The sequence below is a fragment of the Paenibacillus sp. NMA1017 genome (assembly GCF_058895805.1).
On sequence record NZ_JBZXYR010000001.1, the window covers coordinates 173014 to 288356 of the forward strand.

Annotated in this window: 108 protein-coding genes and 1 other annotated feature (2 of these 109 only partly in view); of the genes, 10 read left to right on the plus strand and 98 right to left on the minus strand. The window is 46.0% G+C overall.

Annotated features, from left to right (window positions below; all coding sequences use genetic code 11):
* The 6 genes from AC5ELV_RS00785 to AC5ELV_RS00810 form a co-directional block, all read right to left on the minus strand.
* Positions 1-534: the 5' portion of a nitroreductase family protein gene (locus tag AC5ELV_RS00785; RefSeq protein ID WP_025722870.1), read on the minus strand. Its footprint begins 69 nt before the window's first position; 534 of the gene's 603 nt are visible here — the first part of the coding sequence; the start codon lies at positions 532-534; its stop codon lies beyond the left edge, outside the window.
* A 106-nt stretch (positions 535-640) separates the two neighbouring features.
* Positions 641-919, minus strand: coding sequence for a YczO family protein (locus AC5ELV_RS00790; protein WP_493428786.1), 279 nt, complete (start codon positions 917-919; stop codon positions 641-643).
* Between the two features lie 130 nt (positions 920-1049).
* A complete protein-coding gene (locus AC5ELV_RS00795; RefSeq protein ID WP_493428787.1) occupies positions 1050-1376 on the minus strand; it encodes a (2Fe-2S) ferredoxin domain-containing protein in 327 nt (108 codons plus the stop codon).
* Positions 1377-1411: 35 nt separating this feature from the next.
* Positions 1412-1912, minus strand: a complete 501-nt coding sequence (locus AC5ELV_RS00800) for a metallophosphoesterase family protein (RefSeq protein WP_493428788.1) — start codon at positions 1910-1912, stop codon at positions 1412-1414.
* Between the two features lie 24 nt (positions 1913-1936).
* A complete protein-coding gene (locus AC5ELV_RS00805; protein WP_013310015.1) occupies positions 1937-2371 on the minus strand; it encodes an Rrf2 family transcriptional regulator in 435 nt (144 codons plus the stop codon).
* 97 nt (positions 2372-2468) lie between these two features.
* On the minus strand, positions 2469-2846 hold the full coding sequence (locus AC5ELV_RS00810; RefSeq protein WP_023988297.1) for a DivIVA domain-containing protein: 378 nt from the start codon (positions 2844-2846) through the stop codon (positions 2469-2471).
* A 144-nt stretch (positions 2847-2990) separates the two neighbouring features.
* Here AC5ELV_RS00810 and AC5ELV_RS00815 point away from each other — a divergent pair, with 144 nt between their 5' ends.
* Positions 2991-3560, plus strand: a complete 570-nt coding sequence (locus AC5ELV_RS00815; protein WP_493428789.1) for a TraR/DksA C4-type zinc finger protein — start codon at positions 2991-2993, stop codon at positions 3558-3560.
* 93 nt (positions 3561-3653) lie between these two features.
* Here AC5ELV_RS00815 and AC5ELV_RS00820 read toward each other — a convergent pair whose 3' ends face one another.
* From AC5ELV_RS00820 to hrpB, 6 genes are all read right to left on the minus strand, one after another.
* Positions 3654-4658, minus strand: coding sequence for a Gfo/Idh/MocA family protein (locus AC5ELV_RS00820; RefSeq protein WP_061830313.1), 1005 nt, complete (start codon positions 4656-4658; stop codon positions 3654-3656).
* A gap of 18 nt (positions 4659-4676) precedes the next feature.
* Positions 4677-5039 carry a replication termination protein gene (locus AC5ELV_RS00825; RefSeq protein ID WP_013310011.1) on the minus strand — a complete coding sequence of 121 codons (363 nt, stop codon included), beginning with the start codon at positions 5037-5039 and terminating at the stop codon, positions 4677-4679.
* Between the two features lie 260 nt (positions 5040-5299).
* Positions 5300-5935: a CatB-related O-acetyltransferase gene (locus AC5ELV_RS00830; RefSeq protein WP_493428790.1), complete on the minus strand. Its 636-nt coding sequence runs from the start codon at positions 5933-5935 to the stop codon at positions 5300-5302.
* 161 nt (positions 5936-6096) lie between these two features.
* The gene (locus AC5ELV_RS00835; protein WP_493428791.1) at positions 6097-7269 is read right to left on the minus strand and encodes an acyltransferase; all 1173 of its coding nucleotides are present in this window, start codon (positions 7267-7269) and stop codon (positions 6097-6099) included.
* Between the two features lie 243 nt (positions 7270-7512).
* The gene (locus AC5ELV_RS00840; RefSeq protein ID WP_493428792.1) at positions 7513-8097 is read right to left on the minus strand and encodes a general stress protein; all 585 of its coding nucleotides are present in this window, start codon (positions 8095-8097) and stop codon (positions 7513-7515) included.
* A 340-nt stretch (positions 8098-8437) separates the two neighbouring features.
* A complete protein-coding gene (hrpB, locus tag AC5ELV_RS00845) occupies positions 8438-10966 on the minus strand; it encodes an ATP-dependent helicase HrpB (protein WP_493428793.1) in 2529 nt (842 codons plus the stop codon).
* A 323-nt stretch (positions 10967-11289) separates the two neighbouring features.
* Between hrpB and gluQRS the strand changes: the two genes are divergently transcribed.
* Positions 11290-12285 (plus strand): tRNA glutamyl-Q(34) synthetase GluQRS, encoded by a 996-nt coding sequence (gene gluQRS / locus AC5ELV_RS00850; RefSeq protein ID WP_493428794.1) that lies wholly within the window; start codon positions 11290-11292, stop codon positions 12283-12285.
* A gap of 63 nt (positions 12286-12348) precedes the next feature.
* On the opposite strand, the gene AC5ELV_RS00855 is transcribed toward gluQRS, so the two are convergent.
* From AC5ELV_RS00855 to AC5ELV_RS00930, 16 genes are all read right to left on the minus strand, one after another.
* Positions 12349-12723 (minus strand): DnaJ family domain-containing protein, encoded by a 375-nt coding sequence (locus AC5ELV_RS00855; protein ID WP_053325287.1) that lies wholly within the window; start codon positions 12721-12723, stop codon positions 12349-12351.
* 123 nt (positions 12724-12846) lie between these two features.
* Entirely contained in the window at positions 12847-13041 is a 195-nt protein-coding gene (locus AC5ELV_RS00860; RefSeq protein ID WP_493428795.1) for an XRE family transcriptional regulator, read from the minus strand.
* Positions 13042-13171: 130 nt separating this feature from the next.
* Positions 13172-13339, minus strand: coding sequence for an aspartyl-phosphate phosphatase Spo0E family protein (locus tag AC5ELV_RS00865; RefSeq protein WP_071558834.1), 168 nt, complete (start codon positions 13337-13339; stop codon positions 13172-13174).
* A gap of 294 nt (positions 13340-13633) precedes the next feature.
* Positions 13634-15046 carry a helix-turn-helix domain-containing protein gene (locus AC5ELV_RS00870; RefSeq protein WP_493428796.1) on the minus strand — a complete coding sequence of 471 codons (1413 nt, stop codon included), beginning with the start codon at positions 15044-15046 and terminating at the stop codon, positions 13634-13636.
* 1519 nt (positions 15047-16565) lie between these two features.
* Positions 16566-17750, minus strand: coding sequence for an aminotransferase class I/II-fold pyridoxal phosphate-dependent enzyme (locus AC5ELV_RS00875; protein WP_493428797.1), 1185 nt, complete (start codon positions 17748-17750; stop codon positions 16566-16568).
* A 1-nt stretch (position 17751) separates the two neighbouring features.
* A complete protein-coding gene (locus AC5ELV_RS00880; protein ID WP_493429333.1) occupies positions 17752-18681 on the minus strand; it encodes a D-alanine--D-alanine ligase in 930 nt (309 codons plus the stop codon).
* Between the two features lie 107 nt (positions 18682-18788).
* The gene (locus AC5ELV_RS00885) at positions 18789-20273 is read right to left on the minus strand and encodes an aminotransferase-like domain-containing protein (RefSeq protein WP_493428798.1); all 1485 of its coding nucleotides are present in this window, start codon (positions 20271-20273) and stop codon (positions 18789-18791) included.
* Positions 20274-20915: 642 nt separating this feature from the next.
* Complete coding sequence (locus tag AC5ELV_RS00890; protein ID WP_493428799.1) at positions 20916-21725, minus strand: SDR family oxidoreductase; 810 nt, start codon at positions 21723-21725, stop codon at positions 20916-20918.
* A 265-nt stretch (positions 21726-21990) separates the two neighbouring features.
* A complete protein-coding gene (locus AC5ELV_RS00895; RefSeq protein WP_493428800.1) occupies positions 21991-22827 on the minus strand; it encodes a hypothetical protein in 837 nt (278 codons plus the stop codon).
* Between the two features lie 12 nt (positions 22828-22839).
* Positions 22840-23592: a vWA domain-containing protein gene (locus AC5ELV_RS00900; protein WP_013309992.1), complete on the minus strand. Its 753-nt coding sequence runs from the start codon at positions 23590-23592 to the stop codon at positions 22840-22842.
* A gap of 84 nt (positions 23593-23676) precedes the next feature.
* Positions 23677-25722, minus strand: coding sequence for a serine/threonine-protein kinase (locus AC5ELV_RS00905; protein WP_493428801.1), 2046 nt, complete (start codon positions 25720-25722; stop codon positions 23677-23679).
* A gap of 201 nt (positions 25723-25923) precedes the next feature.
* A complete protein-coding gene (locus AC5ELV_RS00910; protein WP_013309990.1) occupies positions 25924-26199 on the minus strand; it encodes a WXG100 family type VII secretion target in 276 nt (91 codons plus the stop codon).
* Between the two features lie 249 nt (positions 26200-26448).
* Complete coding sequence (locus AC5ELV_RS00915) at positions 26449-26985, minus strand: WXG100 family type VII secretion target (protein WP_493428802.1); 537 nt, start codon at positions 26983-26985, stop codon at positions 26449-26451.
* Between the two features lie 5 nt (positions 26986-26990).
* Entirely contained in the window at positions 26991-27833 is an 843-nt protein-coding gene (locus tag AC5ELV_RS00920) for a hypothetical protein (RefSeq protein WP_493428803.1), read from the minus strand.
* 16 nt (positions 27834-27849) lie between these two features.
* Complete coding sequence (gene essC / locus AC5ELV_RS00925) at positions 27850-31845, minus strand: type VII secretion protein EssC (protein ID WP_493428804.1); 3996 nt, start codon at positions 31843-31845, stop codon at positions 27850-27852.
* Positions 31846-31912: 67 nt separating this feature from the next.
* Complete coding sequence (locus AC5ELV_RS00930; protein WP_029517061.1) at positions 31913-32233, minus strand: hypothetical protein; 321 nt, start codon at positions 32231-32233, stop codon at positions 31913-31915.
* A 389-nt stretch (positions 32234-32622) separates the two neighbouring features.
* On the opposite strand from AC5ELV_RS00930, the gene AC5ELV_RS00935 reads away from it, so the two are divergent.
* Positions 32623-32862, plus strand: a complete 240-nt coding sequence (locus AC5ELV_RS00935; protein WP_013370782.1) for a hypothetical protein — start codon at positions 32623-32625, stop codon at positions 32860-32862.
* Between the two features lie 128 nt (positions 32863-32990).
* On the opposite strand, the gene AC5ELV_RS00940 is transcribed toward AC5ELV_RS00935, so the two are convergent.
* Positions 32991-33140, minus strand: a complete 150-nt coding sequence (locus tag AC5ELV_RS00940; RefSeq protein ID WP_023988262.1) for a hypothetical protein — start codon at positions 33138-33140, stop codon at positions 32991-32993.
* A 205-nt stretch (positions 33141-33345) separates the two neighbouring features.
* On the opposite strand from AC5ELV_RS00940, the gene AC5ELV_RS00945 reads away from it, so the two are divergent.
* A complete protein-coding gene (locus tag AC5ELV_RS00945) occupies positions 33346-34365 on the plus strand; it encodes a flagellar motor protein MotB (protein ID WP_493428805.1) in 1020 nt (339 codons plus the stop codon).
* Positions 34366-34485: 120 nt separating this feature from the next.
* Here AC5ELV_RS00945 and AC5ELV_RS00950 read toward each other — a convergent pair whose 3' ends face one another.
* From AC5ELV_RS00950 to AC5ELV_RS00960, 3 genes are all read right to left on the minus strand, one after another.
* Positions 34486-34824 carry a L,D-transpeptidase gene (locus tag AC5ELV_RS00950; RefSeq protein ID WP_023988260.1) on the minus strand — a complete coding sequence of 113 codons (339 nt, stop codon included), beginning with the start codon at positions 34822-34824 and terminating at the stop codon, positions 34486-34488.
* Positions 34825-34907: 83 nt separating this feature from the next.
* A complete protein-coding gene (gene rsgA / locus AC5ELV_RS00955) occupies positions 34908-36005 on the minus strand; it encodes a ribosome small subunit-dependent GTPase A (RefSeq protein WP_307349955.1) in 1098 nt (365 codons plus the stop codon).
* Positions 36006-36486: 481 nt separating this feature from the next.
* A complete protein-coding gene (locus tag AC5ELV_RS00960; protein ID WP_493428806.1) occupies positions 36487-37083 on the minus strand; it encodes a DUF2087 domain-containing protein in 597 nt (198 codons plus the stop codon).
* A gap of 295 nt (positions 37084-37378) precedes the next feature.
* Here AC5ELV_RS00960 and AC5ELV_RS00965 point away from each other — a divergent pair, with 295 nt between their 5' ends.
* The 3 genes from AC5ELV_RS00965 to AC5ELV_RS00975 all read left to right on the plus strand — a co-directional run bounded on the left by AC5ELV_RS00965 (position 37379) and on the right by AC5ELV_RS00975 (position 39444).
* Positions 37379-38350: a YpdA family putative bacillithiol disulfide reductase gene (locus AC5ELV_RS00965; protein ID WP_493428807.1), complete on the plus strand. Its 972-nt coding sequence runs from the start codon at positions 37379-37381 to the stop codon at positions 38348-38350.
* Between the two features lie 22 nt (positions 38351-38372).
* Positions 38373-38816, plus strand: coding sequence for a DUF441 domain-containing protein (locus tag AC5ELV_RS00970; RefSeq protein ID WP_493428808.1), 444 nt, complete (start codon positions 38373-38375; stop codon positions 38814-38816).
* Positions 38817-38931: 115 nt separating this feature from the next.
* On the plus strand, positions 38932-39444 hold the full coding sequence (locus AC5ELV_RS00975) for a hypothetical protein (protein WP_023988256.1): 513 nt from the start codon (positions 38932-38934) through the stop codon (positions 39442-39444).
* A gap of 133 nt (positions 39445-39577) precedes the next feature.
* On the opposite strand, the gene AC5ELV_RS00980 is transcribed toward AC5ELV_RS00975, so the two are convergent.
* Positions 39578-39880: a HesB/YadR/YfhF family protein gene (locus AC5ELV_RS00980; RefSeq protein ID WP_493428809.1), complete on the minus strand. Its 303-nt coding sequence runs from the start codon at positions 39878-39880 to the stop codon at positions 39578-39580.
* Positions 39881-40463: 583 nt separating this feature from the next.
* On the opposite strand from AC5ELV_RS00980, the gene AC5ELV_RS00985 reads away from it, so the two are divergent.
* The gene (locus AC5ELV_RS00985; protein ID WP_493428810.1) at positions 40464-42221 is read left to right on the plus strand and encodes an ABC transporter ATP-binding protein; all 1758 of its coding nucleotides are present in this window, start codon (positions 40464-40466) and stop codon (positions 42219-42221) included.
* Positions 42221-44305 carry an ABC transporter ATP-binding protein gene (locus AC5ELV_RS00990; RefSeq protein ID WP_493428811.1) on the plus strand — a complete coding sequence of 695 codons (2085 nt, stop codon included), beginning with the start codon at positions 42221-42223 and terminating at the stop codon, positions 44303-44305. The genes AC5ELV_RS00985 and AC5ELV_RS00990 overlap by 1 nt, the downstream gene beginning before the upstream one ends.
* Before the next feature lie 125 nt (positions 44306-44430).
* Here the strand turns inward: AC5ELV_RS00990 and AC5ELV_RS00995 are convergent, their stop codons facing one another.
* From AC5ELV_RS00995 to AC5ELV_RS01005, 3 genes are all read right to left on the minus strand, one after another.
* The gene (locus AC5ELV_RS00995) at positions 44431-45399 is read right to left on the minus strand and encodes an S-layer homology domain-containing protein (protein WP_493428812.1); all 969 of its coding nucleotides are present in this window, start codon (positions 45397-45399) and stop codon (positions 44431-44433) included.
* Positions 45400-45662: 263 nt separating this feature from the next.
* Entirely contained in the window at positions 45663-47393 is a 1731-nt protein-coding gene (gene argS, locus AC5ELV_RS01000; RefSeq protein ID WP_493428813.1) for an arginine--tRNA ligase, read from the minus strand.
* A 59-nt stretch (positions 47394-47452) separates the two neighbouring features.
* Positions 47453-47711, minus strand: a binding site (T-box leader).
* Positions 47712-47788: 77 nt separating this feature from the next.
* Entirely contained in the window at positions 47789-48118 is a 330-nt protein-coding gene (locus AC5ELV_RS01005; protein ID WP_023988251.1) for a four-helix bundle copper-binding protein, read from the minus strand.
* Between the two features lie 262 nt (positions 48119-48380).
* Here AC5ELV_RS01005 and AC5ELV_RS01010 point away from each other — a divergent pair, with 262 nt between their 5' ends.
* Complete coding sequence (locus AC5ELV_RS01010) at positions 48381-48896, plus strand: MogA/MoaB family molybdenum cofactor biosynthesis protein (protein WP_493428814.1); 516 nt, start codon at positions 48381-48383, stop codon at positions 48894-48896.
* Positions 48897-48962: 66 nt separating this feature from the next.
* On the opposite strand, the gene AC5ELV_RS01015 is transcribed toward AC5ELV_RS01010, so the two are convergent.
* The 62 genes from AC5ELV_RS01015 to AC5ELV_RS01320 all read right to left on the minus strand — a co-directional run.
* Positions 48963-50426, minus strand: a complete 1464-nt coding sequence (locus AC5ELV_RS01015; RefSeq protein ID WP_023988249.1) for a nicotinate phosphoribosyltransferase — start codon at positions 50424-50426, stop codon at positions 48963-48965.
* Between the two features lie 118 nt (positions 50427-50544).
* On the minus strand, positions 50545-51111 hold the full coding sequence (locus AC5ELV_RS01020; RefSeq protein ID WP_103047837.1) for a cysteine hydrolase family protein: 567 nt from the start codon (positions 51109-51111) through the stop codon (positions 50545-50547).
* 67 nt (positions 51112-51178) lie between these two features.
* Complete coding sequence (locus AC5ELV_RS01025) at positions 51179-51967, minus strand: NUDIX domain-containing protein (protein WP_023988247.1); 789 nt, start codon at positions 51965-51967, stop codon at positions 51179-51181.
* 65 nt (positions 51968-52032) lie between these two features.
* Complete coding sequence (locus tag AC5ELV_RS01030; protein ID WP_493428815.1) at positions 52033-52455, minus strand: PaaI family thioesterase; 423 nt, start codon at positions 52453-52455, stop codon at positions 52033-52035.
* A 123-nt stretch (positions 52456-52578) separates the two neighbouring features.
* A complete protein-coding gene (locus tag AC5ELV_RS01035) occupies positions 52579-53031 on the minus strand; it encodes a YlbF/YmcA family competence regulator (RefSeq protein ID WP_493428816.1) in 453 nt (150 codons plus the stop codon).
* An 82-nt stretch (positions 53032-53113) separates the two neighbouring features.
* Positions 53114-54667: a tRNA (N6-isopentenyl adenosine(37)-C2)-methylthiotransferase MiaB gene (miaB, locus tag AC5ELV_RS01040; RefSeq protein ID WP_493428817.1), complete on the minus strand. Its 1554-nt coding sequence runs from the start codon at positions 54665-54667 to the stop codon at positions 53114-53116.
* Between the two features lie 299 nt (positions 54668-54966).
* Positions 54967-55539: a phosphate propanoyltransferase gene (gene pduL, locus AC5ELV_RS01045; protein ID WP_023988243.1), complete on the minus strand. Its 573-nt coding sequence runs from the start codon at positions 55537-55539 to the stop codon at positions 54967-54969.
* Positions 55540-55681: 142 nt separating this feature from the next.
* Positions 55682-56770, minus strand: a complete 1089-nt coding sequence (locus AC5ELV_RS01050; protein ID WP_493428818.1) for a low temperature requirement protein A — start codon at positions 56768-56770, stop codon at positions 55682-55684.
* A gap of 184 nt (positions 56771-56954) precedes the next feature.
* The gene (locus AC5ELV_RS01055) at positions 56955-58022 is read right to left on the minus strand and encodes a dipeptidase (RefSeq protein WP_493428819.1); all 1068 of its coding nucleotides are present in this window, start codon (positions 58020-58022) and stop codon (positions 56955-56957) included.
* 121 nt (positions 58023-58143) lie between these two features.
* Positions 58144-58404: a stage V sporulation protein S gene (locus AC5ELV_RS01060; RefSeq protein ID WP_007430104.1), complete on the minus strand. Its 261-nt coding sequence runs from the start codon at positions 58402-58404 to the stop codon at positions 58144-58146.
* A 129-nt stretch (positions 58405-58533) separates the two neighbouring features.
* Complete coding sequence (locus AC5ELV_RS01065) at positions 58534-59328, minus strand: TIGR00282 family metallophosphoesterase (protein WP_165176691.1); 795 nt, start codon at positions 59326-59328, stop codon at positions 58534-58536.
* Positions 59329-59405: 77 nt separating this feature from the next.
* Positions 59406-60950: a ribonuclease Y gene (rny, locus tag AC5ELV_RS01070; protein WP_013309958.1), complete on the minus strand. Its 1545-nt coding sequence runs from the start codon at positions 60948-60950 to the stop codon at positions 59406-59408.
* A gap of 373 nt (positions 60951-61323) precedes the next feature.
* A complete protein-coding gene (locus AC5ELV_RS01075) occupies positions 61324-62073 on the minus strand; it encodes a regulatory protein RecX (protein ID WP_493429334.1) in 750 nt (249 codons plus the stop codon).
* A 197-nt stretch (positions 62074-62270) separates the two neighbouring features.
* Entirely contained in the window at positions 62271-63332 is a 1062-nt protein-coding gene (gene recA, locus AC5ELV_RS01080; protein WP_023988239.1) for a recombinase RecA, read from the minus strand.
* A gap of 242 nt (positions 63333-63574) precedes the next feature.
* Positions 63575-64843: a competence/damage-inducible protein A gene (locus tag AC5ELV_RS01085; protein WP_028542703.1), complete on the minus strand. Its 1269-nt coding sequence runs from the start codon at positions 64841-64843 to the stop codon at positions 63575-63577.
* Between the two features lie 94 nt (positions 64844-64937).
* Positions 64938-65525 (minus strand): CDP-diacylglycerol--glycerol-3-phosphate 3-phosphatidyltransferase, encoded by a 588-nt coding sequence (pgsA, locus tag AC5ELV_RS01090; protein WP_013309954.1) that lies wholly within the window; start codon positions 65523-65525, stop codon positions 64938-64940.
* 210 nt (positions 65526-65735) lie between these two features.
* Complete coding sequence (locus tag AC5ELV_RS01095; RefSeq protein WP_013309953.1) at positions 65736-66227, minus strand: YajQ family cyclic di-GMP-binding protein; 492 nt, start codon at positions 66225-66227, stop codon at positions 65736-65738.
* A 144-nt stretch (positions 66228-66371) separates the two neighbouring features.
* Entirely contained in the window at positions 66372-66536 is a 165-nt protein-coding gene (locus AC5ELV_RS01100) for a hypothetical protein (RefSeq protein WP_023988236.1), read from the minus strand.
* A gap of 84 nt (positions 66537-66620) precedes the next feature.
* Positions 66621-67709, minus strand: coding sequence for a RodZ domain-containing protein (locus tag AC5ELV_RS01105; RefSeq protein ID WP_493428820.1), 1089 nt, complete (start codon positions 67707-67709; stop codon positions 66621-66623).
* A 30-nt stretch (positions 67710-67739) separates the two neighbouring features.
* Complete coding sequence (locus tag AC5ELV_RS01110) at positions 67740-68513, minus strand: DUF3388 domain-containing protein (RefSeq protein WP_013370747.1); 774 nt, start codon at positions 68511-68513, stop codon at positions 67740-67742.
* Positions 68514-68740: 227 nt separating this feature from the next.
* Positions 68741-68995: a DUF3243 domain-containing protein gene (locus AC5ELV_RS01115; protein WP_013309950.1), complete on the minus strand. Its 255-nt coding sequence runs from the start codon at positions 68993-68995 to the stop codon at positions 68741-68743.
* Positions 68996-69097: 102 nt separating this feature from the next.
* Positions 69098-69865 carry an elongation factor P 5-aminopentanone reductase gene (ymfI, locus tag AC5ELV_RS01120; RefSeq protein ID WP_493428821.1) on the minus strand — a complete coding sequence of 256 codons (768 nt, stop codon included), beginning with the start codon at positions 69863-69865 and terminating at the stop codon, positions 69098-69100.
* A 20-nt stretch (positions 69866-69885) separates the two neighbouring features.
* Positions 69886-71166, minus strand: a complete 1281-nt coding sequence (yfmH, locus tag AC5ELV_RS01125) for an EF-P 5-aminopentanol modification-associated protein YfmH (protein ID WP_493428822.1) — start codon at positions 71164-71166, stop codon at positions 69886-69888.
* Between the two features lie 2 nt (positions 71167-71168).
* Positions 71169-72449: an EF-P 5-aminopentanol modification-associated protein YfmF gene (gene yfmF, locus AC5ELV_RS01130; RefSeq protein WP_493428823.1), complete on the minus strand. Its 1281-nt coding sequence runs from the start codon at positions 72447-72449 to the stop codon at positions 71169-71171.
* Positions 72450-72609: 160 nt separating this feature from the next.
* Entirely contained in the window at positions 72610-73461 is an 852-nt protein-coding gene (gene sleB, locus AC5ELV_RS01135; protein ID WP_493428824.1) for a spore cortex-lytic enzyme, read from the minus strand.
* 227 nt (positions 73462-73688) lie between these two features.
* Positions 73689-76355 carry an FtsK/SpoIIIE family DNA translocase gene (locus AC5ELV_RS01140; protein WP_493428825.1) on the minus strand — a complete coding sequence of 889 codons (2667 nt, stop codon included), beginning with the start codon at positions 76353-76355 and terminating at the stop codon, positions 73689-73691.
* Between the two features lie 103 nt (positions 76356-76458).
* A complete protein-coding gene (locus tag AC5ELV_RS01145) occupies positions 76459-76671 on the minus strand; it encodes a YlzJ-like family protein (protein WP_493428826.1) in 213 nt (70 codons plus the stop codon).
* Positions 76668-77516, minus strand: coding sequence for a ClpP family protease (locus AC5ELV_RS01150; RefSeq protein ID WP_493428827.1), 849 nt, complete (start codon positions 77514-77516; stop codon positions 76668-76670). The genes AC5ELV_RS01145 and AC5ELV_RS01150 overlap by 4 nt, the downstream gene beginning before the upstream one ends.
* A 229-nt stretch (positions 77517-77745) precedes the next feature.
* The gene (locus AC5ELV_RS01155) at positions 77746-79425 is read right to left on the minus strand and encodes a ribonuclease J (protein WP_013309942.1); all 1680 of its coding nucleotides are present in this window, start codon (positions 79423-79425) and stop codon (positions 77746-77748) included.
* 339 nt (positions 79426-79764) lie between these two features.
* The gene (dapA, locus tag AC5ELV_RS01160) at positions 79765-80655 is read right to left on the minus strand and encodes a 4-hydroxy-tetrahydrodipicolinate synthase (RefSeq protein WP_493428828.1); all 891 of its coding nucleotides are present in this window, start codon (positions 80653-80655) and stop codon (positions 79765-79767) included.
* Positions 80656-80693: 38 nt separating this feature from the next.
* Positions 80694-81911, minus strand: a complete 1218-nt coding sequence (gene dapG, locus AC5ELV_RS01165) for an aspartate kinase (RefSeq protein WP_493428829.1) — start codon at positions 81909-81911, stop codon at positions 80694-80696.
* A gap of 23 nt (positions 81912-81934) precedes the next feature.
* Entirely contained in the window at positions 81935-82972 is a 1038-nt protein-coding gene (locus AC5ELV_RS01170; protein WP_493428830.1) for an aspartate-semialdehyde dehydrogenase, read from the minus strand.
* 134 nt (positions 82973-83106) lie between these two features.
* On the minus strand, positions 83107-83700 hold the full coding sequence (locus tag AC5ELV_RS01175) for a dipicolinate synthase subunit B (RefSeq protein WP_493428831.1): 594 nt from the start codon (positions 83698-83700) through the stop codon (positions 83107-83109).
* Positions 83697-84596 (minus strand): dipicolinate synthase subunit DpsA, encoded by a 900-nt coding sequence (gene dpsA / locus AC5ELV_RS01180; RefSeq protein ID WP_493428832.1) that lies wholly within the window; start codon positions 84594-84596, stop codon positions 83697-83699. Before dpsA ends, AC5ELV_RS01175 begins: the two co-directional genes overlap by 4 nt.
* 185 nt (positions 84597-84781) lie before the next feature.
* Entirely contained in the window at positions 84782-85228 is a 447-nt protein-coding gene (gene dut / locus AC5ELV_RS01185) for a dUTP diphosphatase (protein ID WP_013309936.1), read from the minus strand.
* Positions 85206-86471 (minus strand): M16 family metallopeptidase, encoded by a 1266-nt coding sequence (locus AC5ELV_RS01190; RefSeq protein ID WP_493428833.1) that lies wholly within the window; start codon positions 86469-86471, stop codon positions 85206-85208. The genes dut and AC5ELV_RS01190 overlap by 23 nt, the downstream gene beginning before the upstream one ends.
* 66 nt (positions 86472-86537) lie before the next feature.
* The gene (locus AC5ELV_RS01195; RefSeq protein WP_493428834.1) at positions 86538-87542 is read right to left on the minus strand and encodes a polysaccharide deacetylase family protein; all 1005 of its coding nucleotides are present in this window, start codon (positions 87540-87542) and stop codon (positions 86538-86540) included.
* Between the two features lie 231 nt (positions 87543-87773).
* Positions 87774-89876 (minus strand): polyribonucleotide nucleotidyltransferase, encoded by a 2103-nt coding sequence (pnp, locus tag AC5ELV_RS01200; protein ID WP_493428835.1) that lies wholly within the window; start codon positions 89874-89876, stop codon positions 87774-87776.
* 214 nt (positions 89877-90090) lie between these two features.
* Complete coding sequence (gene rpsO, locus AC5ELV_RS01205) at positions 90091-90360, minus strand: 30S ribosomal protein S15 (protein WP_007430074.1); 270 nt, start codon at positions 90358-90360, stop codon at positions 90091-90093.
* 132 nt (positions 90361-90492) lie between these two features.
* Positions 90493-91431, minus strand: a complete 939-nt coding sequence (locus AC5ELV_RS01210; protein WP_493428836.1) for a bifunctional riboflavin kinase/FAD synthetase — start codon at positions 91429-91431, stop codon at positions 90493-90495.
* A gap of 173 nt (positions 91432-91604) precedes the next feature.
* On the minus strand, positions 91605-92540 hold the full coding sequence (gene truB / locus AC5ELV_RS01215) for a tRNA pseudouridine(55) synthase TruB (RefSeq protein WP_493428837.1): 936 nt from the start codon (positions 92538-92540) through the stop codon (positions 91605-91607).
* Complete coding sequence (locus tag AC5ELV_RS01220) at positions 92537-93514, minus strand: DHH family phosphoesterase (protein WP_493428838.1); 978 nt, start codon at positions 93512-93514, stop codon at positions 92537-92539. Before AC5ELV_RS01220 ends, truB begins: the two co-directional genes overlap by 4 nt.
* A 49-nt stretch (positions 93515-93563) precedes the next feature.
* On the minus strand, positions 93564-93914 hold the full coding sequence (rbfA, locus tag AC5ELV_RS01225; protein WP_010346342.1) for a 30S ribosome-binding factor RbfA: 351 nt from the start codon (positions 93912-93914) through the stop codon (positions 93564-93566).
* A gap of 20 nt (positions 93915-93934) precedes the next feature.
* A complete protein-coding gene (gene infB / locus AC5ELV_RS01230) occupies positions 93935-96490 on the minus strand; it encodes a translation initiation factor IF-2 (RefSeq protein WP_493428839.1) in 2556 nt (851 codons plus the stop codon).
* The gene (locus tag AC5ELV_RS01235) at positions 96483-96806 is read right to left on the minus strand and encodes a L7Ae/L30e/S12e/Gadd45 family ribosomal protein (RefSeq protein ID WP_013309928.1); all 324 of its coding nucleotides are present in this window, start codon (positions 96804-96806) and stop codon (positions 96483-96485) included. The genes infB and AC5ELV_RS01235 overlap by 8 nt, the downstream gene beginning before the upstream one ends.
* Positions 96799-97107, minus strand: a complete 309-nt coding sequence (gene rnpM, locus AC5ELV_RS01240) for an RNase P modulator RnpM (protein WP_071640527.1) — start codon at positions 97105-97107, stop codon at positions 96799-96801. Before rnpM ends, AC5ELV_RS01235 begins: the two co-directional genes overlap by 8 nt.
* A gap of 23 nt (positions 97108-97130) precedes the next feature.
* Positions 97131-98228, minus strand: coding sequence for a transcription termination factor NusA (gene nusA, locus AC5ELV_RS01245; RefSeq protein ID WP_013309927.1), 1098 nt, complete (start codon positions 98226-98228; stop codon positions 97131-97133).
* Positions 98229-98328: 100 nt separating this feature from the next.
* Positions 98329-98790 carry a ribosome maturation factor RimP gene (gene rimP / locus AC5ELV_RS01250; protein WP_014281118.1) on the minus strand — a complete coding sequence of 154 codons (462 nt, stop codon included), beginning with the start codon at positions 98788-98790 and terminating at the stop codon, positions 98329-98331.
* Between the two features lie 311 nt (positions 98791-99101).
* Positions 99102-103418, minus strand: a complete 4317-nt coding sequence (locus AC5ELV_RS01255) for a PolC-type DNA polymerase III (protein WP_493428840.1) — start codon at positions 103416-103418, stop codon at positions 99102-99104.
* Positions 103419-103618: 200 nt separating this feature from the next.
* Positions 103619-105067 (minus strand): proline--tRNA ligase, encoded by a 1449-nt coding sequence (gene proS / locus AC5ELV_RS01260; RefSeq protein WP_493428841.1) that lies wholly within the window; start codon positions 105065-105067, stop codon positions 103619-103621.
* A 52-nt stretch (positions 105068-105119) separates the two neighbouring features.
* Positions 105120-106391 (minus strand): RIP metalloprotease RseP, encoded by a 1272-nt coding sequence (rseP, locus tag AC5ELV_RS01265; protein ID WP_322156800.1) that lies wholly within the window; start codon positions 106389-106391, stop codon positions 105120-105122.
* A gap of 106 nt (positions 106392-106497) precedes the next feature.
* Positions 106498-107637 (minus strand): 1-deoxy-D-xylulose-5-phosphate reductoisomerase, encoded by a 1140-nt coding sequence (locus tag AC5ELV_RS01270; protein WP_493428842.1) that lies wholly within the window; start codon positions 107635-107637, stop codon positions 106498-106500.
* A 144-nt stretch (positions 107638-107781) separates the two neighbouring features.
* Positions 107782-108573, minus strand: coding sequence for a phosphatidate cytidylyltransferase (locus AC5ELV_RS01275; RefSeq protein WP_493428843.1), 792 nt, complete (start codon positions 108571-108573; stop codon positions 107782-107784).
* 17 nt (positions 108574-108590) lie between these two features.
* Positions 108591-109358, minus strand: coding sequence for an undecaprenyl pyrophosphate synthase (gene uppS / locus AC5ELV_RS01280; RefSeq protein ID WP_493428844.1), 768 nt, complete (start codon positions 109356-109358; stop codon positions 108591-108593).
* An 84-nt stretch (positions 109359-109442) separates the two neighbouring features.
* Positions 109443-109997, minus strand: coding sequence for a ribosome recycling factor (frr, locus tag AC5ELV_RS01285; protein WP_493428845.1), 555 nt, complete (start codon positions 109995-109997; stop codon positions 109443-109445).
* Positions 109997-110725: a UMP kinase gene (pyrH, locus tag AC5ELV_RS01290; protein ID WP_013309918.1), complete on the minus strand. Its 729-nt coding sequence runs from the start codon at positions 110723-110725 to the stop codon at positions 109997-109999. The genes frr and pyrH overlap by 1 nt, the downstream gene beginning before the upstream one ends.
* 121 nt (positions 110726-110846) lie before the next feature.
* Positions 110847-111497, minus strand: coding sequence for a translation elongation factor Ts (gene tsf / locus AC5ELV_RS01295; RefSeq protein ID WP_013309917.1), 651 nt, complete (start codon positions 111495-111497; stop codon positions 110847-110849).
* 131 nt (positions 111498-111628) lie between these two features.
* The gene (gene rpsB, locus AC5ELV_RS01300) at positions 111629-112327 is read right to left on the minus strand and encodes a 30S ribosomal protein S2 (protein ID WP_013309916.1); all 699 of its coding nucleotides are present in this window, start codon (positions 112325-112327) and stop codon (positions 111629-111631) included.
* 253 nt (positions 112328-112580) lie between these two features.
* Positions 112581-113228, minus strand: coding sequence for an endolytic transglycosylase MltG (locus tag AC5ELV_RS01305; protein ID WP_493428846.1), 648 nt, complete (start codon positions 113226-113228; stop codon positions 112581-112583).
* Positions 113225-113857 carry a hypothetical protein gene (locus tag AC5ELV_RS01310; RefSeq protein WP_493428847.1) on the minus strand — a complete coding sequence of 211 codons (633 nt, stop codon included), beginning with the start codon at positions 113855-113857 and terminating at the stop codon, positions 113225-113227. The genes AC5ELV_RS01305 and AC5ELV_RS01310 overlap by 4 nt, the downstream gene beginning before the upstream one ends.
* A gap of 41 nt (positions 113858-113898) precedes the next feature.
* Positions 113899-114219 (minus strand): hypothetical protein, encoded by a 321-nt coding sequence (locus tag AC5ELV_RS01315; RefSeq protein WP_023988206.1) that lies wholly within the window; start codon positions 114217-114219, stop codon positions 113899-113901.
* An 82-nt stretch (positions 114220-114301) separates the two neighbouring features.
* A protein-coding gene (locus AC5ELV_RS01320) for a flagellar assembly protein A (protein WP_023988205.1) crosses the window boundary here: on the minus strand, positions 114302-115343 show its 3' portion. The gene runs 368 nt beyond the window's last position; the window shows 1042 of its 1410 coding nt (coding positions 369-1410); its start codon lies beyond the right edge, outside the window — the gene reads right to left on this strand; its stop codon occupies positions 114302-114304.

Below are 115343 nucleotides of genomic sequence, written 5' to 3' on the forward strand. Positions count from 1 at the left end.
ACCAAATGGCATTTCAGCAATCAGTTTCCAATGCTCAGGAATGTTCCATTCGTTTTTCACTTTTTCATCAATCAATGGGTTGTAATGCTGAAGGGATGCTCCCAATCCTTCTTGCTCCAGAGCCGTCCATACTACCAATTGCAGCATACCATTAGATTGGTTGGACCAGATTGGAAAATTGTCTGCATAGGCTTCAAATTGTTGTTGCAGACCAGCCACCACGTTATTGTCTTCAAAGAACAAGACTGTTCCGTATCCGCTGCGGAAACCGTTCATTTTCTCGGCAGTAGACTTGAATTGCTCCTCATTGCCTACAACCTCACGCAAAATATCTTCTGTAATATTCCACAGTTTATCATGATGCTCTCCGAGCAACACTACAGCACGTGAAGTTTGGGAGTTGAAAGAGGTAGGTGTGTACTTAACAGCTTCCTCTACAATCTCTTGAATCCGTTGGTCAGAAATGACCTGTTCTTTGCTAATACCATAATAGGAGCGTCTGTCTTTCAGAGCTGTGAAGAAATCTTTAGCCATTTTGTTACCTCCTGAGAAAAATTAATTACTTTTCGTAACTTAATATACATTACATATATCTTAAAGTCAAGAGATTTCTTTTTAAATATTACCAGTTAGTCGAAAATTATACGCCGCCATTATATTTTTTCTCACTGGAAGAGGTATGCTTGGTTGTATCCTTGTCTCTCTCCTCTTGTCTTTCCATCTTCAAATCCTCTACGGGAATGGCGTCTACCGTCTGCTCAATTTCAAAACGGTCGAACAAGCTTTCTTGCTCTGTCGGATACTGCTCTGCATGATCTCGATTGAGCGAGTGTTCCTGATGTTTAGACTCCGTTGTTCCTTTCCCCGTCTGTCCTTTCTGCTCATTCTGATCGTGCAGGTTATCTTCAAATGAGGCCATTTTACTTCCCTCCCTATCGGATTGGTGTCCACAGTATACTTTTACCTTTCACATCGGGGATTAAACGCAAAAAAGAGAAAATCTCCGAAAAGATTTTCTCTACTCATGTACTTATAGAGGGTTGATTGGATTATTTCGAGCTGGATGGACCTGTACACTCATGAAAAAGATGAGGTTCCAGCTTCTCACCCGTTACGAGCTTCTGCACCAGTTGAGTCCCCGAGTCGGGGGTCATTTGACCATACCAGTCCCCTTGAGGATATACGATCACAACCGCAGCATCATGACAACGACCATTACAGCGAGTTCTGGTCGTATGAATATATGCTTCTGCATTTTGTTTACGAATTTCATCCCGAATTGCCTGTGTAACTTCTTCGCCCTCATGTCGCATACATGTGCCTCCATTGCAGATCAACACATGATGCTTCATCGGTTCTAATTCAAAAATAGCCATAGCTTCCCCTTTAATCAACAGTTGTTAGTTTTAAATCAATGTTTATCTGGATAAAGAACAAGCTGTGCTTCCATCTGATCAGCTTCAATCGTCAGCACGATAAATGAATATTCGTCTTCGCCGCGTTTGTCCGTCGGAGACCCCGGATTAAGGACAAGCTGACCGTCAATCGTTTTGACCACCGGAATATGCGAATGTCCATAAATCAGGCAATCCAGCGTTTCTCCCTTAAACGTATTCAATGCGATATTTTCTGTCGAACCTAGCCAGCCGTGACCGTGAACCATGCCGATCCGCTTGCCTTGGGCTTCAACAATTCGCTGATAGCCTAGACGCTCCACGATGTCCATTCCATCATTGTTTCCGGCAATGCCTTGCACAGGCGCAAATTCAGCTAGACGTTCATATACGAACCAATCCGTCCAGTCTCCGGCATGGAGAATGAGGTCACTGCCTTTTAACTCCTGTACAAGCCGACTAGGCAACGTTTTGCTTCTATGCGGCATATGAGTGTCTGAAAGTACGATGATTTTCATATCAATTTCTCCTTACCAGCGTCTTTACACAGATGAACTTTGTTGCCCCACGCGCTGCTGAAGTGCCTGCTCCAGATCTCGCAGCGTAACGGTCTCGAAAAACGCCTGTATTTTCTGCTCTGCCACGGTATATAAACCATCCAACAATGCGTCTATGTTCCTGCCTACCTCACAATTATGATTGCTATCGGTATGGATGGCGAACAACGGACCTTCATCCTTGGTCGCCTCATAGATCATTTTCAGATTGATGTTTGAACTAGACATGCTTAGACGAAAGCCACGTGCTCCAGGCGATGAATCAACCAAACCCGCTTGCTTGAGTCGGCTCATAATCCTTCTCACAACTACCGGGTTTGTATTGATGCTGGAAGCAATAAGTGACGATGTCATTCGCTCCGGTGCCCCTTCAGCCAGAAGAAGCAGACAATGGATACTAACGGAAAAATGGGTACTCATGTTAACCACCTTTATGTGTGTGCCTCATTAAATGTTTGGTAAAATGCTTGTTTCCATCATACCACAATAGAGGCACCAACACAGTGCTTACTGCACCTTACTCCGGAAAATAGTCATTTTCAGGACGTACTCGCACTTTTAATTGGCGTACACTATATTCCAACTGCTTAACGATATCCTCCAGTTGACGACGGTCCAGTCCATTAAGGTCAGCCGCAGGCTTGGGTGCATTTTTCAAATCACGTATGGTTGCCTGCTGCTCCTGCCACTTGTCCATCAGGTCGGCTATATTCGCATAAAAGCGTTCATAATCCTTGATCACTTCATCCAGAAAGGCATCCACCTCGTCTGGATCATAGCCGCGCATTTTATTCTTAAACTGTTTCTCATGAATGGAGAGCGCGTCCAGCTGAATGCCCAGTTGTTTAAACAACTGCTTTTGCTTATCCAGACGACGCTTCATATGTTCATCCATCGGTTATTCCCTCCTTAACACACTATTCTTTTTATATCACATTCTAGGCTGGGAATAAAAGTCTCTGCTGATTGCCTGGCCCTATGAACGGGTATAAAAGAGCATACGTGTCACTTATCCAGACCACGAAGGGGAGAGATGATCATGAACCACTTGAACGATTCGCAGCTTGCAGAGCTGAAACATATGTTATTGGAGCAGAAAAAGGATTTAGAAAAGCATTTTGAACAAAACGGTCAGGAAAACGCTACATTGGGAGAAACACTGACAGATTCTACAGGTGAGCTCTCATCCTATGACAACCACCCCGCTGATATAGGGACAGAAACCTTTGAACGGTCCCGTGATCTGGCGATTAATGATTCGCTACAAAACGAGCTGGAGCAGATCAATGCAGCCCTTCAACGGATGAAGGATGGGACGTACGGAATATGTGTGGAGAGCGGGAAAGAAATCCCTTTTGAACGGTTGCAAGCCATTCCATATACAGCCTATACCGTCGAGCACACTCCAAATCGAAAATTATCGAATGACCGCCCGGTAGAGGAACAGGTCATGACTCCGCCACCCAAGGGTGTAGGTGAGGTTCGCCAACGGAATGCAGGACAATTTGACGATGCGGGCGCATGGGACGCCGTAGAAAAATACGGTACATCGAACTCGCCTGCAACTGCCGCCAAGCGTGATATCACAGATTATGATAAAAATATGTAGTACTACATGCTTATGTATTCGTTCATCATAAAAAGCAGCTTGTCCAAAGGACAGGCTGCTTTTTATGTCTTTACGGGAATACGGTGATCCCGTTTATCCAATTTCTATCCGTTTCCGACTGCGAGCTGACTCAATACAAGCGTCGATCACCTTCATATTGCTCACCGCATCTTCTGGCTCATACGGCAACGGGACACCGTCAAGCACTGCTTTTGCAAAAGCATCCGCTTGCAGTTCAAAGGAATTAAAACCTTTCAGACGTTCCTCACGCGTGACCGAACCGACGTGGACGAAAATTTGTGGTACAACAGACGTTCTTTCCCAACCGAACATTTTGGGCATCGCAATCGTACCCTTGCTACCGAGAATTTCCATATTGGAACGGTTGGCTGCCCACATGCCACAATCGAAAGTAAGGTTGACTCCACCCGGAAATTCCAGCAAGCCGGAAGCCATCATATCGACATTGTCATGCTCTGGGGAAAATAAGGCATGTACCGTCACTGCCTCCGGCTCCCGATCCAAATACATACGAGCGGCTGATATCGGATAGACGCCCACATCATATAGCGAGCCACCGCCCATGTTTTTATTAAAGCGCACATTATCTGCCTGATCGGTATTGTTAAACGTAAACGTGCAATGAATGCCGCGAATGTCACCAATTTCCCCACTATTGATAATTTCCTTAATTCTTCGATGTTTGGGATGATAGCGATACATAAAAGCCTCTGCAAAGATCACTCCTGCACGTTGACATGCTTCAATCATGCGGCTTGTCCCGGCCGAGCTAAGAGAAGATGGTTTTTCACACAAAACGTGCTTCCCAGCCTCCGCCGCCCGAATGGTCCACTCTTCATGCAGATGGTTCGGCAACGGAATGTACACCGCTCCGATTTCGGGATCAGCCAACAGTTCATCATAGCTTCCATAACTTTTCGGAATATCGAACTCCCGGGCGGCCTCAGCGGCTTTATCCGCATTACGACTAGCAATCCCAAGCACTTCTCCGCGTTCGGATTGCTGAATCGCAGGAATTACAGCGATTTGAGCGATCTCCGCAGTGCCTAAAATTCCCCATTTCAGCTTTCTACCCATCATTCTCATCCTTTCGTGTTAGGAATAGTTGTCTTGTTCCGCTTTATGCAGCATACCTAAGCAACGGTCCAAATCGGCTTTGACCTGCTTCTTGTACAGTCGGGCTTTCTCCTCCCCATCATCTGTAAAGTGATAGAGTACAATCTCCTGAAAATCCACGCGCGGGTCTGTTCCTTTCAATCGCTTGGTACGGTAAAAAACACCTTCCTGTACCAGCTCATGCAACGCCCGGTATACCTCGCTCTGAGGTGGAACATATCCAAAGCCACTAAACTCATCCTTCATCGATTCGAGCATCTGATATCCATAACCGCGATGCCTCTCCACCATTGTGATCAGATAAATTTTGATAAAAGCCCGCTGGGATATCATAAACGCCATTTCACAGCCTCCTCCACACCTTATTCGTGCACCTTATCTTCCATTATAAACCACTCTGCGTCCATACACTATTTCCTTTGATGAGATAAGAGTTTATGAGAACTCTCCATCCCTTGTGACCTGTTTTAAGATGGCGAGAGGTATAGAATGAGGCGATATAGAGTAGTGTGCGAAGCGCTAAAAATGATTTTATGGTTTGCTATTATGAATTTTTCATATGTTGAAAGAATGTAACTAATACTAAAAAATAGAGTTATAGATTACGAAGACTGGATTAATTGTTTTAAGGCCTCTGTATCGTTACTTGTCAAAACAGGAATATATTCTGTTATTTTTTGGATGTCCCAGTCCCACCATTTCAGGGTTTGGAGCATAGCTATAGTTTCCTTATCAAACCGATAACGAATTAACTTCGCGGGATTTCCTCCTACAATGGAATATGGCAGAACATCTTTAGTCACCACGGCATTGGACGCAATGATCGCGCCATCACCAATTTGAACTCCAGGCATAACGGTAGCATTGTAGCCAATCCAGACATCATTTCCAACCACAGTGTCCCCTTTGTAGCCCCCACTTAAATTGGGTAAACCAACTTCCCAATCTCCGCCAAACGCTCCAAAAGGAAAAGTGGTAAATGCATTGGTATTATGATTAGCGCCATTCATAATAAATTTGGCTTTGGCTGCAATCGCGCAAAACTTACCAATCTTTAATTTGTCTCCTATAAAATCAAAATGATAAAGGACATTTTTCTCAAAATCCAAAGGGTTATCATCGTCATAATAGGTATAATCCCCGATTTCGATATATGGATTAACCACTATATTGTTCAAAAAACACAGACTTCTAATATTTTTCATCGGAAAAACGCTTCTTGTATCTGGACCACTCATTTTGCGACCCTCCCATATGGATGTTCTTCACCTTACTGGTAAAGGAACATCCAGTCTATCAGTATGTATACTATTAAACAAATGTAGATAGAAAAGTATCCCTTGGCCTTATCTCTTGGCTTTGGGATACTCTTGTGAACATATATGATCGGATTATCAAATCAAGCTTGCTTTTGTACGGCTGGCGGACTTCCAGTCGGGCGAGGACGAACCCGGAGCCCCACGATCCATTTGCCTAGAGGCAAACGTGCCAGCAGCCATGTTCCGGCAACGGAAAAGATCATACAGAGAACGAATGAAGCCAGCGTACGAAGAACGTGGCTCCAGTCTGCAAACAACGTCTCGTCAAAATAATAGGTCACACGCAGCATAAAGGCATGCATGAGATACGCTCCATAGGACAACGTTCCGATGGCGGTCAGCATACTCGCCGCACGTCCCCCCTTATGAGCAATCCACGTCGCTACCCGATAAGCTACAAAAATAGACGCGACGCAATATACAGCCATGACCGGACGCAGCAGAGACAAATAGTTAAAGGAAAGAACTGTACCTCGTGGCGTCTGGAACTGACCGATCATCTCATACAGTAAGTAGCCTGTAATCAGGATAAACAACGGCCAGTATATCATCTGTGCTTTGGTTACCCAAGCATTCCAACGCTTGACGTTCATCCCGGCTGCCGCTCCCAGCACAAAATAAAAGAAAAAGTAGATCACGTTCCGGTCAGCGTACAGGGTAAACCAAGAGGTAATGACCGGAAGCTGGAGCTTATCCATCACTTGGTATACGGGTCCAACGGCGAACATGAGCAAAATATATAGTACGCCGAATCCAGCCAATGCAGCGGGTCGCCATTTTGACGGCAGTAACGCAGACAAATGACGGACCGCATAACGAAACACGGGAAATAACACATAACATTGGATAATCATTACGATGTACCATAAATGATAGCTGCTTTTCCCATTCAACAGCTTCTGGAAAAAATCCAGCGGGTGAATATATCCACCACTTTGGGTAAGCTGATTTCCCAATTCGTATAAAAGAGACCATATGATATAAGGAACGATGATGTCCATGAATCTTTTACGTAAAAACGTTCCGTACTTTAAGGCTCCATCATAATTGTAAAATAGCACCATTCCTGTAATAAAAACAAATACAGGCACTGCAAATTTGGAACACAGCAGTAAAAGTGTCATCAAAACCCCGTCCTGGATGCGCGCCCCCTGCGCAACCGCATAATGTGCGACGGAATGCTGAAGAACGACGGCTGCAAAAGCCAATCCTCTCAGCAAAGCAACTTCCGAAATTCTCTCTTTTTGACTCATGTCACTCTCCTGTTGCATCTAGCAATTTATAAATCTATTATAACGACAATTCTGTAAAAATATATAGAAGGATAAACGTGCCAACAGCAAGCCAAGCATCATTGATCTCAAGTTTATCAATGAGTAACCATATGTAAAAGCAGCAGTCCTCCCTCTCGGAGAGACTGCTGCTGTAGAAACAACCTATATACAAAGGAGATAGGAAAGCCTGCTAAATCACGTTCTTAACTAGCCATGTGTTGCTTACAGGTTCCTTCTAGTATCTGTGTACGCATCTGTCCGCGTATCCGCTACTGTATCATCATACGTTCTGTAACGATCCGCATTCAGCGAACGGTTGGTGCGGAAAATATCATAAACATCCCTGTGATGGTCAGCGGAATCCACCAGCACTAAAATCTTGCCCTGATCGACGTATGTCTCGTATTGACGTGCATCATCTTCTGGAATACCCAGCCCGACCAGTCCACCGACCAAGCCACCTGCTCCCGCTCCAACAGCTGCTCCGGTAAGGGTGGCCGCGATAGGTCCAGCGGCGAGAATAGGTCCGATACCCGGAATAGCCAAGGCTCCGATGCCTGCCAGCAAGCCAGCGACACCGCCCACAACACCACCTGTAGCTGCACCTGTCGCTACACCCTCCGGTGCTTTGGTGCCTGTCTCTTCACTGATCGCCCTCAGCTCGTCACGGTCACGTGTGATCACAGAAATTTCACTGCTTGGGATTCCTTTGCTCTGCAATTGTCCTATCGCACGAGATGCTTCCTGCTCTGTATCAAAAACACCAACAATTTTCTTTTCATTATAATCGTTTAAGTTATTAGCCATGATAGTTACCTCCCAATATTTTAGTGTTGAGTGGTTCGTTTTTCATTACCCCGCTATTATGACGTTTAAACGATTTTACGAAAATTCAAAAGTCGATACCCTTCAATTTGAAACCATTCTATAAAAGTTACATATGGAGCCACTGCGCAGTCAGATGGTGCTTCCCATCGCTGTTGTCCCCAGATTTCCTGAACGAACGTGCAAGAGTAGAAACCTGGGGACAAAGGCGACCGCTTCCGCTTGTACAGCACCATTCTGCCTACTCCGTTTTTATGTGAATTTTTTGAATTCAGCTTACTACTTCTCACACCGTTCTGTCGCATAATAAGACAGCTGCTGGTCAACGCTTGGGCTTTGCTCTGTTGGTCGCCACAGCTTCCAGTGGATCATCCGGCCAATAATGCTTGGGATACCTGCCTTTCAGGTCCTTTTTGACTTCAAAATAAGCCTCGCGCCAGAAGCTGGACAAGTCGGAAGTCACTTGGACAGGTCGCTGGGCAGGTGACAGTAAATGCAATACAATCGGCACACGTCCGCGTCCAATACGAGGCGTATCCCTCATGCCGAACAGCTCTTGTAGTCGTACAGCCAGCGCTGGCGCCTTAGGATTCGAATAATCGACAGGAATGCGGGAACCGCTGGGTACACGGATATGCGTCGGCGCTTCCTGTTCAAGCTGCTGCCGCTGTTCCCAACCCAGCCTGCCCAGCAGCAATGCAGCACTGTCCAGCCGTTGCAAATCGGATACATTTTTGGCTCCTAGAGCAAAAGGCAACAGCCACGATTCCAGTGAATCCAGCAATGCCGATTCCGTGCAGTCCGGCCAGTCCTCAGGCGCCGAGAAGTGCATAAAAATCAAACGCGCCTGCAACTGGAGGGTTTGCCGATTCCATGACAGTAGCTTCAGACCGCGTTCACGGACACCCTGCATCAAGGCGGCAGCAACCTCCTCTGTCGGAGGTCGATCATAGGACGTTTCCTTTAAGACGAGTGAGCCCAGCCGGAGTACCTTGCGGGCTCTCACTGCTGAGGCGGAGCTATCCCAGTATACGTTGGCTTGTTCCAGCAGCAAATCGCTACAATGCTGGATCAGCTCTTGCAGTTCAACCGGGGCCGCCAACTGAATGGCGCCATCTGCTCCCTCGTCGTCCACTTCGGCGGCGACGAGATAGGACGAACGCGACATCCACTCCACTTGTCGGAGTCGCGCCCCCCGGCCGCCGCTAAGCAAAAAGCGGCCATCCCCCCGGCCCTGCGCGATCCGATCTGGATACGCAAAGGCCAGCAGCAGCCCACAAGCCGCGGAGCCGTCAGGCTCGTCCTGCGCTGCGGCTGCTGTCGGCAGCGTGGCTAGCAGCTGCCGGCTCTCTTGCACGATACGGCGAATCACCGTATCGTCTGCCGTCCGCAGCAGGCTGTGCGTGCTGCGGGCATGGGTCGCCTCGCGCAGGGCATCCAGCCGCGGGCGCAAATCCGTTCCGCCATGGGCGCGGAACGGGTCCCGCTCTTGCAGCAGCGCCGCCAGACGGCTGGCAGTCGGTGCCAGGCCGAGGGCGGCTGCGCGCAACAGCATGTGCCCGAGGCGCGGGTGTGTGCCCAGGGCGGACACCTCGCGCCCATGCGCGGTGATGCCGCCTGTAGTGCCATCGGCTGCTTCATCCAGGCAGCCGAGCTGGTGCAGCAGACCTGTAGCCTGGCGGTACGCGGCCTCAGGCGGGGCATCCAGCCAGGCCAGCTCGGCGGGCTCGCGCACTCCCCAGGCCGCCAGCTCTAGCGCGAGCGGGACCAGATCCGCCGCCGCGATTTCCGGGCGACTGGCATCGGGGAGCACGGCATGCTCCTGCGCGCTCCACAGCCGGTAGCATACGCCCGGCTGGAGGCGGCCCGCCCGTCCACGCCGCTGGTCGGCGGAGGCCTTGGACACCTTGACCGTGGTCAAACGGCTCATACCGGTCCGCGCGGAAAATACCGACTCTCGCGACAGTCCGCTGTCGATCACCACCGTGATTCCGGCGATGGTCAAACTGGACTCGGCAATCGAGGTGGACAATACCACTTTTCGACTGCCAGAAGCCGACGAGCGTATTGCCTCATCCTGCTGCTCCAGCTTCATGCTCCCATACAGCGGAATGACCTTGACATGTGCTGGTAAATGCTTTGAAGCCAATTCTCGTTCCGTTCTGTGAATTTCTCTAGCCCCTGGTAAAAACACCAGCAGATCACCTTCATGAGTATGAAGTGCCTTTTCTACCGTCTCAACCGTAAAGGACTCTAATGAAGTTGACGAAGGTTTGGACATATGAAAGGTTTCTACCGGAAATACAGTGCCTGGACATTCCAGCAATGGCGCATCCCCTAATAGTCTGCATACAGGCTCTGCCTCCAGGGTGGCAGACATGATCAATATCTTCAAATCCGGTCGCAGCAACGCCTGGCTTTGTAGAGCAAGTGCCAATCCCAAGTCTGCATGCAGGCTGCGTTCATGAAACTCATCAAAAATAATCAGCCCGACTCCCTCCAACGCCTGATCATGTTGCAGCATCCGGGTCAGTACACCTTCCGTAACCACTTCAATCCGTGTGTTTGGCCCTACTTTTGTATCCATACGAACCCGGTAACCCACGGTCTTCCCGGTGGGCTCTCCGAGCGCTTTTGCCATTTGCGCTGCTGCTGCACGTGCTGCCAAACGCCTCGGCTCCAACATCATCATTTTTTGCCCTGCCAGCCACGGCTCATGCAGTAGCTCCAGCGGTGTCACCGTCGTTTTCCCCGCTCCCGGCTGTGCAATCAGTACCGCCGCCGAATGGGATTGCAGTGTATGTTTAAGCTCGGGGATCACTTGCATAATAGGCAGTTGTTTATCTGTCAATGAAATCTCTCCAATGATACGCTTGATGCGTAGAATCTAAGTTTTAATTCCTTTGTTATTGTGAATTTTTCATTACCTGTAATTATCGAATCTTGAATAGAAAAGGTATGCTGCCACCTCTGGGACTTCTCTTCGGTCTATAGTGCATAATTCTTCTAAATCTATTATACAGATATTTAAATTTCCCGTCTGGCCATCGCGGCTATGTAAGTTTCCTGTGTTAGCTCCTATACCTGTCGGGATGCACTCGCGGCAAGATCGTTTTATAATATGGTTGATATGGATTGCTGAAGGACGGAATATAGAATCGAGGTCACTTTCGTATGGAATTACAGGCCCAACCCATCAGAGGGCGATTTGCCCCAACACCATCGGGATGGATACACTTAGGAAACGCTCGTACTGCCTTATTATCCTGGCTGCACGTTCGCTCCCTGGGTGGAACCTATATTTTGCGTATGGAAGATATTGATATGAAGCGAGCTCGCAGCCAGTTGGCGCAAGGGATTATGGAAGATTTGCGCTGGATCGGTCTGGACTGGGACGAAGGACCCGACGTAAGCGGTCCCTACGGCCCCTACACTCAAAGCCAGCGGCTGGAACGCTACCAGTCTGCATTGGAGAAACTACAGAGGCAAGATTTACTGTATCCTTGTTTTTGCAGTCGGGCCGACATTCTGGCCGCCGCCCATGCTCCGCATGGACTGTCTGGTGAAGGGCCTGCGTATTCGGGGGCATGTCGTAGCCTTAGCTCTCAAGATGCCGTAGCCAAAGGACAATATAAACTCCCTTCACTTCGCTTTAAAGTACCGCAACATCCAGATGCCGTTATTTCGTTTCATGATCAGGTAGCAGGTCATGTGGCCTTCGGTGCGGCAGAGGGTGGCGATTTTATCGTCAAACGGGCCGACGGCATGTTTTCCTATCAGCTGGCTGTCGTTGTCGATGATGCGGATATGCATATGACCGACGTACTCCGCGGGTATGATCTTCTCGATTCGACTCCCCGTCAGCTATTGCTGTACCAAGCTTTGGGGTTGCAGCCGCCACATTTCGCACACGTTCCCCTTGTCCTAGGCCCTGATGGGCGAAGGCTGGCCAAACGACACGGTGGCGTAGCACTCCGAGCCATGCGTCGACAAGGGGTCACACCGGAAGCAGTCATTGGCTGGCTCGCCTATTTTTCCGGGCTGCTAGATTCACCTGAGCCTGTGAAGGCTGTGGATTTAATCGATGCCTTTCATTTGGACAAACTGCCCAAAGAATCCGTCATCCTGACGAAACAATGCCTCACGAGATTATCTGCACTGCAACGATAATGAGGTAAAGCACGGAGATTAAAGTGTACGGGCAGGGGCATTCGCCCTTTGCTCCTCTCGCTTCTATTCCTCCAGTCGCTTACGCATAGCGGACTCATATTCATAAAATACAGACGACGTATTCAGCCCTCTTTCCTCCAGCAGCATACGGAGACGTAGTGATTTTTCAGTCAGCCTGCGACTGATCCGCTGTTGCTCTCCTGCCTCATGGCAAGCGTGAAGCAAATCACGGAGCTGGACACATTCCTTTTGCAGCTGAAGCTCTTCCGGTAAAATGCCTGCATTCTTCAACAGCTTGTACGACATCCGCAGCTCCTCTGGAACATGCGACAAATCCTCGATCACCAGTGGCTTGCCCGCTCCCGGTAAATGATCAAACTCACCTTTGGCCATCGCCTCGGCAATCTTCTGCTCTGCCATTCTGGAGAACATTTCCATCGATCCTTTCCACTCTTGTATTAAACATCCTATGTACACTCTATATTAAAGAAACCTGGAGTCCTTTGCCACTGTAGCTTACATATCATTAGGATGTCTTGTATTCCTGTAGGAGAGAGCTGGTTATTCTTCGATCCCAAGCAATTGACATACTTGTTCTCTATATTTTTTGGCCCTGCGTGTTCCATGAATGAGATTGGACAAGCGGCTAGCAGGAATATGGTAGGTATCACAAAATGTTCTCTGATCCATTTGCCTCTCGACTAGCTTTTCTTTGATTTTCCAGCCAAAAGGAGTTACAGGATTTCGTTTGTTCAACAACGCTACCACCTCTTCATAGTATAGGATTTAGGATTTAGGATTTAGAATTTTGATTGGGGTTTGGAGATTGGAGATTGGAGATTGGATTTCACGCTCTTCCTTTAGCAACATGTCATGAACTCATTTGTTAGGATTTCATTTTGTATATTTGGTATTGATTCAATAGTTCATCCAGTTTCATGGATTGTTCAATCACTTTGGGATGCGTTAAAAATCCATATTTCTTCTGGACTTGGTACAGTCTTTTTCTGGCCCGTTCGACACGAAGTAAAGTCACACCTGGATTCATCAGCATGATTCCCCCTTCTGTGTCATATCCTAATGCAAAACGTAAATTTTTGGATTTTTTTAAAATACGCTTAACAAAAAAAACGCTCCTGGAACATTCCAGAGGCGCTTTTTGTCGGTATATGTTTATTTTCAGTTGGTTTCAAGTTGTTCAGAGTTAAACTTTGGAACCCTTATAATCGTCAGTTGTAAAGTTAGCAGAACATTGTTTGTGTTTCTCCTCTGTTACATACCTCCAATTTGATCATTAAGTTGAATGTGACTATGCGAATGAACCGGCACAGTAACAATAAACAAAAAACTAGCCGCGATGATCAGCAGTACCATTTTTTTCAACATTCTCTAACCACACCTTTTCAATAAGATTAAAAAAACCTGCTTTAGTTTCAAGAACCGCATAATCCCGAAAATGTAAAAGTAGCCCCATACAATTTATAAAATAAGTCTCATTATTTAGTGTATGATAACTTACCATTGCATACATCAAATATTTAAAACCATCACTATACACACCTTGATGTAAATAATAATAAGCTAATTCATATCCAAAGCGTGCACATTGCTCTGGTATAACTTGATTAGTATACATATCATCAAACAACATTTCCGGCTGAGTGAGAGAATAAACTTCAGTTTCAAAACGCTGAAGTATTTTATCTACATCAATCTGATATCGGTTAGCAGCCATCAAAACATTAAGCAGTTTAGTGACCATTTCTTTATTCGTTACATTTGTTGATGCAATGTATTCAACATAATCCGTAAGTACACCTATATCTCCAGATAAGAGTTTATTAACGTAAGTATTACCTTCGGACCAATGTTTGTACAAATTGACCCAGTGCTGAGTAGCCTCGTCTGTCTCTATGACCCAATCTAAATTAGCGTAGGCGTATGTATATTGCAGAGCTTGTTTATAGTCGCCTTGAGCTTCACAGACACATGCACACAACAGGTCAGCATAAGCGATGTAACCAAATAATGGACTCCTTGTTTTCTTGCCAGAATCTTTTCGCTTTTCCTGCTTATGCTTCATAGTGTATTGAATTCTCGCTTTAACCCTCATTTTGCAAGCTGTTGCATCAAGCTTGTCCCATTTACGTAAAGACCTATACACATTCGCCAAATCCTTTAATGCATCAAGCTGAACTATTTCATCCAGACGCTCGACATAAGGTTCAAATAGTATCGCTGCCTTGAGATTACGGCTCTGATCATCTCCAACTTGAATCGTGAATATACGATATTGGCAGGTGGCCAAGCGCTCAGAATGCTGATATTTCTCCACTTCTGCGACATTCTCATAGAGAGGCAGCGCAGCAGCATGTCGTCCCTGTTCAAATAATGCTTCTGCAACATCAAATAGCCTAGTCGCATACAGCGGATTATCCATGATATGTCCAACCATTCGACGGATTGCATCCAGCTTGTCCAGCTCCGCACAACGATACAATAATGGCTCGATTCGCCTAAAATTCGGAGAAAGGTCAATGATGTAATTTTCTATGTATAGATCGTAAAAATAGCCTTCTGGCAAATGCATAGCCGCAGTAATTCGGTCTAGCTGCTGTACAGAAACAGGACGATGCTGAGTAATCCAATTACTAAGCGTTCTTTGATGAACCCCTGAATATTCGGCAAATTGACTCAATGTCATATCATTTTGTTTTAGATAATACTCAAACTCCGCTGAAATCGTAGGTGTATGCTTCAAGTCATAACCACCCTTCACATAAAAATTCCATTATTTTAAAAATCACCCTCTATTCTTCTCCATAATTAACCATCTGTCAATATATTATGCAACTAATGTTTATAACGAAAATTCAGCATAACTTACACACAAGGGAAGATTGTGAAAACGAATAACAAAAGTGAAATTGGATTGCCGAAATAAAAGGTTTCACAGAGTTGACATGACTATTTCATTTCTCCATATTCTTTACTATTAGTAAATGATATAGAGTTCCCAGGTAATAACTCTGTTGAACCTTTTAATCAAATGAAAAATCCCCTGATTTTGATGTAATCAAGGGATACATAGGTTCATTTCTCTCGCTTTGATAATACCAAGTTGATTATTTCTCCAGTCACAATTCCTGTCAGAATTGCATAGATTCCCATAGCGCTCATCTGATATCCCAAAGCGTAAAATACCCCTATAACTATTGCGTAGTTCAATAGAATCGTTGCATAACGCTTTAATTTCAATCCACACACTCCATACAGAGTGCGACTGCATTATTTGTTTCATTTAGTGTTCATGCAACTAAAATTTCAATCCACGCACTCCATACAGAGTGCGACCCATGTAACCTTGCCCTTTAGCCCCTTGACGTTCGATTTCAATCCACGCACTCCATACAGAGTGCGACCGCTGAACGGTAGTTCCGCTTCCGGTTCCTTGTTATTTCAATCCATGCACTCCATACAGAGTGCGACTTGAAACAAACGCCTGAGCTTCAGCAAACGCCTGAGCTATTTCAATCCACGCACTCCATACAGAGTGCGACCTGGAATTTCAATCCACGCACTCATATAGAGTGCGACTAACAAGAAACGTTACAGGAAATGGATACGCATCAATTTCAATCCACGCACTCATATAGAGTGCGACCGGCCCGTATTCTGCTTACTTTCAATAGATACTTATTTCAATCCACGCACTCATATAGAGTGCGACTCTGACAGACTTGCTACGGCCTTATCGTTAGATTATTTCAATCCACGCACTCATATAGAGTGCGACAGCGAAAATGGGTTAAATGCCCCCTATTTAAGTAACATTCTAGCGTTATTTTGGCAAAAACGCATCTAATATTACCTCATCCTCTTGCGATCGTTTAAAACTTGTTCACATTCGATATAATTCGACAAAATCTGAGGTGCGAATCTCTCGGAGAATTCATGTGAGCTTCACATTCGCACCTGGACAGACTCGCTTTTTGGCTTAGCTACAAATACCTGCCTGGACTTATTTCACCTCTGCCAGTTCTGCCACCTGTGAAGGAGGAAGTGCACATTCGAATATATTTAATTCATCGATAGCGCATTTAAAAGCAAGGTTCCACCAGTTAACTCCAAAGCTGAATGTTCGGGCTTTGGGTAAATACATCCGGAAATATCGACTACAATGATCAGAAAAATACCTGTATGTTTTCGAAAATCATAAAGGTATTTGTAAAATATTTTATGAAAACGTTCGGCAAAAGTTGAGTTATTAACCCTGTTCATCATACCGGCTGCATTACCTGCATAAACCTTCCCATCCGTTCCAGCGCCTTCTCCAAATTGACGAGCGAGGCTGCATATGAGCAGCGAATAAAGCCCTCTCCGCCTGATCCGAATACATGTCCCGGTACGACCGCCACCTTCGCTTCCTTCAGCATACGAAGTGCAAACTGCTCAGATGACATGCCAGTAGAAGTAATTGAAGGGAAGGCATAGAAAGCCCCCTTAGGCTCATGACAAGCAAGCCCGATTGCATTCAAGCCGGCCACAAACAGCTTGCGACGTTCATTGTAGCTCGCCATCATCTCATCCTTGGCAGCCAAGCCATGGCGCAATGATTCCAGCGCGGCAATCTGTGCAATGGTGGGCGCACACATGGCTGTGTACTGGTGGATTTTCAGCATGCCGGCAATCAGCTCATGCGGACCGCACGCATAGCCTACCCGCCAGCCTGTCATCGCAAATGCTTTAGAAAAACCGCTGATGACAATCGTACGGTCCTTCATGCCCGGCAAAGAGGCGATACTGACATGCTTTCTCCCGTAAGTCAGTTCGGCATACACTTCATCCGAAATGACGACCAGATCATGTTTGATAATGAGCTCTGTAATCGGCAGCCAATCCTGCTCCGTCATAACTGTTCCAGTCGGATTACAGGGATAATTGATCATTAAAACCTTTGAATGAGGTGTAATTGCCGCTTGCAGCGCTTGCGGGGTCAGCTTGAATTGCTCCTCTGCCGTAGCCGCCACCTCTATAATTTTACCGCCATGCAGATGGGTAATGGGTTCATAGGCAATATAGCTTGGTGCTGGAATCAGCACCTCGTCACCTGGATCGATCACTGCTCGCAGCGCCAGGTCGACGGCTTCACTGCTCCCCACCGTCACAATCATTTCCTGCTCAGGGTCATAGGAAAGCGCGAAGCTGCCGGAAAAATAAGCAGAGATCTCCTCCCGCAGCTCCATCAAGCCGGCATTCGAAGTATATTTCGTCTGCCCTTCACGCAATGCCTGAATGCAAGCTTCACGTACCTTTTCCGGTGTAACAAAATCAGGCTCTCCGACCCCAAGGGCGATTGTACCTCCGCCTGCTGCATTCAGATCAAAAAAAGCGCGAATTCCCGATGGCCGAATATCCCGTACACGCGAGGATACAAACCGCCCTGTCCCCTTTTCACTAAACATATTACGCCATCCTCCATTCCTGTTTCCGCTCATGGAGCGAGCTGGCAATAATATGGTCCAGTAACTGTGTAAAGGTTATACCCGCAGCTGCCGCACTCTTCGGAAGCAGGCTGTTGGCGGTCATTCCCGGTAATGTGTTCACTTCCAGCACGTAAGGCCTATCCTGACACAAAATCATATCGACTCTTGCATAGACCTTGCATTGCAGCAGTCGGTAGCTGGCCAGTGCCGCCTCGCGCACACGCTGCTCAATAACGAGAGGAAGCTCGATCACCTCCTCCTTAGCACCATCGACCTCATATTTAGCTTTATAGTCGAACCACTTCGAACGAGCGGAGCTAATGCTAATAATCGGTAATACCTCGCCATCTACGATGGAGCAGGTAATCTCCGTCCCTTTATAATAGCGCTCAATCAAGATCGCTTGATCTAAGCTGCAAGCCCCCTGAACAGCCGGCAGCAGTTCCTTCTCATTTTGTACAAGCTGGATGCCGATACTGGATCCCCCCGTATTCGGCTTCACAATAACCGGGTAGCCCAAACGCTCCACCACCTGCGGATCATAATCGTCCATCCCCTGCCAACAAAGGCCTGCAGGCGTATGCACACCCGCTGCCTTCAACAGCGTCTTGGACAACTGCTTATTCATGCATAAGCTGCTAGCCAGGACACCGCTGCCTGTATAGGGAATGCCCAGCGTCTCCAGCGCTCCCTGCACCGTGCCGTCCTCCCCATACTGACCATGTAGTGCCAGCAGCGCGATATCGATGCCTGCCTGCTGGACCTGCGCGATTAAATCCGCTCGCTGCTCGATCACAATTGGAACCACTTCATAACGGCTGCGATCCAAATGATCGATCATCTCTTGACCTGTCTGCAAAGAAATCTCACGCTCAGAGGAAATACCGCCCATAATAACGCCAATTTTCATCATGCACCTCATTTTTCTTCAAAATCTTTATGTGGCTACGGATGTTCATCCGATCGCTAGTGCTTCTTCAGAACAACATTCCGTCTCTATAGCTCTTTTCTTAATCCTTATGCCTTAAGAAAGTTACGCGTCTGTTTACCGATTATTTGAATACCCCGTTCGATATTTTCATCTGTTACTCGTGAAAACCCAAGCCGCAATGTATTCGTCCCTTCGCCTTCTTGAATAAAAAACTTGTCTCCCGGTGTAAAAATGACGCCCTGTTCTGTGCAAGCTTCTAGCAGCTGGCGTGTATTTATGCCTGTCGGGAAGGTAAGGAACAAATGCAAGCCCCCGTCACCAGACACCTGCGCCTCAGGAAGATGTGCTTCACAGCATGTCTTTGTCAGCTCATATTTACGCTTATACTCTGTACGTGCTTTTTTTACATGTTTATCGAAATTTCCGTTAAGCATATATTGGTATAAAATCGATTGATCGATTGTTGAGGTATGAATGGTGCGCGCACGCTTAATGCTTTCCAGAGTGTCAATCAGTGCTCGGTCTCCAAGCACCCAGCCTACTCGCAAGCCAGGGAACAGCACCTTGGAGAAGCTGCCTATATAGATTACTCCGTTCCCTTGCCCTGCTGTCGCTATTAAGGGCGCAACATGCGCTCCCGAGTAGCGTAGCTCCTCATTGAATCCATCCTCAATCACCGGAATCTGATAGCGCATCATTAATTTCATAACAGCGCTGCGCTTTGCTGGCGACATGACGATGCCTGTCGGATTGTGATAGGAAGGAGTCAAATAGGCCAAATCGAAGCTATTGGTCTGCAGTACCTCCTCTAGCCGCTCCACATCAATACCGTCACACTCCATCGGAATGCCGGTAATCTCAAATCCTTGCAACTTCAAATTTTTGATCGCTGTGTGATGGGTCGGATTTTCACAAATTGCCGCTCCGCGGCGTGCAGAAGGGCGTAAAGCCGACAGCACAATGTCAAAGCCTTCTGTAAACCCGCCTGTAATCAGCATATCTTTGCCGCTTATATCGACGCCCTTGTTCTCCATATAATGCATCAGGTAATCAATCAGCGGCTTGTAGCCCTTGGCATAGCCGTAGTTGAGCAGCACCTGCCCTTCGATTGCCATCCGGTCCATAAAAGCTCGCCTTACATCCCCCAGATCAAACAGCTGCTCATCCGGAGCGATGCTTGTGAACGAGATAGTTCCCTTTTGGGCACGAATGCCCTGCTTCATCATATCCAGATCAACAGCCGATACAGCATACTCGTTCATTCTTGCCTTCCAGTCGATCTCCCAGGTGGCAGAACCGCCAGCTCCTCCGTTATCTACGGCCGACTGGCCCACCATGGCGGCCACATAACTACCCTTTCCGGGAATCGCATACGTAAATCCGTCATCCTCCAAGCCTTCATAGGCTGCAATGACTGTATTGCGGCTCACCTTAAGCAGAAGGCTCATTTCTCGTGTGGAAGGCAGCTTCTGATCCGCCTGAAGCGCCCCTTTTATAATTAAACGATTGACGTATTCTTTTACTTGTATCGAGACCGGCCGGTCACTGACGAGCTTGAAATCCTGGAACATCCTTCATCGCCTCCCCCTATAATGATGGCATACAAGACGAGTGAAAAAAAAGAACCACCGCACTGGATTTTTCATCCTTCGGTGGTTCTTCCGCATTTTATCCCCTGTACGCCCTCATATTCTTGCCTCATTCCCCCGCATCATTGCCTCTCATCGCGCCCATTGCGAGCATTGTACATATCACCAAGCATCGTTTTACTTCGATTTTATTTTCTTCCTTCTGCGGCTGAAGCCCTGAGAACTATGCAAAGCATACCAGTCAAACAAAACCATATACCGTAACAACTGACCGTGAATCCTGCCGCATCGTCAATTGTCACATGGAGTCGCCTATTTCTTTCTTGAGGACGTCCTCCATTCATCATATTTCAATCCACGCACTCATATAGAGTGCGACAGCGAAAAGTGGGGAAATTCAATCTTATGCAGTCCAATTTTAGCATAAATTTTAACAATTGATATCAAAAAATGAATTTACACACTACACAAGTTCATATTTTGTTCACATTCGACATGCATTCGACAAATTTCGAGGTGCGAAGGATCCAGGGTTTTTATGTGAGCTTCACATTCGCACCTTAACCAAGACCATACACTCAGGATACCACAAAACATTTCTCTGTCCCAGACTATGCTCTATTTCTAAAATAATAACGACTCTGCCCCGTCAATGACAATTTGTGCGCCAGTAATGTGACGCGAATGATCAGAGGCCAAGAATGTCACCAAATCAGCTACCTGCTCAGGTTGACCCGGTCCATCAGCCAATGGTTGTCCTCCTTCGGGAAACTTGACGGGGATGGTAATTTGCTTTAACCCTTCCGATTTCTCCGTGGTTTCATCAATATTCGTCGAAATGGCACCTGGACAGATGACATTCACACGAATACGGAACTTAGCCAGCTCCAGCGCAGCCATTTTAGCAAAACCAGTTTGACCCGCCTTCGATGTGCTGTAGGCTGACATCCCAAAGCTGGTAAAGCGCTGATTACCATTAATAGAACTGGTAATGATAATGCTGCCGCCACCGTTCTTTTTCAAATGTGGTATTGTATACTTCACCGTCAGGAAGGTACCATCCAGATTCGTAGACAATGTTTGGCGCCAATCCTCAATGCTCAGATCCTCAATCGGTCCGACGACCCCGTTAATCCCCGCATTGGCAAAAATGATATGCAGACCGCCAAATAATTCAACCGCTTCCAGAACTGCTTTTTCCACACGCACCGGATCGGCAATGTCCACGTCAAAAGCTCGCGCTGATCCTTCACGTATAGCATTAATTTCTCTTTCCGTCTCCAAAATGCGCTCATTACTTACGTCAAAAAGAGCGACATTCGCTCCTTCTCTGGCCATTTGAATGGCCGTTGCCTTGCCAATGCCAGAACCAGCTCCCGTGATCAGAGCAGTTTTGCCTTCAAAGCGTGCGCCTCCTGCATATGTGTAGCTCATATGTATCGCTCCCTTTCAGTAATCTGTATAATCACAAGATTACCCAAAAGGATATACTTTATAATCACCATTTTTGCGCATTTTTTGCTATTCCTTTGCGATATTTAAGAAAAGGACGAATATTACGCGCATTAGCGCTTCTTTTCTTCTCCTCCTCGTTACATTCTATAAATATCTTAACGAATCGTAATGTTCTATGTATTCATCAAAAAAAGGACGTATACATCCATATCCATGGTTGTATAACGTCCTTTTGCTTAATTATTTACCACTGCAGCTCAATAAATGCAGCATCATCATCAAGTCCCCCGGTATGGGATGCATCCAGCAACACCTGTATCTGCTCATCAGGGACAAGCTCGCGAATGGGGTCCAAATCGGATAAACCGTCCGTATATACCTGTAATCTCATCGGCATATCTGCGGGAATGCTTCTCTCATACCAATGAGGCTTCCCTCCAATCGGCCCACGACTTGTAGACCAACGCTCCGCTGTAGAGAAGGTATGATCGAACAGTTCGCTGATTTCTTCGGCACCGTTCCATAGTCGCAAACGTGAATCCCCTTGCCAGGCAAGTCGGAGACGGCCACGGCTACCACGCTTCGGCAGTTCGATTTTACCGCAAATATACATGGACTGGCTTCCCTGACGACGTTTATCTTCCAATACCGAACGCATTAACCCTGATTCGTGATCCAAAGGCTGCCGATCCAGTTCTTCTGCCGCTGTACCTGCCAAACGTTCAAGGTACACTCTCAATTGATCAGCAGACAGATCTTGTCCCCGTTCCATCCAATCCAGTAAAGAAGAACCCAGATAGCGGGCTGCAAAATCTCCTCGGTAACTGAGTCCGACACCATCACACAAGACAAAACAACAGACGGATTTATGAATACGTACTGCGGCGAAATCCTGTCCGCTTTCCCCCATACTGGCAGATTCGGCAGATCTTCCATAGCCATAACGACACATAAAACGACTGTGATGAGATGATAAAGGCTGATCGCCTGTCTGAGAGCTTATGTAAGCAAATTGCTGAGTCAGCCTTGCATTCATTCCCTTTTTTTTGCTCGCGGGGAGCAGGGACAGCAGTGGATTCATGCTTTTACCTCCTTACCGTACAGGCGTTGCGGCCGACATTTGAAACCCAATGGACACCAGTTCCGCACAGGTTCCGGGCAGCATCATAATGGCTCCTTCACCTAACTGATAATCTGCCTCAAATAGCATTTCCCGATAGCTTTCAGGCAGTACAGAAGACATATCACGCAATTTCACAGCATGTTCATCCTGCAACGGCGTATTATGTGTCAGACCTTTCCAGCGACGGGGGTCCTGAATAGGCGTTTCCAGCAACCTGTCGGATAAAAATATATTTTCCACCAGTACATTACCGTCCGGTACACTCATGCTCATAATGCGCTTCGCAATCGGTTCCGGATCATCGCCTGTGGAAACCCCATCTGTCATATGACAGACCAATGGTGCAGGACAGTCCTGCATCCCTGGTAATTCTGCCTGCAAAATACGCTCAGCTTGCAAGAAGGCTTTTGCAGAATCTGAGAATCGTTTGGGTGTCAAATCGGGCAACGAGCCAATGGCCGCGATTTCATCAATTCCCTTAACACCATTCAGCAGGTCATACACATCGTCACTATAAGCCAAAATCGCAATCCGATAGCGCGCTGTCAGCCGATTTCCTTTGGTCGATCGGAAAACCATCTGCCGGATCGCCAACGATATAGCTTCATATACAACGTCAATACGCCGCCGCCCCTCCATCAGCATGTTCATCGACGCGCTGATGTCAATCAGGTAAATGATCAGGGCGGGAGTACGTTGTGAAGCCTGTATTGTATAATTCATGGTTTGTACATGCTCCCCTCAGTTACCTTCTATCTCCATCTGTTTCGTATCTATCATTCCGCCCATATATAAACATATGAAATATTAAATTTTAGGCAGTCTAAAATTTGTATCTCCTAAAAAGTTATAAATAGAGGAGGCCCGATATCCCACTTCACCTACCGAACGATAATAAGAAGGATTACTATCATATAATGCTCTAAAACGCTTCGCAAAGCTCTTAGCCTTCGCAGCGCTTCCACCTTCCTGAGAGGCATACGCCTTGTTGTAGAGGGAAATAAGCTGAAGAACGTTCTCCTTGTTTCGTGCATGCATGGACTCTTTTTGCTTTTGTTCCGCCTCGGCTGCTGTTTTACGAGCTGCCTCTTCCTGAGCGGCACGGGCTTCTTGCTCTTTTTTCAAGGCCAAGTATTTTTCATACTTTGCCTGTTGATCATACGCTTTTTGCTTCGCCAACTTGGCAGCCACCTGCTTGTTTTGTTCCTTTTGGGCGAGATAAGCTTCATATTTAACCTGTTGAGCGATAAGGGCTTGCTGTTTCTTCTGCTCTTCCTGTTGCTTTTGAGCAGCAAGTGCCTGTTGCTTGGCCTGCTGTTCCGCTTCCTGTCGTTGTTTCTCTGTCAGCAATTTTTGAGCCGCTTCCTGCTCGGCTGCCAGCTTTTCCTCGGCCGCCTTTGCAGCCTTCGCTGCCTCTTTCTGCTTGGCTTCCTCGATTTGCCGCTGATTGGACTGATCTGCAAGAATATTCACGGCTGGGATTCCAGCTGCCAATAGAACGACTGCGGCCGCAGTTGTCACGATAAACGCTTTGGAGCGATACCAGGCTTTTGATTTTTCAGGTTGCTCTGGCGTCTTGGGATTCAACTGCTCCTCTAGACCTGTGATCGCAGCTGACACCTCCACATGCAGAGGACTGCCGTCTTCTACAAAATGATACAACGACCGGTATACTTCCAGCGCTGCAGCAGGTTTGTTTTGCTGCTCCAAATCACGTGCCTGTCGGAACAGCTTGTCCGTGACCCCACGCTCTCCCTGCTCCAGGGCAGCCTGATTTAGCAATGCAGCCTGTTCAGCCCTGAGCGGTGCAGGCGCTGACAAAGAGGGTGCAGCTTCACTGGCAAGGCCGCCCACCACTGCCGATTCTATTGTTTCTGTCGCAGCAGGCTCCGGTTCTATAGCCTCAACTGGAATTTCCTGCTCAGTAACCGCATTTAGTACAACCAGCCATTCGCCAAAAGTAGGGCAACTGCTTAGATCCTGACTATCCCAGGCACGGCTAAACAATTCTACCACCTTGCTGCCCCAACGGGATTCAAGCGATTTTCGTAAAATAAAATAACGTTCGCAAGGCGTCTGCATTTCATGCTGATCAAAATAACTTTCGCCCCACGCTTTGTCGACTACTACACGGTCAGACCAGCCTAGCATTTCTCCTATAATAATTGCCCCTGCAAAACGGTCTGCATACGCACTCCATAACCCGCTGTGGACGGTACGATGGGCGGCATACCCTGGCGAGCCTGCCAATAGAGCGTCTGGACGATCCATTTTAGTACTATACATTTGTTCCACGTCCACCAATTCCACAGCTGACGTGCCTTGAGGCAGTTCCACTTCAGAAAAAAACGGAAGCATCACATTCGGCGCCGATAAATCACAGTGCGCCAATCCTTTTTGCTCCATAGCTGAACCGATCCCTGCCAATGCTCTGGCTAAAGCCAGACTATCGGAAGCCTCAAGCTGACGCTGATCTGTGAGACAATCGAACCATGTCATACCGTGAACCCATGGCATCAGCACCGCATACAGCAAATCAGGCTGCTCGGCGATCAGACTTCCGTTTCTTTCTGGAGTGAGCACATCACGCTTGCATACCTGCAAACCGGGAATATCCCCGTATGCTTCCATATGCTCAGATTGATAAACCATAGCCGGGATGCGGAACTTCGGAAAAAACACTTTAAGGGCTTTTGCCTCATGCGGTGCTCCGTTTTTGGCATTCAACTGGTATACAATTCCCTGCCGTCCTGCTTGAGCATAGGCTAAACCGGGTGCAGCGGGATGTCGTCCAACCACATAAGCTGTGCCGTTTATGATCAATTCGTCTCCCGGATTCGGTTGAAAAGACATGAAACATCCCTCTCCTTACATCATTCAGTATGCTAGTTTTCCTCACCTTATTATATACATCTATGGATGGCAAGAAAACCGGGTATCCGAAGATCGCCCGGTTTTTCCTGAACATCCTGTGCCAAACTGTGAGGAATTGCTCACGTATTGCTTCTTAATAGAGTGGTATATGATAAGTTAATGCCTATCAGGCAAGGCAACTTATTTGGTTTGGTCAACCGTACGGAATTTGTTAGCGATAGCTGTCAATTCTTGGCTGATGCTGTTCAAAGTCGTTACGAAAGCTTGCATTTGTTTGCTAGCTTCCTGAAACTCTTGGAAGAAGCGTTGTTTAGTCATACCTTCCCATTGACCCTCCATACCTGAGATGGACTGTGTCAAACTGGAAACGATCTGTTGGCTTTGCTCACCACTTTGTTTAAATTGGTTAGCCACCTGATCAACCTGTTCTGGGGTAATTAAAATGCGTCCTGCCATTTTTTGCGTCCTCCTTGATGATAAAAATGTTTTTGTTTTATCTGGTTCAAATTGTACTATGGCTATTTAATTCCCTACAAAAGGCAAAGGACCTAATTGTAATAATCCCACTTTTTAACTATAAAACAGCGCCTAACAGTATAATTTTAACAAAACAACCACCTAATAAGTCCCATAAAGCCGGGAATTGTGAAACGAATTCAAATAAATTTTGCAGTCGATCCAGATTGTCCCGGAACGCGATCCCAACTAAGCGACAGGCTGATCTCTTGCTGTAGACGGATCAGTAAAATACCAATCCTGCGGACTGCTAGAAGACGCCTGCATCAGAATATCCTGATGCAACGTTTCTACCTCCGAAGACTGTACACCAGCAATGGCATGTACGACAGACTGCGGGTTAGAAATCAGGCCGCTTCCTTCCGAAGCTTGCCCAGGCAGAATAGACGGTGATTGCTGATTCGACCAATCGAGCATCGTGACGGGTCGTCCCAATGGTTGGCTGGCAAATGACAGTATCGTTTGATAGTTGTGGTCAACAGACTGAAACTGCTCTGCCTTTCGGTTCAGTTGTGTACCTGATGTATGGAGGTAAGCATGGATCTGTTCTGACATCCGTTTGGCCTGCATCCAATGATTCAAGATCGCCTCGCGTGCAGATACATCCCAATCCAGCGATTGTAACGCCTGCTCCAAACCTGCTGTTAACTGTTGAATTTGCTCCGCCGCATGCTGTAGCTGCCCGCTAAGCCCCCGAAGCACATCCGGTTCAACTCGAATGCGCATATCCATCACCCTTCTTCTGTCACTTCTTCATTCACTGCCGACTGTTTCAACCAATTTAATAATAAATCCACAAACTGATCTCTTGAAGCCATAGCTGCAATCAGCCAGTCTCCGTTACCACTAGAGCTCATTCGAAATATCCAGTTCATTGCAGGACACAGGACAAAGGCTGCCCGTTGTGATTCCCACTCCCTGCCGTTCCATACCAGCAATTGCAGTTCTCCTTCGGCTACACGGGAACTCAAAGACTGAGCCAGTCTTGCAGCCCCCTCTGCATCTCCGCTAGCCTCGGTCAGTTTACTGCTGATCAGAGACACACTTTCTTCTGCCGATTGCTCGTAAATTTTATTAAATGCCTGCTTGGAGAACATAAGTGCGGGGGATTCAGGCACAAGTCGATCAACCCAACCCATTTTATCAATCAATGTCTCGCAAGCCTTTTCCACATTACCCAGATCATACAGTCGATACTCATCGGGTTCATCAGCGGATTTCACGAGCTCCACTACACGCTCGTTCGTGCAATGGAGATAGCCTTCAAACTGCTTACCTCCCCGCGCATAGCGTATACGGCAAGCCCTGTTGGATAGTCCCGCGATAGCGACTCTTGAAAAAACGGTAGGAGGCATTGCTAGCTCTTTGCCCTTATCTACCCGCTTTAGATAACCCTTTTCCAAAAGAGTAGCTTTTACCTGCTCCCACTCTTCCGCCAACTCCTCTGCTAGATAGCCCTTAAACGGATCTTCTACCCCAAGCAGTCTGTCAGAACCCAATACGCCTGCCAGAAAAAACAGTTCCTTCGCCTTGAGGGTTATTAACTTCTGCTTGGAAGCTTGAAACGTTAACATTATGAGCCACCTCCCTTCAAACTACAACATGCCATCGGTCACGAATTTTCGTTATCCAATCCTCACAGCTCACTTGCTCTGAGAAGGGAATTGCCGCTTTTATCCTGGTAAATTTGCGCCGTACGTAGTATCCCTGCCCAGGTGGCAGGACTTTTAGGCCACCAGTAGCGGCGTTCGCCTCCGAATAAGGGATACGAAAGAACGATAGATCATTCGAATCTAGTGTTCCAAAAAGCATACCACTTTGGCTTGCCTTGACATCATTAAACCAGTCCACACCAAAGGTAGGGAAATCAGATGGCACACCCGAGAGCACGACATGCACATTGCGATCACGTCCCAACCGTACAATGGCGGAGAGCTGATCCTTTATCATAAAATCGTTCAATTGCTTGCTTAACATATCCGCATCATCAATGACCAGGAGCAATTCGGGATCATTCCCCTCCTTGTTCCGCTGTTGAACGATATCATACACTTTCTGTACCAGAGGTCCCATTTCTTCCTCGCTTTCAGCAGCAGCCTTAACATGAGGAAGATGCCTTAATCTAGATAGTCCTCCGCCTCCATAGCGTGTATCGATCGTATAGACTTCCAATTGATCGGGAGATGTGTAATAAGCAAGCGATATAATCCAGCTCATTAGAAAAGAGGTTTTTCCACCCTCCATTGGACTACCCACAATAAAATTGGGCCCTTCTTTTAGATTCAGGAGAAAAGGCTCAAGATCGTCACTCTGTAGACCTACAGGTACTTCGTAAGGTAGTGCGCCCGATGGTCCACTTGTCCGATCCCACTGCTGAAGCAGCTCCGATAGTGGAATCCGCTCAGGTAATGGGAGGATAGCTGGTGCGTGCTTGCCTTTCCATTCCTGCACAATGCCAGCAATATTGCGGCGTAGCCGTGCTGATCGCTCCGCCTCATCTTCTCCTGGTGAAGGCAGTGCCGTCTGGAACTCCAGCGGAGGAACATGCCCTTTAACCAGAGCGCGACCTGGAATTAACGGTCCTGGCGTTTTGGCTGGTCGCCCTACCGCATAGTAATAGTCACTCGGGTCGGACATTTCAAAAGAAACAGCATTCGGTATGTTACTGCGGAATTTCTCAAACACATCGGTAATCCGGTTCGCTGTAATGATAAACGTGATGCCTAGACTACCTCCTTCTCGCAAAAGAGATTCCAGCAGTTCATTTTCATCTGGATAAGCATTACGGAAATTAAGATATCCATCAATAACTACGACAATTTGCGGAATATCCTCGACAGCAGAACGTCGATAAGAGCTTATTGTTTTGACACCAGCCTCGGAAAGCATTTCCTTGCGTACGGCCACCATCTTGAACAGATAACGGAACAATCGCTTGATTCGGTCATCCTCCTCAGCCATCATAACAGCCCCGATTTGGGGAAGTTCCCCAAAGTCGCGCATCGTTCGACCCATGTCAATGATATAACCGTTCCAATGATTCGCAGCAAAACGCTGAGCCGTGGACATCAGCAACGTATGCAAAAAGGTTGTTTTTCCCATGCCGGGCATGCCATACACAGCCCAATGACCATGATCTAGCGATGCATAAATTGGCTCCTGTCGCTGATTCGGCAAATCATCCACCAGACCAATAAGAGCCTTCAGCTCCAGAGGTGATGATGTACTATCTATTTCGGTGCATGCCGGCAAATTTGTTAAATCCAGCAATTCAGGCAGCGGCGGAAGCCAAGGTCCCTGAAGCCGTTCGATCCCTGCCCTAGCAGCCTCATTCGCAATATAATCAATAAATACTTGAAGCTGTTTAGGGGCTTCTTCTCCTTTTAAGCCTGAGCTTGCCCGTTCGCCACCCGTCAGTAGCGCTTCACGTTTTCCGTTCAGTCTCACTTCATGTACAGGTAGTGCAGAAGAAATATCGCTGTTGCCTATATACGGCGCACCGCTCCAAGCAAATTGCATCTCTTCAAATACTTCGTCGCTACCCACTTGGAAATATCCTCGTCCCGGCTTCGTAATCCACGCGGCATTCGGTATTTTCAACATGTCACGGCTATCACCTTCGCTTTGCACCCGTAAGCAGATGCGGAATCTGGAGTTACTCCAGATCTTGTCATCCACGACACCTGCGGGCTTTTGCGTCGCCAAAATCAAATGGACACCTAGTGTCCGCCCAATCGCAGCAATACTGATTAGCTCATCCATAAACTCTGGCTGATCCCGCTTTAATTGTGCAAATTCATCAATAATAATAACCAGATGAGGCAGCGGTTGTTCCTGCCGCTGCCGGAGTAGTCTGTAATATTCATCAATATGCTGTAAATTGCCTGCATCGTTCAATATCTTCTGTCGACGAACCAGTTCTGCTTTAAGAGATATTTTGGCACGTTCAATCAAATTATTGTCCAAGTTCGTAATCGTACCCACAACATGCGGCAAGTTAACGAACGTGTTGGACATGCCTCCACCCTTGTAATCGATCAGCATAAAAGCAAGATCATGCGGATGAAACTCGGCAGCAAGCGAGGCTACGATGGACTGTATAACCTCACTCTTTCCTGAACCCGTTGTACCGGCGATCAAGCCATGGGGACCATGTCCTTGACGCTCTATCTTATCATGCAGGTTAATCATAATCTTCTTGCCGCCTGCTCGCACGCCCATTGGCACAGGTAAGGTATCAGGATGGCGGTTACGTCGCCACCGATCTGCCACATCCAGTTCTTCCACACTCGCTACGCTCATCATATCAAACAGAGGCAGCACAGCGGGAATATCAGAAGCAGAGGAACGCTTCAAACGAATAGGAGCCATGTACCGTGCCAATGCATCGGCTTCCTCTTTTGACAAACGATCCGGTTTAAAACTTTGCTGTTCAACCTCCGCCGATTCTGATTTACGGGCATATACGCCCTGCTCTTTGGAAGCCTCCACAATCAGCTGACACTGCATCGGCAAAGCCTCTTTACGAGAAGCCAGCACAATCGTACACGCATCAATGGCTCGGCCGTCTTCCAATAACAACGGCAGCAACGGTTCTTCCTCAATCAGCTGGGTGTCAGATAAAACAACGACATAACACGGGACTTCCATCCCTTTGCCCTGACGATCATTGCGATTATTTTTACGGCGGTTCAGCCTGGCAAACAGAAAATCAGCTAATTGATGTGCACTACTACTGCGGTCTGACATCATTCTCTGGATTCGGTCATCATCCCATACATGTGGAAGCCAGCGCATCCAAGTCCATTCACTTTCCTCTCGCTCGTCATAGAAGGAAGCGATTTTCACTTCATCTGGCGAGTGACGAACCGTCACTTGTGCCAAAATGACTCTTAACGCAGCAAGGGTATGCTCCCGGTCGCCGACCAATCCAACCACTTTGGATTGAAATAGCGGTAATGCAATGGAAGCAGCGTCTACCAGACGGAATTCCTCTTCCAGTTCATCCGCAGCTCCCAGCAAGGGATCTCGGTCATAACCGTCTGGGCGTGGAATTTGCAATTTTATATGAAAGGGAACTTGTCCAGTCCCAATACGCACCTGCAAAAAGTCCTCATCCTCCGGTGATCGTTCCCAAAGTGAACTGTTGCGGTTTTTGACGATTTGAGTACATATTTGCGGGTCACCGTGAATTTCATATAGTGTGCGAATTTGCTCCTCGCGTTTCATTTCAAGTTCTTCACGATGCTTTTGGAGCTGTTCCCGATACATCCGGTCCCGTTCCTCTAGCTTGCGCTTGTATTCCTTCTTATTATTTAGATAGACAAAAAAAGGAATCGTATAAGATGTAAGCATCATGACCACAGTGACCATTTGGAACATCAAATAGTTACTGTTGCCCATCTTGCCTGTTTTGCTCATATATACGTAAAAGCCTATAGTCACCAACGTCATCATTAACGGAATAAGTATAGATATAATAGAAAAAGACGGCTTGCTCGGCTCAGCCGGAGGCCGTAAAATCTCCAGCTTCTCCTCTCGGAGCGCCGGCCTTAATCTCGGGGATCGCTGGTATAATGCATTCAAGACAAAAGTCCCCCTTTTCGCTTACTATTTCATTTTACCAAGGTTTCATATAATTTCATGTGTGTATTTACCCATTTTTTTCATTTTGAAACAGAGAACGCCTTCCATACACAGGCGCTTCGTCCTGAGTTGTCGAAAAAGCGCGCTGAATACGCACAGTACAGCCTTCCCGCAAGCCGGATCCTGTAAGTAGCTGGTTATCTCCCACCCTGAACCAAAGCCCTTCCGGGAACTTTGCTTCCATAATATATTGCATGCCTTCCGCCGGAGGCTCGCCGAAAATGCGCACACCCAGCATCAGCTTTAAATGTTCCACCGAGTATTCATCAGCTACCTCGATGTCAAACCACTCTGTTTCCTGTCGTCCTGAAAGCACGGTCAGGATCATCTGTCATCCCTCCCGATCCTTAATATATAGTAAAGTTCACGCAAAAAGCCTATTTCCACGGAAATATGGCTATCGTAACTGTAGCATCCGACTATTAGACTGTCAATTTGTTACAAAATACCCACTCTAAAAATAAAACAGCGACTTTAGTCATAGTTTCTCATATTAGTAGAGTCATTGGTATCGATAATATGTATTTGATCGGTTCTAATATGGGTATATACGTCATTTTGTCGATTAGTTAGAACTAAATTCGATTGTTACCTAGATTGTTGTGAACACTTTGTAAATTTTTCAGACCTTTATGTTTTTATAAGGTGTTTTTAAGGTAATTTTAAGAAACGGGCACTACAATTAAGCCATGAAATAACTCAGGCGAGGTGATTTTTGTGAGAACATTAATTACATTTCAAAACAAACGTATTCCCGTATACTTCAATCAAGAAAATAAGCAACCGGTACAAAAAACATTAAAGCTTCTAAGTAACACTTTGGAGAATAAAATCTCCAGCGGCAAGCGTGCCCTTCAAAAATGTCTTAACTCTTTGATCAGTATAGAGATTGTCGGTTGTGAAGCCATCCTGCATAGCGTTAGTGAAAATGATTCATTGGCATTGTCCCTCTATTAAGAGGGATTTTTTTTGTCCACATTAGACACAAAAAAGAGAGGGGCATTTCAGCACCCTCTCCATATCAGCAGCCTTTAAAACATGATACATGTGACTTACCGCAGCTTATGCATTTGATCAGACTCTATTTAAAGTATTCTGCGATAACCTTTTTTACCGCCTCGTTCCTTATTCTGCGCCTTCTCAATCCGTATTCTAAACAGTTCTAGTAAATTAGCGCGTGTATGCTCTTCCCGGCAGTTGTCCAGCTTTTTTAAGATAAAACGGTCAATGGACATATGACTCAGGCTCCTTTACAGCGTTTTTCAAGGGGATGATCAGACTATCCATTTTTAACCATTCTGTCTGTTGTTTAAACAGGTGCGTGCCTTATAGGATAAAGCTGGCGGGATTACATACCCTTTAATTAGGGTAAATACATAAAGTTTCGAAAATTTTATCACGTTAAGCCTGGAAGCTATGGACAAGGAGCGAGCAAAAACCATGAGTAAACATATGATTAATAAAATAGGCTGGAACCTTTTATGTACATTCTTAATCCTAACGATGCTGGCTGCATGCAGCAGGGAGAAAGCTTCAACCCGAAGTATGGCCCAACATGAAGCCGAAGCACGCGCCTACACCGTAACGGGTAATCCCAACCAAGGTGCATCATCCCTTGATGAACGAGCTGCCAATCATACACCTGTCCATCAGCAAGGCAGCAGCTATGTCGAAATATCAGGTGGCGTTAGCATTGATAAAAACACCGTGAAGGTTACAGGACATTCCAACCTCCCGGCTGGAGCACGGATCAAAGGAAATCTTGCGGTCAAAAACTCCCTGTTAACTGGGTACACGGATGAGACCACCATTCAAAAGGACGGAAGTTTTGTACTCCAGGTACAGCGCCCTGGAATACAGGGCAGTATGGATCTGACTGTTCTGTTCCGTCCGGATGACCAAGACAACAAGATACGAAATCTGTATGGCAGCGGTGGCAACAAATTGGAAGGTCCTTATGTATATCAATACGAAGAAAACGGACAGCTTTTGCATGAAGTTCGGATTGGGGCTGAATTTGATCCTGAACAAGAACGCAATACCCCTTTAGTTAAGCCCGTCTGGAACAAACCTAAGGACTACGGTAGCCCTCAAGTGTGGATTAAGCCTGATGTGAAGCAAGAGGGGAACTATTATCATGTATATGCGCGCAGCAATTTGCTGGAAGGATCGGACGTCAAACTCACGATTGATTTTCCGGGACGATGGCAGTTTGGCTACGATGATCAAACCAAAGTTATGCCTGACGGCTCCTTCAGCATGAGGGTCAAAAAGCCGAGCCTTGCCAACCGTTACACCATAGTCATCAGTTTCGAACCCAACGAAGATATATGGGTCAACGCCAAACAGACTTACGGTGCAAAGGGAGAACATCTTTCGGGACCGTTAGTCAAATCCGCAAACGACAAAGAGGGCTCCAAACAGATTGAAGCCCGTATCCCTATCCAACCCAAATCGTAACTAAACACGCAGTATCTAACCTAAAGTTACGGCCGTTCGCCATGAAATACGCTTCACAGATACAGCCTATGACGCGGTTTCCACGTCTGAGTAGATACAGAACCCAATGTCGTCTAGCTGCTACGGCTGTATCGTGACTGGCGTGCCTATACTTACCTTCTCCTGAAGCTCAAGCACATCCTTATTCTGCATTCGAATGCAGCCATGTGACACCATCTTGCCAATGGACCATGGCTCATTGGTGCCGTGAATGCCATAATGCGGCTTGGACAGCCCCATCCAGAACGCTCCGAAAGGACCGCCGGGATTGGGTTGTTTGTTAATAATCGTAAATTGCCCATGCGGTGTCTGTGTAGCCAGCTTGCCAATACCGACTGGATAACTAAGAACAATCTGATCTCCATCCTTCAAATATAAACGACGATCCGATAAATCCACCACAATGCTGTAGTTCGGCATATATTCACCCCTTTATTACCATATGCCGACTACAACATAGATTTTCTTATATTTTTACATTTGATACTTCACTGTAGTTCGGCTCACCACTCCACATCACGTCGCCAGCCGCTTCGCTGATCCCTACGACCCGGGGTTGTGCTTGAACGGCTATCTTTCCTGCGCCGGTCTGCTTCCTTACGCGCCTGATATTCCAGTTCCCGCTGCATTTTGCGATAATTGTTCACTCTGGATTCCGACAATTCCCCTCTCTCTATAGCTTCCTCCACTGCACATCCAGCTTCGCCCTTATGCTTGCAATCTGCAAAACGGCATTGCTGCGCCGTTTCCATGATATCCGTAAAGGTATGAGCGACACCCATGGAATCATCCCACAGATTAAGCTCGCGCATACCAGGTGTATCCAGCAAAACGGCTTGCTTTGCGATAGGAAAAAGCTGTCTGTGAGTGGTTGTGTGCCTGCCCCGACTGTCTTCCTCCCTCACATCCTGTGTCAGTTGAACCTCAGACCCGGAGAGCCAGTTTACTATCGTGGATTTCCCACTACCGGAAGAGCCTGTCAAAGCAACTGTAGAGCCGGGCTGAAGAAACGTCTCCAGTTGCTCTCTGCCTTCATTCTGCAAAGCAGAAATAACGATAACAGGTACACCAGGCGCAACTCCCTCCGCTTCAGCAACCCGTTGTTCGACATCTTCACAAAGGTCACTCTTACTCAAAACGACAACCGGGTTTACCCCGCTGTTCCAAGCCATAATTAAATACCGTTCCAGTCTGCGCATATTAAAATCATGATTCAGCGCATTAACAAGAAACAGCGTATCCACATTGGTAGCGATCAGCTGCTCCCTCGTCTCAAAGCCCGCGGCCTGTCTAGATATTCGACTTTTCCGCGGCAAGACGGCATGGATGACTGCATCCGACACTTCATCTGGCGTAGTGATTGCTAGCCAGTCCCCTACAGCAGGCATTTCCGCCGGATCGACAATAGCATGTCGTAGCTTACCTGAAGCCACTCCCCAGCGTTCTCCATCCATTGTGATAAGCTTCACCTTTTGTCCATAATCGGCAATCAAGCGAGCAGGACGTATCTGTGTATTTCCCGTGCGTTCCTCAAAGCTTTGCTTCCATTGGTCCCAAAAACCGTTCCAGTAATCAGACCAACCGTATTCATGTATACTCATTGTTTTCCTCCTGAATTCATTGTTCATTTTTGATCGTAATGTTATTTGATAGGTGTACATTTTTCTCCCCGCATGCGAACAACGCAAAAAATCCGCAGGGGTTTCCCTGCGGAGGGTATACGATTCAGGTCGATGCGATCCGTTCGTTCACTTAAGCAAGCAGTCTCTCACAGACCACTCCCCAGAACCAACAACTGGATAACAAGACGCCTAACCATAAAAAATCCGCAGGGAATCACTCCCTGCGGATTTCGTTGGTTCTACTTTCCAACCAACTGCTAAGCCAAGACTATAGATCTATACAGTCTTTAACCGTGCATCGTCCGTGCGGGAGACAAGTCATTCTGCTGCTGAACCCTTCCATTCATGTTCGTACGCATATAACATCGCCTCCTCCTAAAATTTCCTTTATCATACAAGTCCATCAATTGTCTGTCAAGGCTGCGCAAGAAACTTTTTTGAAATCTTTGTCAAGTTTCGTTTAGCGTACCTGATCCCAGCGCGTCCACATCTCACGCGGGTTCAATTCGTACATTTCCCGTTCCCTGTACATAAACTGATGCATAATCAGTTCACGCCGAATCGTTGCAAAATCCTCATGGTATTGCTTGATCCACTCGTTTAATTCACGTTCAGGATACATGCGGCCTGGCTCCAGCTTTTCTGCCAGCATCTGAAGTACGATTAATTTTTTCTTATACTGCGCAGGGATTTGGCGCAACTTGCCGTCCTTGGAAAAAAAATTGCGTAAGACCGACGCCTCCAACGTTTCATTCAACTCTGACATCTCTTCCTCCCCCTCTCCTTTTTTGAAAATAAATCGCACCGTCGCCTCGGCATGCTGCCGGATCAGCTCTGGATTCAGTGTAAAATACACCGTGTTTTTATCACGTCGTTCCTTAACCAACCCTGCCTCACGGAGTTTGGAAGCATGATGTGTAACAGTCGGCTGGGACAAATTCAGCTTTTTCGCCAAAGCTTGGCCGTGCATCTCCCCACGGGACAAAATAAGTAATATCCGCATTCGCGTTGGATCAGCAAGTGCTTTATGATAATTGACCATTTTATCCAGTTGCATCGTTATTGCACCTCTTTTCACTAGTACATACTTGCTATGCAAGCGAATTCAATCACATAAAATAGATATATATCTAATTATATGTTCGCTAAAAGTGGCTGTCAATCTTCACCGTCCGTCATCTCTTTCTGAAAACGGCTGGATATTGTGTTCGCATTGCGGTAGGATTATTATTTGAAAACTTCTCCCATACCCGACCCATTTGCATCTATTCTAAGAGCTGTTTTTAATCGTCAAAATAATGTTAACCCTACAAACTGGCGTAATAAACCAATACAACTGGAGGTTCATCCAAATGCAAGACGTAATCATTATCGGTGGCGGACCCTGCGGACTATCCGCTGCAATCGAATGCAGCCGCAGAGGTTTGCAAACTGTCATTATTGAAAAAAACAACATCGTTCACTCCATTTTTCTGTATCCGACGAACATGCAGTTTTTTAGCACCGCCGAACTACTGGAAATCGGTGATGTACCGTTCAGCACCCCTAATGACAAGCCTTTTCGTCATGAAGCACTGGCGTACTACCGTAAAGTAGCAACACACTATAACTTGAACATTCAGCATTATGAGGAGGCCCAGTCCATTCATCGCCAGGATGACGGTACATTTACCGTACATACCCTGAGCAAAGGGGAAATAACCAAAACGTATTCGTCACGCTATGTCGTTGTGGCTACAGGATATTTTGATCATCCGAACTATTTGGGCATTCCCGGGGAACAATTGGATAAAGTCACTCACTATTTCAGCGAAGCCCATCCCTATACAGGAACCCGGGTCGCAGTCATCGGTGGTAGCAACTCTGCGGTAGATGCTGCGATGGAATTGGTGCGGGTCGGAGCTACGATTGATATGGTATATCGTCGAAGCGAGTTGTCCCAATACATCAAGCCGTGGGTTCGTCCACTGTTTGACAGTATGGTACAGAAAGGGAAGATCACGCTGCACTTAGGCGCACGCATTACCGAAATTCATCCAGACCATGTCGTAGTCACTCCGCTGGACACTGAAGCATTCCGACTCGAAAATGATTTTGTACTGGCACTGACTGGATTTCACCCGGAGCGAAAACTGCTGGAGTCTGTTGGCGTCCATATGGCTGAGGATCTGGACAAACCAGAATTTAATCCTGCCACGATGGAAACAAACATCCCAGGTATATATGTCGCCGGGGTCATCGCTTCAGGCAGCAATGCCAATGAAGTGTTTATTGAAACAGGCCGCTGGCACGGGCGACAAATCGCCGAACATATCCAAAGCTAAATAAACGAAGGAGAACATCTGTATGGATTACAGCTCACTTATCTTACTGGTATTGGCTGGTCTTGGAATTGTTAGTGGCAACTCTACCGTGACTATTGCCATGGTTGTTTTACTGCTGCTGCGGGTAACCAGCTTTCATTCTGCTTTCCCCTGGCTTGAAAGGTATGGCCTGACGATCGGAATTATTATTTTGACGATTGGGGTCATGACCCCGCTAGCCAGCGGTAAAATCAGTATCAATCAGGTGATGGAGTCTTTCCTTCACTGGAAATCACTGCTCGCGATTGGTATCGGAATTCTGGTAGCCTATCTTGGCGGCCGCGGAGTAACTTTGATGTCTGGACAGCCCATTATTGTGACAGGTCTACTGATCGGGACCGTCATTGGCGTTGCCTTCTTTAAAGGAGTTCCTGTTGGACCTCTCATTGCTGCCGGATTGCTTTCCTTGATAATCGGCCGCAGTTAAACTCGTACAACAAATATAGGAATAAATGATAGCAATCTGCATGTCGGGCTGAATTCAGTCCCGCTTTGTGGTATACTCATATCGCATAATTTGGTAAATGCAGGAGGCTTGACCGATGTCTCGACAATTTGTAACGGAAGCTGTAATGGTGGCTATATACGGCCAACTACTTACATCTCCCGCCCCTGTGGAATATATAGTGCCTTACACATCACTGCTAGAGCTATACGAATTCCAGGACAGCACAGAGCCGCTTATGGATAATCCTATGGACGATCAACATGTGAAGCGGAAGGTAAGCGAGTTGATCAGTTATTTTGAGGAACCGTTGAATCAGAAAAAAATTCGGCGTGCCCTTCAGATGCCTTGGGCCAAGAGCTTGCCTATTCTATTCGATGCCAATACATCACTTATTATCATTAATGCTGTTGATACAGCGCATTACGGAGAATATTTTGATCCAATTGAGACTGAACTGGTGTTGACAGCTCAGCGTGAATCATTACCTATTCTGACGGATCAATTGGACTGGATTCACCGCATTATCGAAGCTTCCGTACCTGTACATGTGTACGACATTGATGATTTTGATTTTGCACTCGATGGCCCGATACTTAACAACCCTTAACATACGATATACCCGGCTTAACCACAAAAAAGCGGCGGAGCATCATGTACAGGTTCATCTCCTGTAACACGATACTCCACCGCTTTTCTTGTCCAAGAACAACTATTTGCACGTTATGATTGACAGTGGAGCATTAAGCTTGTCCATCCTCAACATAGGTGTAAACAATGTCGTCATGTTCCTCCAAATACTTAACTTCCAGATGATGGCCCTTCAGATACCAGTAATCCTGGTCCTCCATATAAAACGTAATGCCAGCCGCTTCATGCTGTAATACGGGGTGCTGCGGCGGCTCTACGGCAATTCCCAGAGAAAAGCCTGGATGCAACCCGCCACCAGAACTATAGCGAACAAAAAAACGGATCGAATCTCCACGATTCAAACCAAGCTCCTTAATGTACCACTGTGCCGCAGGTTCAGCTACCTGTATGCTCATACGTTATGCTCATCTCCTTGTACAATGACGTCTGCCAACTATATCATAGCATCTTTTAGAATGACCACCAACCGTCCCAACCCGGCGAGCTTCTTGGACAAGTCATATACATTTTTTTGAAAAAGGTTTGACAATTCGCAAAAAAGGGTGTTAAGATTCAACCATACGAGATCCATTTTGAAATTTATTACCAATTCGAACGATTACTCATGTTAGAATGAACCCATTTTGAGGAAGAAAGGAGTGTTACCGGTGCTAAAATTTCCTATTGCATTTTACCCACATCTACAAACACTACAACTTCATACCGGAGCATCTCCCCTGTTGCATCCTTCAGAATTGGGCCATTCACGTTGTATGGTTTAATACGAGTGGCTGCCTGCGTTTGAGCAGTTTTTCAGTGGTGAGTGTGCTGAAAATACCTGCGCGCCATATGATATTGAGATTTAAGGCATATCGTCTGCGGACGGTATGCCTTTTTTGCGCCTGTTGCCGGATCTTACTTCTGGCAGCAAGCCCTGTTGTTTCTTCAAAATGGTGCACAACTCTCGAATGAACTTGTCATGAAAGGATGGGATTCCTCTTGTTTTCTGTACTTAAAAATTTAAGCTGGTTTTTTAAAAGAGAACGAAGCCGATACTCCATTGGATTGTTTTTGCTGATAGCCGTTGGTGTGCTGGAGCTTGCTCCACCTCGGCTGCTAGGTAGTGCCATTGATGAAATTGTGCGCGGTTCAATTTCCTGGTCCTCACTTTGGCGTTATATTTTGTACATCATAGGCGTTCTAGCCGTCATCTACTACATTACGTACATATGGATGCACAAGCTGTTTGGTGGTGCCAATCTGGTGGAGCGCTTACTGCGCACCCGCTTTATGAATCATCTACTGCGGATGACCCCTCCATTTTTCGAACGTAATCGCACTGGCGATCTGATGGCTCGTGCTACGAACGACCTTCGCTCCGTAGCAAGTACAGCAGGCTTCGGCATGTTGACACTGACAGACTCTACGGTCTATCTGAGCGTGGTATTAGTTGCCATGGGCACCCTAATCAGTTGGAAGTTGACACTGGCAGCTATCCTGCCCCTACCTTTTATCGCACTGGCTATGAGCATTTATGGTAAAGCCGTTCATGAGCGTTACACACTGGCACAAGATGCATTTGGTGATATGAACGATCAGGTGTTGGAATCCGTGGCAGGTATCCGGGTCATTCGCGCCTATGTGCAAGAGCGAATGGACGAAAAGCGTTTCGCTGATATTACTGACGATGTATTTCGTAAAAATCTGGCTGTCGCTCGGATGGATGCTCTCTTTGAACCAACAATCCGTTTATGTGTAGGACTTAGCTACGTCATTGGACTCGGTTATGGTATTTATCTGGTATTTCATAACGATATCACGTTAGGCGAACTGGTCTCCTTTAATATGTATCTAGGAATGATGATTTGGCCGATGTTTGCCATTGGAGAGTTGATTAACATTATGCAGCGCGGTAGCGCTTCCCTGGACCGGGTCAATGAAACCCTTGATGTCCAGCCAGACGTTCAGGATGCAGCTCAACCTGTTCCAGTAGACCGCCTAGAATCCATCAGGATGAAAGACGTTACCTTCCGTTATCCTACCTCTACTATTGACAATCTGTCACATGTGAGTCTGGAGCTCAAACGCGGAGAAACGCTGGGCGTTGTCGGTAGAACCGGCAGCGGGAAATCCACTCTGCTCAAACAGCTACTGCATGAATATCCGACGGGTAGCGGTGATATTTTAATCTCCGGCATACGTTTGGAGGACATTGCAGTAGAGCAACTACACAGCTGGATCGGCTACGTGCCGCAAGAGCAAATTTTGTTTTCCAAATCGGTGCGCGAGAACATTCAGTTCGGGAAACCTCATGCAAATGATGACGACATTATGGAAGCTATCCGTACTGCTGCCTTCGACCAGGATTTAGGTACCCTGTCTGATGGGCTGGATACACTGGTCGGAGAAAAAGGTATCTCCCTGTCCGGCGGCCAGAAGCAGCGTGTTTCGCTGGCACGCGCCTTTATCGGTGACCCGGATATTCTATTGCTCGACGATGCACTATCTGCAGTAGATGCCCGGACGGAAGCAAGAATTATTGACAATATCCGACGTAAGCGCTCGGGTAAAACAACCCTGATCTCCACCCACCGCCTCTCCGCTGTAGAACATGCAGACCGGATCGTCGTGCTGGAGCAAGGACGCATTATTGAGGAAGGAACCCACAGCGAGCTGCTTCAGGCTGACGGATGGTACCGACAACAGTATGAACGGCAACAAGTGGAATCTGATCTGACCTCAGGGGAGGTATCCTAATGAAACCCAATATCGGCAAAAGGCTATTTCAGTACGCGCTGACGAGCAAAGCAGGCTTTATCGCCGCTCTCATCGCTTTGGCTATCGGAGTAGCCGCCGAGCTGGCTGGACCCTTCATCGCCAAAACGATGATTGACGACCATATGCTCGCTATTGAAAAACCATTTTATGAAACGACTCGTGTGGACGGAACTGTAAGTTATGCTGACACCCACTTTAAGCGTGAAGATCGCTTTGAGGCCGGGGAGACTAAAGGTCGCGAAGCGAGGATTTTACAAGTTGGGAAATCTTTCGTATTTGTGGATGGCTCGGTTCAAGTGGCTGACGGTAACCGCTCCTTTACGAATGGAACGCTGACTGTGACACGCGGCTCCGACACCTTTCGCTATGAAGCTAAGGCTCTGACAGCTGATGAACTGTATAGCTTTTACAAACCGGAAATGCCCGGTATCTTTCAGCTGATTGGCTGGTATTGCTTCTTCTTGGTCATTTCCATTTTTGCTGAATTCGGCAAAACATACTGGCTGCAATCCTCGGCGAACAAGGTCATTCAAAAGCTTCGGCTTGATCTCTACGCACACATCCAGCGGTTGCCGGTTTACTTTTTTGATAACTTGCCCGCAGGCAAAGTCGTATCCCGTGTTACGAATGACACTGAGGCAGTCAAAGATTTGTTTGTGGCTGTGCTCTCCAATTTCACTTCAGGGATTGTGACGATGGCAGGAGTATATGTTGCACTCTTTTTGCTGGACTTCAGACTGGGTCTTATCTCTCTGTTTATAGTACCGTTACTGATCTTGTGGATTGTATTGTATCGCAAGGTCGCCACCCGCTATAATACGATCATTCGGTCCAGGCTCAGTGAAATTAATGCGATTATCAATGAATCGATTCAAGGGATGTCCATTATTCGCGTGTTCCGCCACCAGAAACAAACGCAGCAAGAGTTTGAAGAACTGAATGATGACTATATGAAGCATCAGAATAAAATGCTGAATTTGAACGCCTTCACTTCGCACAATTTAGTCAACGTGTTGAGAAACCTTGCCTTTGCCGTCGTGTTGTGGTATTTCGGATCTGAGGCGCTCGGAACTACAGGTAGTGCTGTTTCACTAGGCGTATTATATGCCTTCGTCGATGTGCTGGGACGACTGTTCCAACCTATGACGGGTATGGTCAACCAACTCGCCGTACTGGATACTTCCATCGTTTCCTCGGGACGCGTATTTGAGTTGATGGACGAAACTGGAGAGCCGGTGACGGACGGCACGATGCCGCGCTACAAAGGCCAGGTAGAATTTAACGACGTTTCCTTTGCCTACAAAAAGGATGATGTACTTAAACATATTTCCTTTACAGCACAGCCCGGCCAAACAGTTGCCCTTGTCGGACATACCGGATCAGGCAAAAGTTCGATTATCAACCTGCTATTCCGGTTCTATGATCCGCAAAAAGGAACGATCACCATTGACGGAACGTCTGTCAAAGACATCCCTAAGCAATGGCTTCGCCATCATATGGGTATTGTTCTTCAAGATCCATATTTGTTCACAGGTACGGTAGCCTCCAATGTCAGTCTCGGCGACAGCCGAATCACGAGAGAACAGGTGAATAAAGCGCTGCATGACGTTGGAGCCGACAAACTGCTGGCCCATTTGCCGCAAGGATTCGATGAGCCCGTTATTGAAAAAGGCAGCACCTTATCAGCCGGGCAACGCCAGCTTATTTCCTTCGCTCGTGCACTAGCCTTTGATCCCGCAATTTTAATTCTGGATGAAGCTACTGCCAATATTGACACCGAAACGGAAGCGCTCATCCAATCCGCTCTTGAGGTGCTCAAGAAGGGACGTACGACCTTTATCATTGCTCACCGTTTGTCCACCATTCGCAGTGCGGACCAAATTTTGGTGCTGCACCGGGGCGAAATTGTTGAACGGGGTAGCCATGACGAACTTATGTCCCAAGGCGGTCGTTACTTCCAAATGTATCAGCTCCAGTCGGGGACAGTGGCAACAGAATCAGCTTCATCCTCTGCTACACCCCCTGCGCAAGATGACTTGCTTACAGGCAAAGTCAGCATTTAAAGCTTGAATAGCCCTATTGCTTAGGGCTAACGATTAACATTTGGTTATGAAAAAAACCAGCGAGCCCCCCCTACACATGGAGGCTCGCTGGTTTTATTTATATCTATAACATATGGCTCGTAATTTTATTTAGCTACAGACGTGCCTGTTCCTGTGGGCGGAAGCACTGTTCCATCTACTGCTTTAAGCGTAACCTTATACTTGCTGTCTACCAATGTACTTGTATGGGTATCCGTAATGACCTGAATGTTCATTTCCCCTGGCTTTGGACTAATCAGCTTGTAGTAAATTACTGCATTTGTATCATCTACGTAGTCGACGTGATCCACTTCAATGCCGTAACCTGGATTAGGTGCCTGCAGACGGGTGATTGTCACTTTGTTCTGCTGGTCATTTGCCTTCTCTATGCTCATACTAATGTTATTTTGTTGAACCTGATCTGCAGGCTCAGCCGGATTTTCAGGAGTAGCTTCAACCGTTTTATGACTTTGTACAAATTCGGATGCGTTATAGACCATTTCTGCTGCCTCCATCCGCGTTACTTTACGATCCGGGTTAAAGTTGCTCTGTTCGTCCAATTTTGCAATTTTGGTCAATAGCAAAAATTGAACGGCTGCGTTTGATTCCTGGTCTAGTTTTTTGCCATCCGCTACATTAATTAACATACGGACAGTTGGATATTCACCCGTTGCACTCACTGCTTTATACAAAATATTCGCAAATTGTTCTCTTGTCATACGGGTGCTTGGATCAACATCTGGTGACAAAGGGATTTGGTGTTGGGCTGCAATCCGATAGGACTGGGCATACCATGCCGAAGCCGGAATGTTTGCAAAGGAACCCGTTGTAAAATCAGGCATTACCTGAAGGTCCATTGCACGAACAACCAAGTGTACTCCTTGTGCATACGTGAGCGTTTGATCTGGTGCAAATTTATCCTTAGTTATTCCTTGAATAATTCCTTTGTCCTGTAGTGAGTTTACGATCTTCTCCTGTTCAGCTCCCTTTATATCACCAAAAGCAGAGGCCGACGTAGCTACTGCCAATGAACAGATGACAAGCAGAGCTGCTGTCACGCTTTTATTCTTTTTCATGTGATACACCTCCATGTTTACTTTGCTTCTACACTTACCGACGCAATAGAATCATCAAATGTTTCAAATATACACAAATTGGTTGCAAAACAGTGGAATACCTGCGATTAGTGTAACCCGTCTAACTCTTTTCTGCTCACAATCTTTATACATACCCAAAAGTGCCTGTGACAGATTAACCTTTTATAGTATTCCTTTGGAAGAGCCATATCTGGGCAGCAGTCATTCCACCAGCAAAAACTGCTCTCCTTTATTCGCATTACTTACATCCGATTCGGTGCTTTCAGACCAAGAAGTTGCAGCGCGCATGCCAGAATATCCGCAGTTTGTTCCGCCAACTGAATACGCCAGCGTCCACCATCGACAATCCTTTCCTTGGCGTAAAAACGGTTGAACGCCTGGGCCGTATCCAGTGCAAATCTGGCAATAACCGAAGGCTCCAGTTGGCGAGCTGCACGTATCAGTTGTCCGTGATAGCGACCCAACTGCTTAAGCAGCGCCCAACCTGCGTCACCCAACATTTCATCCGATACGTCATTAAAATCACTAGAATAGCTATCTTGGACAAGGGCGTTGCTGCTAGGATTAGTATTAACAACAACATCGGCGCGAGCGTAAGCTTTCTCCAGAAGGCTGCGGATGCGCGCATGAGTATACTGCACATAAGGCCCGGTCTCGCCTTCAAAGGTCAGCGCCTCCTCCAACGAAAAATCCACTTCATTCAGCCGGTTGTTTTTTAAATCACCAAAAATAATCGCCCCGATGCCAACGTCCTCAGCTACTGCCTGTTGTTCCTGCAAATCGGGATTTTTCTGAGTAATGATGGCTTGAGCACGTGCTATAGCTTCATCCAGCACCTCCTCCAGTTTGACAACTTTTCCGCGTCTTGTGGACATTTTCTTACCCGCAAACCGCATTAATCCAAACGGCACATGCTCACATTGCTCCGCCCATGCCTCCCCTGCATGCTTCAGCACCGCAAACACCTGCTGGAAATGCAACTTCTGTTCCCCACCAACGACGTACAGCAACCGATCAGCCTTCATCACTTCATGACGATAAATCGCTGTTGCCAGATCACGTGTCGGATAAATGGTGGTCCCATCCTTTTTTAGAATAAGACACGGAGGCAGTTCCTCGTCTTCCAGACGAACTACGAGCGCGCCATCACTTTCCTCCAGCAATCCTTTTGCTCTTAATTGATCAATAACTGCCTGCATCTTATCATTGTAAAAACTTTCTCCCAGTACATGGTCAAATGTAATGTTTAGACGCTGGTACATACGATCAAATTCACCCAGACTGACTTCAACAAAAAACTCCCATAGTTGTTGAGCCTCAGCGTCTCCATGCTCCAAACGTCGGAACCACTCGCGGCCTTCATCCTCTAAAGACAGATCATGCTCGGCCTCCTGATGAAAACGCACATACAGCTTCAGCGATTCACCAATCGGATCATGCTGTAGCTGCTCCTCATTTCCCCATCTTTTATAGGCCGCAATTTGCTTGCCAAACTGTGTTCCCCAGTCTCCAAGATGATTCACACTAATCGGTACATAACCTGTTTCACCAAGTATGCGATACAAAGCAGCACCGATAACAGTAGAGCGAAGATGACCGATACCAAACGGTTTCGCAATATTGGGTGAGGACATATCAATAACTACCCGCTGTCCGTGTCCGATATTGGGATTGAGGAAATCAGCCTTGCTCAATTCAGCAAGCATAAACGGAATATGAACAGATCGATCCAAGGTTATGTTTACATAGGCACCCAATGCTGAAGCGGTTAAACCTTCTTCATGGCCTACTAGCTCCGCCAATTCCAGTGCAATGTGCTGCGGAGACTTTCGAAACTTTTTAGCCAGCACAAAGCAGGGAAACGCCACATCTCCCCATTCAGGCTGCGGAGGCATCTCAAATAATGATAAAATTTCTTTTTCCTCCAAGCCCGTATGGGCCAATATCGCTTGAGCAGCAATCCTCATCAACATGATCTCTCTCCTTCTTTTTATAGAATCTAACAAAAAAAGCCCCCGCCTCTTGAAAACATTCAAGAGACGAGAACTTCAATATCCCCGCGGTACCACTCTTCGTAAATCGGTTGTGCAGCTAAAGCTAACTTACACAAATCGCGATTTCACTCCAATGACTAATAACGGTGTCTGCCGGGCTGATCTACTAGAAATTCTGCTCGTTGGATCAACCGTCTCCCGGGTGCGCTTCACATCGGACCTCATACCGGCTTCCACCTCTTCCGGCTCGCTGTAATGATACGGCCCCGCTGCTACTCTCCCGTTCCATGACGTTAATTCCCATCATTATACAAACCTATTCAGTAGAAAGCAACCTTTTATTTCCTCTTCAGGAACTAGTTCCATATATGTAATTACACTGCCACCAATTGGCGGCATGCCTGAACGCAACGACGGCAGGCTTCTGCACAATGTTTGCAATGATCATGGGAATGCTTGCTGCATTCAGCAGCACATACCTCACAGGCCTTGGCGCACAGCTCACAGATTTGCTCGGCAAAATCCGTTCCGCGCTGCAGCATTTGAGCAGCAAATCCGCATATTTCTGCACATTCCCTACTCACTCGAATACATTCACGTAGCATAGCTAAATCATATTCCTTCAAACTCGCTACGTAACATACATTACAAGCGTTCATACATTCCAGGCAAGCATCCACGCATTGTTGGTATGAGTGATTCATATTACATTACCTCCCAGTTGTTGACCCTGCTGTACTATTACCCGCTGATCCTTGAGATTAATCATTTGATGTGGGCGCTTACAATAAAATAAAAACAAAGTAATCCCGACTTATGTAAGGAAGTGTACTATATTCCAGTGTGCAAGTGCAAGGATATTAATCACATGGATTTTTAGCCCCTGTTTCTGACTTGCATACACTCAGTCATTGCTCTATTGTAAAAAGTGTATGTCTAACCACCGATCAAGGAGTGAACATTTTAATGAATATGTCTTCCGTAGAGGAGCATCGACAGGAATCCCCGCAACAGGTTAATTGCATGGTCGTGACTGTCTCGGACACACGCACCGTGGAAACAGATACTGGGGGACGACTGCTCATGGATCTACTAGAAACCAATGGATATACAGTTGTTCGATATGTCATCGTCAAGGATGACTACGAAGGTATTCAGCAGTTAGTATCCGAAGCAGTGGCACAGGATGACATCGAGGCTGTTCTTTTGACAGGTGGTACCGGTATTTCTCCACGTGATACTACATATGAAGCTGTCTCCTCTCTACTGGATAAGGAACTACCTGGCTTTGGGGAAATCTTCCGTTATTTAAGCTTTGCTGAGGACATTGGTTCAGCAGCTATCTTAAGCCGGGCTGTAGCTGGCACTGTGGGCCAGACAGCTGTATTTTCTATGCCTGGCTCACGCGGAGCCGTTCGTTTGGCAATGGAACGCATTATTGTCCCTGAGCTACGACATGTAATGAGAGAAATTTATAAATAAGCTCCTATTTCCTACATGCCGCGACACAAAAAGGCACCCCATGCATTCATGAGGTGCCTCTTCCAACTATTCTTTTTCTTCAACTTCGGGCTGCATATAGCTGTCGATCAGCTTTTGCTTCAGCTCCCATACCTTCTCGCTCAGATTTACACGATAAATTTCAGGGTTCAGCTTCCGCAAATATTCTGGCCAGAACAGTTTCAACTGTGAAGTATGGTAGGCACGAATTTCATCCAGCTCAGGAAGCTCATATACCTTCTGTCCATTTATAAAAATAGGCTCAAGCATCGGCACGGCTTCGTAATTTTCTACATACTTCTTCATATACGGATGCAAAGGGTTAAACAGCTTCAGGCGCTTACCATTACGCGGACGCTCTTCATCCGGGAAAGAAATATAATCGGCTACGGCTCTCCCTTTCTTCTTATCCACAATGCGATATACATCCTTCTTGCCTGGTGTGGATACTTTTTCTGGGTTACCCGAAATCTTAATCGTCGGCAGCATTTCGCCATCTACTTCACGCTCAACCAGCTTGTACACCCCGCCGAGCGATGGTTGATCTGAAGCCGTAATAAGCTGTGTTCCTACACCCCATACATCAATACGTGCCCCTTGGGCTTTCAGGTTAAAAATCGTATTTTCATCCAAATCATTGGAAGCTACAATTTGTACGTAATCTAAACCTTCAGCATCGAGCATTTCCCGGGCCTGAATGGATAGATAAGCCAAGTCACCGCTATCCAAACGGATTGCATTCATACGCTTGCCCTGACTCTCCAGCATTTTTGCTGTCCGAATCGCATGAGGAACACCGCTTTCCAGCGTGTCAAAGGTATCTACCAGCAGTGTAACCTGATCTGGCAAAACCTTCGCATATACGTCAAACGCCTCCTGCTCCGTCATAAAGGTCTGCACCCATGAATGGGCATGTGTCCCCTTCGTCGGGATTCCAAAGTGCTCGCCTGCCAGCATATTAGAAGTCGCGTCAAAACCTGCTACATAAGCTGCTCGTGCTCCCCAAATCGCCGCATCTGCTTCCTGCGCACGCCGTGTTCCAAATTCGAGCAGTGTATCATCACTTGCCACCTGCTTGATGCGCGATGCCTTTGTCGCAATAAGTGTCTGATAGTTCATAAAATTCAGCAATGCCGTCTCGACAAGCTGCGTTTCCATAATCGTTCCTTCAACACGTACCAGAGGCTCGTTTGGAAAAACAAGTGCCCCTTCTTTCATCGAATGGACCGTTCCACCGAACTTAAACTGGCGAAGCGCCTCCATGAACATGGGATCGTACTTCTCCTCCTGTTCAGACAGGTAGCGAATGTCCTCTTCTGTAAACCGCAAATTTGCAATATAATTCACAATGCGTTCCAGACCCGCGAACACGGCATATCCATTACCAAAAGGGAGTTTACGAAAATACGCCTCGAACACAGCTTTACGCTGGTGACTTCCGTTCACCCAGTGGGCGTACATCATATTAATCTGATATTTATCTGTATGTAATGCGAGGCTCGTTGACTGCATTGTAATCATCCTCTCTGACTGTCCCCAGGTTTGTGGCGCTACCGCCTCATCTGCCCAGATTCAGCAATATCCGGCTCCATTTTGTTATCGGACATTGGTGCACAATCGTTAAGTTATTTTACTTCTTCTGGCGTAAAACCGTATCCTCAGCCGACCGTACCGCGGCTCCAAGACTTCCCTCAAAATGACCCAAAGCCCAATCATGTCCAGCTTGATTAAAGCTCGCCACAGCGTCCTTGTATACAGTAATAGCAAAACCTTTGTTATAAGCATCTACAGCCGTATGCAGCACACATATATCCGTACACACACCAATCAGATGAACTTCCAGAATACCACGTTCACGCAGCCTGAGCTCCAGATCTGTGCCCGCAAAAGCACTATACCGTGTTTTATCCAACCAGTAGATAAGATCACTTTGTTGCTCATAGAGGCTACGGAGCTTGCCATACAAATGTCGTCCGTTGGTTCCACGTATATTATGTGGAGGAAACAGCTTGCTCTCCGGGTGATAAAGATCGTTCTCCTCATGCAAATCCACAGCCATGACGACAAAGTCCCCTTGATCTACATATGCCTGCGTAATTGCTGCGATCCGTTCATCCAACTCAATCGCAGGTTGTCCTACAGGCAAACTACCGTCCACAAAATCTTTTGTGTAATCAATCACAATTAGTGCCTGCATCGTACGGTCAGCTCCTTATCCTCAAAGTGAAATTGTACGTTCTATGCGTAACCTATTACATTAGACGTTACGTGTAGATAGATAAACGCGGTACTCTGTCACTAAAACGGTACAACTGTGCCGGTCTTTGTGAATACTGGTTGGAACTGAGCGGTTTGCCGTTCTCATCACGCACCTCTTCCAGTATTCCCTGTCTGCTACGAGTCGATGTTATTTTGCGAATAAAGTTTGGCTCTTCGAAATCCGGTACGACACTCTGAATCACCTGATATAATTCACCCAGTGTAAAATGTAGCGGTAAAAACTGCTTGGCTATCGTCGTCTGAAGCATCTGCAACTGAATTTTGCGATAAGCATCTACTATGATATCCCGGTGATCGAATGCCAGCTCCAATTCCTCCAACGCTTCGCGGATCGTGAATAGCCCGACCTCGGAAGCATCATCGGCCGCCTGACGCTGTTCCAACATCCATTCTTCTACCAGCGCAAAAAACGCATGCGATATGATCCACCCGCGCGGATCACGTCCCGGTCCACTATATACACCCAAATACTCCAGATGCCCGCCGTCCACACCCGTTTCCTCTAATAGCTCCCGCTTGGCAGCTCCATACATGGATTCATCTTCCTGACAAAACCCTCCAGGCAACGCCCAGCGTCCTGCAAACGGCCAGCTGCGGCGCTTGATGAGCATCACTTTCAGCTCCCGAATCGGCAATGTCTTTGTTACCGTCTTGCGCTCCCGCTTCGTTAAGGTAAACATAACGATATCCGCCGGAGCTCCATCCGGGGTGCGGTATTTCTTAATGTTGTAAGACGCCTTTTGCGCCTCTTCGTTTATACGATTGCTATCCATTGGCATCACCATATTATATCGTTTTGATAAATTCATTATGACATAATAAAAATTTTTGTCAAGTGTCAGGCCTTACCTGAATCACTTGCTTGTGTACGTAATACTCGGAAGGTTGCTGTAGATGTAGAACCGAGTGTGCCTTCACTATCTCTTACTTCCGCTTCAGTGGTTATAGTGCGACCTCCCTGATGAAGAATCCGCGCCCTAACCTCCAGTCGTCCTTGCCTCATGGCAGACAAGAAATGAACATTCAGGTTCGTCGTTACACATGGATCCATATTTCGTGAAGCCATACTGACCATCCCCATCGCCTGATCCATCAATGAAGTGAGCACACCCCCATGGACAATACCCATCACATTGGTATGCTCTTGTTTGGCCTCCAAAGCGATCCGTACCTCGTTTGCATCAGCTGTAATCAGCTCACACCCTAAATACTCCCAAAAAGTATTATTTTCTCCCTCTAGCATCTTACCCAACTTATCCATTCCCTCGCTTCCATCCCTTCCATGTTATCCCATTTCTCTTGATGTCTTATAAACATATACGAATGGCAAATTGCTTTCGAAAAAAAGGCGTGGAAGCTACGCCTCCACACCATAGATTTCATTCTAATCACTGCAATTCGACGAGGAAGTGCTTTTACCCTCTTCTACGTTTACCTTCTCAGCAACGGTATCACGGATCGCCATGATCACCAATTGCAATAGCTCATTAATTTCCACCTGACTCTGCTGAAACTCCGTTACAATGGGAATACCATCAAGTTCTTCCTGTAGCTCCTGTAGCTCGGCCTCTATTTTGGCAATCATTTTTTGATTCTTCAAGGATTCAAATGCAACAATTTCCTTTTGCTTCTTTTTCATCGTTGCAATCAGTTGCTGGATGCGCCCATGATCCTGAATCTTTTCTTCTGCTTTCCGGAATACCTGTACTTCCTCACTGCTACCCAAAATACCTGCCAATTCTTTGGCTTTTGCCAATATCATTTCGCGATTGACCAAATGATCATGCTGGCGCGCCGCCGATTGAAGTTCTGTTTGTTGCAACCGCTCCTCTGTCATTGTTCATCGCTCCTTTTCTCACATAGACGGCCTTGCACACAGCCCTTTACTCAGACCGCATACAACCCGCTAGAATATTCTTTTATCCGTTAACTGCTACAACCGTTTCAACCAGATCACCTTTGATGTAAAAGGTCATAGGTTCCGTAATTTTCACTTGAACAAAGGAACCAATCAGGTCCTGAGAACCCTCAAAATGTACAAGCTTATTGGAACGGGTCCGACCGGCAAGCACTTTGCTGTCATTTTTGCTCTCGCCTTCCACCAGCACTTCAACCACTTCGCCACGCAATCGACTATTAAAGCGAAGGCTGTTTTGGTTCACAGCAATGTTCAGACGCCGGAGACGCTCTTTTTTGACCGACATAGGCACATTATCTTCCATCGAAGCAGCTGGCGTACCTTCACGTGGTGAATAAATAAATGTGTAGGCAAAGTCATAGCCGACCTCGCGCACCAAAGATAGAGTATCTTCAAACTGCTCGTCTGTTTCGCCCGGGAAACCTACAATGATATCTGTTGTCAGAGAAACATGCGGAACAGCTTCTTTAATCTTCGCTGCCAGTTCCAGAACACGCTCACGGGTATATTTTCGGTTCATTTTCTTCAATATATCCGTATTACCGGATTGAACAGGCAGATGGATATGCTCCACCAAATTGCCACCCTTACCGAGCACTTCTACCAAATGGTCATCAAAATCACGTGGATGTGATGTCGTAAAACGTACACGCGGGATATTGATTTTGCGCATATCATCCATCAGATCCCCGAATCTGTAATTCAAATCTTTCAAATCCTTACCATAAGCGTTAACATTCTGCCCCAGTAAGGTGATTTCCTTAAAGCCTTGACGTGCCAAATCCCGTACTTCAGCGATAACATCCTCTGGACGACGGCTTCTTTCCTTACCACGTGTAAAGGGAACAATGCAATAGGTGCAAAATTTATCACAACCGTACATAATGTTCACCCAAGCCCGCATACCCTCGCGCTTCTTCGGCAAGTTTTCGATAATGTCGCCTTCCTTAGACCACACTTCGACCACCATTTCTTTGCTAAAGAGTGCTTCCTTGACGAGCTGAGGCAGACGATGAATATTATGGGTACCAAAAATCATATCGACAAAACCGTGTTTTTGCATAATCCGGTTAACGACATTCTCTTCTTGTGACATGCAACCACACACGCCGAGCAACAGTCCTGGCTTTTCTGTTTTGAGATGTTTGAGGTGACCCAGTTCGCCAAACACTTTATCCTCCGCATTTTCACGGATAGCACAAGTGTTCAGTAAAATGATGTCTGCTTCCTTCCGATCCTCGGTAGCCTGGTAGCCCATTTGTTCCAGCAGGCCTTTTATGGTTTCGGAATCATGCTCGTTCATTTGGCAACCAAATGTATATACGATGTAATGCTTCCCCTTACCGATATGCTTGAGCTCATCCGGGACTGCGTTATCATACAATACCTGTACATCCTCTTTACCACGTTGCTTTTCTTTTCTATGGTTCGGCTCCGCCATAATGTTGATTTCACGTCCGCGAATACGGATTCTTTTGCTATGCTCATCTTCAGAAATAATCTTCACATCCGAGAAATCAAAATATTTGGAGTAATCTTTTGTTTTCTTTTCCATTCCTTAGTCACTCCTTACACCATCTATTTCACGAGCTAATTTGTGATTTTACTGTATCTTTAGGCATGGGTAAATTTATTTTAAGTTCTAAAAACCTTTAAAAAAGGCATTACACTAAATTATAGCATGATTTATAGGCCATCGCCATAGATCAACCGCAGATACCATGGAGTGCAATTTGAACTCATGTTCTTTTTATACATAAGTGAAGTATTTGTGAATTATATAGTATGTAAAAAGCCCGATTCTTTTGCAAGAATCGGACTCTTTAAGCCTTCCGGCATTTAAATACGTGTATATTAGTCTACGATTTCAGCGTTGTCACCGTTTTTCACACCGGCTCCGTTCGCTTCATCTGTATCAATGTGCATATCCAAAGCAAAAGAATCGGACACACGTGCAAGAACATTTTCAAATACAAGTCCACGTTCGCCACCGACACGTACTTTCAGCAACTGCTTGTCCTTAATGTCCCATTTAGCTGCATCAGATGTATGGAAATGAATATGGCGGGCTGCTACAATCACGCCTTCTTGCAGTTCCACTTCACCAGCTGGTCCTTTTACCGTGATTCCTGGCGTGCCATCAATGCTACCAGATTCGCGTACAGGTGCTTTTACACCAATAGCAAAAGAATCAGTGCGAGAGATTTCCAACTGGGAAGCAGGACGAGCAGGTCCCAAAATGCGAACCTTATCAAATTGGCCCTTGGAACCAATTACAGCTACCGTTTCATTTGCGGCAAATTGTCCTGTTTGGGACAAAGGTTTAAATTCAGTTAATTGATAGCCTGCTCCGAACAAAATTTCAATATGCTCTTGAGTCAGGTGAATATGACGGGCGGAAACGCCGACAGGTACGATTTTACTCATCGTGTGGTCACTCCTTTTTCTCTATACAATACTTTACACATCCATGCTATTATACTCCTATTTTGACAAGAAAGAAAAGGAGGGCGTATAAAGTTCCCTTTTTCGCCCCAATCAGCGTTAAATATCGTCCATACAAATCGGATCAAATCGTCGTTTTAGCGAACAGGAGAAAGAAAAGCATGATTTCAGCTACGATGAGATGAGGGGGAACGACAATAAATATATTAAGAATAAACAGGACACAGAGTATTCCAGTTAAGAAAAAAATGGCTCTGAGACGAGGTTTAAGATGACTTAATCTGTACTGATGGAATACTAGCAAAACCGACAAAAAGTAAATAAAAACAGAAGCAAAGGTAAAGCAAAGTACAAAGATATAGTCTACTTGTCCCAAAAACAAGAGCTGAATCGAAGCAGCTAGCATGCTAAGGGAAAGATAAATAAACAAATGACCATAAATAATAGTCTGGCCTGCTGATTGTTTTGATTTATCTACGCGCTTCTCCATATTCTCAAAATATTGCCACCAGATTGCGATGACTAATACAAAAGCCAAAGCAGCAAATACAACAGAAGAAACCGTAAAATGATCGGATTGTAAAACAGAAAGCATACTTATCACAGATTCGCCAAGCAAAATTAAGGTGAACTGTGCAAAGCGTTCTAAAAGATGCTCCGTATGGATTGGTGTGATCACCAACTTTTTACGACCAATCAAAGGAACGAGGATATCAATAGCTATACCGGTATATAAAATCAAATATCGAACCCAAGAGTCAAAGAATAGGGAGAAACTAGAGATGACTATTCCAATCCAAAAATAGGTTCCGAAAAAACGAGCTGTTTCCTGTTTATGAGCCGTTTCTTTGGGTGCCGAAAGTAAATATTGAACGACAGTTAAACCTCTTAACCCAATATAGCCAACAAAAAAAGATACGTAATACGCATCAAAATCTATATTCAGGCTGGCGGTCATGATTAACACGAAAAACAATTGCAGGATCATAAAGATTCGATGCGTTATACTGTCTTGACCAAAACGGTTATTGTAGACCGTTTGCCCCACCCAAGCCCACCATATCGGGATAAAAATCATAATAAACTTTTCCATATGTTCCCATGAAATACTACCATGCTCAACATGTAGTAAAACATGAGTGGCCTTGGAGACAGCAGCTACGAACAATAAATCATAAAAGAGCTCAAGCCAAGTAACCTTTTTTATTAACATTGTGTAATGGAGCCCCCTCTGATATGGCGGTGCAGCATGGTGTCCTGTCAGTCTTGCTCCAACGTCTGCGTATTTATGCTTATTTTTTATCACCATGAAATTCTAAGATGCTCCAATTATTTCGTAATCGTTCTCACTTTGTCAAGGTATTCGCAGCCAAAAATAACTCCTAGTAAATAGCTATTTAAGAAAACATTTTGGAAGGCAAATTCGTTTGCAAGTATTCCAGCGCATGTCCTCCCAGCCATCCCTTGACTAGCTCCTCAGGGTAATGCTTCAGCAGCAGTTCGGCAAAAGCCGGATATTTCCCCGAGTGTTCCAAGCCTTGCACATGGTGCTCGATACCATCAAAATCAGAGCCAAACATCAAATGCCTTTCGCCGCCTAATGAACAAATATGTTCAATGTGCGGTAGCAGATCCTCAGCGGTTACCGTACCCTGCTCTTTGAGAAACATTGTCACGAAGGTCAAACCAATCCGTCCTTTGCGGGCGATCAGTGCACGAACTTGTTCATCCCGGAGATTACGGGGATGAGCACACTTCGCAAAGGCATTGGAATGCGAGGCGATAGGTGGTAGAGCGGCCTCCTCCAGCACCTCCCAGAAGCCCTGTACGGACAAATGCGATACATCTAGCAGCAGACCCAGGTCATTACAGCGATTGACCAAATCGCGCCCCTTGCTAGTCAGCCCGCCACCTCTATGTTCCATAATGCCGTCAGCTGCCCAGTTCGCATAATTCCATGTCAGCCCAATCAACCGTATTCCCATGGCATAGCACAATTCTGCATAAAACGGGTTCCCTTCCAGCGCATCTACCCCTTCCAGTGAGAGCAAAGCCCAAGGTGCCCATGTATGATCCGTCCCATTACCATCCAAATACGTAATCTTTTCCGTGCGCTTCTCTTCTCCTGCCTGCTTTACTTGCTCCTCCTGATGCACAGCGGACGTATTTTTACATATTGCCAAGTCTTCCTTCCACAGCAATGGTCTCAATCCACCTGATACAGAGGTAACATGCTGCCTGAACAGCTCAATTTGACGAACCACATGCTCAAATCTTGGCGTCCCCAATACCTGTGAAATATATATAGCGAACGTTTGCAACTGCACGTTACCTTCTAGCAAACGCTCTTTTGTGACATCAAGCGATGGATGACTGAAATCGATCTGCGTATCGAGCTGCATTTTACATAACACATCACAGTGAAAGTCAACAACTGGCCAATTCATTTTTAGCTTTTCATTCATGCATCTTACCTCCATGTATAGATGAAGCACCACAAATTTATTTTAAAAATCATAGTAACAGACTCACAATGCAAAAAAGCCCGTTTACAAATCGTAAACAGGCTCAGGTAACTTACATTTATTATCTTGGTTCTACAATCAATTTGATCGCAGTCCGATCTTCTCCATCAATAACAATGTCTGTAAAAGCAGGAATACAAATCAAATCCACTCCGCTTGGTGCGACAAATCCCCGGGCAATGGCTACCGCTTTAATGGCTTGGTTTAGTGCACCCGCTCCAATCGCCTGTAATTCTGCATTTCCGCGTTCACGCAGTACTCCTGCGAGTGCGCCTGCAACTGAATTGGGATTGGATTTTGCTGATACTTTTAATACATCCATAGTAAGTACCTCCCCTGGGAATGATGATGGTTTGATTCCACTATTAGATGTTATTCGAGGGTCAGCAAAAAATTCCTGCTTTTTGGTGACAGTTTTCCTTATTCTTTCCTTAAGTAGCTCACAAAAAGGTTAATCCATCCGCCATTCATCTTCTTTAAGTCTAATTTTCTGAATTTTGCGGGCTTTTCCATCGTTATCATTCAGCTCTACGCTGATAGCATGAAAGTGCCATTTGCCCATATCCACTTGAAAACGTACCGGAAGCTGGGTCTGGAATTTCTGTAACACAGCCTCTTTCTGCATCCCGAGTACTCCCTCATAAGGACCTACCATTCCCGCATCTGTTTGATACGCAGTTCCTTGTGGCAAAATCGTATCGTCATTACTCTGTACATGTGTGTGCGTACCTACCACGATTGAAGCACGTCCATCCAAATGCCAACCCATAGCAATTTTTTCCGAGGTTGCTTCGGCGTGAAAATCAACTAGGATATGCTTATGTTTTTTGCGCAGCTCATCGACAATTTCATCTGCTGCACGGAATGGACAGTCAATAGCTGGCAAAAAGGTTCTACCTTGCAGATTAACAATAGCCAGCTCCTTACCTCCACCTTTTACAACGGTATACCCCCGGCCCGGAGTTCCTGGTGGAAAGTTAGCTGGGCGGATGATCCGCGGCTCATCATCTATAAAATCAAATATTTCCTTATTGTCCCATGTATGATTCCCCATCGTAATCCCATGAACGCCCCAATCAAAAAACTCTCTGGCGATAGCTGGCGTTATGCCTCTTCCCGAAGCTGCATTTTCTCCGTTCACGATAATAACATGCGGGTTGTATTTTGATTTTAGCGAAGGGAGATTCTCCCTCAGTGCCTTTCTGCCTACACTGCCGACGATGTCTCCAATAAATAATACGTTGATAGAAAGCCCTCCCTAGTCTGCCTTACATAAATGAAAAGTGGCCCTACAAGCAGCGGCCACTTTTCATTGAAATGCTTTTATTTTGCGTATTCTACCGCACGGGTCTCGCGAATAACAGTAACTTTGATATGTCCCGGATAGTCCAGTTCATTCTCAATCGTTTTCGTAATATCGCGGGCCAGTCGGAATGCTTCCGCATCATCAATTTTCTCTGGCTGTACCATGACACGAACTTCGCGTCCGGCTTGAATCGCGTATGATTTTTCAACGCCTTCAAAAGACTCGGAGATGCGTTCCAGCTTCTCAAGACGACGGATGTACGTCTCTAGCGTTTCACGCCGCGCTCCCGGTCTTGCTGCTGACAGGGCATCTGCCGCCCCAACCAGCATGGCGATCACTGAAGTCGCTTCGCAGTCGCCGTGATGTGAAGCAATGCTGTTGATAACGACCGGGTGTTCCTTGTACTTCTTCGCCAGCTCCACGCCAATTTCAACGTGCGATCCTTCCACTTCATGATCCAGCGCCTTCCCGATGTCATGCAGCAAGCCTGCCCGTCTTGCCAGTACAACGTCCTCGCCCAGTTCCCCGGCCATTAGACCTGTCAAGTATGCAACTTCCATCGAGTGCTTTAATACGTTCTGTCCGTAACTCGTACGGAACTTGAGACGTCCCAAGATCTTGATCAAATCCGGATGTAAGCTATGCACGCCCACCTCAAAGGTGGCCTGCTCACCATACTCACGGATTCGTTCGTCCACCTCTTTACGGGATTTTTCCACCATCTCTTCAATACGAGCCGGATGTATCCGTCCGTCCGCTACGAGCTTTTCAAGCGCAGTACGCGCAATCTCTCTACGAATCGGATCAAATCCGGACAAAATAACAGCTTCCGGCGTATCATCAATAATGAGGTCAATTCCTGTAAGGGTTTCAAGTGCACGGATATTACGGCCTTCGCGACCGATAATCCGCCCTTTCATTTCTTCGTTCGGCAATGTGACAACAGAAACCGTCGTTTCTGCTACATGATCTGCCGCACAGCGTTGGATGGCCAGTGTGATGATTTCACGAGACTTTTTGTCCGCTTCTTCTTTGGCCTGCTGTTCAATTTCTTTAATCATCTGAGCTGTTTCATGACGAACTTCCTGCTCTACGTTGGTCAGAATAATACTTCTTGCATCCTCCATCGTCAGATTGGAAATACGCTCCAACTCAGTTACCTGACTCTTGTAAATCAAATCAATTTGCTGCTGGGTTTCATCGATTCGTTTCTCTTTGTTGGCCACTTGTTCTTCTTTGCGTTCCAGCGATTCCAATTTTTTATCCAGCGATTCTTCTTTTTGCAGCAATCTTCGTTCCTGTCGTTGAATTTCATTGCGACGTTCACGAGTTTCTTTTTCAGCTTCGGCACGGATGCGGTGGATTTCATCTTTCGCTTCCAATACCGTTTCCTTCTTCAGCGCTTCTGCCTCTTTTTTCGCGTTCTCCACGATTTGCGCGGCAGCTTCTTCCGCACTGGAGATCTTAGCTTCTGCAATAGATTTGCGAATAAAATAACCAATCCCGAACCCAAAGAATAACGCGGCTACAGCAACGAGAACGAACCAGATCGCAGTCATCATACTGTTCACCTCCCCGTTGGTTCCTCCAAGGCATTCCTTGGGACTTTTTGCAATTGTCACATTTACTTTGATCGTCAAACTAAGATAACGACACAAGGTCGTTTCATTTCATATGCACATGCTTTCACATGTACAATTCCGCCTGGCATAGCGGCATCACTTGTTATTTGGCGATGAGAACTCACCCGTGGATTCCGCTTTTTTGGAAGGAAAAAGGGCGTTCCACAAGTATCGTTTCATATATATTTTATTATTTGACAAATGGCATTGTCAAGGGAATGCAAACATTAGTAGACTACCATGCAGCTTTCCATGTAATAACTAGCTCACCTATGCGTTAATACTAGCCAAAGGTTCAGCAGCCGTTAGACAATTATTCCTCCCACTGCAACAATTCCTCGTCATCTGAAGCAGCGTCATGCTCAGCTGCAGTGAGATGATTGACCACTCGGCGTGTCATATCCCCGGAATATCCGCGTCTCATGAGAAAAGGGTAGGTTTTCCTTTTTTTCTCCATTATATCACCACGTACCTGATTCCATTTCTTACGTCCGACCGTCAAAGCACTCTCCCACTCCTCATTATCGGTGATCTCACCTAACGCTTCCCCAATAGCGGCTTTAGAGATGCCCTTCTGACGAAGTTCTTGTCTAACCCACACCTTCCCCTTACGTTGGCTTGTTATGCGCTGCCTTGCCCATTGCCGGGCGTATAAATCATCATCTACAAGTTGCTCCCTTTGCAGTCGGACCATTACTTCGTCAATAACAGACTGATCCAGTTCTTTTTGCACCAAACGCTGGACAATTTCCTGACGCGTGCGAGGCTTTCGCCCCAAATAACGAAGCGCAAGTACATAAGCCTGTTGCTTTTCATCTGCCAGAACGATATCTTCCAGTTCTTTTTTAACGAATGACGTTCCTTTGAACATATTGTACTTGATCATTACATCTTCTAATACAGACAGTGAATACGGGCCAAAATGAATGATATACCTTCCACGTTTGCGTCCCCGTCCTTGCTCTACCCTAGTAATCATCAATTCCTCATGATCCGGAAAAAGAGAAATCCCTTGTTGCTTATTTTCTTCTGAAGTGTATTCATCCTCATCGTCCAACTGCAATATGTTTCCCTCACTTTGAAATTTCACGAAAGCAGCCTTTAAACACCTGCTACGTAAAAGTTAAATTCCGCTGACAAAGCAGACTTTAGTTGATGCAAAAATGCCCTGCACAACTGTGCAGGGCATCAGAATCATGCTATTCAAACGGACTGTGCCATAACCCCGGCCCCAGTTCACAAACCAGGATTCACCGAGCTTTATTCAAGCTCCAACAATTCCTGTTCTTCCTTCGCTTGCTGTGCCAACTCTTCTTCTGTAGGCGGAGCAACCGTCGTAATCAAATTGCTGGCCACCCGAATTTTTTGTTCGATCGTACTAGCAATATTCGGATTTTCCTTCAAAAATTGCTTAGCATTCTCACGTCCCTGACCAAGGCGCTCACCTTCGTAGGAATACCAGGCTCCGCTCTTGTCGACAATGTCATGCTCAGTACCGATATCGATCAAGCTACCTTCTTTGGAAATACCCTCACCGTACATAATATCTACCTCAGCCTGACGGAAAGGAGGGGCGACTTTGTTCTTCACGACTTTAATACGTGTGCGGTTACCCACAATGTCGTTACCCATTTTCAAGCTTTCAATACGACGAACATCCAAACGTACCGTAGAGTAAAACTTCAAGGCACGTCCACCTGGTGTTGTTTCAGGGTTACCGAACATAACACCTACTTTTTCACGTAGCTGGTTAATAAAAATAGCAATAGTTTTCGATTTATTAATGGCTCCAGAAAGCTTACGCAATGCTTGAGACATCAAACGTGCTTGGAGACCGACGTGGGAATCTCCCATTTCGCCTTCAATTTCTGCCTTTGGCACAAGTGCTGCTACGGAGTCAACAACTACAATGTCTACTGCTCCACTACGTACAAGAGCTTCGGCAATCTCGAGCGCCTGCTCTCCTGTATCTGGTTGCGATAGTAACAACTCATCAATATTGACACCCAGCTTGCTTGCATACGACGGATCAAGCGCATGCTCAGCGTCGATAAAGGCGGCTTGTCCGCCTGTTTTTTGCACCTCTGCGATAGCGTGAAGAGCTACTGTCGTTTTACCGGATGATTCCGGTCCGTATATTTCAATAACCCGGCCTCTTGGAAAGCCGCCCGTTCCTAACGCAATATCCAAAGCAATCGAACCACTGGGGATCGTTTCCACTTGCATGTGGGTAGACTCACCCAACTTCATAATGGAACCTTTACCAAATTGCTTTTCTATTTGACGGAGCGCCATATCCAGCGCAGCACGACGATCTGACAATAAACTCACATCCTTCATTGTTTGTACTTTAATAATACCTTGTTTTGACACGCTTGCCAAGCATTTTTTCGAACATACATTCGTTTTTTTTATTCGCACAGCTCTCTTCTATAATTACACCTGTCTCTTAAAACAAAAAAAGAACCGCTGGCAAAAGGCTTTGCAACGGTTCTTCCGATAAGATAATTATATCATGAATATCTATCTAAAACAACTCTACAACCCACACTGTATATAGATGATTAAGAGAGTTTCTCGTTCTCTACCAGCCTGCGCCACAATCTGTACAGGATTGCTTTGACTGATCGCAGTCGGATTGTTTCGCGGTTGCCACTCAGTCTCAGTTCATGTACTTCCGTTTCCTTGTCGCGTTCAGCAATGCCAATATACACTAGACCGACTGGCTTCCTTTCGGAATACCCAGGCCCGGCTACACCAGTAACTGAAAGTCCAAAATCGCTGTCCATGATCATTCTCGCCTGCTCTGCAAGCACAAGGGCTACTTCCTTACTCACTGCACCTGGCGCTTGATCCCCTTCCAAATAATCATAAGGCACGTTGAGTAATTTCATCTTCATTTCATTGGAATAGCACACGATGCCACCTTGAAACATAACAGCACTGCCAGGTATAGAAGTGATGTGTTCCATCAGCATTCCACCTGTACAGCTTTCTGCCGCACTCACAGTGAGTCCGCGTTTGGCCATTAGATCTACGATAACCTTCTCCAGCGTAACATCCTCGCTTGCATACATATATTCGGAAAGACGCTGCTGAATTTCTACTTCCGTAGCTGTCAGCTTAATTAATGCTTCACTTTCACTGGCCGCCTTAGTGGATATACGGATCGTGACTTCCCCTTCCTTGGCATAAGGAGCAATCGTGGGGTCTGTCTGGGATTGAATCAGATCTAACAAATGGGTTTCAAGAGCTGACTCACCGATCCCTGCAAATTTTAGCATTTTTGAATAAATTGGCATTTCCTCACCGCTCAATGCCTGCTGAAGCAACCAAGGTTTGGCCTGGTTTGCAAACATGGGTTTGAGTTCCTTAGGCGGTCCAGGCAAAACTACATAAAATTTACCGTCCTGTGCAATTGCGTCGCCCACAGCTAGCCCTGTCTCATTTTCAAGCGGAGTAGCACCTTCAATAGAAAGCGCCTGCCGGCGGTTATTCTCGGTCATTTCTACCCCACGGTTACGGAAAAATTGATCTAGCTTGTCCATTGCAAGACGATCTATGTGCAATTTTCGCCCTAATACAGACGCTATCGCATCTTTTGTCAAATCATCCTGAGTCGGTCCCAGACCGCCAGAAAACAAAATAATATCCGCACGCTTCTGAGCAATTCTTATGGCTTCCTGAAGCCGATCTATGTTATCGCCAACCACAGTCTGAAAATATACATCGATTCCAATTGTAGCCAACTCTTGTGACAAATATTGAGCATTTGTATTCACTATTTGTCCGAGCAATAACTCTGTTCCTACTGCAATTATTTCAGCTTTCATCAATTCTTCCTCCTGTACTGCGAATATATGGGAATTATATAAAGAAACAGCAATAAGTTTAGTCCCTATTGCTGTTTCCATAAAATTTATCCTGTTAAACTTTGGAGGAGCTCAGCAAATGGATATTTTTCACGAAATAATCAATACCCGAATAAATGGTGATCAACACCGCTGCCCATATCGCTATTAAATCAAACGGTATACCAAGAAAAACAAACGGGAAATTATTAATGAGCAGCGCTACAATAGCAACAATCTGGATGATCGTCTTTAATTTTCCCCAATTGCTTGCAGCAACCACAGACCCATCCAGTAAGGCAATCTGACGCAGACCCGTAACCGCAAACTCACGGCTCACAATCACAACGACAATCCATGAATCAATTTTCCCCATTTCTACCAAAGAAACCAAAATAGCGGTTACCAAAAGCTTATCAGCAAGGGGGTCCAATAGCTTGCCCAAATTGGTGACCATATTATTTTTACGTGCCAAATATCCGTCAAGACCATCCGTGCTGGCTGCTACAAGGAAAATGATAGCCGCAATCAGCTGATTATACGGCAGCTTGAAAGCTCCAATCTCAATCGGCGGCGGATAAAAATCAAAGTCCACCAGCAAAGCCAGCATCATCACCGGGATAAGGCAAATCCGCGTTATTGTAATTCTGTTGGGTAAATTCACAACACACTCTCCCCTGATTATCGTACTTGATTACAAATGGCAGTTTTCGGATTAAATTCAATCCTATGTAAATCGCTTTCGACGAGCGCTATACACCTGAATTGTCTGCATTTTCGTTACAAGTATAATATGGCGCAAAACGCATGTCAAAATAACCTGCCAAACATCAAGCAACGTTTTTTCCTACAAAATGCATGAGGGAAAACGGCTTTATTTCATGTTTGTAAATTGAAGCTCCAATGGCAAATCAGCTTTACGTAGCAATTGAATGATCGCCTGTAAATCATCCCTGTTTTTTCCAGTCACTCGGATTTGATCACCTTGAATCTGACTTTTGACTTTTAGCTTGGAGTCCCGAATAAGAATGTTAATTTTCTTGGCATTATCCTGATCAATTCCCTGCTTAAGCGAAAGACGCTGACGCACTGAACCTAGAGAAGCGGGTTCCAATTTGCCATACTCCACATTTTTAAGGGACAGACCTCGTTTGGCCATTTTAGATTGCAAAATATCAATCACCGCATTCAGCTTGTACTCGTCTTCCGATGCAATCGTAAGAGCTTCTTTCTCAAGCTTGAGGCTACTTTTGCTATCCTTGAAATCAAATCGTGTTTCAATTTCACGCTCCGTCTGATGAACCGCATTTGTTAACTCCTGCATATCCATTTTGGAGACGATATCAAATGAATTTTCTGAAGCCATCGTTTCACTTTCCTTTCCACAACAAAGTTCAATATCTAATTATAGGCTAGTCATTTACAAAAATCCAATAATCCGCTGACTAAAAAGGCGTTCTTGCCAGTTTTCCTGACAAAAACGCCTTTATTTCAATTACGGTCAAAATATCTAATTATGGCTTCGTGTTGGAGTTCGGAACATATCCAAAAGTCCAAGCACAATGTGAGCAAGACCAAAGCCCAGTATGCCATAGCCCCATGCATTCGGTGTCAGATAATAGCCCAGTAAACTGACAATTATACCGAGCCCAGTCACAATCCAGCTGACGGTCATAACGTATACACCTCACTTTGCGGAAAATGAAATGACTGCCTTTCCAGGAATTACAGTCATTAATATTTCCTCGCACCAAGGTATTTATTCACCATCAGTAGTTGTAGAATCTGTACCACTTTGTGCTGAATCCGTACTGCCACCTGTCGTAGAATCTGCAGGTGAACCCGTCACCCCTGCACTCGTTCCGGTCGAAGAAACTTCTCCTTGCTGTATCAGTACACGAGTAGTCGATTTATTATCTGTTATCGGTTGACCTGCTACGGAAATATCCGTGGCAGAAGACCGTCCTGATTTGATATATAAACCTTCTGGACCAATATCGAAAGACATGGCATCTCCACTTTTAGTCATACCATAACTCAGCTTTTCTCCACGGGAATTTTCTCCCTTGTACACTTCAAGCCAGCTTTCGCCCGTCGCTTTGATATCAACCTTGACCGCGGCTCCCGTTGAACTGGAAACTTTGAAAATCGTTGTCTTGCCTTGCTTGCCGTCCTGTGCCACAGTTACACCTTGTTGTGGCGTAGCCGTATCCGGCTGCTGTCCAGTATCTGGAGTAGTAGCATCCGTATTCCCCGTACCACCTGGCTGTGTTTGTCCGGTTTGCCCCGCATCAGGAGTCTGCCCACCAGCACCATTTGGAGCCGTCGTTTGACCATTGTTCGGCTGTTTTGTAGTGGTATCAGGAGTAACCGTGCTTGGTTCTGTGTTTGGTGTTGTACTTGGTGTTGTACTTGGTGTTGTAATCGGCGTTGTGTTTTCTGCTGTTTTTGGAGTTGAATGGTTGTTACTCACCCAATAAGCATAAATAACCCCAACAATGAGAACTAGAAAAAGCCACATTAACGCTGTAGGCAACCATTTAAGATTACCAATCGTGGCGGGACGGCTGGAGCGTTTCTGTGTAACAGGCTCCATGACTGCTTCCGGTTCAGGTTCAGGCACATTGCTTTGATGCCCTTCCAGAATCTCATCAGGATTCAACCCGACCGTTTCAGCGTATGTTTTAATAAAAGCTCTGACATAAAAGCTTCCCGGCAGCACTTTGTAATCGCCCGTCTCAATGGCTTCCAGATAACGTTTGCGTATCTTCGTCATTTCCTGAACATCGTCAAGGCTCAATCCTTTTTGCAGCCGGGCCTCCTTTAATTGCTGACCCAGTTCTGACATGTCATCATCTCCTTGTGTAATTACGCTTATTTAAAGATCTTCTGTATAACTGGCTGTAAAGGTATCATAAATAATTTCCTCAGCCGGATTATTGCGAAGTTCAATAATGATATTAAAATCATCAAAGCTGTATCCCGATTCACGTACAAATACATCAGGATGCTCAATCACTTTAGTACTTGGCATACTCATGATTTCCTGAAGCAGGTGATAATGTCTTTCATTTGACCGAATTGTACTCACAATACCATCAATAATAAACACATTGTTTGGGTTCATTTCTTCTTCAGAGAGCTGACTGCGCACCGTCTGTCGTAGTAACGTTGAAGACACAAAAGTCCAACGCTTCATTGCGCATACACTACTGGCAATAATGGATTCCGTTTTGCCCACACGTGGCATCCCGCGAAGACCGATCACCTGATTGCCGTCCCTCTTTAATACTTCACCCAAAAAATCGACCAGCAACCCAAGCTCATCGCGTGTAAAGCGAAATGTTTTACGATCATCCGAATCCCGATCGATGTAACGGCCGTGTCTTACTGCCAATATATCAACCAGTCTCGGAGCACGTAAGGCCGTGACTGTGATGTTGCTCGCTTTTTTTAACGTGTCTCCGAGAATGCGTATCTTCTCGTCATCGTCCGTTTCAAGCAACATCCCCCGTCTTTCGCCTTCAACACCGTTGATCGTCAGTATATTAACCCCCAGAATACCAAGCATGGAAGCAATGTCTCCCAGCAGTCCGGGTCGATTTTTATGTATCTTGTACTCCATGTACCACTGTTTCGTTTCTTCCGTCACGTTAGCACCTCATTCACATTCAAACCGTCAACAACTCCAAATCAAAGCATTATTGTATCATAAAATAACATCTTTCGACAAAACCAATTATTGAAATTTGGTAGGCTGCATTGTGTTGTAAGCCTCAATCACGTTTATGATATATAAATTACAATGGAATTACAAGAACAGCTCTGTAACCATTACAGAAAAGCCCCCAAAAGGGAGCTTTTCATGTTGGTTCCTACTTATGCGTTACTCTTGGCTAATTTAACCATTAGCCGGGCGATGGTGTGACGCTCGTCCTCATCGGCAACTCCCCACAGTTCTTTCAGTGCGCGGTTAGAGTGGTTGGCTGGATCGACCTTCTCATCCAGAAAATCACCGATTTCATAAGCAAGCTCTGAAATGGTATCTTGGCTGATTCCCAGCTTCTCCGCTTGCTCTACACGCTGACCGAGGAACTTTTTCCAAACATCAAAATTCTGAACAACTGTTGACATACTTAAATCCTCCTTAGATGATTCAGATTTAAAATCAACAGTTGTAATATGCTCTTCTCAGACGCTTACTATACTGGTGGATTCCTCCAAGCGCTATTTTCCTTAAGTCACCCATCCTCCGTTGGGACTTATGACCTGGCCATTAATATAACCTGACTCAGGAAGCGCAAGAAAATAAACCAGGGACGATATTTCATCAGGTCGAGCCAATCGTCCAGCAGGAATTTCTTCTTCCAAACTGGTAATTTCGCCTTCATCCAAATGATCCAGCATCGACGTATCCACTGCACCTGGAGCTACAGCATTCACTGTCACCCCGGAAGGTGCTACCTCTTGAGCCAGTGCTTTAGTGAAAGCGTTAATGCCTCCCTTGGTGGTGGAATACAACACCTCGCACGAAGCGCCACATATCCCCCACACGGATGAAACATTCACAATGCGGCCATAGCGTTGGGAAATCATATGTGGCATAAAAACCTGTGTGCACAGAAAGGTTCCCTTAACATTGACAGCCATCACTTCGTCCCATTCCTCTTCCGAAACATCTGTCAACAGCCCGTATTGAGATAATCCGGCATTGTTCACAAGAATATCCGGCTTCATCCCGTGATTATCCAGCTTTTCCCGCATGCGTTCGATCTGCTCCTTACTCCGCAGATCCGCTGACACGGTCATTACCTTGCCTGAATAAGCCATGCAACGACGGGCAACTTCATTTGCTTTTTCATGGGACTTCATGTAGTGAATGACCACATTCATCCCTACAGCTGCAAAACGCTCAGCAATAGCCGCACCAATTCCTCCACTCGCTCCTGTAATCAGCACGGTTGTATCGCCAATCGCTTTCAATTCTCCGCCCTCGGTGGTCATCGTTTCCCTCTCCTTGGACATTACGGACTCACCACTAGTGATATTGCGAGTTGATCCCACTGGATATGGTCTTTCAGACGGCGATTTACATCCTCAAGCGTGATACTTTCATAAATCGGAAGCAGTTGGAAAAAATCGCTGCCCCGGAAGCGATGTCTTGTAAATTCATGCGCAATATTTTCTGGTGAATTGAGTGTACGCAGATAACCACCGATTTTCTTTTTGCGTGCCCGTTCAAAATGTTCTGCTGTGAAGCCCTGCTTCTGGATGGACTCCACCTCTTCACGTATTCTCGACAGCAGCCGATCTGGGTCTTTGGTATCCCCGCCGATTGCAGAGAATGCATATTGTTGCGTACTATTGTACTCATGACCAAAACTGTCCGAAATCAGATCCTCATCGTAGAGCTTTTGATACAGTTGTGTACTGGAACCAAACAGGAGATCAAGCATCAGCTTGGTTTCCAGATCATGACGAAGTAATTCTTCACCCGTTAGGCCTACTTCAGCCTCCTTGAATCCAAACAGTAGCTTTGGCAGAGAAACGGCCAGCTTCACCTCACGACGTGGTTCTGCAACTATAGTGGGTTCATCGTCGAAAATCCGCTCAATCTCTCCCTGCGGCTTATAGTCCTTTTTGGCCTGATTGTTACGTACCAGCTCTATTACTTCAGCTGGATCCACTCCGCCCACTACAAAAAGAATCATATTGCTTGGGTGGTAGAAAGCTTCATAGCAACTGTACAGCGTTTCCTTTGTAATTGTACTGATGGATTGAACAGTACCTGCGATATCAATATGCACCGGATGGACCTTGTACAACGCCTCGATCAGACCAAAGTAACTCCGCCAATCGGGGTTATCTTCATACATATTGATTTCCTGGCCGATAATGCCTTTTTCCTTCTCTACATTTTCATCTGTAAAGTAAGGATGCTGCACAAAATTGACCAGCGTGGTCAAATTTTCTTGAATACGCTCGGTTGCCGAAAACAGATATACCGTTTGATCAAAGCTCGTAAATGCGTTCGCCGATGCCCCATTAGAAGAAAAGGTAGCAAAAATATCGCCTTCAGGCTCTTCAAACATTTTATGCTCCAAAAAATGGGCTATGCCATCCGGCACCTTTACGGGCTGTTGACCTTCTACGCGGAAATGATTATCAACCGAGCCGTATTTAGTCGCAAATGTGGCGTACGTCTTCTGAAAACCCGGTTTGGGCAACACATAAACGTGTAAACCGTTATCCATTACTTCATAGTACAGCGTTTCCTGCAAATGCTCATAAGGTATATGCTCCACCGCTATTCCCCCTTCTGGTCTCTCAAGAAATAAATAGTGTCCAGTCGGAACGTCCGGGCGGCATCCTGAACATCCTGCACCTTGACTGCCTCCACCTGACTTAGCAGCTCATCTACTGTCCGCTCTTTACCAGAAAGCTGTCTGTTAAAATCATAGGCGATCATTTCAAAAGCGGAATCCTGCATCTCCTTTAGCAAGTTGCGAATCATCGCCTGCGTTTGGGTCATTTCCAGCTCAGTAATCGCTCCGTTTTGCGTATCTTCCAGTTGCTTGCGGATAATAGTAACCGCTCTTTCATAATTAGGAATTTCAATACCAGATTGAATCGTACCAATACCTTTATGCCCGTCATACCGCGATGAAGCATAATACGCCAAACTTTCCTTTTCCCTTACATTAACAAACAACTTTGAATGCGGATACCCGCCCAAAATGCCATTGTACATCAGAGCGGAAGCATAGCGATCGTCACCATAGGTAATAGGGGTCCGCAATCCCATGTTGAGCTTGCCCTGGTTCACATCAAGACGCTCTACAACGGTTTGAACATCACGCTCTACCGACTTGGGCTGTTCAGGAACATACCCTGCTTCCGCTGAACGGTTCAATTGAAAATAGCGATCAACAAACTTCTCAACTTCTTCTAGCGTCGTATCTCCCACAACGTATAAATCCATGCTGGCATGATTCAGCCATTCTCCATAAGCCTCATACAAGCTCTGCGCATCTATACTGTCCAGATCAGATCGTTGACCAAGCGGGTGCAGACGATAAGGCTCATCTTTACACATTTCCTCCATGCAGCGCTCACCAGCATAACGTATTTTATCGTTAACTATAGATTCCAACTTCTTACGCACATTTTCTCGTTCCTGCTGAACGTATCCCGTTTGAAATGCACCATTTTCCAACGCAGGCTTCGTTAGCACTTCTCCGAGAAAAGCAAACGAACGATCCAGTAAACTATCTGGACTATTTACAAAGCTGTCATTAATCGTATCCATGCGAAATTGCACAATCTGATAATCTCCACGTTTATACACATCGAATCCGAAACCCGCGCCATACAATTGCTCTAACTGTTCTCTGAATTGTGTGGTCTGCGGATACGATTCTGTACCCCGTCGCAGAACGAAAGGTACCAGCCCCACTTGGGTTACGGTGTCTTCACGTAGCGGAATGCCTACATACAACGATATGGCAAACGTCTTAAAGCGCTTGGTCGGCAGTACATGAATCCTCAGTTGTCTGCGTGTACCACGCTCGAAACCTGTTTTGTTCAAGTCCAAAACTCCTTTGTGACGTCAATTTGCGTCTAGCCTTTGATTAGCATTAGTTGCTGTAAATCATCCTCCTGTAAAGAGGTAAAGTGTACCAATCTTTATTCTAACCATGCAAAAGCCAAGAAGCAACCGGAGACAAGCTCCCGGCTGCTTCGGCGTTTTACATGCAAAAAATATGTTCCCCGATGGTTTTCACCTGCGGACGGGTCCAAATCCATTTTGAGGTGGCTGTTTTTGGGTTAAAATAATACAGACATCCTCCGCTTGGGTCCCAGCCGTTCAGGGCTTGGCGTACCGCCTTTTGTGCAGTCTCATTCGGTGTGAGCCAGATTTGGCCGTCTGCTACAGCTGTGAAAGCTCCTGGTTGAAAGATCACTCCAGATGGTGAGTTGGGAAAGCTGGGTGACTTAACCCTGTTCAAAATAACAGCCGCGACGGCAACTTGTCCTTCAAATGGCTCGCCGCGGGATTCACCGTAGACCGCGTTGGCCATAATTTTAAGATCATTTTCAGATAGTCCCATGGTGTTGGCCGATCCCATCGTTTCATCATTTTGATCCGCTTTATCGTTATTGTCCGCTGCCTGTCCCTGAGCGGAACCTTGATTGTTACGATGCATAGGAGTTTCCGTTGGCTTCCAGTTAGGAGTAGCGTTCACCAGCTTTAATTTCGTCTTTGCTCCGACCACTCCATCGGGACGGATGCCAAATTCCTTTTGAAAACCCTTGACAGCTTTTAGTGTACTGCTGCCAAAATGGCTGTCCACTTTCCCGCCAAAAAAGCCCAGCAACTTCAAACGTGATTGCAACTCATATACATCCTGACCGTAAGATCCAAAATCAACTGCTCCCGAGCTGAATGTCGGCTGGGAAGGTTGCGCCGCTTGTACTTTCTGCTGTGTGCTGAGCGGCTCTGCTTGCTGCTGTGCAGAGTCATTTTTAAAAAGTCCTGTGTACGTAATAGCCGAGGCTGCGAGGATACCCGTGCAAATCCAGACCATTGTCTTTTTCATATGCTGCGCTCTACCTTTCTTTTGTGGGATTAACAGGATGGCTACGTTTATTATGACAAGCTCCGCTTAAAGCTATTCACCCTTTTAATCTTCTTTCAGCAGGTAGTCGCCACACCTCAAAAAAACATCACAAAAAAAACGCTGTTTGTGCACTTGGAGTTGTCATTTTAGAACAACTACCTTGCGAACGAACAGCGTTTTAATGTAGTGCTGGATAGAGATAATGCTTAGGAACTAACTTTATTTTGCTGATATTGCTCCATTGAGATAAGAACCTCACGGGGCTTGCTGCCCTCGTAAGGGCCGATGACTCCGCGAGCTTCCATGGAGTCAATCAGTCGAGCAGCACGTGTATAACCGATCCGCATACGGCGCTGAAGGAGCGAAACGGAAGCTTGTTTAGCCTCTAAAATGATGTTGACAGCCTGATCGTACAGCTCATCCAGCATTTCATCTGCATCAGCCGATACCTCTTCCACCTCCGGCACTAGCGTTTCATCATACTGTGCTTCACCCTGTTCACGTACATAGTTAACAATATTTTCGACTTCTTGATCGCTCATGAACGCTCCCTGAACGCGGACTGGTTTGGAAGCACCCATTGGCATAAACAGCATATCACCACGTCCGAGCAGCTTCTCGGCTCCGCCCATGTCCAATATGGTACGGGAGTCTACCTGCGAGGAAACGCCGAAGGCAATTCGTGAAGGAATATTGGCTTTAATGACCCCGGTAATTACGTCAACCGAAGGTCTCTGGGTTGCAATGATAAGGTGGATGCCTGCTGCACGCGCCATTTGAGCAAGTCGTGCAATCGCATCCTCCACATCTCCCGCAGCTACCATCATTAAATCTGCCAACTCGTCCACAATAACGACGATGTAAGGCAGAAATGCATCCGGGTTACCTTTCATCAGATTATTATAGCCCTCAATATTGCGGGTTCCTGATTTGGAAAATAACTCATACCTTTTTTCCATTTCAACTACAATTTTCTTCAATGCAAGTGAGGCACGCTTTGGATCAGTCACGACCGGAGCCAACAAATGCGGGATTCCGTTGTACACGTTCAACTCCACCATTTTGGGATCGACCATCAAAAATTTGACCTCATCCGGCTTTGCTTTGTACAAAATACTCGTGATGATCCCATTGATACACACTGATTTACCCGAACCTGTTGCCCCAGCTACAAGCAGATGGGGCATCTTGACCAAATTACCAACAATCGTCTGTCCTGCAATATCACGTCCGAATGCAATAGATAAATTGGAAGCTGACTCCTGGAAAACGGTTGTCTCCATTACCTCACGCATCGTTACAATGGAAACTTCATTATTCGGAACTTCAATTCCGATAGCAGATTTTCCAGGAATTGGTGCCTCCATGCGGATATCTTTGGCAGCAAGCGCAAGCGCAATGTCATCCGTCAGACTCACAATGCGGCTGACCTTCACTCCAATGTCCGGCTGAATTTCATAACGCGTTACGGCAGGCCCACGCACAACCTCCAGTACCTTTGCCCGCACACCGAAGCTTTCCAGCGTTGCTTCCAGTTTGCGTGCTGTTTGCATGTAATCCTTTTGTCCCATACCTTTGCCAGCGTTTTGTGGTTTAGCAAGCAAACGAAACGATGGGAGCTTGTACGGTTTAGGCGGCGGCGGAGCCGGAATAGCTGTATGGGTACCTTCAGCCTCTTCGCCTGCCATCCCGGTTGAAATTATCTGAGCTTGTCCCCGAACACCTTCTAATGTCGTCGAATCATCCATATCCGTATTCGCATTGGCATCCACAAAGTCATCATCCAGGGATTCATCAATAATGGAAGTTGTCTGCTCTGCCCCTGTCAGGGACTCTCCAAATTCAGCTTCCGGTCTTCTTTCCTCATGCTTTACTTGTTCGAAGAAATCCCTAATAATCGGCGACCTTTTTACCGGGATTGCAGCTTCCTGCTCAGCGTGTTCGACTACGTCAGACAGCTCTTCACTCTGGTTGCCGTTTCCCCACTGGGCCTGCGCGTCCTCAGCTTCATATGGAAGATCATGATCATCCTCATCCGTATCGACGGGATGCTCTTCCTTGTCCGCTTTATCTGAATTTTTGAGACCAAACAACTGAAAGAAAATCGGCTGTTTGCGCGCAGGAGGCTGCATTTCGTCAAAGTCATCATCCATGTCTTCCTCATAGGCAGGAATGGGCTCAGACTTGATTTTTCTATTTCCACTACCTTTGCTAGATGCCGAAAGTGGAGTAGCTTTACCAGTCCATTTTTTGCGCACGCTTCCCCCGGCTGCCAGCAGCTTGGTCTTTACAATCCGCACCAAATCCACATAAGACAGTTGGGTCATCAGCATGAAACAAATGACGAACATAACAATCATGATCAGTTTAGCTCCCGTGAGACCAAACAGCCACAACAGAACAGTAAGCTGTAATGCGCCTACGTAACCCCCACTGATATCCTTGTTCAGCATTGAGGTATGGCCCTGCTGGTCAGGCGACAGCAACTGCTCACGCATATCTATATGTATCTGGGTCATCACTCCGCCCGGCTGAAGCGCGTTGATCGGCCCCAAACGCTGCTCCATAGATGAAATAGAACTCATAAGTGTAAAGGCAAATACCAACAGTAGTAAACCCGTTTTACGCGAGTTCCACTGGTTCGGCCACTTGCGGTGAATCATCACCATCAGACCATAATAAATGCCTATCAGAGGGATAACAAAATAGAATTTCCCCAGTACGAGCCCAAACATCTTGGATAGCGACCGACCAACTGCCGCTTCACCCGACAACGCAATGACCGCTAATGTAATCAGCACAATGCCGTAAATTTCAAATTTTAGAACTCCGCCAAATGCGGCTTTCTTTTTTCTTTTTCTTCTTCTGGACATACAAGGTCACCCCCCAGAAGAATATTATACCACGTCACCCGGTATCCGCACATATGTTCTTTTTCAGCAGTAAATGACCTATTTCTGTACTATTCGACACCTTCTACGACCACTCGATGACTTGTCCTGGTCCATAACGCGGATTCAGGTAGGCTTCCAGTGGACAGTCCAATAACCGTACAATGATCCCCCGACGACTTTCAAGCGGCTGTACCTGCATAAGTAGACCGTTTACCCGAACCTCTGCAAACTCCTCAGCCTCTTTCCACATCCCTTGCCATACCATTTCCATTGGCATTACAGTATATAGTGTCATTGAGGTAGCTCCCCGCTATGCTCCCCTGACAGTGTCTCCGTAGGAGTTCCTGAGGCACTGGGAGAAAAAGGAGCATACGGAGCCTGCTGTTGAATCCCAGCGATCCCGTTTTGCTGACGCCGCGTTTCAATAATGGTGTTCAGCTGCTTTAAAGCCTCCCCGATGCCTCCAATCGCGTCCATCAATCCATACTTCACCGCATCGGCTCCCCCAACCGCTGTACCAATATCGCGGTTTAACTCACCGGTTTTAAACATCAGTTCCTTAAACTGCTCTTCTGTAATACGAGAATGAGAAACGACGAAGCGTACAACACGCTCCTGCATTTTTTCCATGTATTCAAAAGTTTGTGGTACTCCAATGACCAGACCGTTCATACGAATGGGATGAATAGTCATCGTCGCACTCTCCGCAATGTAGGAATAAGTGGAAGACACAGCAATCGGCACACCGATGCTATGCCCCCCACCTATGACAATGGTCACCGTTGGTTTACTCATCGATGCGATCATTTCAGCAATAGCCAGTCCTGCCTCTACATCACCACCAACTGTATTCAGCAAAATCATTAATCCTTCAATACGAGGATTTTGTTCTGCCGCTACCAACTGGGGAATAATGTGCTCATATTTTGTCGTTTTGTTTTGAGGCGGTAAAATGAGATGCCCTTCAATCTGGCCGATAATCGTCATGCAAAAAATATTGGACTCGCCTCCAGGCATGGAGGTTTGACCCAGTTGCTGCAAAGCCTCCATAGCAGGTAAAGCGGGTCTTTGCCCAATTTCTGGTTGATCTGGCGTTTCCGTTTCCTCGTTGCCAGATGATAGATTGCTGTATTGTTCCATATGGGTGATCTTCCTTTCGCTTTACGAATCTATATGACCCGTATTCACCCTATAGTATGGGATGGAAATGGAATATTTTATACCCACCCCCATGCCTTTCCTCTCCCCGAAAAATCAAAAAAGCCTCTCCTCCCGCGGAAACCGTCCAATATTTCCTGCGGGAAGAGAGGCGACTGTGTGCCTGTGACTTAAGTTTTTAATTCAGGTTTTTGAACAAATCTCAATTGAATCACACTTCCATTATAATTGGCAGGATCATCGGTCTGCGACGAGTTTGCTCATACAAGAAACGACCCAGTGCATCCTTGACATTTGTCTTGAGGGAAGCCCATTCATTTACATTTTCACTCATGAGCTTATGCAGTGTACTTGAGACAATACGATTCGCTTCATCCAGCAAACCTTCCGATTCACGGACATATACGAAACCGCGGGAAATAATATCTGGACCCGATTTAATCGTTCCGTCTTGCTTGCTCAGCGTAACAACCACCACCAAAATACCGTCCTGTGACAGCAATTTGCGGTCACGCAATACGATATTTCCTACATCCCCTACGCCTAGTCCATCGATCAGTACGTTACCTGCTGTAACTTTACCAGCTCTACGTGCTCCGCCATTCTGAATTTCAATGACTTCACCGATATCCGTGATGAAGATATTTTCAGGCTCGATACCTACGCCTTCAGCAAGAAGAGCGTGACGACGTTGCATTCTGAACTCACCATGAATTGGCAAGAAGAACTTTGGTTTCATCAGATTCAGCATCAGCTTGAGTTCTTCCTGGCTTCCGTGTCCAGAAACGTGGATACCTGGATTAGCTGCGCTGTAATATACATTGGCACCCAGACGGAACAGTTCATCAATTGTGCGTCCAACGTATTTTTCATTACCCGGTACCGGAGTAGCTGCAATGATGACTGAATCTCCTGGAAGAATGTCAACCTTTCGATGTGTGGAACGAGCCATTCTTGTCAAAGCGGACATCGGTTCGCCCTGACTGCCTGTGCAGAGAATAACTACACGGTCCGCTGACATTTTGCCAACTTCTTCAGGCTCAATCAGCATTCCATCTGGAATTTCCAAATAGCCCAAGTCTGAAGCAATACCTACGACATTAACCATGCTTCGACCAATAACTGTTACTTTACGTCCCGTTGCTTCAGCAGCATTAATTACCTGCTGAATGCGATGTACGTTAGAAGCAAAAGTGGCTACGACCACACGCTGTCTCGACTTGCGGAAAATGTCTTCCAGGACAATACCAACGCTCTTTTCCGAAGGTGTAAAGCCCGGTTTCTCGGCATTCGTACTATCTGACAAAAGAGCCAGTACGCCACGTGTGCCAATTTCAGCCATACGCTGCAAATCTGCATATTGTCCGTTCACCGGAGTATGATCAAATTTGAAGTCACCTGTATGAACAACAGCGCCTTCAGGAGTATCGATACATACACCTACAGAATCCGGAATACTATGGTTGGTTCTGAAGAATGTTGCTTTTAGTGTGGAACCCAGCTTGATTTCAGAATCAGCATTGATCAAAATACGTTTGGTTTCACCAAGCAGATTCGCTTCCTTCAGCTTGTTTTCCACCAATCCCAGCGTCAACTTGGTACCATATACTGGTACATTCAAATGTTTCAACACGTAAGGCAAACCGCCAATATGGTCCTCGTGACCATGAGTCAGCACAATGCCTCTTACTTTGTCGCGGTTCTCTGTAAGGTAGGAAATATCAGGAATAACGATATCAATGCCCAGCATGTCCTCTTCCGGGAATTTCAGACCGGAATCCACCACGACAATGTCATTGCCGTATTGAACGACATACATATTTTTCCCGATTTCACCGACGCCGCCCAAAGCGAAAATCATCAATTTATCGTTGTTTGTTTTTTTAGACAAATGAATCTAAACCTCCTATGGTAGTTGGACGTCGTACCTTGATTTGTTTATTTAATTTTCAAAAAAATACCGCACCCAGTCACTTGACCCCATTATACATGATTAAAATACGAAAAAACAAGTCATCCTGTTCGTTACGCTAGGTTTCCCATTGCCGTCTGAAACCATTAGTATCTGTCATTTTGTCTACATGCATGGTTAAAAGCACAGCAAAAAGGGCGTCCTATAAGAACGCCCTTCACGCTGGGAACCTTGTCAGACAATAAACCCTAACGGTTTTGTACCTACCGACTGCCCTTAACAAGGATACTCCTTAGTATTAATTAACACCTTACATTCCTATTTCTCTTTAGGGTTAAATAATTTCTTAATAAATTCCTCTTCATCCTCAGTTGGAGGAATGAGCGGCAACCGAACCGAACCTACCTTAATCCCCCGTAACTCCAATGCATATTTTACTGCCACTGGATTTGGCAGAGGATGAGGACAGCCAAACAAACCCTTGAAAATCGGGAACAACTGCTGATGCAACTTTGCTGCCTCCTGCGAGTGTCCTCCTACAAGTGAATCGATCATCTGCTTCATTTCAGCACCTACCACATGACTCGCTACGCTGATAATACCATAAGCACCTACAGCCATAGCAGGCAACCCAGAAGCATCATCCCCGGAATAAACGAGGAAACCTTCTGGCGCTGCCGCTGCAATCTGTGTGACCTGCGCAAGTGATGCACATTCTTTGGTTCCCACAATATTCGGAATTTGTGCAAGACGCAGCGTTGTTTCAGCTGTTAGACTCGCTCCAGTACGGCTTGGAACATTATACAGTATAGCTGGAAGGGATGTGGAGTTTGCAATACTTTTGAAATGCTGATACATCCCTTCCTGATTCGGTTTATTATAATATGGCACTACCAGCAGAACACCATCTGCTCCTGCCTGCTCCGCGGCACGGGTTAGATGAATGGAGTGACGCGTATTGTTGCTTCCAGTCCCGGCAATAATTTTACATCGTCCAGCTGCTTTTTCTACAACAAAAGCAAACAACTTGATTTTTTCATCATCGCTCAGGGTAGGAGACTCTCCTGTTGTTCCAGATACAACAAGTGACTCTGAGTGCTGTTCTTCTATTAAGTAATCAATCAACGAGGACAATGCAGTCCAGTCAATCTCTCCTTGCTGATCAAAAGGTGTCACCATTGCGGTAATCAATCTGCCGAAGTTCACCATGCTGCCTCCTTTTTGCAAGTCCGAGCACGGACAATGCACTATTGATGGAGTTCAAATTTATTATGCAATGCGCGTACAGCCTGCACCATATCTTCTTTTTTAACAAGTACCCAGATCGTCGTGTTGGAATCTGCGGATTGAAGGATCTGTACGTCTGATTCTGCCAATGCCTCCACAATCGTCGCCATAATGCCTGGTACCCCGTTGATACCACCGCCTATGACAGAAACTTTAGCACACCCGGCCAGTATCTTAGGTTCTAGACCCAAATCGTTCAATACTTCAACCGCTTTGCTTCCATCATGATCGAACACAGTATAAACTGCCCCCGATGGCGTTACGTTAATAAAGTCAACGCTAATTCCATGTTCAGCCATAGATTTGAATACTTGTAATTGCAAGTGCCCCAAACCCGGCTTTAATTCAACATTAATCTGAGTGACATTGCCGACATACGCAATACCGGTCACGAAACGGTCTACGATGTCTGCCTGCACGTCTTTAAAGCCTTCCGGATGGGTAACTAACGTACCTTCTCCTTCGGAGAAGGTAGAGCGAACACGGACCGGGATATTAGCCTGCATGGCGATTTCAACAGCACGAGGATGGATAACCTTTGCTCCCTGATGAGCCATATTACAAATCTCCGTATAGCTAACATGTGTAAGTGGCTTTGCATTTTCCACAATGCGCGGATCGGCGGTCAATATACCATTCACATCCGTATAAATATCAACCATATCCGCATGAAGAGCAGCACCCAGAGCAGTAGCTGACGTATCGCTGCCTCCCCGACCCAAGGTAGTCATATCACCGTCTGCTGTTTGTCCCTGAAAACCTGTCACAATGACGACTCTGCCTTGGTTCAACTCTTCAACAACACGGTCTGGCTTTATATCCAAAATACGAGCATTGCCGTATTGATCATCCGTAATAAAGCCCGCCTGTGCCCCAGTTAGCACCGTAGCAGGAATACCTTCCTTCTCCATCAGGCTGCATAATGTAGCAGCAGAAATGATTTCACCACAGCACAGCAGTAAATCCCGTTCGCGCTTCGGAAGACTGTCGCCGTTAGACGCCGCCCAATCCAGCAGCGTGTCGGTGGCATAAGGCTCTCCTTTTCTCCCCATGGCCGACACAACAACAACCAATTGAAGATTTTGTTCCAGCTCCCGCTTCACATGTGCCAGCACAAGTTGACGTGCTTCAGGTGTGGACAGCGAGGTTCCCCCAAATTTTTGCACCAAAATACCCATTATTCTTCCCCCATATCGGAACGTTACTCCGCGTTTGCAGCAATAATTTCCGCGATTTGCACCGCGTTCCATGCCGCTCCTTTGAGCAGATTGTCGGATACGACCCACAAATTTAATCCACGGCTATTGCCCAAATCACGACGTACACGACCCACAAATACGTCAGGTTTTCCTGCTGCTTCAGATGCCAGTGGATAAAGCTGAGCAGTAGGATCGTCCACTAGCGTTACTCCCGGTGCCGAAGCCAGCAGATTGCGGATTTCTTCTAAATCATAATCTTTTTTAAGTTCTACATATACAGATTCCGAGTGACCGTATACAACAGGAATACGCACACACGTTGCTGTTACGTCCACAGATTCGTCACCCAGTATTTTTTTCGTTTCACGTACCATTTTCATTTCTTCCAGTGTATAACCATTGTCCTGGAATTTATCGATTTGCGGGATAGCATTGAAAGCAATCTGATGCTTTACTGGCAACGAACCTACTGGCAACAGATCAGGCTGAACTTCATCACCGTTAAGAATCGCTGCGCTTTGACGATTCAACTCATCAATAGCTCGGCTTCCAGCGCCGGAAACGGCCTGGTATGTGGATACTATGATACGAGAAATGCCATACTGATCATATAATGGTTTCAAAGCAGCTACCATCTGAATGGTGGAGCAGTTCGGGTTCGCAATAATTCCTTGATGCTCGGCAATTTTGTCGCTGTTCACCTCAGGCACTACAAGAGGAGCTGTCGGATCCATTCGGAAAGCGTTGGTGTTGTCAATGCAAACTGCCCCATGACGAACAGCATGCGGCGCCAATTCCTTACTTACGTCTCCACCTGCACTAAACAAAGCAATGTCGATTCCCTCAAAGCTGTCGGGGGTAGCAATCTCTACTGGAATTTGCTGACCTTTAAAGCTAATTAACGTGCCGGCAGAACGAGGCGAAGAAAGAAATTTGATTTTGTCCACAGGAAAATCCCGTTTTTCCAGCAGATTTACGATCTGTTCTCCTACAGCGCCTGTCGCTCCAACGACAGCTACATTAAACTTTCTATTGCTCATCTGGTGTATCTCCCCTTCTCGACTAAAAAACCATTTTTTATTCTGAAAGCATCCACCGCCAACAAGAAATTAGACCCGATACAATATCGAATCATCTTCTAGGCGAGGGATGCTCAGCAGTTAACTATAGTACTTCATGGGGTCTTGCGTTCCACAATCATCGGCTGAAGCTGTTTGCCCTGCAATGCTTCATAAGCAGCCTCTGGAATCAACTCCATGTTAGCTACAAGCGAGTTCGGCTTTTTAACTGGATTGTCCTGTCCGAACGGCACAAAAAAGATATTTTTGGCTACGAGTAATTTGGCGATATTGGCAGCATTTAGACCCAGTCCATCATTAGTAGATATAGCTAAAAGAAGTGGACGGCCGTTGCGCAATTGCGCCTTGGCAGCCATCAAAACCGGACTGTCTGTCATCGCATTCGCTAACTTACTCATCGAATTCCCCGTCAAAGGTGCAATCACCAGCACATCGAGTATTTGGGAGGGACCCAGTGGCTCAGCCTCCACAATTGTAGAAATGATATCATTCCCTGTTATATCTTTCAACTGTTTTTGCCAACTTTGCGAAGTACCAAAGCGAGTATCCGTTGTTAGTACTGTATTGGATATAATAGGAACGACCTTCGCACCCTCATTAACAAAGCGCTGTATAACAGGCATTACCTCTTCAAATGTGCAATGTGAGCCTGTAATTGCATAACCTACTGTTTTCCCTTGCCAACTCATTGTGCATCCCCCCGATCAGGATTATCTTCCATTAACAACTGCACCAGCGTATTCGCTATAATGGCACCAGCAGTTTTGGGAGCAACAATACCGGGAAGACCAGGGGCAAGCATAGCCTTGATTCCACGCTTTTCCGCATAACGGAAATCACATCCGCCCGGGGCGGAAGCAAGATCTATAATCACGGTGCTCAATGGCAATTTAGACAGGATTTGCGCTGTGATAATCATAGAGGGTATCGTATTAAAAATCAAGTCAACTCCCTTTGTCTCATGCGCTAAATCCTTTGTCATAAAAGGCTTCCAACCCATTTCCACGGCTCTCGCTGCATCCTCTGCCCGCCGTACTCCAACCTTCACTCTGGCTCCCAACCCCTGTAGTGCCCTTGCCATGGTAAATCCAGTCCGTCCCATGCCTAGAACCATACAATCTGCACCGTGTATCGTAAAATTAGTATGCTGAATGGCCATCATCAGTGCGCCTTCGGCCGTAGGTATAGAGTTGTATATGGCCACATCATCTCTCTCCAGCAGCTCTACCAGCTTCAACTCATGTCTGGTACAAATTTCTTTTAAGTACGTCCGCGCCATCCCTGTATATACAACACAATGCGGTGGAAGAGCAGCAGCATGCTCATTCAGAAACTGGAGCTTCTGTGCTCCGAAAAGTGCATTTACGTTGCCTTCCTCATCGCATCCCACCACCGGCAAAATCAGTGCGTCTGACGATTCCAGCAGCTTGACAGACATTGGTTCTAGTGTCACTCCTTTGAGTGGTACTTCAAGCTTGTCAAAACCGACCACACTGACGGTAGCATCCATGTCCACACATTTGCGGATTACCTCAAGCTGCCTCGCATCGCCACCCAAAACAACGACGCGTATTCCTGTTAGCATCCGGATCACTCCTTTCCGAGACACGATATGCTTTTAGTCTATGCGAGTGCCCGGAGAGGGGTGAAAAAACACAAAAAAAAGCCGCCCCTTGATGAGGCGACCTTTATTTGCATACTTACTTTTAAGCAAGTAAATTTGAAGATTTTACAAAATAGACATTCGTATATTGCAAACCAACCATAGCCTCAGCGTCCTGTATGGCCAAAGCCTCCAGCACCACGCACTGTTTCAGATAATTGGTCTACTTGTTTCAGCTCTACCTCAGGTACAACCTGAAATACCATTTGTGCAATTCGTTCATTGCGCGTAATCGTAAACGATTCTTCGCCCAAATTAATAAGAAGTACCTTAATCTCCCCACGATAATCCGCATCAATCGTTCCCGGTGTATTGAGACAGGTAATACCATGCTTAAGAGCCAGTCCACTTCGCGGACGGATTTGTGCCTCCAATCCCGCTGGCATAGCTATTGCAAATCCGGTTGGAACGAGGCAACGTTTGCCGGGTTCCAGTACCAGATTTTCCTGTACTGCTGCATACAAGTCAAACCCTGATGCAAGCTCTGACATTTTGCGAGGCAGCTCAATATCTTCATTGCCCGCGAGTCTGTTAATTTCCACGTAAGTTAACAAAATAGTCCCTCCTCATATCCTTTACCGCTGAATCACTCGCTCCAACCATCGATAGGGCAAACGGCTCCGAGAACATACGATCCAGCACTTTGTTCACATCATTTGCCGTCACTTGCTCGATATGTTCGATCATTTGATCCAGCGTATAATGCTGACCAAGCATTAATTCATTTTTTCCAAGCCGATTCATCCGGCTACCTGTACTTTCAAGGCTTAAAATCAAACTTCCTTTTAATTGCTCCTTGCCTTTACGAAGCTCATTAGCGTCCAAACCGTTGATAGCCACATCTCGTAAAAGCTCCAGCGTCAAATCCAGCACGTCCTTTGTTTGCTTAGGAGCCGTACCTGCATAGATCGTGAACATACCACTGTCCGCATGGGAGCTATGATAGGAATAGACCGAATAAGCCAGCCCACGCTTTTCCCGAATTTCTTGAAACAAACGTGAACTCATGCCGCCGCCGATCGCGTTATTCAGCAAAACCATAGCATACTGAAGTTCGTCCCCCGCTGCAAATCCAGGCAGGGATAAACAAATATGATTTTGCTCCGTTGCTTTCTCATGATACAACAGTTCACCGTTAAACACAGGTACTGTCAGCGGCGAAACGGTTCCATGATTATCAAAATGTCCAAAATGCCGCTCCAACAATTCTACCAAGCGATCGTCAACATTACCAGCCACACTGATAACTGTATTGTCGATAGTATAATGCTCCCTCATATAATGGCTGAGATGAGAGCTATCCATAGCAAGCAAGTGATCTTCGGTTCCGAGAATCGGATAAGCCAGTGGATGTTCACCATAGGCCGCGCGAGATACAAGATCGTGCACCATATCGTCCGGTGTATCCTCGTACATGGAGATTTCCTCCAAAATCACATTCTTCTCTTTTGCCAATTCTTCCTGATCTAGTTTGGAATTAAAAAACATATCAGACAGCACATCAACTGCGATCGGTAGATGCTCATCCAACACTTTGGCATAATAGCATGTATATTCCTTCGAAGTGAAAGCATTAACATTTCCTCCGATGGCATCGAATTGCTCAGCGATTTCCTTAGCGTTAAAACGCTCTGTTCCTTTGAAAAGCATGTGTTCGATAAAATGAGAAATACCGCTATTGTCCAGCGTTTCATTCCGGGAGCCCGTTTTAACCCAGATGCCGAAAGAAACTGAACGCACGGTTGGAATTTTTTCAATGACCACTCTTAGGCCGTTTTTGAGTTGAATTCTTTCCACGATTGGCCCTCCTAAACTGAATTGCATACTTAGCCATAATGTTCAATCCTAACAGAAAAAAGACGTTCACTCAACCGGAGCAGGTAGTTGTCGATCAGGAGAAAGCGTCTGACTGACAGTTCCGAGCACAAGTCCCTTACTACGAATGGCATAGATCATGCCTTTGAGAGCAGCCGCTGAGGAATCTGTTGGATGCATCAATATCAGGGAGCCTGATTCAACCTTACTACTGATTTTGTTAATCACCGATTCCGGTGATGGATGTCTCCAATCTACAGTGTCCAATGTCCACAACACTGTTTTGAGCCCACGCTCTGCTGCTATATCCACCGTTTGCTGATTAAAATCACCCGATGGAGGGGCAAACCAGTTGTTTTTGATACCCAATGTTTCTTGAAGAAGCACTTGAGTCTTTTCAATTTCTTGTGTGGCTCTTGCCCGACTCAGACGGCTCATATTCGGATGAGAGTAAGCATGATTCGAAAGCTCATGCCCTCTTTTTTGGATCTCCTTCGCGAGATCAGGATTTTTTTTCAACCAACTTCCATCGAGAAAAAATGTAGCCTTGACCTTTTCCTGATCCAGCGTGTTCAGTATCGGCAGGATAAATTCATTCCCCCATGCTACATTGATCATGAAGGATACCATCGGCTTTTCGGGATTCCCCCTGTAAATTGGAACATTACCAAGTTGATTTAAATGTATTTTAGGTGCCAATTGCCGATATACATATTGAATGGGTCGATCTGGAGATGCAATCGCTTTGCGATAGGTAGCATCCAAATCCACCTCCAGTCCGTTATAGCCTGGAATAGCCTTCCATACCCTGTCGATCTTGGCATCAACTGGTTCCCGCCGCTGACGTGCTGCTTCTGTTCTTAGTCGCTGCATAAGCGCATTGTCGGGCAAAGCTGCTACCGCCATCGTGGTTACAGCCTCTGGCTCTTTAACCCCTGTAACGTCTCCATTGCGTAATTGACTAGCGTAGTCACGAACCCCACTAAACTGCCCGATTACGAGTGTGATGGCTAAACTAGCTACCACCCACACTGCTCTTTTTGCCCTACTCATGATTCCTTCATCCTCCCGCCCGTTTGTCCACATTGTATGCGGAGAGGACAAGAACTATGACGCAGTAGCCTCTAGAAGCCCACTTTGGCGCAGCTTGTGCATATGTATGAAAAAAGAGCCAGAAACGTAGCTCTGCCTCTTTCCAAAAGCTTAAACAATGCTATTCAAATCCCTTGTACTGTTAATACGAAAAGCTACTCCTGGCCTTTCTAGTCTGCAACATGCAGGTACCTAGGATTTTGCAGGTGCTTCTGCTGTCAGAACAGCCTTACGGGACAGATTGACACGACCTTGTTGATCAATTTCGGTTACTTTTACCGTAATTATATCCCCAATAGCAATTACATCTTCAACTTTGGCTACACGCTCAGTAGACAGTTGAGAAATATGAACCAGACCATCTTTACCTGGTAAAATTTCAACAAATGCACCGAATTTCTCAATCCGTTTTACTGTACCGATGTAAATCTCACCGACCACGACTTCCTTTACGATACCCTCAATAATGGAACGTGCTTTTTCATTCATCTCTTGATTTGTGGAAGCGATGAACACACGACCATCTTGTTCAATATCGATTTTCACGCCGGTTTCTTCGATGATTTTGTTGATGATTTTACCACCAGCTCCAATAACATCACGGATTTTGTCCGGGTTAATGTGCATCGTCATAATTTTTGGAGCATGCGGAGACAACTGCTCACGTGGCTTCTGGATCGCTTCCATCATTTTGCTAAGAATGAACAAGCGTCCTTCTTTAGCTTGCTTGAGCGCATCCTGTAAAATCTGGCGGTCAATACCGTTAATTTTAATATCCATTTGAATGGCAGTTACGCCTTCCGCGGTACCAGCAACTTTAAAGTCCATATCGCCCAGGTGATCTTCCATACCTTGGATATCAGTCAATACGGAGACATGATCTCCATCCTTAATCAATCCCATCGCTACACCTGCAACCGGAGCTTTAATTGGTACACCTGCATCCATCATAGCCAGTGTACTTGCACAAATACTAGCTTGTGAAGTCGAACCATTCGATTCCAGTACCTCGGAAACCAGACGGATGGTGTATGGAAATTCAGTTTCGGAAGGAATTACTTTGGAAAGCGCACGTTCACCAAGAGCACCATGTCCGATTTCACGACGACCTGGCGCACGCAAAGGACGAGCCTCACCTACGCTGAATGGCGGGAAATTGTAATGATGCATGAAGCGTTTTGTTTCTTCCAAATCAATACCGTCCAAAATTTGTACATCACCCAATGCACCAAGTGTACATATGCTGAGTGCTTGCGTTTGACCGCGTGTAAATAAGCCTGAACCATGAGTGCGCGGCAAAATATTAGTGTCACTTTCAATCGGACGAATTTCGTCAAGCTTACGACCATCAGGACGCACTTTATCATGCGTGATCAGACGACGTACTTCTTCCTTAACGATATCATAGAGAACTTCGCTCACGTCGCTCAAAAGCTCAGGTGTCTCTATGTATTGTGCTTCAAAATGGGCAACTGTCTCTTCGTTGACTGCATCAATCGCCTCTTGACGGGCATGTTTTTCTGCAATTTTAACAGCTTCCATTAAACGTTCAGCTGCATAAGCACGTACTTCACTGTTCACTTTTTCATCAACAGCATGCAGTTTAACCTGCATTTTCTCTTTACCTGCTACTTGCACCAATTGTTCAATGACTGCCACAATGTTCTTAATCTCATCATGACCGAACATAATGGCTTCCAGCATAACTTCCTCTGGAATCTCATTGCCTTCGGCTTCTACCATCATGATGGCATCTTTCGTTCCGGCTACAACCAGGTACATGTCGCTTGCATTCTGCTGTGCAATATCCGGGTTAATCACAAATTGTCCGTCTACACGTCCTACAGCGACTCCACCGATTGGCCCATTAAAAGGTACATCCGAAATGCTAAGTGCTGCCGAGGTTCCGATCATTGCTGCAATTTCAGGTTCGCAATCCTGATCGACACTCATAACCAGGTTCAACACCTGTACATCATTCCGGAAACCTTCCGGGAACAATGGGCGAATTGGACGGTCTGTCAAACGGCTGGACAAAATCGCTTTTTGACTCGGACGTCCTTCACGTTTAATAAATCCGCCAGGAATTTTCCCCACAGCATACAATCTTTCCTCATAGTTTACGGTCAGTGGAAAAAAGTCCAAATCTTTCGGTTCACGAGAAGCGGTCACGGTACAAAGCACAACTGTTTCTCCGTAGCTCACTTTAACTGCCGCATTGGCTTGTTTCGCAAGACGTCCTGTTTCCAGCACCAGCTTTCTTCCGCCGAGCTGCATTTCTACGCGTTGCTCCATGGTATCCCTCCATTTCATTTCATTGTAAAAGTTCTATACATATTCAGTATTTCCTGCGCAGGTCTTATTCATAAGAAGCTCGCAGGCAAATCAGGATATGTAATTCAAAAAAAGATTCCTCATTTCAAAAAAGAACCCGGCTGCTGTCCGCCGTCGCCTTAGCAGGGACAAGCGGTGAACAACCAGGCTTCTTTTCTCATTACATGTCTGAAAATTAACGACGCAGTCCGAGACGCTCGATCAACGCACTGTAACGTTTAACATCAGTCTTCTTCAGGTAAGCCAAAAGTTTACGACGCTGACCGACCATTTTCAACAACCCGCGGCGGGAGTGATGGTCTTTCTTGTGCGAACGAAAGTGACTTTGCAAGTTGACGATGTTTTCAGTAAGGATAGCGATTTGTACCTCTGGTGATCCTGTATCGGATTCATGAGTTTTGTACTCCTCGATCAATTGCTGTTTACGCTCTTGAGTCAATGCCATCCTGTTCACCTCCTTCATTATAATCGCCATTAGCCTCGTAGCCGCCGGTGAAAGCGGACAACCAAGCTAAGGTTCATCGTTGTTTACACAACATAAGTCAGTATAACACAGCGCCTGTCTTATGTAAATAAATTAGCCTAACAGCTTTTTAGCCGTTTGTGCGTCATTGCCAATTTGGCTGATCAGCTCATCCACCGAAGAGAATTTGCGTTCAGGGCGGATGTAGTGGTGAAGCTCCACAAGCACAGACTCTCCATAAATTTGCTGATTAAAATCAAATAAATGTACCTCAAACGACGGATTCAGCACACCTTCATGAAAAGTAGGCTTAACCCCTACATTCATTACACCATTTATCCAACGGTCGCCTACAAGCGCCCGTACAGCGTATACACCCTTGATCGGAATCACGTAGGTATCATCCAGTTTGAGATTAGCAGTCGGAAAACCGATCGTACGTCCGCGCTTCTCTCCATCCATTACAGTACCTTGGATACGATAAGGACGTCCCAACCAGCGAGAGGCATGCGCTAGATCCCCGTTCTGTAAAGCACGGCGAATGCCAGAACTGCTCACTTTGTACCCATCCAGTTCGAACGGTGATACGGTGTGTACAGACATCAGCTCTCCTCCCAGCTTCCGAAGGGTATCCTCATGCCCGGCTCCCCGGTGGCCAAACCGAAAATCAAAGCCTACTACCGCTGTTCGAATTTGCAATGGAAGCAGCACGTCGCTCATAAACGCCTCAGGGCTGACCTTGGAAAATTCTTCGTTGAAACTCAAAATATAAAGTACGTCCACACCCATATCAGCCAGAATAGTCTGCTTGTCCGCAAGCGGTGTTAAATAACCTTCATAATCACCTTTTTTCATGACTTCCTTCGGGTGAGGATGAAATGTCATGACAGATACCGGCACTTGCTGTTCACGAGCCAACGCAACGGCCTTGCGTATCACGCTTGCGTGTCCCAGATGAAGACCATCAAACTGACCGATCGCCGTGACCTGTGGACGTCCCCATCGCTGCAAAAGCTCATCACTCAATGGATAAGATAACGATACGGTAATCATTATTAATTCACCTGCATTTCACATCATTTGACTAACTTCGTCAAAATTATAGCACAATTCAAGGTAAGAAAAACGTCTATCGACGTAATTTCACGGAAGCCAGACCACGCCTAGCGGAAGTTTTTCTTGCGATTATAGAATTGTTCAGCTCCGCTGAAAATTTATAAATTCTATTATCTTAAAAAAACTTTAATGGGAGCGATCGCGTCTGATTCATCCCGGCCATATATGCCTAAAAACGTCTTATCCTCTTTATACAAACGGAAGGGCTGGTTGTCCGTCACAGGTGGTGAAATCATATTCAGCGACAGGCGTTGGCCTTGCAAAGCCGCAGTTACCTTGGCTTCAGCCACTATATGCTCAGGCATATAGTCAATCGCCTGATCCGTTGTAATAAGTCGCTCTCCAAGACTGCCATCCGCAACGAAACGCTCTATCTCTTCGAAAGTCAGACAACGTTCCGCAGGAATTCCCGCAGACATGGTTCGCTCCAGCTTAACCATCGTTGAAGGATATCCTAATTCACGGCCAATATCAACACATAGTGTACGGATATAAGTACCTTTGGAGCATAAGGCACGAAAAGAAATATCCACATACGCCCCCGTCTCCGCGAATCCCGTCATTTCCAACTCGTAAATGCTCACTTCACGACTTTTGCGCTCCACGGTTTTGCCTTCTCGAGCCAGTTCATATAGACGTTTGCCGTCCACTTTTAGCGCGGAGTACATTGGAGGTACTTGGGAAATCGTACCAACAAAACGCTTCAGAACCGCTTGGACTTCCACTTCCGTCACCTCTACTGGACGTTCACTCTCTTCCGTGATTTTCCCAGTCAGGTCTTCGGTATCCGTGGCAATTCCTAATCGCAGTGTAGCCCGATATTCCTTGGGCCGCTCCTGCATGTATTCCACCACACGGGTAGCACGTCCCAGACACAAGGGCAAAACACCAGTTACCTGCGGATCAAGCGTTCCAGTGTGTCCGATTCTCTTCATACCTAATAAACGGCGAGCCTTGGCTACCACATCATGAGAGGTAAATCCAGCAGGTTTATAGACAGGTAGAATACCTTCCCAAGTTGCCTGTTCCTTCTTTATCGGGTTCATAGCTCAGATTTCACCCGCCCTACAACTGTTTCAATGATATCTCCCAGCTTACCCTCTAGCCGACAGCCAGCTGCACGTACATGTCCACCGCCCCCAAATGATTGAGCCAGCGCAGCTACATCAACATTCCCTGCCGATCTCAAGCTGGCCTTGACCGCTTGATCATTAATAACCTTAAAGAAAATACCTACTTCAACTCCACGAATATTTCTTGGATAATTCACAATGCCTTCCAAGTCCTCATTTACAGCGCCACACTCTGTCATGTCGTCAGGTGATACTACGACCCAAGCAACTTTTCCATCCTCCGACATCGTGAGCGTTTGCAATGCTTTTGTCAGCACCTTCATTTGTGGAAAGGTCATTTCCTCGAGCAATTTCTCAGATAAAGATGGACCATCTACACCGTAAGCAAGTAGCTGTGACACCGTAGACATCACTTTTGGTGAAGTGTTCGAGTAACGGAAACCTCCTGTATCCGTTAGCAATCCTGTATATAAAGCCGTAGCTATTTCGACATCCCAGGTTACTGCAAACTCTTTCAGTAGGTCAAAAAGAATTTCGGCTGTTGCCGCAGCATCCGGCTTAATCACATTAACTGTACCATAAGCATCATTCGTTGGATGATGATCAATATTCAGGATAATGGCATCTTCCGTAAAAAACTGCTCTGTCAAACCAACACGACGGTAATCCGCACAATCTACACAAATGATCCGGTTGTATTTCCGTTCTGGCGGTTGCTGGCTCATATCCATAATCTCATCGGCATGCCATAAAAAATCCATACGCTTGGGAATAGGCCCCTCATTCAGCATGGTAAATTTCTTCCCCAGACATGAGAGAAGCCAGCCCACCGTTACGGTGGAGCTGACTGCGTCTCCGTCCGGCTGTACATGCGATACGATCAGGTAATCATCATGCTCCAGAATAAATTCCTTCGCTTGTTGAAGCGCCTGTTCATAGGTATGCATTGCCTTCTCCTTTACATTCAGTTCATGGTTCTTTCAGACAAACTAAGTTTTATTTCTCATCCTTGTCGATATCACTCAGCAGTTTTTCAATTCGACTGCCGTAAGCAATAGATTCGTCAATTTTGAAAATCAACTCAGGAATATGGCGCAGCCGTATCCGTTTGCCGAGTTCAGAACGAAGATAACCGTTCGCTTTGTCCAATGCCTTCAGGGAAGAATTTTTCTGTTCTTCATCCCCGAGCACGCTCAAGTATATTTTCGCTTGGGACAAATCATTTGTAAGATCGACACCCGTTACGGTGATAAAACCGATGCGGGGGTCTTTTAATTCAGTTTGTATGAGTTGGCTTAGCTCCTTCTTGATCTGCTCGCCAACCCGACCTGTACGTATTTTAGCCATGGATGCTCACCTCTCTGCCGTTAGCGCTCCACTGTTTCCATGACGAACGCTTCAATAATGTCGAGTTCCTTAACATCATTATAGCCATCAAGGGTAATACCACATTCGTAACCTTGGGCAACTTCTTTTGCGTCGTCCTTAAAGCGTTTCAGTGAGTCGATTTTACCTTCAAAAATGACGATGCCATCACGAATCAGGCGTGCTTCTGCTGAACGGGTAATTTTACCGGATGTCACCATACAACCAGCGATCGTACCGACTTTAGTAACTTTGAATACGTTACGTACTTCAGCATGCCCAATCACATTTTCTTTATATTCAGGATCCAGCATGCCCTTCATAGCTTGCTCTATTTCTTCAATGACATTGTAAATGACACGGTGTAGACGAATGTCCACTTTTTCAGCTTCCGCTGTAGATTTCGCCTGGTTATCCGGACGAACATTAAAACCAATGACAATAGCATTGGAAGCTGCGGCCAAAATAATATCGGATTCGGTGATTGCTCCTGCACCACTGTGAAGAATTTTAACGCGCACACCTTCGACTTCAATCTTGTTCAAGGAACCCTTCAACGCTTCGACAGAACCTTGTACGTCACCTTTAATAATGACGTTCAGATCCTTCATTTCGCCATCCTTGATGTGTTGGAACAGGTCATCCAGTGTTACGCGGGTATTACTGCCCAGATCAGATTGGCGTTGTGTGATCGCACGTCTGTCAGCAATAGCACGAGCTTTGCGCTCATCCTCAAACACCATGAATGGATCGCCAGCAAGTGGAACTTCTGTCAAACCAGTAATTTCAACTGGAGTGGAAGGACCTGCTTCCTTAAGACGACGACCTTTATCGTTGACCATGGCACGCACACGTCCGAAGCAGTTACCCGCCACGAAAGCATCGCCGACTTTCAGTGTACCGTTCTGAACGAGGATACGGGCTACAGAACCGCGGCCTTTATCCAGTTCTGCCTCGATGATGGTACCACGTGCCCGTTTGTTCGGGTTCGCTTTGTACTCATTCACTTCAGCTACGAGCAGAATCATTTCGAGCAGGTCTTCCAGACCCATTCTTTGTTTCGCGGAAACGTTGACGAAAATCGTATCGCCGCCCCACTCTTCAGGTACCAATTCATATTCAGTGAGTTCTTGCTTCACTTTATCCGGGTTAGCATCCGGTTTGTCGATCTTGTTCACAGCTACGATAATTGGCAGACCTGCTGCCTTCGCATGGTTAATAGCTTCGACCGTCTGTGGCATAACACCGTCGTCAGCTGCAACCACGATAATCGTCATATCTGTCACTTGAGCACCACGTGCACGCATAGCGGTAAAGGCTTCGTGACCCGGTGTATCCAGGAAAGTGATTTTTTTGCTATTAATTTCAACTTGGTATGCACCAATATGCTGTGTAATACCGCCAGCTTCGCCACCGGTTACATTAGTCGAGCGAATGGCATCCAGCAAAGTTGTTTTACCATGATCGACGTGACCCATAATCGTTACAACTGGTGGACGTGTTTTCAGATCCGCAGGATCATCATTTTCTTCCACGGTTTCAAAACGATCTTCTTCGACCGGAATTTTCACTTCTACCTCGACACCAAAGTCTCCGGCAAGCAAGAGGATGGTATCCATATCCAGTTCCTGGTTAATGGTCGCCATCGTTCCGAGCATAATCAGCTTTTTGATGACTTCTGACGCATCCTTATGAAGAAGCTTGGCTGTTTCGCCTACGGTCATCTCACCACGCACAATAATTTTCTTAGGCGTGTTGTCAATTTTCTCGCGACGTTCCTGTTGTTGACCTTTACCACGATTGTTAAATTTCCCGCCACGATTACTGCCACCGCGATTATTGCCTCCACGACCACCGTTACCACCGCGTCCACCGCCTTGACGGTTATCGTCAAAACGTCCTTGACCTGAACGGTTACCACCGTTGTTGGAGTTACTGCCTGTACGGTTGCCACCACTACGGTTCGCATTGTTGCTACCTGTGGAGGATGATGTTCTTACAGCCGTACCACCCTGACTACTTCCCTGAGGGCGTGAGTTAGTGCTTTGGTTACCTTGAGGACGCGAACCTGTGTTGCCACTAGGACGCTGTTGTCCTCCCTGTTGTTGACCATTACTGCGGTTTTGTGTACTTTGCTGACCAGTGGGTCTGCTAGTACTTTGTTGACTGCGGTTTTGACCGCCCTGCTGACTGCTTTGCGCTTTAGGAGCGCTGCTTCGGTTACTGTTTTGGTTGTTGTTTGTCCTATTCATACTTACCTGCTTTTCCTGTTGATTTTTGGTTTGCTCAGTTGAATGATTACTATTCTGGCTTGAACCGGCCTGATTCGAGCTTACTTGCGCCGTACCTGCTCCGCCTTGCTTGGCCGCAGCATTGGATTTAATATTCTTAAAAAAACTTTCCACTTTACCTACGGCATCATGTTCCATGACGCTCATATGGTTGTTCACGGGAATATCCAGCCGTTTAAGAATGGTGATAATTTCTTTGCTGCTCATGTTCAACGATTTGGCGTATTCGTATACCCGCACTTTGTCTTTGCTTTCTTGTTTACTCAATATACTCCACCTCCGACATTATCCCCGCATGTTTCTTGATCAATTTCGCGAATCCTTGATCCGTCACAGCCAGCACAACCCGTTCAGGTTTGCCGATACTGCTTCCCAAGCTTTCCCGGTCAAATCCTATCAATAAGGGGATTTTGTACGTCCCGCATTTGTCGCGGAATTTCTTTTGAGTATTCATTGAAGCATCTTTCGCAAGAATGACCAGCTTGGCTTCTGAAGACCTGATCGCTTTATAAACGATCTCATCACCTGTTAGCAGCTTGCCAGCTCTCATGGCAAGACCCAATCCAGACAGCGCCTTATTCATCCTGCACGCTGCCTTGTGCCGCCAGGAATTCTTCCTCGACGGCAGCAAAATCACGACTTAGCTGCTCATAAATTTCAGGATGAACCGAGTGCTTCAATGCTCGATCCAGTGCCTTGCTCTTTTGAGCCAACTTGAAGCAGGCGGCTTTGCCGCACAAGTAAGCGCCGCGTCCCGACTTTTTGCCAGTCAAGTCAATCAACACTTCGTCTTCAGGGGTTTTGACGACACGGATCAACTGCTTCTTTGGCATCATTTCATGACAGGCCACACATTTGCGCAAAGGTATCTTTCTCTGTTTCATGCATTAACCCCCCTACACTCCGCTTAATCTACAGAAACGGAATCCTGATGCATTTCATCGGTGGATGTTCTCGGTCTGCCGAGTTCTTCCTCCGCCTGTGTTTCACTCTTAATATCAATTTTCCAGCCCGTAAGCTTAGCAGCAAGGCGAGCATTTTGCCCTTTGATACCAATAGCAAGAGAAAGCTGATAATCAGGCACAATAACACGCGCCATTTTCTCTTCTTCAAACACCTGCACTTCGAGCACCTTGGATGGACTCAGCGCATTAGCTACGTATTCATCAACATTATCGGAATAACGTACAATGTCGATTTTTTCGCCACGCAGCTCATTTACAATGGTCTGTACACGTGTTCCTCTAGGACCCACACAAGAGCCGACCGGATCCACCTCGGCGTTACGGGAATGAACCGCGATTTTAGAACGGAAGCCTGCTTCACGCGCTACGGAACGAATCTCTACAACACCATCAAAAATTTCAGGCACTTCGAGTTCGAACAAACGCTTAAGCAGACCCGGATGTGATCGGGACAGCATAATTTGCGGTCCTTTGGTTGTGTTTTCTACTTTGGTAATATAAGCCTTAATTCGATCCAGATGGCTAAATTTCTCATTAGGCATCAATTCACCTAACGGGAGAACCGCTTCCACCTTACCAAGATCAATATAAATGTTACGTGGGTCTTGGCGCTGTACAGTTCCTGTTACAATATCTTCTTCCTTGTCCACAAACTTGTTGTAGATCAGTCCCCGTTCCGCTTCGCGAATACGCTGGGTCACGACCTGCTTCGCAGTTTGTGCAGCAATCCGTCCAAAATCACGTGGTGTGACTTCAATTTCAGCGATATCTTCCAACTGAAAATGCGGGTTAATCTCACGGGCCGCAGGCAACGAAATCTCGGTGCGAGGATCCAATACCTCCTCAACGATCAGCTTGCGGGCATATACCTTAATGACTCCCGAGTTGCGGTTCATATCAACACGCACGTTTTGTGCGGTATTGAAATTCCGTTTGTAACTGGAAATCAAGGCTGCTTCAATGGCCTCAAACAGCACATCCTTGCTGATCCCCTTTTCTCTTTCCAACTCGTTCATTGCTTCAATAAAATCCATACTCATGGATTACTGCTCCCCCTTTCAAATGATGCACCTGCGTACTGGTCGGCACACGAGGCAAAAAACATGTAGTACATGTCAAACAGCAACAGTCAAATCTGAATTAAAATATGATCGCGAGCCTTGCACCAGCTACCTTGTCATAAGGTATAGCATGCTTCTTTTGTCCGCTTTGAACGGTGAGTTCCCCATCTTCAAAAGAAAGCAAACGACCTTCGAATTCCTTCAGGCCGTTGATCGGCTCGTATGTAGTAACGAATACGTTTTTGCCTACCGCTTTAGTAACGTCCTCCGCTTTTTTGAGCGGTCTTTCGGCGCCTGGTGAAGACACTTCCAAAAAATATGCTGTAGAAACAGGGTCATTTTCATCCAACTTTTGACCCAGATATTCACTGATCATACTGCAGTCGTCCAGATCAATTCCTCCGTCTTTGTCTACAAAAACGCGAAGAAACCAATTGCTGCCCTCTTTGACATACTCGACATCGACCAGTTCAAAACCATGCTCATCGAGGTAAGGTTGGGCCATTTCTTCTACTACTGATTTGATCTTTGGTGTGCTCAAAGATTATAACCTCCAAAAGTGAACTTTCCTGTGGTGAAAAAAAGACGCCCTATTGCATGGACAATGCTTCTCCATCACCGGCATTTTCATTTTCATTTGATGTAATGTTCATTTCGGGCTCACTGCAAATAAACCGGCGTACCGGTTTCATGCCCAAAAACAACCTTTTCACGTTGTAACTGTATATCAAACAGTAAAGAGTGGGTTTCCCCACTCTTTTAGCAACGGTTTTATCTCCATGATTACCAAAAAAATTATAACATAACCGTAGTTATGTGACAAGTGCCAGAGCTTGACTACTGTGGTTCGGATTAAAACAGAGACAACTGATTACTCTCTGGCAAACCTCGAAAGCAACCCATCTGGGATAGCATTTCGACAATGGTTTTACTAGCCTTCGATTTTTGTTGAAAATCCTCGACAGACAAAAATTCACCATGTTCACGGGAGGCTGCAATGTTACGTGCCGCGTTGTCTCCTATTCCCTGAAGAGCTCCGAATGGCGGAATGAGTGAATCTCCATCCACCTTGAAGCGTGTAGCTTCGGAACGGTACAAATCAATGGATTTAAAACTAAACCCACGAGCCGTCATTTCCAGAGCCATTTCCAGGATCGGAAGCATCCCTTTTTCTTTGGGAGGTGCCTGAAAGCCGAGTTGCTCGATTTCGACAATTTTCCGTGCGATTGCATCATACCCCTGACAGCACAGCTCAATATCAAAATCGGCTGCACGTACTGAAAAGTAAGTCGCATAATATTCAATCGGATGATACAGCTTAAAGTACGCTGTGCGCACTGCTGAAATAACATAGGCTGCAGCATGCGCCTTCGGAAACATGTACTGGATTTTTAGACAAGAATCAATGTACCACTGTGGCACCTTGCATTTTTTCATTTCCTCAATCCATTCAGCACTAAGCCCCTTACCTTTACGTACGCTCTCCGTAATTTTAAAAGCCAGACCTGCGTCCATTCCTGCCTTGTAAATCAAAAACAGCATGATGTCATCACGGCAACCAATTACAGTCTTGATGTTGCAGGTATTATTCTTAATCAGTTCCTGTGCGTTCCCCAGCCATACGCCCGTGCCGTGAGACAGTCCGGATATTTGCAGTAAATCGGCAAAAGAACTTGGCTGCGACTCTACTAGCATTTGGCGTACAAACTTCGTCCCCATCTCTGGTACACCATAGGTTGCAACAGGCGTGCGGATTTGCTGGGGTGTTACACCGAGCGCCTCCGTGGAGTTGAACATGCTCATCACCTTAGGATCATTCATTGGAATGGTCGTAGGATCGACACCAGTCAAATCCTGAAGCATCCTCATCATGGTCGGATCATCATGACCCAGAATATCGAGTTTGAGTAGATTCGCATCAAAAGCGTGATAATCAAAATGCGTTGTTTTCCATTCCGAGCTTGTATCATCGGCGGGGTACTGAACTGGTGTAATATCCTCGACCTCAATATAATCGGGAACAACGACAATTCCGCCTGGATGTTGCCCGGTACTGCGTTTGACCCCTGTACAGCCCGAAGCCAGCCTGTTCAACTCAGCCCCACGCCATTTTTTATGATGCGCCTCTTCATATTTCTTTGCAAAGCCAAAGGCTGTTTTCTCGGCAACTGTACCGATGGTTCCAGCACGGAATACACTTTTCTCACCAAACAGTACTTTCGTATAGTTATGTGCGACAGGCTGATATTCGCCAGAGAAGTTCAAGTCAATATCGGGAACTTTATCTCCCTTAAACCCAAGAAACGTTTCAAACGGAATATCCTGTCCCTCACCCTTCAGTTTGCCACCGCAGTTCGGACAGTTTTTGTCCGGCAAGTCAAATCCGCTCGGCACACTACCGTCCAAAATCCATTCGCTATGTTTGCATTCAGGATTACCACAAATATAGTGTGCAGGCAGTGGATTAACCTCAGAAATACCGAGGAAGGTAGCGACCACAGAAGATCCAACAGAACCCCGTGAACCTACCAGATATCCATCCTTATTAGACTTTTTAACCAAACGCTCGGAAATGAGATAGTTGGCAGAGAAACCGTATTTAATAATCGGCTCCAGTTCTTTTTCAAGGCGGGCTACGACCACTTCGGGCAATTCCTCACCATAAATGGATTTAGCCGTCTCGTAGCAAGTGTTGCGGATTTCCTCGTCCGCCCCATCCAGCAAAGGTGTAAACAGCTTGTCAGGGAACAGCTCCAGCTCCTCAAATCGATCCGCCAGCTCACTGGTATTCTTCACAACGACTTCATAGGCTTTCTCTTCGCCCAAAAACTCGAATTCTGCCAGCATTTCATCTGTGGTGCGCAAATGCGCATCTGGTTTACGAATATCTTTTAGCGGGCTAAATCCCGTAATGCCGTGTATCGTAATATCACGGTACAGCTTGTCTCGAGTTTCCAAATAGTGAACATTGCCTGTGGCAATTACAGGCTTATCAAGTCGCCGTCCAATTTCGCATACTTTGCGTATTGCCGTTTTCAGAGCATCAGGCCCGCTTACCAATTGTTTTTCTACTAAATGCATATACATCGTCAAAGGTTGAATCTCCAACACATCATAAAACTGTGCTATTTCCTCGGCTTCTTCCTCGGACTTGTTTAATACAGCCTCGAAGAACTCTCCTTTTTCACAGCCAGAAATAATAAGCAGTCCGTCTCTCATTTCTGACAATTTGGATTTAGGAATACAAGGCACCCGCTTGAAATATTCGGTATGAGACATCGAAACCAATTTGTACAGATTTTTTTTACCAATCGGATTGAGGGCATAAATGCAGCAGTGAAAAGGACGGACGGTCGATAAATCCTTACCCACATAATCATTCAGACGATCAAGCATTTTTAAACCCTTAATTTGTTCAGCATCATTCAGCAAGCCATTCAGCACTTCAGTCAGTGCGACTGTATCGTCAATGGCCCGGTGATGGCTTTCGAGCGCCACTTTATATTTGGTCGTCAGCGTATTCAGACGATGGTTTTTCATTGTTGGGAACAGTAAACGAGCCAATTCTAGCGTATCCAGTACCGGATTGGTCATTTCAGGCAACCCCATATTTCGGAGGGTAGCCTGGATAAAGCCGACATCAAATCGCGCATTATGGGCAACCAATACAGCATCACCAGCAAAAGCTACAAACTCCTTCATAACAGGTTCTACATCCGGCGCATCTTTGACCATCTCATCGTTAATGTTGGTCAGTTGCTGGATATTGTATGGTATACGCTCATGCGGATTGACAAAGGTAGCATAACGATCAACTTCTTTGCCATCATGCATTTTAACAGCCGCAATCTCAATGATTTTATTCTGTGTAACCGATAAACCGGTGGTTTCAATATCAAAAACGACATAAGTCGCTGTTTTCAAATTTAATGGCTGTGCCTGCATTACAACCTCAACGGCATCATTAACCACGTTAGCCTCAATACCGTAGATCATTTTAATTCCGTTTTTCTTTGCTGCTTTTGCTGCATCGGGATAGCACTGCACACCACCATGATCGGTGACCGCAATCGCTTTGTGCCCCCATTTGGCAGCTGTTTTAACATATTGATCAATCGAGGCGACAGCATCCATTGCGCTCATCTTTGTGTGTAGATGAAACTCAACCCGCTTTTCCTCTGCATTATCCTTACGTGTGGGTGGAGCCTGTACTTCAACTAGATCAGAAGGAATCATAACAAGCTCTGGAATTTGCATAAAACGATCATATTCAACTCGACCCCGCACTTTAACCCATTTCCCGTTAGCCAACAAACTAAGGATCTTCAGATCTTCTTTGGTTTTAGCAAACATTTTCATTTGCAGCGAATCACTAAAGTCGGTCAAATAATACGTAAATAACGTACTGCCATTGCGCAATTCTTTACTATCCAAACCGAAGATTGTTCCTTGTAAGGTGACTTTCTTCTCTTCATCCTGAATATCTTGCATGGGAACAGCCGGTTCTTTGATGTCATAACCGAATTGAAGCCGTACGTCTCCTTCTTCTTCATCCAAAGGCGGCATTTCAGATTCCATACTTTCCATCATCTGCTGAATAACTTCGCGTTCTTCCTGCATCTTCTTTTCTTGGAATTGCTGTAATGCCTCTTGGTTACTTTCACCCACCTGGACTTTAATACGCATAGAAAGCCCGAAATATTTATCGTAAAATTTGATGATAGCTTGATCTATCTGTTTTTTACGCGCCAGTTCCAATGACATACTGTCGCTCATCGTCAGCAATAATAGACCGTCTTCCCACTCATGCACAGCCCGATTCATCCAACCGTTAACAGATGGGATCTCACGATGTACCCACTCTAGAAAAAATTTCCAGTATTCGCTGATGATATCACCAGGCTGAATCTGCTCACTATACTGAAAACGGAACGTAATTTTTGCGATGTGACTCATTTTTTCCTGTACTTGAATACAGAACGTACGATACACCTGAGCGGGGACCAGTGTCTCCTTGGCAATGGTGATATTCCAATCCTTATTGGTACGGCTAATCTCCACTTGATCAATCCAACCGTCCAAAAAATAAGGTTCAACCACTCCTGCCGGCATCCCAACTTGCTTCATCAGCAGTTCCAGCCGCTTTCTCTTTTCTTCAGCTCCGCCCATGGCTCTCCCCCCAATTCAAATCTACCATTCTGAAAACATGAAAAGCTTCTGCGTCAAAAACATCTCCGACCGCAAAAGCTTTTCGTAGCCCTCTTCAACCTTCTCACAACGACTTAGATCCTTCGGAACATTGTCCCGTAACAGCTACCCTGTCAGCGAAGAGAATGAAGTGAGTATAGTGGTATTGCCCTACTTCTATATTAGTACGCCCGTGCGAACACTACTGTATGCTTGGCAGGTTTGCCACAGCACAAACATGTGGACTTTTGCTCGGTTGTTTTAAAAGGTATGTTACGGCTTGTAGCACCTGTCACTTCTTTAACTTTGTCTTCGCATTCTTCAGATCCGCACCAGCCTGCCAAAGTAAAGCCGCGTTTTTCTTCCATGAGAGTCTTCATTTCGTCCAGCGTATCTACGGAATAGAAGTTTTCTTCCATGAAATTTTTCGCACGGTCATACATTTCCTGTTGTACCTGTGCGAGCATCGCGTGTACTTCTTCAACCAGATTATCCTGCTGCACGATTTTTTTCTCACCACTGATACGGGATACGAGCACACAGACACCGTTTTCCATATCACGTGGCCCGATTTCCAGACGAACCGGCACACCGCGCATTTCATATTCATTAAACTTCCAGCCTGGGCTTACATCACTACGGTCGTCCATTTTCACACGCACTCCCGCTTGTTTCAACTCAGCAAATAGTTCATCTGCACGAGCGATAACAGCATCACGCTTCTTAGGAGGTCCAATTGGAACCATAATAACCTGCGTAGGCGCAACTTTAGGAGGCAACGCCAGACCACGGTCATCACCATGGACCATAATCAGCGCACCGATCAAACGGGTACTTGTTCCCCATGAAGTCGTATGAGCGAATTCCAGGTTGTTTTCGCGGCTCAAATACTTAATGTCAAATGCGACAGCAAAATTAGTTCCCATATAGTGTGAAGTTCCGGCTTGTACAGCCCGTCCATCCTTCATCATCGCTTCCAGTGAAAATGTATCCTTTGCACCTGCAAACTTTTCAGAAGGTGTTTTCTGTCCAGTAATGACCGGAATAGCTAGAACTTCCTCAATAACCTCACGGTATACTTCCAGCATTTTCATCGTTTCTTCACGTGCTTCTTCTTCTGTTTCATGGGCGGTGTGGCCTTCTTGCCATAAAAATTCACTTGTACGCAAGAAAGGCAGTGTGCGTTTTTCCCAACGCACTACGTTGGCCCATTGGTTAATAAGCACAGGCAGATCACGATAGGATTGAATCCATTTGGAGTACATATGACCAATCATGGTTTCCGAAGTCGGACGAATTGCAAGACGCTCTTCCAGCTTTTCACCGCCAGCCTCGGTTACCCAAGGCAGTTCAGGATTAAAACCTTCGACATGCTCTTTTTCCTTTTGAAAAAAGCTTTCGGGAATGAACATTGGAAAATAGGCATTACGGTGGCCTGTTTCTCTGAAACGCACGTCCATGGCTTCCTTGATATGCTCCCAAATTTCAAAACCATCAGGACGAAATACAATACATCCGCGAACAGGGGAATAATCCATCAGTTCTGCTTTTTTAATAACATCAATATACCATCGGGAAAAATCTTCGCTCTGCGGCGTAATTTCCTCGACAAATTGTTTATCGTTCGACATAGAAATGCATGTCCTCCCATACAGACCGTTTTTGGTATAAGCCCGTCTCTAATTAACCATTAATTAAGCGTAAAATATCGTTATACGTGACCGCAATCATAAGCAAGAATAGCATAGCAAAACCAACGAAATGGACCATTCCTTCCCTGCTCGGATCGACGGGACGTCCTCTTACCGCCTCTACACCGAGGAAAACAAGTCTGCTTCCATCCAGCGCCGGAATAGGCAATAAATTAAATATCCCCAGGTAAAGACTCATTATAGCAGTCCAATACGTCAACTGCTCAATCCCCTGCTTGGCAATTTGCCCCGTCACTTCAAAAGTACGTACCGGGCCTCCCAGGTCATTGATAGAAAAACGTTGAATAAGCTGGCTAAATCCTTGGAAAATAATATCGGTCGTTCTAACCATGGATTGCCCAGCAAATTTGAACGTTTCACCCACACCTGCTTGGCGTTTTGGAAGTTCAGGCACAATGCCCACCTTGCCACCCTTTTGTCCTTCCATTGCACGAGGTGTAATAGTAAGATCAAAGGTCTTATCATCACGGCGAACCGTCCACTTCATCGGCTTGTCTTGAGAATCCGCAATCAGTTTGATCATGTTTTCAACATTCGCACCAATGGCTATTCCATTCACCGATTCGATGATATCTCCCTTATGCAAATCAGCTTCAGCAGCAGGCATACCTGCTGTAATTTCACTAATTTGGACATAAGTCGGGTTGTCCACTTGTATGCCGACCATCTGAATATGCAGACCAAACAAAATAAAGGCAAGAATAAAATTCATCAGTGGTCCAGCAAAAATAGCCATCGCACGCTGTCCTACTGTTTTACTCCCGTACTGCCGATCCTTGGGTGCAATCTGAATGGATTGACCTTTGGTTACCATCATCGCTTGCGGGTGTACAGTGTATTGCTGGTCTTCGCCATCTACATCCAATTTTAAAGTTAACGACTGTTCCAGATCAATATCCAACACTTCGCCGCGCACCACATTCTTCCGATTATCCAGTTGATCCAGATAGATGGTTTTAACGACGTCATCCGTTACGCGTACAGCAATCGTTTGTCCGGTCTCAATTTCATTGACCTCCGGATCCTCTCCCGCCATGCGGGCAAAGCCACCGAATGGCAACAAACGCAGCGTAAATCGCGTCTCGTTTCTTTTATAAGAAAACAGTTTCGGACCGAAACCGATCGCAAACTCCCGTACCAGAATCCCGGCGCGTTTGGCAAAATAATAATGCCCCCATTCATGCACCGTCACTATGACGAAAAACATGAGCACCGTCATCAACACTATTTGAATCGTTTCCAATCGTTTCCGTTCCCCTTTCAATGAGATCGAGTTTGTCTTCCTAGATTATCATTATTCTCCGATCCCGCACAAGAGAATCACATTTCGTTTCTAACCCAACATTAGCCTACAACCCCGCAGCTATGCTACGAGTCTCTCCGTCACAGGCTTCAATCGCAGAAAGGTCAGGATTAGCCACATTGACATGCCGCTCCAGCACACGTTCAATAATAGCTTCAATATGCAGAAAAGAAATTTCTCCACGCAGGAAACGGGCAACAGCAATCTCATTAGCTGCATTAAATGCGGTCGGTGCTGTACCACCCATTTTACCACATTCGAAGGCAAGCCTTAAACAAGGAAAACGAATATAATCCATTTCCTTAAAATGGAGTCTGCCCACTTCAGCCAGTGACAACGGCTTCGCCGGGGACTTCATACGCTCAGGGTAAGTCAATGCATATTGAATGGGTACTCTCATGTCCGGATTCCCAAGTTGAGCAACAATGCTTGTATCCTGAAACTCAACATAGGAATGAATAATACTTTCCGGATGAAGCAACACATGAATCTGCTCATAATCAAGTCCGAATAGCCAATGCGCCTCAATGACTTCCAGCCCCTTGTTTACCATCGTTGCTGAATCAATCGTAATTTTGGCCCCCATTGACCAATTGGGATGCTTGAGTGCATCTTCCACTGTAACTTCAAGCAACTGTTCTCTTGTCAAATCGCGAAAAGAACCCCCTGATGCTGTGAGGGTAATATGTGCCACATCTTTCATACGCTCACCATTCAAGCATTGGAAAATAGCTGAATGCTCACTGTCAATCGGCAGCAACGGCACTCCTTTCGCCCGAGCCCGCGCTGTGACCAGATGACCAGCAGTAACCAGTGTTTCCTTATTGGCCAAACCGATCTGTTTTCCAGCCTCAATCGCGGCCAGCGTGGAGTGCAATCCGACACTGCCCATTACAGCCGTCACAACCATATCCGCCTCTGTGTTCGCAGCAAGCTCAACGAGTCCTTCATTTCCCCAATACAGTTCCATTCCAGAAGGCAGTAAAGGACGAATTTCATCCGCCAACTGCCGAGTACCCACAGACACTTTTTTGGGTTTATAGAGGTGCGCCTGCTCAGCAAGTAACTTTATATTAGAACCACCTGCTAAAGCCTCAACAGTAAACTGATCCGGGTGCATGGACACTACATCCAGCGTTTGAGTTCCAATAGATCCGGTTGAACCAAGTACCGTAATTCTTTTCATGATGCACCTTCCTATCCTGAAAATCACTTTTATCCAGGAGCTCATTGATTGTTATTCAGGCAGCTATGCTACTGGTTCCACCTTCTAGTAGCGCAGAGTGAGCAGTATAGAGATTAAGCCTGAGCATAAACTGTATCAACAGACTCATGGAAGCAGCATCAGCATATGTACAAATGGAAAAACGACAATCCAGCTGTCGCAGCGGTCTAGTATACCACCGTGCCCTGGCAGCAGATTACCGGAATCTTTAATGCCGTACACTCGTTTGTATGCAGATTGTACCAAATCGCCCAGTTGTCCCACAACTGCACATGACAAACCGATACCGATGGCTTTGCCCCATGACAGCAGTCCACCTGATAATCCAGCGAATACAAGAGCTATAACCAACGCTAAAACAATGCCACCAATGGATCCTTCGATCGTTTTGTTTGGGCTGATCGCGGGCCATAATTTCGTCTTTCCTGCCATTTTGCCTACAAAATATGCCCCTGCATCACTTGCCCAAATACAAGCCAACAATAAAAATGTCCATAACAGTCCATGTTCCATATGACGTGATTCCGCAATATACGAAAATCCAAACCCTATATAAACGGTACCAAGGAATAGTATAGCTACCGTTTGAATCGGAATTTTATTTTTCGTTCCTACCGTGATGATCATAAAAGCTATCATTACCAGCCAAAGCATACTGGCAAAGGGTAAGGGCGAGTGCAAACCAAAAGATTCATACGGGAATACAAAAGCTAATATACTTACGTATCCAAGTATTGCTGTACCTCCAAAAGGAGATACCTGCGTCATTCGTGCGAACTCATAAAATCCGATTAGGGCCATCGCCAATATAAGCAAATGGTAGGCCAAGCCGCCCCACAGGACCATCGCCAAAAAGAATATGCCTGCCAGAATACCGGTAATTAATCTCTGTCTCAACGGCTTTCATCCTCCATTTACTTCAGTCCGCCATACCGCCGTGTTCTTTGCTGATATTCGATCACTGCTTCGTATAAGTGCTCTTTCTTAAACTCAGGCCAATAAATATCAGTAAACCACAACTCACTGTAGGCAAGCTGCCAGAGCATAAAATTACTAAGTCTAAGCTCACCGCTTGTTCGAATCAGTAAATCAGGGTCTGGCATACCACTAGAAAGCAACGTATTACCGATCAGCTCAGATGTTATATCTTCCGTTTTAAGCTTCCCATCCGCAATTTGACGGCCCAATGTTTGCATGCATTCTGTGATTTCCAACCGACTTCCATAATTTAATGCAAAATTAAGAACAAGTCCGGTATTATTTTCAGTTCGTCGAGTCGCTTCAGTCAGCGCCTCAACGGTATGGGAAGGTAGATGTTCCTTATTTCCCATCATACGCACTTGCACATTTTTTTCAATCAGCTCATCTAGCTCAATAGCCAGAAATTCCTGCGGTAAGCGCATTAGAAAATCAACTTCGTCCTTTGGACGCGTCCAATTTTCAGTTGAAAATGCAAACAAAGTCAAATACTTAATACCCAGTTCATCCGCCGCAATTGCTGTGCGTTTCACTGCCTTCATTCCATTTTGGTGCCCTACAATCCGCGGCATTCCAATCCGTTTGGCCCATCTGCCGTTCCCATCCATGATGACAGCAACATGCTGCGGAATATTGTCTTTTGAAATGGCCGGTATTTGCTGTTTTTGTTCCCCGTTCCACCAAGACCGAACCCGTTTGATCATTCCAGTTCCTCCAGCATTCTCTGAAAATGTGCCTCAGGCTTGAAAAGAGACAAACCCCACCGTAAGGGAGGGGCTGCCAATCTTTTAAACTTCCATAATTTCTTTTTCTTTTGCAGCTAAAACTTTATCCACTTCAGCAATAAATTTATCAGTTGTTTTTTGGATATCTTCCTGATGTTTACGAGATTCGTCCTCGGAAATATCACTTTTCTCCATTTTTTTGATGTCATCATTTGCATCACGACGAATGTTACGAATAGCGATCTTCGCTTCTTCACCGTTCTTCTTCGTCAACTTCACCAAGTCAGTTCTGCGCTCCTCCGTCAAAGCAGGAATGCTCAGACGAATGGTGTTACCATCATTCGAAGGCGTCAAACCTAAATCGGATTTTTGTATAGCGCGCTCGATATCAGCCAAGGAAGATTTGTCCCAAGGCTGAATCATCAAGGTCCGGCTGTCAGGTGTATTGATATTCGCCAGCTGGTTGACTGGAGTCATTGAACCATAATACTCTACCTGTACACGGTCCAGTAAAGCTGGTGTCGCCCGTCCTGCACGCAAAGATGCAAGATCACGTTGCAATGCCTGGATTGCTTTTTGCATGCGTTCCTCAGCACTCTTTTTCACAGATTGTGGCATTAATTTACACTCCCTTTGACGATCGTACCAATTTTCTCACCCAGCACGACACGTTTAATGTTACCTTGCTCTGTAATAGCAAAGACAATCAACGGAATATTGTTATCCATGCACAACGAGGAAGCCGTAGAATCCATGACACCGAGGTTTTTGTTGAGCACATCCAAATACGTAAGCTGCTCATATTTCTCGGCTGTGCTATCTTTAAACGGATCAGCAGAATATACGCCATCCACTTTATTTTTAGCCATCAGAATCACTTCTGCTTCAATCTCAGCGGCACGCAATGCAGCTGTAGTATCAGTCGAGAAGAATGGATTACCTGTACCTGCCGCAAAAATAACAACCCGACCTTTTTCCAGATGACGGATAGCTCTACGGCGGATGTAAGGTTCTGCAATCTGTTGCATCGCGATGGATGTTTGTACACGCGTAGGTACTTCAATTTGTTCCAAAGCATCCTGTAAGGCCAGTGAGTTCATCACCGTTGCCAGCATACCCATGTAATCTGCCGTGGCCCGGTCAATTCCGTTGGCACTTCCAGCAATACCACGCCAGATGTTACCGCCACCACACACGATAGCAACTTCTACTCCCAGTTCTACCACGTCCTTGACTTGTTCGGCAATGGACGCAATCGTATCCGCATCAATACCGTAACCGTTAGGACCTGACAGCGATTCACCACTAACTTTCAGGACAACACGCTTAAACACAGGTTTTTCCAAATGATCACCCTCCAATATCATTTATACTTTATGTAACAGGATAGGTGTCCTGTTGCAAGAAAAGGAACACTGATGTGTTCCATTTCCGTTTTTTCCATATGCAATTACCGTTCGTTGGTAATTATTGTTTCACTTGAGACATAACTTCTTCGTAGAAGTTGTCTTCTTTTTTCTCCAGACCTTCACCCAGTTCAAAACGAACAAAGCGACGCAGGGAGATGTTTTCGCCAATTGTACTGATTTTTTCGTTGATAAGCGTGGAGATTGTTTTGTCCGGATCTTTGATGAAAGATTGCTCCAACAAACAGAACTCTTCATAGAACTTACCAATGCGGCCTTCAACCATTTTTTCGACGATTTTCTCTGGTTTACCTTCGTTCAGAGCTTGTGCTTTCAGGATTTCTTTTTCTTTTTCGATCTCTTCCTGTGGCACTTCTTCACGACGAACATAACGAGGGTTCGATGCAGCGATATGCATTGCAATGTCGCGTACAAAATCTCTGAACTGGTCTGTTTTAGCTACGAAGTCTGTTTCGCAGTTTACTTCTACCAGTACGCCGATACGGCCGCCAGCATGAATGTAGGATTCAACAACACCTTCAGTAGCAATACGACCTGCTTTGTTGGCTGCAGCTGCAAGTCCTTTTTCGCGCAGAACTTCAACCGCTTTTGTCAAATCACCATTTGCTTCTTCAAGCGCTTTTTTACAATCCAGCATTCCTGCGCCTGTTTTTTCACGAAGCTCTTTTACTGCGCTAGCATTAACTGCCATATTATTTCCCTCCAAATTTGATTTTCAGTGGTATACCGTGCTTTATTCCTTAAAAAAAGGGTAGTGAGAGGTTATACACCTGCCAACCACCCTTTTCATTTAATTCATATAGGTATTTCCTAATGGAAATATTATGCTGTAGTTTCTTCGCCTTGGTTTGCTTCCATAACTGCATCGGCCATTTTACCTGTCAGCAATTTAACAGCGCGGATTGCGTCGTCATTACCTGGGATAACATAGTCAATTTCGTCTGGATCGCAGTTTGTATCAACGATACCTACGATTGGGATACCCAATTTGCGAGCTTCAGCAACCGCGATACGTTCTTTGCGTGGATCAATGATGAACAGAGCACTTGGAAGGCCCTTCATGTTTTTGATACCGCCCAAGAATTTTTCAAGACGATCTTTTTCTTTGCGAAGAATGATAACTTCTTTTTTAGGAAGAACAGCGAAAGTACCGTCTTCTTCCCAAGCTTCCAGTTGTTTCAAACGGTCAATACGTTTTTGAATCGTTTGGAAGTTAGTCAGCGTACCACCCAACCAACGTTGGTTAATATAGAATTGACCAGCGCGTGCTGCTTCTTCTTTAACGGAATCTTGTGCTTGTTTCTTTGTGCCTACGAACAGAATTGTACCATTCTCAGCTGCAATGCTTTTCACGAAGTTGTAAGCTTCCTCAACCTTTTTCACTGTCTTTTGCAAGTCAATGATGTAAATACCGTTTCTTTCAGTGAAGATATAACGATCCATTTTCGGGTTCCAGCGACGTGTTTGGTGACCAAAGTGAACCCCAGCTTCCAAAAGCTGTTTCATGGAGATTACTGCCATCTTCACGCACCTCCTAAGTTTGGTTTTTTGTGTGTCCTCCGCCGATATCATTTTTCATAAAGACTCTCCAATGGAAAGCACCCTTTATAAAATTAACCGACGTGCGTTTTTAACACCGTCAATTAATATACCATAACACTTGCATCGTTGCAACCAACTTTTCGACAATAGTTGGAACAACGCAAAATGTGACGTTCTACGCCTCTCATTGTACTTATCAGCAAGAATAAAAGCCGTCTACTTCCCGGTCTGGTCAGTTGGACGGCTTTTTCGTAATTTTAGTAATGATAGAACTGAAATCCTCACCTTTAGCAAACTGATAGGTACCGGTACGAATTTTAGTATTGATTTTTTGAGCCTTAGCTGCTGTCTCAAATGCACTAGCATCCGATACGACCCCTGCCCGTTGCAATCCTGATGCCACACTTCTCAAATTGCTTCCCGATGCAATGCTATACTGCACTTGTGGGGTGGCAGGCTGCTTGGGGATATTGGGAGTCGTTGTAGTCCCAGATCTTTGAGTCTGCGGCTTATTCGGACTTTGTGGAACCGATGTGCTGGTCGAAGGTTTAGAAGCAGCCGCGGATGTGCTGTTTGTAGGTGCCTTTGGTGTTGCCGGCGTTTGAGCTGGTTTAGCCTTTTGGGGTGCTACCGGAGTTTTATTACCTTCCTTGATCACCTTATTACGCCATTCCTCTTCTGTCATTTTCGGATCAGAGCTGTCACTGATCTGAAGATTTAATTCAGCTGCTGCCTTTTCTAATTGCTCTCGCGTCATGTTTTTCGGGACTGTGGAAGATTGCTGCGATTGTCCCTGACCGATCATCGCCAGTTGCAACAGCAATGCCCCCGTTATAAGACCAGTACCCATGCCTAGCATAAATGAACGGTTTTTGATCACGTTACATCCTCCCGCTCCGCGAGTTGCAATATGAGCTGTACTTCACCCCGTTGAATGCCTGATTGCTTGGCTATATAGTCCACCGACTTGCCTTGCTCATGCAGCGCAAACAACTCTTGATAACGATCACGGATGGATTCTGCTTCCTGCTCAACTTCAGGGTCTTGTAATGCCGTCTGCTCATCCATAGTTATGAGGGGAGCTTCTGAACCAGAGTAACCTTCCTGCACAGACATTCCAGGTTGCGGACTTTGAAATTGACCGTATGCAACCGCTGCCTGATGAGAAGTAGCTGTATGTTGTATTTCCTTTAATACAGGCTCGGTTTGTATAGAGACAGTAGCAAACATAGCCTGGCGCTCAAGCTCCACGATACGGCTCCGAAGCTCGGCTACTTGCTCCTGTAATGCCGCCTGTTTAACTGTATGCTCCTGCTTCATACCAGAAACGAGCTCAATCAACTCGTCATTATCGTTTTCAATATCGGCCATGTATTGCTCCAATGTGGCCTCGACCTTTTGAACGACGGCCTCTTCTGTTCCCCGGCCTGGCTGACGCTTAGGCAGAAGCCAGGCGTAGACAACAGCTGCGGCGCCCAGCAGAACAATATAAATCCATGGTTGATCCACTGTCCATCGTCTCCTTTAATAACACTTCTCCACCTGTCGGATCAGAGCGAAAAATCAATATGGTGTCCCTTGAACGGATGCTCTGCCGGATGCTCCTTAGGCAGCTCAGACTCATCTGACCGGGAGCGGCTCTGCTGGGAAGAATCTCTGCTCTGCCCTCCTGTTTGCCGCTCACCGACGAATGTTTCCGCAGACTGATCTACGGCACTGCTTCGCTGACGCATGTTCTCCGTCTCCAGCGCGGCCTTTTGTCCAAGCAATGCTTGATCATTCATCGGCCGCTGCTGGGACTCACTTTGGTATTTCCCTGCTTCACTGGTGCGAGGTACGGCAATTTGCAATTCAACAGCCTTCAAGCTCATTGGACCACACCCTTTCCGATTGGGCATCCGTATCTGTCTTCCAAGGAATACAATGTTGAATGTTGTTTATCAGTGTGCCGAATTACACGTAGGAGGACATGCTGATGTCTCCTTCATGATAATAAAACGCCATTCTTTCCACTGAATCTTTAATAAATTTTGTATATCTGCCGATAACTATTTTAGAGCCACCGTAAATCACATTTTTTACTTCTACCCGTGCACGGCTTGTATCCTCTAATGTTCGTTCAATTTCAAGCATTCTGGACTTGGTTTCCAAAAGCTCCTGTTCATTTGATTTTTTAGTAGATGTCAGCTTGATTCGCATAGCCATTCTTTCAGGTGCAAGCTGTCCGGCGGCGGCAAGCTGATCCAATATGGTAAGGGCCTTATTCGTTTTATCCTGGCTATCTGTCTGCTGCTTCAAACGTGCGCGGAGTTCTGTCAGTTCATCGCGAAGTTCAGGAAGCACACCCACTTCGATAACAGTAGCTGTGGACATCGTATTACCGATGGTACGAGCCACTACCTTTTTACCAGCTTGTACACTGCCACCTACGATAAGCCCTTTGGTCCCCTCGCAGAGTACGTTTACACTCGCTTTAATCTGGGAATGCATGATGCTCTGGGATACAAGTATATCGCCTCCCGCAATCACGTTACCATCTTGTATGAATGAGCATTTGACATTTTGTGCAGCTTTCACGAACCCCTTATGGTATCCGATAATACCACCACTGATTTCCACTGAACCTTCCGCCTCAATTTCAGCGCCTTCCACACCACCGATGACTCGAATGTCGCCAGCTGCCCGAACGCGAAAACCTGTCAAGACATTCCCACGAATGACGACGGTTCCAACAAAATCAATGTTACCGACACTATAATCGACGTCCCCGTTCACTTCATATACAGGGAATACATTAAGTTTGCCCTTTTCAGTCGTAGTCACCAGTCCGTCAATAGCCGCATACATCGCAACACCTTCTGGATGGATCACTACATTTTTTCCGACTTTGAAACGCGCCTCTTTACCTGGAAGAAAAGGAATTTCCTCTCCGGTTACAGCAATCCCCGGTACACCCGGCACAGGATCAACCCGTTCGGCAATCAGTTGACCACGT

Bases quoted from the DNA above. Each gene is read 5' to 3' on its own strand.
- AC5ELV_RS00790 (WP_493428786.1), bottom strand. From the start codon at position 919: ATGGCCTCATTTGAAGATAACCTGCACGATCAGAATGAGCAGAAAGGA.
- AC5ELV_RS00795 (WP_493428787.1), bottom strand. From the start codon at position 1,376: ATGGCTATTTTTGAATTAGAACCGATGAAGCATCATGTGTTGATCTGC.
- AC5ELV_RS00800 (WP_493428788.1), bottom strand. From the start codon at position 1,912: ATGAAAATCATCGTACTTTCAGACACTCATATGCCGCATAGAAGCAAA.
- AC5ELV_RS00805 (WP_013310015.1), bottom strand. From the start codon at position 2,371: ATGAGTACCCATTTTTCCGTTAGTATCCATTGTCTGCTTCTTCTGGCT.
- AC5ELV_RS00810 (WP_023988297.1), bottom strand. From the start codon at position 2,846: ATGGATGAACATATGAAGCGTCGTCTGGATAAGCAAAAGCAGTTGTTT.
- AC5ELV_RS00815 (WP_493428789.1), top strand. From the start codon at position 2,991: ATGAACCACTTGAACGATTCGCAGCTTGCAGAGCTGAAACATATGTTA.
- AC5ELV_RS00820 (WP_061830313.1), bottom strand. From the start codon at position 4,658: ATGGGTAGAAAGCTGAAATGGGGAATTTTAGGCACTGCGGAGATCGCT.
- AC5ELV_RS00825 (WP_013310011.1), bottom strand. From the start codon at position 5,039: ATGGCGTTTATGATATCCCAGCGGGCTTTTATCAAAATTTATCTGATC.
- AC5ELV_RS00830 (WP_493428790.1), bottom strand. From the start codon at position 5,935: ATGAGTGGTCCAGATACAAGAAGCGTTTTTCCGATGAAAAATATTAGA.
- AC5ELV_RS00835 (WP_493428791.1), bottom strand. From the start codon at position 7,269: ATGAGTCAAAAAGAGAGAATTTCGGAAGTTGCTTTGCTGAGAGGATTG.
- AC5ELV_RS00840 (WP_493428792.1), bottom strand. From the start codon at position 8,097: ATGGCTAATAACTTAAACGATTATAATGAAAAGAAAATTGTTGGTGTT.
- gluQRS (WP_493428794.1), top strand. From the start codon at position 11,290: ATGGAATTACAGGCCCAACCCATCAGAGGGCGATTTGCCCCAACACCA.
- AC5ELV_RS00855 (WP_053325287.1), bottom strand. From the start codon at position 12,723: ATGGAAATGTTCTCCAGAATGGCAGAGCAGAAGATTGCCGAGGCGATG.
- AC5ELV_RS00865 (WP_071558834.1), bottom strand. From the start codon at position 13,339: ATGCTGATGAATCCAGGTGTGACTTTACTTCGTGTCGAACGGGCCAGA.
- AC5ELV_RS00875 (WP_493428797.1), bottom strand. From the start codon at position 17,750: ATGTTTAGTGAAAAGGGGACAGGGCGGTTTGTATCCTCGCGTGTACGG.
- AC5ELV_RS00880 (WP_493429333.1), bottom strand. From the start codon at position 18,681: ATGAAAATTGGCGTTATTATGGGCGGTATTTCCTCTGAGCGTGAGATT.
- AC5ELV_RS00885 (WP_493428798.1), bottom strand. From the start codon at position 20,273: ATGTTCCAGGATTTCAAGCTCGTCAGTGACCGGCCGGTCTCGATACAA.
- AC5ELV_RS00890 (WP_493428799.1), bottom strand. From the start codon at position 21,725: ATGAGCTACACATATGCAGGAGGCGCACGCTTTGAAGGCAAAACTGCT.
- AC5ELV_RS00895 (WP_493428800.1), bottom strand. From the start codon at position 22,827: ATGAATCCACTGCTGTCCCTGCTCCCCGCGAGCAAAAAAAAGGGAATG.
- AC5ELV_RS00900 (WP_013309992.1), bottom strand. From the start codon at position 23,592: ATGAATTATACAATACAGGCTTCACAACGTACTCCCGCCCTGATCATT.
- AC5ELV_RS00905 (WP_493428801.1), bottom strand. From the start codon at position 25,722: ATGTCTTTTCAACCGAATCCGGGAGACGAATTGATCATAAACGGCACA.
- AC5ELV_RS00910 (WP_013309990.1), bottom strand. From the start codon at position 26,199: ATGGCAGGACGCATTTTAATTACCCCAGAACAGGTTGATCAGGTGGCT.
- AC5ELV_RS00915 (WP_493428802.1), bottom strand. From the start codon at position 26,985: ATGCGCATTCGAGTTGAACCGGATGTGCTTCGGGGGCTTAGCGGGCAG.
- AC5ELV_RS00920 (WP_493428803.1), bottom strand. From the start codon at position 27,833: ATGTTAACGTTTCAAGCTTCCAAGCAGAAGTTAATAACCCTCAAGGCG.
- AC5ELV_RS00930 (WP_029517061.1), bottom strand. From the start codon at position 32,233: ATGATCCTGACCGTGCTTTCAGGACGACAGGAAACAGAGTGGTTTGAC.
- AC5ELV_RS00940 (WP_023988262.1), bottom strand. From the start codon at position 33,140: ATGTCCATTGACCGTTTTATCTTAAAAAAGCTGGACAACTGCCGGGAA.
- AC5ELV_RS00945 (WP_493428805.1), top strand. From the start codon at position 33,346: ATGAGTAAACATATGATTAATAAAATAGGCTGGAACCTTTTATGTACA.
- AC5ELV_RS00950 (WP_023988260.1), bottom strand. From the start codon at position 34,824: ATGCCGAACTACAGCATTGTGGTGGATTTATCGGATCGTCGTTTATAT.
- rsgA (WP_307349955.1), bottom strand. From the start codon at position 36,005: ATGAGTATACATGAATACGGTTGGTCTGATTACTGGAACGGTTTTTGG.
- AC5ELV_RS00960 (WP_493428806.1), bottom strand. From the start codon at position 37,083: ATGCAACTGGATAAAATGGTCAATTATCATAAAGCACTTGCTGATCCA.
- AC5ELV_RS00965 (WP_493428807.1), top strand. From the start codon at position 37,379: ATGCAAGACGTAATCATTATCGGTGGCGGACCCTGCGGACTATCCGCT.
- AC5ELV_RS00970 (WP_493428808.1), top strand. From the start codon at position 38,373: ATGGATTACAGCTCACTTATCTTACTGGTATTGGCTGGTCTTGGAATT.
- AC5ELV_RS00975 (WP_023988256.1), top strand. From the start codon at position 38,932: ATGTCTCGACAATTTGTAACGGAAGCTGTAATGGTGGCTATATACGGC.
- AC5ELV_RS00980 (WP_493428809.1), bottom strand. From the start codon at position 39,880: ATGAGCATACAGGTAGCTGAACCTGCGGCACAGTGGTACATTAAGGAG.
- AC5ELV_RS00990 (WP_493428811.1), top strand. From the start codon at position 42,221: ATGAAACCCAATATCGGCAAAAGGCTATTTCAGTACGCGCTGACGAGC.
- AC5ELV_RS00995 (WP_493428812.1), bottom strand. From the start codon at position 45,399: ATGAAAAAGAATAAAAGCGTGACAGCAGCTCTGCTTGTCATCTGTTCA.
- argS (WP_493428813.1), bottom strand. From the start codon at position 47,393: ATGTTGATGAGGATTGCTGCTCAAGCGATATTGGCCCATACGGGCTTG.
- AC5ELV_RS01005 (WP_023988251.1), bottom strand. From the start codon at position 48,118: ATGAATCACTCATACCAACAATGCGTGGATGCTTGCCTGGAATGTATG.
- AC5ELV_RS01010 (WP_493428814.1), top strand. From the start codon at position 48,381: ATGAATATGTCTTCCGTAGAGGAGCATCGACAGGAATCCCCGCAACAG.
- AC5ELV_RS01015 (WP_023988249.1), bottom strand. From the start codon at position 50,426: ATGCAGTCAACGAGCCTCGCATTACATACAGATAAATATCAGATTAAT.
- AC5ELV_RS01020 (WP_103047837.1), bottom strand. From the start codon at position 51,111: ATGCAGGCACTAATTGTGATTGATTACACAAAAGATTTTGTGGACGGT.
- AC5ELV_RS01025 (WP_023988247.1), bottom strand. From the start codon at position 51,967: ATGGATAGCAATCGTATAAACGAAGAGGCGCAAAAGGCGTCTTACAAC.
- AC5ELV_RS01030 (WP_493428815.1), bottom strand. From the start codon at position 52,455: ATGGATAAGTTGGGTAAGATGCTAGAGGGAGAAAATAATACTTTTTGG.
- AC5ELV_RS01035 (WP_493428816.1), bottom strand. From the start codon at position 53,031: ATGACAGAGGAGCGGTTGCAACAAACAGAACTTCAATCGGCGGCGCGC.
- miaB (WP_493428817.1), bottom strand. From the start codon at position 54,667: ATGGAAAAGAAAACAAAAGATTACTCCAAATATTTTGATTTCTCGGAT.
- pduL (WP_023988243.1), bottom strand. From the start codon at position 55,539: ATGAGTAAAATCGTACCTGTCGGCGTTTCCGCCCGTCATATTCACCTG.
- AC5ELV_RS01050 (WP_493428818.1), bottom strand. From the start codon at position 56,770: ATGTTAATAAAAAAGGTTACTTGGCTTGAGCTCTTTTATGATTTATTG.
- AC5ELV_RS01055 (WP_493428819.1), bottom strand. From the start codon at position 58,022: ATGAATGAAAAGCTAAAAATGAATTGGCCAGTTGTTGACTTTCACTGT.
- AC5ELV_RS01060 (WP_007430104.1), bottom strand. From the start codon at position 58,404: ATGGATGTATTAAAAGTATCAGCAAAATCCAATCCCAATTCAGTTGCA.
- rny (WP_013309958.1), bottom strand. From the start codon at position 60,950: ATGATGACTGCGATCTGGTTCGTTCTCGTTGCTGTAGCCGCGTTATTC.
- AC5ELV_RS01085 (WP_028542703.1), bottom strand. From the start codon at position 64,843: ATGAAAGCTGAAATAATTGCAGTAGGAACAGAGTTATTGCTCGGACAA.
- AC5ELV_RS01095 (WP_013309953.1), bottom strand. From the start codon at position 66,227: ATGGCTTCAGAAAATTCATTTGATATCGTCTCCAAAATGGATATGCAG.
- AC5ELV_RS01100 (WP_023988236.1), bottom strand. From the start codon at position 66,536: ATGACCGTCAGCTGGATTGTGACTGGGCTCGGTATAATTGTCAGTTTA.
- AC5ELV_RS01105 (WP_493428820.1), bottom strand. From the start codon at position 67,709: ATGTCAGAACTGGGTCAGCAATTAAAGGAGGCCCGGCTGCAAAAAGGA.
- AC5ELV_RS01115 (WP_013309950.1), bottom strand. From the start codon at position 68,995: ATGTCAACAGTTGTTCAGAATTTTGATGTTTGGAAAAAGTTCCTCGGT.
- ymfI (WP_493428821.1), bottom strand. From the start codon at position 69,865: ATGACCACCGAGGGCGGAGAATTGAAAGCGATTGGCGATACAACCGTG.
- sleB (WP_493428824.1), bottom strand. From the start codon at position 73,461: ATGAAAAAGACAATGGTCTGGATTTGCACGGGTATCCTCGCAGCCTCG.
- AC5ELV_RS01140 (WP_493428825.1), bottom strand. From the start codon at position 76,355: ATGTCCAGAAGAAGAAAAAGAAAAAAGAAAGCCGCATTTGGCGGAGTT.
- AC5ELV_RS01145 (WP_493428826.1), bottom strand. From the start codon at position 76,671: ATGACACTATATACTGTAATGCCAATGGAAATGGTATGGCAAGGGATG.
- AC5ELV_RS01150 (WP_493428827.1), bottom strand. From the start codon at position 77,516: ATGGAACAATACAGCAATCTATCATCTGGCAACGAGGAAACGGAAACG.
- dapA (WP_493428828.1), bottom strand. From the start codon at position 80,655: ATGGTGAACTTCGGCAGATTGATTACCGCAATGGTGACACCTTTTGAT.
- dapG (WP_493428829.1), bottom strand. From the start codon at position 81,911: ATGGGTATTTTGGTGCAAAAATTTGGGGGAACCTCGCTGTCCACACCT.
- AC5ELV_RS01170 (WP_493428830.1), bottom strand. From the start codon at position 82,972: ATGAGCAATAGAAAGTTTAATGTAGCTGTCGTTGGAGCGACAGGCGCT.
- AC5ELV_RS01175 (WP_493428831.1), bottom strand. From the start codon at position 83,700: ATGAGTTGGCAAGGGAAAACAGTAGGTTATGCAATTACAGGCTCACAT.
- dpsA (WP_493428832.1), bottom strand. From the start codon at position 84,596: ATGCTAACAGGAATACGCGTCGTTGTTTTGGGTGGCGATGCGAGGCAG.
- AC5ELV_RS01195 (WP_493428834.1), bottom strand. From the start codon at position 87,542: ATGAGTAGGGCAAAAAGAGCAGTGTGGGTGGTAGCTAGTTTAGCCATC.
- pnp (WP_493428835.1), bottom strand. From the start codon at position 89,876: ATGGAGCAACGCGTAGAAATGCAGCTCGGCGGAAGAAAGCTGGTGCTG.
- rpsO (WP_007430074.1), bottom strand. From the start codon at position 90,360: ATGGCATTGACTCAAGAGCGTAAACAGCAATTGATCGAGGAGTACAAA.
- AC5ELV_RS01210 (WP_493428836.1), bottom strand. From the start codon at position 91,431: ATGATTACCGTATCGTTATCTTATCCATTGAGTGATGAGCTTTTGCAG.
- truB (WP_493428837.1), bottom strand. From the start codon at position 92,540: ATGAACCCGATAAAGAAGGAACAGGCAACTTGGGAAGGTATTCTACCT.
- AC5ELV_RS01220 (WP_493428838.1), bottom strand. From the start codon at position 93,514: ATGCATACCTATGAACAGGCGCTTCAACAAGCGAAGGAATTTATTCTG.
- rbfA (WP_010346342.1), bottom strand. From the start codon at position 93,914: ATGGCTAAAATACGTACAGGTCGGGTTGGCGAGCAGATCAAGAAGGAG.
- AC5ELV_RS01235 (WP_013309928.1), bottom strand. From the start codon at position 96,806: ATGAATAAGGCGCTGTCTGGATTGGGTCTTGCCATGAGAGCTGGCAAG.
- rnpM (WP_071640527.1), bottom strand. From the start codon at position 97,107: ATGAAACAGAGAAAGATACCTTTGCGCAAATGTGTGGCCTGTCATGAA.
- nusA (WP_013309927.1), bottom strand. From the start codon at position 98,228: ATGAGTATGGATTTTATTGAAGCAATGAACGAGTTGGAAAGAGAAAAG.
- AC5ELV_RS01255 (WP_493428840.1), bottom strand. From the start codon at position 103,418: ATGGGCGGAGCTGAAGAAAAGAGAAAGCGGCTGGAACTGCTGATGAAG.
- proS (WP_493428841.1), bottom strand. From the start codon at position 105,067: ATGTCGAACGATAAACAATTTGTCGAGGAAATTACGCCGCAGAGCGAA.
- AC5ELV_RS01270 (WP_493428842.1), bottom strand. From the start codon at position 107,637: ATGAAAAGAATTACGGTACTTGGTTCAACCGGATCTATTGGAACTCAA.
- uppS (WP_493428844.1), bottom strand. From the start codon at position 109,358: ATGATCAAACGGGTTCGGTCTTGGTGGAACGGGGAACAAAAACAGCAA.
- frr (WP_493428845.1), bottom strand. From the start codon at position 109,997: ATGCCACAATCTGTGAAAAAGAGTGCTGAGGAACGCATGCAAAAAGCA.
- tsf (WP_013309917.1), bottom strand. From the start codon at position 111,497: ATGGCAGTTAATGCTAGCGCAGTAAAAGAGCTTCGTGAAAAAACAGGC.
- rpsB (WP_013309916.1), bottom strand. From the start codon at position 112,327: ATGGCAGTAATCTCCATGAAACAGCTTTTGGAAGCTGGGGTTCACTTT.
- AC5ELV_RS01315 (WP_023988206.1), bottom strand. From the start codon at position 114,219: ATGAGCTTGAAGGCTGTTGAATTGCAAATTGCCGTACCTCGCACCAGT.